General features: G+C 43.9%; 97 protein-coding genes, 3 tRNA genes and 3 rRNA genes. 41 read left to right on the top strand and 62 right to left on the bottom strand.

Annotated elements, in window-relative coordinates; genetic code table 11:
* Nucleotides 1-371: 371 nt before the first annotated feature.
* On the top strand, nt 372-554 hold the full coding sequence (locus SWP_RS00500) for a superinfection immunity protein (protein WP_228371097.1): 183 nt from the start codon (nt 372-374) through the stop codon (nt 552-554).
* Nucleotides 555-575: 21 nt separating this feature from the next.
* Here the strand turns inward: SWP_RS00500 and SWP_RS00495 are convergent, their stop codons facing one another.
* Nucleotides 576-1,589, bottom strand: a complete 1,014-nt coding sequence (locus SWP_RS00495; RefSeq protein ID WP_020910332.1) for a GlxA family transcriptional regulator — start codon at nt 1,587-1,589, stop codon at nt 576-578.
* 135 nt (nt 1,590-1,724) lie between these two features.
* Between SWP_RS00495 and SWP_RS00490 the strand changes: the two genes are divergently transcribed.
* Nucleotides 1,725-1,904 (top strand): hypothetical protein, encoded by a 180-nt coding sequence (locus SWP_RS00490; protein ID WP_044555512.1) that lies wholly within the window; start codon nt 1,725-1,727, stop codon nt 1,902-1,904.
* A gap of 299 nt (nt 1,905-2,203) precedes the next feature.
* On the opposite strand, the gene mog is transcribed toward SWP_RS00490, so the two are convergent.
* Together mog and SWP_RS00480 are read right to left on the bottom strand one after the other, a co-directional pair.
* A complete protein-coding gene (mog, locus tag SWP_RS00485; RefSeq protein WP_020910330.1) occupies nt 2,204-2,737 on the bottom strand; it encodes a molybdopterin adenylyltransferase in 534 nt (177 codons plus the stop codon).
* Between the two features lie 265 nt (nt 2,738-3,002).
* Complete coding sequence (locus tag SWP_RS00480) at nt 3,003-3,485, bottom strand: NlpC/P60 family protein (RefSeq protein ID WP_020910329.1); 483 nt, start codon at nt 3,483-3,485, stop codon at nt 3,003-3,005.
* Between the two features lie 158 nt (nt 3,486-3,643).
* On the opposite strand from SWP_RS00480, the gene SWP_RS24030 reads away from it, so the two are divergent.
* On the top strand, nt 3,644-3,790 hold the full coding sequence (locus SWP_RS24030) for a hypothetical protein (protein ID WP_020910328.1): 147 nt from the start codon (nt 3,644-3,646) through the stop codon (nt 3,788-3,790).
* An 866-nt stretch (nt 3,791-4,656) separates the two neighbouring features.
* Nucleotides 4,657-5,976 carry a hypothetical protein gene (locus SWP_RS00475; protein ID WP_020910327.1) on the top strand — a complete coding sequence of 440 codons (1,320 nt, stop codon included), beginning with the start codon at nt 4,657-4,659 and terminating at the stop codon, nt 5,974-5,976.
* A gap of 61 nt (nt 5,977-6,037) precedes the next feature.
* On the opposite strand, the gene SWP_RS00470 is transcribed toward SWP_RS00475, so the two are convergent.
* Entirely contained in the window at nt 6,038-7,882 is a 1,845-nt protein-coding gene (locus SWP_RS00470) for a phytase (RefSeq protein WP_020910326.1), read from the bottom strand.
* A 14-nt stretch (nt 7,883-7,896) separates the two neighbouring features.
* Nucleotides 7,897-10,635 carry a TonB-dependent receptor gene (locus SWP_RS00465; protein WP_020910325.1) on the bottom strand — a complete coding sequence of 913 codons (2,739 nt, stop codon included), beginning with the start codon at nt 10,633-10,635 and terminating at the stop codon, nt 7,897-7,899.
* Between the two features lie 400 nt (nt 10,636-11,035).
* On the opposite strand from SWP_RS00465, the gene SWP_RS00460 reads away from it, so the two are divergent.
* Nucleotides 11,036-11,917: a GGDEF domain-containing protein gene (locus SWP_RS00460; RefSeq protein ID WP_020910324.1), complete on the top strand. Its 882-nt coding sequence runs from the start codon at nt 11,036-11,038 to the stop codon at nt 11,915-11,917.
* Nucleotides 11,918-12,949, top strand: a complete 1,032-nt coding sequence (locus tag SWP_RS00455; RefSeq protein WP_020910323.1) for an AraC family transcriptional regulator — start codon at nt 11,918-11,920, stop codon at nt 12,947-12,949.
* 16 nt (nt 12,950-12,965) lie between these two features.
* Here the strand turns inward: SWP_RS00455 and SWP_RS00450 are convergent, their stop codons facing one another.
* Nucleotides 12,966-13,892 (bottom strand): DMT family transporter, encoded by a 927-nt coding sequence (locus SWP_RS00450; RefSeq protein ID WP_020910321.1) that lies wholly within the window; start codon nt 13,890-13,892, stop codon nt 12,966-12,968.
* A gap of 821 nt (nt 13,893-14,713) precedes the next feature.
* On the opposite strand from SWP_RS00450, the gene SWP_RS00445 reads away from it, so the two are divergent.
* A complete protein-coding gene (locus SWP_RS00445) occupies nt 14,714-14,971 on the top strand; it encodes a hypothetical protein (protein ID WP_020910320.1) in 258 nt (85 codons plus the stop codon).
* A 101-nt stretch (nt 14,972-15,072) separates the two neighbouring features.
* Nucleotides 15,073-15,597 carry a MerR family transcriptional regulator gene (locus SWP_RS00440; protein ID WP_020910319.1) on the top strand — a complete coding sequence of 175 codons (525 nt, stop codon included), beginning with the start codon at nt 15,073-15,075 and terminating at the stop codon, nt 15,595-15,597.
* A gap of 57 nt (nt 15,598-15,654) precedes the next feature.
* On the opposite strand, the gene SWP_RS00435 is transcribed toward SWP_RS00440, so the two are convergent.
* The 5 genes from SWP_RS00435 to SWP_RS00415 are packed head-to-tail and all read right to left on the bottom strand — an operon-like array spanning nt 15,655 to nt 23,008.
* On the bottom strand, nt 15,655-16,896 hold the full coding sequence (locus SWP_RS00435; RefSeq protein ID WP_044555509.1) for a type III PLP-dependent enzyme: 1,242 nt from the start codon (nt 16,894-16,896) through the stop codon (nt 15,655-15,657).
* Nucleotides 16,893-18,818 (bottom strand): IucA/IucC family protein, encoded by a 1,926-nt coding sequence (locus SWP_RS00430; RefSeq protein ID WP_020910317.1) that lies wholly within the window; start codon nt 18,816-18,818, stop codon nt 16,893-16,895. Before SWP_RS00430 ends, SWP_RS00435 begins: the two co-directional genes overlap by 4 nt.
* Nucleotides 18,796-19,968: an MFS transporter gene (locus SWP_RS00425; protein WP_020910316.1), complete on the bottom strand. Its 1,173-nt coding sequence runs from the start codon at nt 19,966-19,968 to the stop codon at nt 18,796-18,798. Before SWP_RS00425 ends, SWP_RS00430 begins: the two co-directional genes overlap by 23 nt.
* Complete coding sequence (locus tag SWP_RS00420) at nt 19,965-21,821, bottom strand: IucA/IucC family protein (protein ID WP_020910315.1); 1,857 nt, start codon at nt 21,819-21,821, stop codon at nt 19,965-19,967. Before SWP_RS00420 ends, SWP_RS00425 begins: the two co-directional genes overlap by 4 nt.
* Nucleotides 21,821-23,008 carry an ATP-grasp domain-containing protein gene (locus tag SWP_RS00415; RefSeq protein ID WP_044556207.1) on the bottom strand — a complete coding sequence of 396 codons (1,188 nt, stop codon included), beginning with the start codon at nt 23,006-23,008 and terminating at the stop codon, nt 21,821-21,823. Before SWP_RS00415 ends, SWP_RS00420 begins: the two co-directional genes overlap by 1 nt.
* A 293-nt stretch (nt 23,009-23,301) precedes the next feature.
* Here SWP_RS00415 and SWP_RS00410 point away from each other — a divergent pair, with 293 nt between their 5' ends.
* Entirely contained in the window at nt 23,302-24,072 is a 771-nt protein-coding gene (locus SWP_RS00410) for an HpcH/HpaI aldolase family protein (RefSeq protein WP_020910313.1), read from the top strand.
* Nucleotides 24,073-24,087: 15 nt separating this feature from the next.
* Nucleotides 24,088-26,220, top strand: coding sequence for a TonB-dependent receptor family protein (locus SWP_RS00405; RefSeq protein WP_020910312.1), 2,133 nt, complete (start codon nt 24,088-24,090; stop codon nt 26,218-26,220).
* A 65-nt stretch (nt 26,221-26,285) separates the two neighbouring features.
* Here the strand turns inward: SWP_RS00405 and SWP_RS00400 are convergent, their stop codons facing one another.
* The 4 genes from SWP_RS00400 to SWP_RS00385 form a co-directional block, all read right to left on the bottom strand.
* Nucleotides 26,286-27,470: a BaiN/RdsA family NAD(P)/FAD-dependent oxidoreductase gene (locus SWP_RS00400; protein WP_020910311.1), complete on the bottom strand. Its 1,185-nt coding sequence runs from the start codon at nt 27,468-27,470 to the stop codon at nt 26,286-26,288.
* A gap of 132 nt (nt 27,471-27,602) precedes the next feature.
* Nucleotides 27,603-28,619, bottom strand: a complete 1,017-nt coding sequence (gpsA, locus tag SWP_RS00395; protein ID WP_020910310.1) for an NAD(P)H-dependent glycerol-3-phosphate dehydrogenase — start codon at nt 28,617-28,619, stop codon at nt 27,603-27,605.
* 4 nt (nt 28,620-28,623) lie between these two features.
* Nucleotides 28,624-29,109: a protein-export chaperone SecB gene (secB, locus tag SWP_RS00390; RefSeq protein WP_020910309.1), complete on the bottom strand. Its 486-nt coding sequence runs from the start codon at nt 29,107-29,109 to the stop codon at nt 28,624-28,626.
* A 224-nt stretch (nt 29,110-29,333) separates the two neighbouring features.
* A complete protein-coding gene (locus SWP_RS00385) occupies nt 29,334-29,768 on the bottom strand; it encodes a rhodanese-like domain-containing protein (protein WP_020910308.1) in 435 nt (144 codons plus the stop codon).
* A gap of 237 nt (nt 29,769-30,005) precedes the next feature.
* On the opposite strand from SWP_RS00385, the gene gpmM reads away from it, so the two are divergent.
* Genes gpmM through SWP_RS00365 form a run of 4 tightly spaced genes read left to right on the top strand, consistent with a single transcriptional unit; the run spans nt 30,006 to nt 34,676 of the window.
* Nucleotides 30,006-31,550 (top strand): 2,3-bisphosphoglycerate-independent phosphoglycerate mutase, encoded by a 1,545-nt coding sequence (gene gpmM, locus SWP_RS00380; RefSeq protein ID WP_020910307.1) that lies wholly within the window; start codon nt 30,006-30,008, stop codon nt 31,548-31,550.
* 1 nt (nt 31,551) lies between these two features.
* The gene (locus SWP_RS00375) at nt 31,552-32,685 is read left to right on the top strand and encodes a murein hydrolase activator EnvC family protein (protein ID WP_020910306.1); all 1,134 of its coding nucleotides are present in this window, start codon (nt 31,552-31,554) and stop codon (nt 32,683-32,685) included.
* A 33-nt stretch (nt 32,686-32,718) separates the two neighbouring features.
* Nucleotides 32,719-33,924, top strand: coding sequence for a S41 family peptidase (locus SWP_RS00370; protein WP_020910305.1), 1,206 nt, complete (start codon nt 32,719-32,721; stop codon nt 33,922-33,924).
* 8 nt (nt 33,925-33,932) lie between these two features.
* The gene (locus tag SWP_RS00365; protein ID WP_020910304.1) at nt 33,933-34,676 is read left to right on the top strand and encodes a divergent polysaccharide deacetylase family protein; all 744 of its coding nucleotides are present in this window, start codon (nt 33,933-33,935) and stop codon (nt 34,674-34,676) included.
* Here the strand turns inward: SWP_RS00365 and SWP_RS00360 are convergent.
* From SWP_RS00360 to SWP_RS00335, 6 genes are all read right to left on the bottom strand, one after another.
* On the bottom strand, nt 34,662-35,111 hold the full coding sequence (locus SWP_RS00360; protein WP_020910303.1) for an Rrf2 family transcriptional regulator: 450 nt from the start codon (nt 35,109-35,111) through the stop codon (nt 34,662-34,664). The two genes, SWP_RS00365 and SWP_RS00360, sit on opposite strands and share 15 nt — an antisense overlap.
* Before the next feature lie 42 nt (nt 35,112-35,153).
* Entirely contained in the window at nt 35,154-35,408 is a 255-nt protein-coding gene (locus tag SWP_RS00355; protein WP_044555508.1) for a YkgJ family cysteine cluster protein, read from the bottom strand.
* A gap of 357 nt (nt 35,409-35,765) precedes the next feature.
* Nucleotides 35,766-35,842 (bottom strand) — tRNA-Asp (locus tag SWP_RS00350).
* Nucleotides 35,843-35,941: 99 nt separating this feature from the next.
* A 5S ribosomal RNA gene (gene rrf, locus SWP_RS00345) occupies nt 35,942-36,057 on the bottom strand.
* A 204-nt stretch (nt 36,058-36,261) separates the two neighbouring features.
* A 23S ribosomal RNA gene (locus SWP_RS00340) occupies nt 36,262-39,157 on the bottom strand.
* 372 nt (nt 39,158-39,529) lie between these two features.
* Nucleotides 39,530-41,072: ribosomal RNA gene (locus SWP_RS00335) — 16S ribosomal RNA — on the bottom strand.
* The 16S, 23S and 5S rRNA genes sit together here with 1 tRNA gene alongside, the layout of an rRNA operon.
* 629 nt (nt 41,073-41,701) lie before the next feature.
* Here SWP_RS00335 and SWP_RS00330 point away from each other — a divergent pair.
* Nucleotides 41,702-42,259 carry a gamma carbonic anhydrase family protein gene (locus tag SWP_RS00330; protein ID WP_020910299.1) on the top strand — a complete coding sequence of 186 codons (558 nt, stop codon included), beginning with the start codon at nt 41,702-41,704 and terminating at the stop codon, nt 42,257-42,259.
* Nucleotides 42,260-42,266: 7 nt separating this feature from the next.
* Here the strand turns inward: SWP_RS00330 and SWP_RS00325 are convergent, their stop codons facing one another.
* Nucleotides 42,267-42,545, bottom strand: coding sequence for a DUF1488 family protein (locus SWP_RS00325; RefSeq protein ID WP_020910298.1), 279 nt, complete (start codon nt 42,543-42,545; stop codon nt 42,267-42,269).
* Between the two features lie 23 nt (nt 42,546-42,568).
* Complete coding sequence (aroE, locus tag SWP_RS00320) at nt 42,569-43,384, bottom strand: shikimate dehydrogenase (protein ID WP_044555507.1); 816 nt, start codon at nt 43,382-43,384, stop codon at nt 42,569-42,571.
* Nucleotides 43,385-43,522: 138 nt separating this feature from the next.
* Between aroE and SWP_RS00315 the strand changes: the two genes are divergently transcribed.
* On the top strand, nt 43,523-43,957 hold the full coding sequence (locus SWP_RS00315; RefSeq protein WP_020910296.1) for a group II truncated hemoglobin: 435 nt from the start codon (nt 43,523-43,525) through the stop codon (nt 43,955-43,957).
* Between the two features lie 31 nt (nt 43,958-43,988).
* Here SWP_RS00315 and hemF read toward each other — a convergent pair whose 3' ends face one another.
* The 3 genes from hemF to SWP_RS00300 form a co-directional block, all read right to left on the bottom strand.
* Nucleotides 43,989-44,903 (bottom strand): oxygen-dependent coproporphyrinogen oxidase, encoded by a 915-nt coding sequence (gene hemF, locus SWP_RS00310; RefSeq protein WP_020910295.1) that lies wholly within the window; start codon nt 44,901-44,903, stop codon nt 43,989-43,991.
* Nucleotides 44,904-44,928: 25 nt separating this feature from the next.
* Nucleotides 44,929-45,492, bottom strand: a complete 564-nt coding sequence (gene tsaC, locus SWP_RS00305; RefSeq protein WP_020910294.1) for an L-threonylcarbamoyladenylate synthase type 1 TsaC — start codon at nt 45,490-45,492, stop codon at nt 44,929-44,931.
* A 98-nt stretch (nt 45,493-45,590) separates the two neighbouring features.
* The gene (locus SWP_RS00300; protein WP_020910293.1) at nt 45,591-46,154 is read right to left on the bottom strand and encodes a DNA topoisomerase family protein; all 564 of its coding nucleotides are present in this window, start codon (nt 46,152-46,154) and stop codon (nt 45,591-45,593) included.
* A 123-nt stretch (nt 46,155-46,277) separates the two neighbouring features.
* Between SWP_RS00300 and SWP_RS00295 the strand changes: the two genes are divergently transcribed.
* Nucleotides 46,278-48,050 carry a collagenase gene (locus SWP_RS00295; protein ID WP_020910292.1) on the top strand — a complete coding sequence of 591 codons (1,773 nt, stop codon included), beginning with the start codon at nt 46,278-46,280 and terminating at the stop codon, nt 48,048-48,050.
* 69 nt (nt 48,051-48,119) lie between these two features.
* Here the strand turns inward: SWP_RS00295 and SWP_RS00290 are convergent, their stop codons facing one another.
* Genes SWP_RS00290 through SWP_RS00280 form a run of 3 tightly spaced genes read right to left on the bottom strand, consistent with a single transcriptional unit; the run spans nt 48,120 to nt 50,856 of the window.
* Nucleotides 48,120-48,593 (bottom strand): DUF494 family protein, encoded by a 474-nt coding sequence (locus tag SWP_RS00290; RefSeq protein WP_020910291.1) that lies wholly within the window; start codon nt 48,591-48,593, stop codon nt 48,120-48,122.
* A 2-nt stretch (nt 48,594-48,595) separates the two neighbouring features.
* Complete coding sequence (gene dprA, locus SWP_RS00285; protein WP_020910290.1) at nt 48,596-49,696, bottom strand: DNA-processing protein DprA; 1,101 nt, start codon at nt 49,694-49,696, stop codon at nt 48,596-48,598.
* A gap of 59 nt (nt 49,697-49,755) precedes the next feature.
* Complete coding sequence (locus SWP_RS00280) at nt 49,756-50,856, bottom strand: LysM peptidoglycan-binding domain-containing protein (protein WP_020910289.1); 1,101 nt, start codon at nt 50,854-50,856, stop codon at nt 49,756-49,758.
* Between the two features lie 135 nt (nt 50,857-50,991).
* On the opposite strand from SWP_RS00280, the gene def reads away from it, so the two are divergent.
* The 5 genes from def to SWP_RS00255 are packed head-to-tail and all read left to right on the top strand — an operon-like array spanning nt 50,992 to nt 56,647.
* The gene (def, locus tag SWP_RS00275) at nt 50,992-51,504 is read left to right on the top strand and encodes a peptide deformylase (protein WP_020910288.1); all 513 of its coding nucleotides are present in this window, start codon (nt 50,992-50,994) and stop codon (nt 51,502-51,504) included.
* A gap of 4 nt (nt 51,505-51,508) precedes the next feature.
* Nucleotides 51,509-52,474: a methionyl-tRNA formyltransferase gene (fmt, locus tag SWP_RS00270; RefSeq protein WP_020910287.1), complete on the top strand. Its 966-nt coding sequence runs from the start codon at nt 51,509-51,511 to the stop codon at nt 52,472-52,474.
* Between the two features lie 5 nt (nt 52,475-52,479).
* On the top strand, nt 52,480-53,760 hold the full coding sequence (rsmB, locus tag SWP_RS00265) for a 16S rRNA (cytosine(967)-C(5))-methyltransferase RsmB (protein ID WP_044556206.1): 1,281 nt from the start codon (nt 52,480-52,482) through the stop codon (nt 53,758-53,760).
* A 7-nt stretch (nt 53,761-53,767) separates the two neighbouring features.
* The gene (trkA, locus tag SWP_RS00260) at nt 53,768-55,177 is read left to right on the top strand and encodes a Trk system potassium transporter TrkA (protein ID WP_020910285.1); all 1,410 of its coding nucleotides are present in this window, start codon (nt 53,768-53,770) and stop codon (nt 55,175-55,177) included.
* Between the two features lie 27 nt (nt 55,178-55,204).
* On the top strand, nt 55,205-56,647 hold the full coding sequence (locus tag SWP_RS00255; protein ID WP_020910284.1) for a TrkH family potassium uptake protein: 1,443 nt from the start codon (nt 55,205-55,207) through the stop codon (nt 56,645-56,647).
* A gap of 148 nt (nt 56,648-56,795) precedes the next feature.
* Here the strand turns inward: SWP_RS00255 and hemG (SWP_RS00250) are convergent, their stop codons facing one another.
* Complete coding sequence (hemG, locus tag SWP_RS00250; RefSeq protein WP_020910283.1) at nt 56,796-57,338, bottom strand: menaquinone-dependent protoporphyrinogen IX dehydrogenase; 543 nt, start codon at nt 57,336-57,338, stop codon at nt 56,796-56,798.
* Between the two features lie 198 nt (nt 57,339-57,536).
* Here hemG (SWP_RS00250) and SWP_RS00245 point away from each other — a divergent pair, with 198 nt between their 5' ends.
* Complete coding sequence (locus tag SWP_RS00245) at nt 57,537-57,842, top strand: ArsR/SmtB family transcription factor (protein ID WP_020910282.1); 306 nt, start codon at nt 57,537-57,539, stop codon at nt 57,840-57,842.
* An 81-nt stretch (nt 57,843-57,923) separates the two neighbouring features.
* Here the strand turns inward: SWP_RS00245 and hemG (SWP_RS00240) are convergent, their stop codons facing one another.
* From hemG (SWP_RS00240) to SWP_RS00175, 14 genes are all read right to left on the bottom strand, one after another.
* Nucleotides 57,924-58,451, bottom strand: a complete 528-nt coding sequence (gene hemG / locus SWP_RS00240; RefSeq protein ID WP_020910281.1) for a menaquinone-dependent protoporphyrinogen IX dehydrogenase — start codon at nt 58,449-58,451, stop codon at nt 57,924-57,926.
* Between the two features lie 108 nt (nt 58,452-58,559).
* Nucleotides 58,560-60,017 carry a TrkH family potassium uptake protein gene (locus tag SWP_RS00235; protein WP_044555505.1) on the bottom strand — a complete coding sequence of 486 codons (1,458 nt, stop codon included), beginning with the start codon at nt 60,015-60,017 and terminating at the stop codon, nt 58,560-58,562.
* 125 nt (nt 60,018-60,142) lie between these two features.
* Nucleotides 60,143-60,754, bottom strand: a complete 612-nt coding sequence (locus SWP_RS00230) for a YigZ family protein (protein WP_020910279.1) — start codon at nt 60,752-60,754, stop codon at nt 60,143-60,145.
* A 57-nt stretch (nt 60,755-60,811) separates the two neighbouring features.
* Nucleotides 60,812-62,134, bottom strand: a complete 1,323-nt coding sequence (pepQ, locus tag SWP_RS00225) for a Xaa-Pro dipeptidase (protein WP_020910278.1) — start codon at nt 62,132-62,134, stop codon at nt 60,812-60,814.
* A 134-nt stretch (nt 62,135-62,268) separates the two neighbouring features.
* Nucleotides 62,269-63,438, bottom strand: a complete 1,170-nt coding sequence (locus SWP_RS00220; protein ID WP_143711151.1) for a hypothetical protein — start codon at nt 63,436-63,438, stop codon at nt 62,269-62,271.
* 18 nt (nt 63,439-63,456) lie between these two features.
* Entirely contained in the window at nt 63,457-64,281 is an 825-nt protein-coding gene (locus SWP_RS00215; protein ID WP_020910276.1) for an outer membrane lipoprotein-sorting protein, read from the bottom strand.
* 7 nt (nt 64,282-64,288) lie between these two features.
* Nucleotides 64,289-66,628 carry an efflux RND transporter permease subunit gene (locus tag SWP_RS00210; protein WP_020910275.1) on the bottom strand — a complete coding sequence of 780 codons (2,340 nt, stop codon included), beginning with the start codon at nt 66,626-66,628 and terminating at the stop codon, nt 64,289-64,291.
* Nucleotides 66,625-67,686 carry a flavin-containing monooxygenase gene (locus SWP_RS00205; protein WP_020910274.1) on the bottom strand — a complete coding sequence of 354 codons (1,062 nt, stop codon included), beginning with the start codon at nt 67,684-67,686 and terminating at the stop codon, nt 66,625-66,627. The genes SWP_RS00210 and SWP_RS00205 overlap by 4 nt, the downstream gene beginning before the upstream one ends.
* A 1-nt stretch (nt 67,687) precedes the next feature.
* Nucleotides 67,688-67,951, bottom strand: coding sequence for an acyl carrier protein (locus tag SWP_RS00200; protein WP_020910273.1), 264 nt, complete (start codon nt 67,949-67,951; stop codon nt 67,688-67,690).
* A gap of 27 nt (nt 67,952-67,978) precedes the next feature.
* Entirely contained in the window at nt 67,979-69,646 is a 1,668-nt protein-coding gene (locus tag SWP_RS00195) for a fatty acyl-AMP ligase (RefSeq protein ID WP_020910272.1), read from the bottom strand.
* Nucleotides 69,643-70,827: a cysteine desulfurase family protein gene (locus SWP_RS00190; protein WP_044555503.1), complete on the bottom strand. Its 1,185-nt coding sequence runs from the start codon at nt 70,825-70,827 to the stop codon at nt 69,643-69,645. Before SWP_RS00190 ends, SWP_RS00195 begins: the two co-directional genes overlap by 4 nt.
* A gap of 3 nt (nt 70,828-70,830) precedes the next feature.
* Nucleotides 70,831-71,199, bottom strand: a complete 369-nt coding sequence (locus SWP_RS00185; RefSeq protein ID WP_020910270.1) for an iron-sulfur cluster assembly scaffold protein — start codon at nt 71,197-71,199, stop codon at nt 70,831-70,833.
* Nucleotides 71,200-71,229: 30 nt separating this feature from the next.
* A complete protein-coding gene (locus SWP_RS00180; protein WP_020910269.1) occupies nt 71,230-72,405 on the bottom strand; it encodes a LuxE/PaaK family acyltransferase in 1,176 nt (391 codons plus the stop codon).
* Nucleotides 72,406-72,772: 367 nt separating this feature from the next.
* Nucleotides 72,773-73,519 (bottom strand): helix-turn-helix transcriptional regulator, encoded by a 747-nt coding sequence (locus SWP_RS00175; RefSeq protein WP_020910268.1) that lies wholly within the window; start codon nt 73,517-73,519, stop codon nt 72,773-72,775.
* Between the two features lie 426 nt (nt 73,520-73,945).
* Here SWP_RS00175 and fadB point away from each other — a divergent pair, with 426 nt between their 5' ends.
* Nucleotides 73,946-76,099, top strand: a complete 2,154-nt coding sequence (gene fadB / locus SWP_RS00170) for a fatty acid oxidation complex subunit alpha FadB (protein WP_020910267.1) — start codon at nt 73,946-73,948, stop codon at nt 76,097-76,099.
* 18 nt (nt 76,100-76,117) lie between these two features.
* Nucleotides 76,118-77,281 carry an acetyl-CoA C-acyltransferase FadA gene (gene fadA / locus SWP_RS00165; protein ID WP_020910266.1) on the top strand — a complete coding sequence of 388 codons (1,164 nt, stop codon included), beginning with the start codon at nt 76,118-76,120 and terminating at the stop codon, nt 77,279-77,281.
* Between the two features lie 55 nt (nt 77,282-77,336).
* Here the strand turns inward: fadA and SWP_RS00160 are convergent, their stop codons facing one another.
* The 5 genes from SWP_RS00160 to SWP_RS00140 form a co-directional block, all read right to left on the bottom strand.
* Complete coding sequence (locus SWP_RS00160; protein WP_044555502.1) at nt 77,337-78,668, bottom strand: transglycosylase SLT domain-containing protein; 1,332 nt, start codon at nt 78,666-78,668, stop codon at nt 77,337-77,339.
* 90 nt (nt 78,669-78,758) lie between these two features.
* Nucleotides 78,759-79,355 carry an LPP20 family lipoprotein gene (locus SWP_RS00155; RefSeq protein ID WP_020910264.1) on the bottom strand — a complete coding sequence of 199 codons (597 nt, stop codon included), beginning with the start codon at nt 79,353-79,355 and terminating at the stop codon, nt 78,759-78,761.
* A 9-nt stretch (nt 79,356-79,364) separates the two neighbouring features.
* Entirely contained in the window at nt 79,365-80,423 is a 1,059-nt protein-coding gene (locus SWP_RS00150) for a hypothetical protein (RefSeq protein WP_044555501.1), read from the bottom strand.
* Nucleotides 80,424-80,455: 32 nt separating this feature from the next.
* Nucleotides 80,456-81,424 (bottom strand): LPP20 family lipoprotein, encoded by a 969-nt coding sequence (locus SWP_RS00145; protein WP_044555499.1) that lies wholly within the window; start codon nt 81,422-81,424, stop codon nt 80,456-80,458.
* A gap of 15 nt (nt 81,425-81,439) precedes the next feature.
* Nucleotides 81,440-82,189, bottom strand: coding sequence for an ETEC_3214 domain-containing protein (locus tag SWP_RS00140; RefSeq protein ID WP_020910260.1), 750 nt, complete (start codon nt 82,187-82,189; stop codon nt 81,440-81,442).
* A gap of 278 nt (nt 82,190-82,467) precedes the next feature.
* Between SWP_RS00140 and SWP_RS00135 the strand changes: the two genes are divergently transcribed.
* The 5 genes from SWP_RS00135 to SWP_RS00115 all read left to right on the top strand — a co-directional run bounded on the left by SWP_RS00135 (nt 82,468) and on the right by SWP_RS00115 (nt 87,745).
* Nucleotides 82,468-82,929 (top strand): GNAT family N-acetyltransferase, encoded by a 462-nt coding sequence (locus SWP_RS00135; protein WP_020910259.1) that lies wholly within the window; start codon nt 82,468-82,470, stop codon nt 82,927-82,929.
* 32 nt (nt 82,930-82,961) lie between these two features.
* Nucleotides 82,962-83,429, top strand: a complete 468-nt coding sequence (gene ybaK, locus SWP_RS00130; protein WP_020910258.1) for a Cys-tRNA(Pro) deacylase — start codon at nt 82,962-82,964, stop codon at nt 83,427-83,429.
* A 147-nt stretch (nt 83,430-83,576) separates the two neighbouring features.
* The gene (tusA, locus tag SWP_RS00125) at nt 83,577-83,822 is read left to right on the top strand and encodes a sulfurtransferase TusA (protein WP_020910257.1); all 246 of its coding nucleotides are present in this window, start codon (nt 83,577-83,579) and stop codon (nt 83,820-83,822) included.
* Between the two features lie 31 nt (nt 83,823-83,853).
* Nucleotides 83,854-84,285: an MOSC domain-containing protein gene (locus SWP_RS00120; RefSeq protein ID WP_020910256.1), complete on the top strand. Its 432-nt coding sequence runs from the start codon at nt 83,854-83,856 to the stop codon at nt 84,283-84,285.
* Between the two features lie 265 nt (nt 84,286-84,550).
* Complete coding sequence (locus tag SWP_RS00115; RefSeq protein WP_020910255.1) at nt 84,551-87,745, top strand: amidohydrolase family protein; 3,195 nt, start codon at nt 84,551-84,553, stop codon at nt 87,743-87,745.
* 332 nt (nt 87,746-88,077) lie between these two features.
* Here SWP_RS00115 and SWP_RS00110 read toward each other — a convergent pair whose 3' ends face one another.
* Nucleotides 88,078-88,638: a DNA-3-methyladenine glycosylase I gene (locus SWP_RS00110; protein WP_020910254.1), complete on the bottom strand. Its 561-nt coding sequence runs from the start codon at nt 88,636-88,638 to the stop codon at nt 88,078-88,080.
* Between the two features lie 117 nt (nt 88,639-88,755).
* Between SWP_RS00110 and glyQ the strand changes: the two genes are divergently transcribed.
* Nucleotides 88,756-89,661, top strand: coding sequence for a glycine--tRNA ligase subunit alpha (glyQ, locus tag SWP_RS00105; protein WP_020910253.1), 906 nt, complete (start codon nt 88,756-88,758; stop codon nt 89,659-89,661).
* Nucleotides 89,662-89,672: 11 nt separating this feature from the next.
* Nucleotides 89,673-91,742, top strand: a complete 2,070-nt coding sequence (gene glyS, locus SWP_RS00100; protein ID WP_020910252.1) for a glycine--tRNA ligase subunit beta — start codon at nt 89,673-89,675, stop codon at nt 91,740-91,742.
* Nucleotides 91,743-91,817: 75 nt separating this feature from the next.
* Here glyS and SWP_RS00095 read toward each other — a convergent pair whose 3' ends face one another.
* The 5 genes from SWP_RS00095 to dnaA all read right to left on the bottom strand — a co-directional run bounded on the left by SWP_RS00095 (nt 91,818) and on the right by dnaA (nt 99,127).
* Nucleotides 91,818-92,858, bottom strand: a complete 1,041-nt coding sequence (locus SWP_RS00095) for an HDOD domain-containing protein (protein ID WP_020910251.1) — start codon at nt 92,856-92,858, stop codon at nt 91,818-91,820.
* Between the two features lie 131 nt (nt 92,859-92,989).
* Nucleotides 92,990-95,407 (bottom strand): DNA topoisomerase (ATP-hydrolyzing) subunit B, encoded by a 2,418-nt coding sequence (gene gyrB, locus SWP_RS00090; RefSeq protein ID WP_020910250.1) that lies wholly within the window; start codon nt 95,405-95,407, stop codon nt 92,990-92,992.
* Between the two features lie 16 nt (nt 95,408-95,423).
* Entirely contained in the window at nt 95,424-96,506 is a 1,083-nt protein-coding gene (gene recF / locus SWP_RS00085) for a DNA replication/repair protein RecF (RefSeq protein WP_020910249.1), read from the bottom strand.
* Between the two features lie 115 nt (nt 96,507-96,621).
* Complete coding sequence (gene dnaN, locus SWP_RS00080; RefSeq protein ID WP_020910248.1) at nt 96,622-97,722, bottom strand: DNA polymerase III subunit beta; 1,101 nt, start codon at nt 97,720-97,722, stop codon at nt 96,622-96,624.
* A gap of 19 nt (nt 97,723-97,741) precedes the next feature.
* The gene (gene dnaA / locus SWP_RS00075; RefSeq protein WP_020910247.1) at nt 97,742-99,127 is read right to left on the bottom strand and encodes a chromosomal replication initiator protein DnaA; all 1,386 of its coding nucleotides are present in this window, start codon (nt 99,125-99,127) and stop codon (nt 97,742-97,744) included.
* A gap of 445 nt (nt 99,128-99,572) precedes the next feature.
* Between dnaA and rpmH the strand changes: the two genes are divergently transcribed.
* The 5 genes from rpmH to mnmE all read left to right on the top strand — a co-directional run bounded on the left by rpmH (nt 99,573) and on the right by mnmE (nt 103,413).
* The gene (gene rpmH, locus SWP_RS00070) at nt 99,573-99,710 is read left to right on the top strand and encodes a 50S ribosomal protein L34 (protein ID WP_011867659.1); all 138 of its coding nucleotides are present in this window, start codon (nt 99,573-99,575) and stop codon (nt 99,708-99,710) included.
* Nucleotides 99,711-99,724: 14 nt separating this feature from the next.
* Nucleotides 99,725-100,081 carry a ribonuclease P protein component gene (gene rnpA, locus SWP_RS00065; protein WP_143711150.1) on the top strand — a complete coding sequence of 119 codons (357 nt, stop codon included), beginning with the start codon at nt 99,725-99,727 and terminating at the stop codon, nt 100,079-100,081.
* Nucleotides 100,048-100,302 carry a membrane protein insertion efficiency factor YidD gene (gene yidD, locus SWP_RS23275; RefSeq protein WP_079891898.1) on the top strand — a complete coding sequence of 85 codons (255 nt, stop codon included), beginning with the start codon at nt 100,048-100,050 and terminating at the stop codon, nt 100,300-100,302. Before rnpA ends, yidD begins: the two co-directional genes overlap by 34 nt.
* Before the next feature lie 3 nt (nt 100,303-100,305).
* Nucleotides 100,306-101,934: a membrane protein insertase YidC gene (yidC, locus tag SWP_RS00060; protein ID WP_020910245.1), complete on the top strand. Its 1,629-nt coding sequence runs from the start codon at nt 100,306-100,308 to the stop codon at nt 101,932-101,934.
* A 117-nt stretch (nt 101,935-102,051) separates the two neighbouring features.
* Complete coding sequence (gene mnmE / locus SWP_RS00055) at nt 102,052-103,413, top strand: tRNA uridine-5-carboxymethylaminomethyl(34) synthesis GTPase MnmE (protein ID WP_020910244.1); 1,362 nt, start codon at nt 102,052-102,054, stop codon at nt 103,411-103,413.
* 89 nt (nt 103,414-103,502) lie between these two features.
* On the opposite strand, the gene SWP_RS24025 is transcribed toward mnmE, so the two are convergent.
* Both SWP_RS24025 and SWP_RS00050 read right to left on the bottom strand, forming a co-directional pair.
* A complete protein-coding gene (locus SWP_RS24025) occupies nt 103,503-103,640 on the bottom strand; it encodes a hypothetical protein (protein WP_187148525.1) in 138 nt (45 codons plus the stop codon).
* A 218-nt stretch (nt 103,641-103,858) separates the two neighbouring features.
* The gene (locus tag SWP_RS00050) at nt 103,859-106,396 is read right to left on the bottom strand and encodes a helicase-related protein (protein WP_020910243.1); all 2,538 of its coding nucleotides are present in this window, start codon (nt 106,394-106,396) and stop codon (nt 103,859-103,861) included.
* A 421-nt stretch (nt 106,397-106,817) separates the two neighbouring features.
* Here SWP_RS00050 and SWP_RS00045 point away from each other — a divergent pair, with 421 nt between their 5' ends.
* Entirely contained in the window at nt 106,818-107,570 is a 753-nt protein-coding gene (locus tag SWP_RS00045; protein ID WP_020910242.1) for an Eco47II family restriction endonuclease, read from the top strand.
* A gap of 171 nt (nt 107,571-107,741) precedes the next feature.
* Nucleotides 107,742-108,980, top strand: a complete 1,239-nt coding sequence (locus SWP_RS00040; RefSeq protein WP_020910241.1) for a DNA cytosine methyltransferase — start codon at nt 107,742-107,744, stop codon at nt 108,978-108,980.
* Nucleotides 108,981-109,063: 83 nt separating this feature from the next.
* Here SWP_RS00040 and SWP_RS00035 read toward each other — a convergent pair.
* From SWP_RS00035 to SWP_RS00020, 4 genes are all read right to left on the bottom strand, one after another.
* A tRNA-Val gene (locus tag SWP_RS00035) sits at nt 109,064-109,139 on the bottom strand.
* A 37-nt stretch (nt 109,140-109,176) separates the two neighbouring features.
* Nucleotides 109,177-109,252: transfer RNA gene (locus tag SWP_RS00030), tRNA-Val, on the bottom strand.
* Between the two features lie 321 nt (nt 109,253-109,573).
* The gene (locus SWP_RS00025; protein WP_020910240.1) at nt 109,574-110,503 is read right to left on the bottom strand and encodes a DUF1186 domain-containing protein; all 930 of its coding nucleotides are present in this window, start codon (nt 110,501-110,503) and stop codon (nt 109,574-109,576) included.
* Between the two features lie 143 nt (nt 110,504-110,646).
* Nucleotides 110,647-111,837 (bottom strand): winged helix-turn-helix domain-containing protein, encoded by a 1,191-nt coding sequence (locus tag SWP_RS00020; RefSeq protein WP_020910238.1) that lies wholly within the window; start codon nt 111,835-111,837, stop codon nt 110,647-110,649.
* A 270-nt stretch (nt 111,838-112,107) separates the two neighbouring features.
* Between SWP_RS00020 and SWP_RS00015 the strand changes: the two genes are divergently transcribed.
* The gene (locus SWP_RS00015; protein ID WP_044555497.1) at nt 112,108-112,752 is read left to right on the top strand and encodes a LysE family translocator; all 645 of its coding nucleotides are present in this window, start codon (nt 112,108-112,110) and stop codon (nt 112,750-112,752) included.
* Nucleotides 112,753-112,863: 111 nt separating this feature from the next.
* Here SWP_RS00015 and SWP_RS00010 read toward each other — a convergent pair whose 3' ends face one another.
* Complete coding sequence (locus tag SWP_RS00010; RefSeq protein ID WP_020910236.1) at nt 112,864-114,282, bottom strand: alanine/glycine:cation symporter family protein; 1,419 nt, start codon at nt 114,280-114,282, stop codon at nt 112,864-112,866.
* 274 nt (nt 114,283-114,556) lie between these two features.
* On the opposite strand from SWP_RS00010, the gene mioC reads away from it, so the two are divergent.
* Nucleotides 114,557-114,997 carry an FMN-binding protein MioC gene (mioC, locus tag SWP_RS00005; protein WP_020910235.1) on the top strand — a complete coding sequence of 147 codons (441 nt, stop codon included), beginning with the start codon at nt 114,557-114,559 and terminating at the stop codon, nt 114,995-114,997.
* Nucleotides 114,998-115,343 lie beyond the last annotated feature (346 nt).

Raw genomic sequence — 115,343 nt, 5'->3', positions numbered from 1 at the left:
CCTCTTAACTATTTAAGAGGCTTATTTTAGGAGATAAGTAAAATGGAATTTATCGACAATATTTTGGCTAGTGATAACTATACCCATTCTACCTGAAGGTGCTCGTTTCAGAGGCATTGTGGCAGTTCAATTCTAGGCGCATTAATGTAGAAATGGTTATTCCCTTTTAAATTAGTGCAACAACGAAGTGGGCTGGCACAAAGCCTTCTGCGATGGGCTTTAATGGACTTTACTCAGTGTTATTGATTTTACCAAGGGAATGACCATTAGTGGCAATCAATGCCGTGATTAAAGTCCATTAAATTCCCACTGAATCCTGCATCTTCAGGTAGAACGGGTATATATTCTTAGCATTGCTTGCAATAGCGGTGGTGTTTCTATGGTTTCTGCCAGCGCTACTGGCACTGGTGTTTAACCGCAAACATTTCAAGTTAATCTTAATTGCTTGTATCCCTGCAGGCCTTTCGATGATTGCTTGGGGAGGCGTGCTGATTTGGGCGACGACAGGTAAAGCCGTCGACAAGTATGCCAATCGGAGACAGAAGCAAGCTTAATAGCAATCATCTGAAGTGGATTTAATACTCGCAGCAACTGTGAGTATTAAACTTCTGCCGATAGGCTCTGGGCGAGACGCTAGTTAACTGAATAAACAGCTTCCGAAATGAGCTGACATCCTCATAACCCACCTGTTCGACAATCTGCTCTAACGCTAACTCAGTGGTTTCCAGTAAGCGTTTGGCTTCATCCACTCTAAGCCGCTGCATGTAGCTTGCAGGTGTTTCATTAAGTGCTTTCTTGAAACGGCGGATCAAAGTCCTCTTACCCACCGCGAATTTATCGGCGATATCATCCAATATGAAACTCTGAGTTAAATGTAGCTGCATCCAATCTTGAATTCGCCTCACCAGCTCATCTTTATGCCGTGGTTCACTATCCAATGTCATAAATGGTTGTTGCGAGATACGATTAGGATCGATTAGCAAAACTTTAGCCATTTGTGTCGCTATCTGCTCCCCCATCAGCACCTTAACGAGCTGTAGCGCTAAGCTTAAGTTAGCGGTTGTCGCCCCAGCGGTGTACATGGGACCATCACTCATGACTAAGTGTTCCATACACAGGTTCACCTTTGGAAACCTACGCTTAAACAGTTCCGCCAGCCACCAAACGCAGGTAGCAGTACGTCCGTCTAGCAAACCGCTAGCAGCCAGAACCAGCGTGCCAGCACAATACGCAGCGATTGGTTTTCCTGTTTCAGCAAACTGATGCAAAGTCGGCATATGCGGACTAAAAGCTCTAAGGTAACTGTCGAGCTCTTTGCGATTAGTAATCGTTGAAGCGGCTACCACTACGGCATCGGCATGGGATAAATAGTGCTCGGCATCAGCATGAGCAATAACAGGCAAGGATAAACCATAACTGCTTTTAATCGGCTCACCATTTGGGGAGATGATCTTACACTCAAACAGATCATCTTCTGCGTTGGCTTGCGTGACCTTCCAATAGGTATTGCAGAAGCTAAACACATCCATAAAACTGATGATGCCCCCCGCAACAGCATTATCAGCCGCCAAAATCACAATTCTTTTCACTGCAGTCACCTGTCACTAGTCACCCTTATTTTGTCAATAATGACACTTATCGGCAGATTGTCCAGAATTTAAACTATATCCAAGTTGTTATTAGTCCAGCCAAACAGGCACAAGCTAGAAAACCAGGAGTTCGTTATGAAGTCATTCTCTACTAAACACCTATTCAGTATCAGTTATTGGTTATTGAGCTGGGCCTTACTGGTCTGGCTCAATTTTAGTATTGAGCCCAATGCGATGGTGCACTTTGTAATGATCCCAGCACTACTGCTTATCACCGGGCTAAATGCCGCCAGCTTATGCAACAAGAAGTGCTAGCCGCATTGTGAGTGCATTTGCTTGATCAAAGCTGAGTGCTGCTACCAAAACTAACCCATCCATGGGTTTTGGCATAAGTGTTCTGACACAAATACCAAAACTAACCCATCCATGGGTGTTGGCATAAGTGTTCTGACACAAATACCAAAACTAAACCATCCATGGGTTTTGGCATAAGTGTTCAGACCTCCAAGGACGGAGGGAATGCCAATAAATGTATGGAACATTTATGGCCAGACACAAAAAAGCCCGAATTGATTCGGGCTTTTGAACATTTTAAGTGAGCGAGCTTAAACGAACTACTTTGCTTTGGGTCTAAAAGGCTTGATAACCGCTTCATCACACTCAAGGAATGGACCATCCATGAGATCGATACAGTAAGGGATGGCAGGAAACACTGCGTCTAAACATTCCCGAATAGATTTTGGCTTTCCTGGTAGGTTAACAATTAAAGAGTCACCGCGAAGGCCCGCGGTTTGACGAGACAAAATCGCCGTTGGTACAAACTTCAATGATTCAGCACGCATCAACTCACCAAAGCCTGGCATCATACGATCACAAACTGCTTCAGTCGCTTCTGGAGTAACATCACGCTTAGCTGGGCCTGTGCCGCCAGTGGTGACAATTAGGCTACAGTTTTGCACATCCGCCATATCAATTAGCGTTGCTTCAATCGCATCGGTTTCATCTGGGATAACCTTATAAACAGGCTCCCACTCAGACGTAAGGTACTCATTGAGTACGTCAATAATCGCCTTACCTGATAGATCTTCGTACACACCAGCACTAGCGCGATCACTGACAGTAACAATACCTATTTTTGCTTTGCTCATTGCTTAATCCTTTCACTTTAATCTGTTGCGAGTACATCCGCCGCTAACCAGCTTCGAATGTAAAAAAATCTGTTGAGACTATAATATCAGTTCTTACTAAGCGTGCATAAACTCTGACTAAATAGATGCTTGCAAGAATGGCTTTTAAAGTAGCATAAAGTTAACTGATGGAATTTGATAGATATCTAATATATCCCTATCCACGTTAAAGATACTCATTACAGAAATAATAGCCAAAAATCTAAGAGCAACAGAAATCCCTCTGCTACAACCTTCTCGACAGCCAGTATTTTTGCTTCCAGTAGCTATTGTCCAAACTGGAGATCATCACCCCTTGGCTCGTTGAAGCATGTAAGAACTGATGGTTACCTATGTAGATCCCAACGTGTCGTGTACTCCAACCTGTTTTGAAAAAAACTAGATCTCCAGGCCTCAAGTTATTTTTACTAACACTTCTGCCTACAGCTCTTTGTTCATCAGTGGTACGAGGCAATGTTAAACCAAATTTTTTCTGGAAACCTACTTGCACAAAACCAGAGCAGTCTACACCTCGCTTACTCACACCACCCAGTCGATAAGGTGTACCTTTCCAATCTTTATGTAATTGCATTAATTGACTTTTTACTGCACGACTATTGTCTAACGCAATTTTATTGCTCAGTGAAGTTTGCCGTTTTTCATCACGACTTGGTGCAGTTGAACAAGCATTTAATAAAAGTAATAAGCTTAAAACCACAATGAATTTCATATAAATCCGTAGTTAAGATATCGTCAATAGCTGGATGAATTCGGCGCTCGCCTATATTTTAAATTAGTAAATACGAAATTAATTACTAAGGAAACAAGCAAAGTAAATTATTTAAACTATATATAAAGAGAGCGCTAGTTAAATTAAAGGACGTTGTAATGGAAAAATATATCATTAATAACTATAAACAGGGCGAAATTGAACATTCAAAAACCACAGAAGAGGACTCGACACTGCATGAAAGCCTGCTGTACACCTACGAGCAGGAGGATGAAACACCGAGTTATATTCTTGGTTATAATTGAGAAAAGGCCGCTTCAAGCATTAATAATTGGAGCGGTTTAAAAACAAGCGTTCATGTTTAACTCCTGATTTCCAGCATACTCTTTATAGATTAAACCACCATTAAAATATTATCGATGCAGCCTCAGAAAACGCTACGCTTTACTCTCACTCTAAAGTAAATATATATTCACTAAAAGTGAATTATATCTACGTGCTTTTTAAATCTCATAGATACAACAATGAACTCTTATTGCAATAAATATTACGAATCTGCGAGCATCGCCAATCTCGTCAAAGTATCCATACCGCTTAAGATCTCCCCACTGCTCAGGCGAACAAAATTTATTGTAATCCCAATCAGTATGAAAATTTGATCGCTCTACGAGAGTTTAGCGGTTTTGAGGTAAGTTAATGAGTAAAGGATATAGTTGAGCTTGCTTCAAGCTCATTAACGCAGTATCAAAATCGTTAAAACTCGCCTAATAAGCAGTGTTTTTTGCAGTCGACTTCGGCCATACACGGCACAAAAACCAACGCCACTTTTATGGGGGACCATAAAGCCTGACAGTGATATTGAGAGTAATAGAAAAGTAGTCATCTACACCGATTGACGTTCGATTTTAGTGATAATTGAAATCACCACAACCAAAGTAAGACTTGCCTGAATAGACAAAACATATCCTAAGTGATTGATTCACAACTGCAGCAACAGCCGTAAATATGAAAATTACTGAAATGTCTTGAATTTGGTTATTACATTATTTTGTCGATAAGTTTTTGTGTTAAACCTAGAGTCAACTCAACGATGTTGTCGCTTCGGAGATGGATGTTCTGAACATGAAGCACAGCAGCAAATCAACTAACTAGATCTGTAAAGGAGCTTGCTATGTTTAAGCCTAGTCTTGCCTGTAATTCCTATTCCAAATACTCAGTCACCACCGCTTTATTGGTTTCATTGACTCTCGTTGCCTGTGGCAACAGTGATGATGACCCCGAACCAGAAGTGTTGCCGCAACCAACTCCCGTAACTGTGACCCCCGACACGGGTGTGTTTCTAGACAGCGCTGTTATCGGCATTGGCTACCGAACCGAAACACTTAGCGGCACCACCGATGCAGAAGGTCAATATCAGTATCTGCCTGGTGAAACGGTGACTTTCTTCATTGGAGGCTTAGAGTTTCCTGCAACAGCTGCAACTGGTATCGTCACCCCCCTCAATATTGCCGCAACCGATGATGTCACAAATACCGCTGTAATCAATATGGCCAGACTACTACAAACCCTAGATCAAGATGGTGACCCAAGTAACGGCATTAGCATCACCCAAACAGCGATTGATAGCGCAGAGCCTGTAGACTTCAGCATGTCGACGGCTGACTTTGCAACCTCTGCAGCGGTGCAAGCAACCATTGAGAATGGGGGGCAAGATACCGCGGTGTCAGAGCTAATCGATACTGAAGCGGCACTGGAACATTTATCTGAAGAGCTAGAGAAACAAGATATTCAGGTCGGGATCATCGGAAGCTGGAATGCGACAGATGACGATAATGACTTGCTCAGCATCATATTCATTGATAACAGTACCTACGTTATTTTTGAAGTCGATTCAAATGACAACTATGAAGATTCTGGCATGGAGTGGGGCACTTACCAACGAGACAGTGAGACTCACCGAGTCACAGCAAGCCAAGAGTTTGATGACAACGAAAACGTAGGTCTCAATGACTTAACCACAGATCCAGGCGCACCGGAACTATTTATCGCCGTCACAAATGGAGAGCTAAATGTAACAGTCGATGAAGACGCCGACGGTACTATTGATGAAACCCTTAATTTTGAAGCACTTGATAACAGCAACGAATTGGGTGCATGGATAATCCATGACATCGATGGAGAAGCTTATGAAAACGGCTTATTGATGTTTATCTTTTATGCTGACGGCACTTATGTTCAAGCCGGAGTTGATGCCAATGAGGTTATTGAAGAGTCAGGCATGGAGTGGGGAACCTACAGCATAAACACAGATACCAATCGTGTTACCGTAAGCCAAACCTTTGATGGAAATGCCGAAGCAGGACTCAATGACTTTAGCAGCGACAGTAATTTGGGGCTCTACTTAACCGTCGTTGACAAAGTATTAACCCTAAGTGTTGACGAAAACGGTGACGGTGAAATAGAAGAAAACTTAAACTTCAAAAGGCCATAAAATCGACTCAGAAAATGCCACTAACAAGCAATGAGCTTGTTAGTGGCTAAGTACATGAATACTAATCTTTCCGTTCTAGCTGCAACGTTTGGCTTATCTCGCTCCAAGGCACCCATTTAAAGTTTTGGTTTTGATCCGGCATCCGATTGCGACCATCTTGGACCACCATCATACCTTGAGACCAAACTCCACGACCCACCGAATGTGCAGTTACATCTAGCCCGTCAGTTTCTGCACTACCGTCCATCCCTTGCTTGCCGTTAACCCCTATTCGGAAACGGCCAATATAGCTATATGGTGCAGCACTCTTATAAAGCAAATAACTATCATTTCCTTGACTCGATACGACTAAGTAACCCGTTTCACTGTTGGCTTGATACAGTGATATCCCCTCTATATCAGCCACCAGCGGCCCGCCTGCTTGTATAATCATCTCGCCGTTTAATTTGGTTGTTCGGCTATCGAGATTAAACGCCCAGATACCAACGTTCTCTTCGCCAAGAAATAGCTGCTTGTTGAGGTCATCAGCAACGCAGCCTTCTGGCTGACTTGGTACACTAAACTCTCGTACCTCTGTCGCTTTAAGGTGGTTATCTTGCCACTTTAATGCTATCTGCTTGACGAGGCCTGATTTTTCATTCGCGAAAACATACAACTCGTCCTCACTAGGTTGATACATACAAAGGCCATAAATATCAGTCAAGGTTGTTGCTTGTTCTGCCAATTGCGTTAGCTTTCCATGCTCATTGATATTGAATATGCTTAAGCTATTGCGGTCGCGATTACTGGCCACAGCAATGTCTCGATATTCACCGCCTAGCAATACTTGCTGCCTAATATCGACATTATTCACTCGTCCAGCAGCAATGGCTTGCAGCTGCTCGCCTTGCATTGAATAGCTTAATAGCCCCCAGCGTTTATTGGTGCCTAGTACACGGCTTTTTTCTGGCACCGTTGGATGAATCCATATTGCAGGATCATCCATGGTATCGCCCGCTCTATCGGAGATATCACTTTCGACTGCGGTGGGGATCTCCTTGATGCGCTCACTCATGGTCGATGTTGGTGTGGTTTTTAGCTGCCAATTTGCTTGATAGAATTGATCGTCATCATCTGAATAAGCCCAAAGCTGTTTCTCCGCTATATATAAGCTTTCGAGCGCTTCGCGGCCTTTGAAAGGCGCTGCCATTTGACTGCCGTCAATATCAAAAATCTGCCCACTTTCATCCATCAGCACAATGTTGCCATTATCGAAAGCCAACCCCGAGTACTGATTATCAGGTAGATAACTCACCAATTCTGACTCATCAGCCATATGCGGCGCTGCAGGATAACGCCAAACACCTTGACGATTGTCGAGTACAAACAACTGTTCATTATCATCGACAGCGCATTTTAACGCCCCCATAGATACCGCTAAGCTACGTACCAGTTGTGGTTGCCACTCTCCGCCTGACGATAATAACCATTGCTCAGAATGACCGGCATCGTCCCCAATCCAAGCATAAAGATTGTCATCTGCTAGCCTAGGCTGTAAACAGAGCCACTCTACTTGGAAGGCACGTTTTGGTAGCAGTGATAAACGCTGAGTATTGCTGAAACTTAAACTGATCCCTTGAACTTGATCAATTTGCGTGTCGTAAGTTAACGCGGTATCGCCATGCACAGCTAAATACTCAAACTGCCCAGGAACCATGACATTTAACTGCTGTTTATCTGCCAACACTAACCCATGCCGCTCACTGGAAAACAGTGCTCTTTGCTGCCAAATTGCCATTTCACTGGCTGCGGCCGGCCCTTGCCAAATTGTTCTGTTTTGTTGGGCATCATTGTTAATTTGGGCAGCTAACGGGCTACTAACAAGAGTAGCTATGGCTAAGGCCACTATATTTTTAAGGTTAATCATGTGGGTTCCTAGACTTAATAATTGATGAACTGAATGCCGAGTTGGAAAGTGCGACCATACTCTTCGTATTGGGCGTTATAACGGTTCTGTCCGGTATAGGCGTAGAAAGGCTCATCAGTCATGTTTATTGCTTTGAAGTAGATGGTAATGTCCTCAGTGATAAAGCTTTTAGCAACAAAATCCCATTGGGTATGCGCATCTTGATAGACATCAAAAGCGGCATCATCAAGCTCTGTAACCTCAACCAGATATTCAGACTTATAGGCCGCAGAAAGGCGGACACTAACGTAAGGGTTTTCATAACCAAAAGAGGCATTAGCTGTTAGCTCTGACTGGCTAGGCAGTGGAATATCACGACCTTGTACACCATCATCTTGCCAACTGATATGCGCAGTGGAATCACTCAAAGTCAGATTGCTGGTAAAAATCAATCCCTTCCAGCCCTCGGGCATAAAACCAAACTCCTGTACGTAGGCTAACTCAAGCCCAAGAATGTTGGCATCATCACCATTTACAAATGTCTCGGCTTTATCAAAATCTTGATATTTACCATAGCCCCCCAGATCAGCCTCATAAATGAAATTGGTAATATCTTTATAGAAACCACTGGCAGAGATAACGCCAAGCCCGCCCATATAATGCTCAATACTGATATCCCAATTCATCGCCTCTAACGCTTCTAAATCGGGATTGCCAAAGCTTGCTTCAAGCTCTTCATCATCTTGCTCAATCAAGAAACCTGGCGCTAACTGGCCAAAAGTCGGCCGCACAATGGTGTTGGTCCAAGATGCTCGCGCCACGGTTTTATCGCTCCACTTATAGTTAAGGTGAATACCTGGTAACCAGTGCTGATAGCTGCGGTCAGTGTTATTGGAAACAAAGTCATCCTGACTTTCATCAAAGCCAGAGCCTTGCGACTGCATCGCGGTATGCTCATAACGCACCCCTGCCAGCAGGCGCAGGTTATCAATATCGATATGCCCCATCACATAAGCGGCACTAATATCTTCATCAATATCAAAGTCATTGATCCGCGATTCAATCTCATCTTTTGCAGCCGCGCTATCCATGCCATTGACCAAACTCCACACCGGGTCGGCTTCAATAGAGGGACCGAATCGCCCTAGGTTGTAATCAGGCTGCGCACCTGCAAATTGACTCATGGATAGTTGCTGCTCAGTAATACCTTGCTCATCAAAATCCTCGAAGATCCAAATATCTTCTTGGTTCTCTTTAGTCCGAGCACTGTATTTTGCGCCAAATTTAACCGCTACAGGCCTATCTGCTAACAACCAAGTCTTGCTTAAATCAAACTTGGCTGATGCCATCGTATCGACAGTATTGGATTCCGCTATTTCAACTTTATCTAGCAGATAGTTGTCTGCACTATAAAAGCCTTCTTCTGCTGTGATTATTGGCACTGCACTATTTTGATAGGCAACATCATCAAACTCACCCTCAAAGTCTGCACCGCCGATATAACGGGGTTTATCAGCTTCTGCACGACTCCAACTCGTCTGGTAATTAACAGTCCAAGTATCAAATCGAGATTCACCACCTAATACGATAGAGTAGATAGCTTGATCTTCCTCACGAGATTTTAGTGAACGGGTCGCTTCTGCGGCTGTAGGTGTATCAGCAAGTGCACCTTCTTCCCATTTGATTTCATTGCCGTTGCGAGTTTCAGTATCGACAAAGCTGCTATAGAGGGTTCGAATAAACAGATCATTGTCATCGTTAGGTCTAAAATCTAGGTTTGCTCCTAGCCCGACACGTTCACGGTTAATCTGGTAGTCACGCTGCTCTACCTCTTCTAATTTAGTAGGCTCATCGAAGCTCCATTTGCCTCCCGTCTCAACATTATCGGAGCCAAAATCACGGTTATACCAACTGGCGGCAATGGCTACGCCGATATTGTCTTGAAAAATATCACTATAGCTACCCGCAAGTTTAGGATTGATACTGCCTGTCATTTCGTCATAGCTGCCCTCGGTGCTGACATTGACGTAAGTATCATCACGATCAAAAGCCGATAAGCTCTTAACTTCAATTGCCCCGCCCAATGAATCAGCGTCCATATCTGGCGTTAGTGTTTTAGTCACCTCAACAGATTGTAGTAAGTCAGCAGGCACAACATCGAGTGCGACTGCACGGCGATCACTATCAGGTGACGGCAGCCGGGTACCGTTCATCGATACCGCATTGTAATCTGGCGCCATGCCTCTAATACGCACAAAGCGACCTTCCCCCTGATCTCGCTCAATGGAGATCCCAGGCACTCTTTGCAGAGCCTCACTGATATTAGTATCTGGAAAGTTACCCAAGGCATCGGCAGACAATACACTCACCAAATTGTCTGCTGCTCGCTGACGGTTTAAAGATTTACTCAATGAACCTCGCTGACCCACAACTTGAATATGCTCAAGACCTTGCCCTTTCAATTCGATTTGAGCATTGATAAGACTCACTTCTCCAACGACCAGAGACTGAGTGTATGTCGAGCCTCCAAGATATTGGGCTATCAAAGTGTATTTTCCTTTTGGGACATCCTGAAAGAAAAAGCGACCATCTCGACCTGACTCTTGCTTAAGATTTAGCTCCTTAATGCTGATGAGTGCGCCCTCTAAAGGCATTTGTGTGGCTTCATCAGTAATTGCACCTTCAACTTTCCCAGCCCATGATGTGGATGGAAAAGCCATGCTGGTAGCAAATAGTGCGAGGTAAAGCGGTGAAAGCAAACCGAGCTGCTTCATGTTGTTTATTTCCTATTTTAGTTTGCGTTATATGGCTGATTTGCAGGCAAACCTAAAATAGATAGATGACAGTAAGGTGACGTCGAGATTTGAATTGGCAGAAAAAGGCTGTTTTTCAACAACTTTGACCGTGAATGAGCTATTTTGACTACCCGTTACCGCTGTTAGCTTTTACCCTGAAACAAATAAAAAACCGAGTCAATAACGGTTAAGTTACTGTATAAAAAGAAATATTTTAAAAAAACACACACTTAACCTTGCCTAAAAATGACCTAAACATTCAAAAAAACTCACCCTTATGGAATATCCATTGAGCTAATTTGACTGCTTAAAGGTTCATAAAATCGTCATCAAATAGCAGTAGGTTAGACGCAATTCTCGTCTAACGAACAAACACTGCATGCTCAAATTTGTGACCTCAAAATTTACCCTAGCTATCATCTTGCTTAGCAGCATAATACTCAGTCTTTGTCTGTTGCAGGCCGAGACCAAACTTAGCGCTAGCATCGATTGGTTCGATGTGGCTACCGAGGGCGCTTTATTGCTGCTTGGATTAAGCTGGCTAGCATTGATACTGCAGGCTCGACCAGCAGGTAAAGTCACTCAACTGCTTATCTTCGGTCTACTGGGCTATAGCTTGGGCTGCTATATGGATCTGCTCGATGAGTTTTTTATTAACCACAGCCTACCCGCTTGGTTCGCACTTATTGAAAAGCTACCCACACCAATTGGCTTGCTGACACTAACTTGCGGCTTATGGCTGTGGCGTGAAGAACAGATCACCATTAATGAACAGTTACGCACTCGAGAGCAGTTTTTCCGCCAGCACAAGCTCGTCGATCGAGTGACCAAGATTTATGATGCCCGGGCGATACGCCACCAAATCGCCCTCAACAGCAGTAAGCCATTAAGTTTAATCATGTTAGACATCGACAATTTTTCTGAGATAAATCAGCGTAACGGCTTTAATCGAGGCGATAGGCTGCTTACTGATATTGCACAGATGCTCACCTGCCAACTACGCTCCCAAGACTTAGTATGCCGTTTTGCTGGCGACCGTTTCATTATATTGCTGCCTAACTGCTCAGCTACATTCTCGCAAGCTATGGCAGCAGAACTGCAACGAGCTATCGCACACTTGGGCTGCCATGCTAGCAGTGCTCATATTCATTACGACCCACAAACAGAAAAACAGTCACAGGATGTCGATAGCTTAATCAGTCATATAAATAAAGAGATGGAGCGCGTCAAACAAGCAAGAGCTTGGCCTCAGGCCATTTAAATGCAATCCATAGCTTATGCTCAAGACAAGTGTATTGATAGCCAACTGCTTGCAGCCAGTATTGTGGTGATGTTCGAACATAGAGGGCTCAATGTAGACCGTTTACTAAAAGGAACTGGCATTTTCAAACAAGATTTACAACTCATAGAACACATGATCAGCCCTCTTCAACTCATGAGTTTAATCGACAATGCTATGGCGCTTTGGCCCGGAAATGATTTAGCGTTTTTACTTGGCCAGCAATGGTTACCGCTTCAAAGTGGCGCACTCACTAATGGCCTATTTTGCTGTAATAGCCTTACACAAATGCAGCGCTTTTGGCATAAGTATCACTGGTCCAGTCAACCTTGGCTTCAAGGCTGGCATTGGCGTACAAAACAGATGCAACACTTATTACTGCAACTAGATATCGGCGCCCAGCGCCAACAGCGATTCTTTACTGAATTAGCGCTTTCCAGCCTAGTATCAACCTATAAGAGGCTGACTCATCGAGTATGGCAAGGCCATTTTGCCCTACCTTACGCCGAGCCTAAATTGTTAGATCAATACTACAAATACTTAGGTCATGATTTGTCATTTAATCAGCCTATCTGCGTCATTAGTTACAATGCGAGCACAAGACATGAGCCGCTCGAACTAGCAAACTCACAGGGGTTAAAGCTCGCGAGGCAACAGGTAAGTCAACAAAGGCAAGCCGCCAAGCATCAAATAGGGCTTCCCGCATATATCCGTTTATTACTCACTCGGCCTAAGACACGTTGCTATACACTCCCCCAAGTCGCGGAGCGCTTAGGGCTAAGCTCAGCAACCTTAAAACGTCGCCTGAAAGCATATGACATCAGCTTTCAGCAGTTACAAGATGAAGCGAATATGCAGCACGCTATCTTCCTGTTAGCCGTATCAGGCGAAAGTAACCTAACCATCGCCAAGCAATTGCACTTTGCTGACAGCAATAACTTTAGGCGCTCGTTTAAGCGCTGGACCGGACAACTCCCCAGCCAATTTAAGTATTGGCTGAGCCACGCAAACTAATCCTAATAGCGTTTTCTCAACGACAGCCATCATGCGTCTTTAACCGCTTGTTCAGCTGTGGTAAAAAGGCACTTAACATGACCAAAACAACACCAATTAATGCGATGCTATTAGGCATTTCATTAAACAGAAAATAGCCAAAAATGAGTGAGTAGATAATTTTGCTGTACTCAACATTGGCAATCACATTAGCTTCGCCATATTTGTAAGCGGTCACTCCAATCCACTGCGCTAACGAAGAGATCCCCCCCACCAGCAGCAACAGATACAGCTCGGTCAACGTTGGCCATTGCCATGCCAATATACTCGGCACTAATGCCAGCAAGCCCACGAACAGCGCTTGATAAACCAGTAACGTGATCTTTGGCTCAACCTTGATGATTTTTTTAATACAAATAGTGGTCACCGAAGCGCCTAAAGCACCTCCTAGCCCTAATAGAATATAGCTAAACTGAGCCGCGCCAAAGTCTGGCTGCACAACCAACAACACCCCAAGAAAGCCCACAAGCAATGTTATTGCGCGCATAAAAGTGATGGTTTCAGTTAAAAAGAGTCGCGACAGTAATGCGACAAACAAAACGCTGGAGAATCCTATCGCTGTCGCATCCGCTAGCGGAATATTGCTAATAGTAATAAAGCCCAAATACAATGCACAGAAAGCACCAATAATCCGGAGAATATGTAAACCCACCTTCTGGGGCTTGAGCAATAGCTGCCAATTTGTCCGAATCGCCGGTAGCAGTAAACAGATAAAAAAAAGCTGTCTGAATAACAAAACCTGAAAAGCATCAATTGTTTCGGTTAGCACTCTCACCAATACACCAACCAATACAAATAGTGAGCTTGCAACCAGCGCGAGAATAACTCCTCGATAATCTGCAGGTACTTTAGCCGCCAGGTTTCGCATTAGACACTTGCCTTGCAGGCTTAACTCTCTCGACATCTTTCTATCCCCAATTGAAAAGATGCCATCTTCAACTATTAACCTCTAGTCAGGTCAAGCATGCCTACATCGCTACGTTCGATAAGCAATACTAAATAAAGATTTATTTTGACCTGACTATAGCTTCACAGCTTAGCCTTGGGACGAATCTCATTACGGCTAGGAAAACAAGCATGAACAAGACCCCACTTTTAACCTCGCTTTGCACTGCAAGCATACTCTTTAGCGGTTTTTTATTTGCTAACCAGCACGGTGAGACTGTTAAGATCATGCTGTACATCATTTAGCAGCCAGCATGACTCAAAAAGATGTCATCAACATATCGCGCACAGGTTCATTTGAGCTTGATATAACACCCAAAAAAGCCTTGCCACTTTTACCGATCCCGGTGAGGAGCTCTAGGCCCCTGGCTGGAACCCTACTATTTTAAGTAGTGATGGTTTTGAGGCTGATAGCGTATTTACTGCCTCTCATGGTGAGCAAGTCACCTTTTGGCATATCACTGCATATCCCCATCCGACCTGAAAATGCAGAATTCTGTGGGAGTTTAATGGGCTTTAGTCACAGGTTCATTGCTCCATGCTGAGCCTAAACACCTACATCCATGTAGGCGAGGCATTGATTGCAGCTAATGGTCGATCCCTTGGTAAAATCAATAACACTAGAGTAAAGCCCATGCTTTTTATATAAGAAACGCCCATCGAAGAAGGGGTTGTGCAAACCCACTTGGTTGTTGTGACAACTTAAAATGGAATAACCCTTTCCACGTTAACGCGCCTAGAACAGAACTAGCACAACACCTCTGAAACGAGCATTTTCAAGTGGGAAGGGGATATGACAAAAACAGCAAACATGCACGCTATACTCGGGTGACTCCAAGCGCTGATATTGGCACCGTTGGTGTACAGCTCAGCTCAAATGGCAAACTGGGCTCAATAGTTAAAGTGACTTACAAGCTCACATCTGTAACGCCCTTTGGTAATGAGATGTTAACTAATCATTTTGATGAAGCCAACTACGCCTACATGATGATTGAGTGGCGAGAGCATATAATCAATAAGATTAATGCAGCTCATTAGCCATAGAGCTAGAGAGGGAAGCTAAAACCAATGATAGAAAACGGCATGCTTTAAGCTGTATAGCTAGGCCATGCCATCAATCGCAGTTAAAGGAAGTGAAGATGTTTACCGTCAACCAGTTGGGAAAGAAGTACCAGTTATCCCGCAGTACTTTGCTGTATTACGACAAAATAGGCCTATTAAAACCTTCTGCACGCTCCGACTCTAACTATCGACTTTACTCGAGTAAAGACGTGCAGAGAATGGAAAAAATTGCCACCTATAGAGACGCTGGACTATCTCTTGAGTCCATTGCCGATATCCTTGACTCAAACGAATCAAAATCGGCCACAGTACTTGAAGAAAGGCTCATAAACCTAAACCAAGAGATTAGTCAGCTGCGCCAGCAACAGCAACGAGTTGTAGAGATGCTAGGTCATAATTCTCTGATCAGAACCGCCAAAACCATGAACAAGGAACAATGGGTCAATATTCTCAAAGCATCAGGTATGGATGAGCAGGCCATGCATAAGTGGCATATCGAATTTGAGAGGGATCTGCCAGAGGTACATTCTGACTTTTTAGAATCTTTAGGCTGCACCGCTGAAGAGATAACAGAGATTAAAGCCTGGTCTACAAAAAAGTAGACTAGGCTTTAATCTCAAAGCTGCTTTACTTATCAAAATGAATAAACCAAAAGCTAGTTATTCTCTGATAAAAAACCGCTGTGGTGGAGCGTGCATTAAGAAATTCTGATGCGAAATATTCCATGCATATGCCCCCGCATGGGAGAATACCAAGTAATCATCCACAGCAAGCCGCTCCACATATTGCTGCGTCGCCAACACATCTTTTGGAGTGCATAACTGCCCAACTATGGTGACTAATTCCGACTTGAGGTTAGTCGTGGTAATCTTAGTTTCAGCTTGTTCCAACTCGATGCCAATGTCTTTTGCTGCTAACACAAAAAAGGGATGGTCGTGAGCTTGCGCCGCAGGCGTTCTAAAGTGGTGGGTGCCGCCGTGGCCGATGGCAAACCATTGACCATGATTTTTTTTGATATCCAGTACCTGCATAACATAGTAGCCCATGGCAGCCGTCACAAATCGACCACACTCAAAGCGAATATTCACCGCTTCCATCTGATTTTGCTTAATTAAAGTCTCCAGCTCCATACAAAAGTGCTTCCAGTCGAATATCTGCTGCGGATCGCTATAGTTAACACCAATCCCACCACCGACATTCAACATGGGCAGATTCAAACTGTATTTCTGACACCATTTTTTGTAGGTCGAAAAATACAACTTCATTAACGCCAGATGTCGCCCAACATCGAGCTGATGTGACATAAGATGAAAGTGAAAACCCAGCAGTTCCACCAGCGGCTTACCTGCTAATGTGGGGATATCTCTCACAATGGCCATTGCGGTATCAAGTTCAGCAGCATCAATACCAAAAGGAGTTGGCTTGCCTCCCATCGTCAGCCGCGTTTCAGCTATCCCTTCTAAAGAGATATTCATCCGCAATAGAATGCGGCAATGACGCTGCTTTTGTCTGCATAACGCGGTGATCCGCTGTAGCTCAGTTAAGCTTTCAACATGAATAGCATCAACATCGAGATCAATCGCTTGGGATAACTCAGAGACTAACTTTCCGGGCCCACCAAAGATCAATGGGACTTGTGGTTGGCATTGGTGGATCCAGTTAAGTTCACCTCCTGAAGCGGCTTCAACGCCATCAACTATCGGCGCCAGTACCTGTAGCACTTCGGCTTCAGGGTTAGCCTTGGCGGCATAATACAGCTGACAGTTACTCGGCAGCGCGGCCATCATTGCACTTGCATGATTTTTTAGTTGCTCAAGATCATAAATATAGGCACACAGTGGCGCTTGTGGATCTTGCTCCGCGGCTAAATTGGCAATGGCATTAACAATTTTTTGCATCATAGACTCCCAAGTGCATCGACTGCATTCACACCCGCAAAGGAAGCATCAGTGGCTAATGGTTGATTGCTTTTAAACCCACGCAGATCTTGCAAATCACTAAGAGGATTCGCCAGTTGGGTATAACTCGACAACCGATCAGATTTTTTAAACAAGCGGGTGCTCAAATTATTCTTCGATGGAATACTCTCTCCCAGAAGGAAGCCTGCAAGCTCTGGTTGCTGCCCCTCTACCTGTTGCCACTGCTCGACAACACGGGCTGCGATTAGCCAAAGCTCTGTTTCTAACACCTGATCGCCAGCGGCTAAATGGAACATCGCCTCGCTGACATTATTAATCAGGCTGCAATAAGCCACTCTATTCCATCCCTGTTGTCGGCTATAGTAAACCGAGTTTATCGCCTCCTCTGATAACTCACTTAATAGCTGTTGCGGCCAGAATTCTGGCAGTAACTTCGTCCCTTCTAGATCCCTCAACCAGATATAGGCCGGCAGATCATTTTCAAAGCCAATAACGGTATTTTGAAGGTGTGGCTCAAACGCAACCCCACGTTTGAAAAAGTAGTGAAATATCGCAGGCAACAGAAGTTGCACATAAGCCGCAAACCATTGGCTGGCTGTCTGCTGGTAACTTTGTTGGCGACGCTTTGCTATTGCGCGAAGTCTAGCCTCACACACACTATTGCCTTGGTGATCCCAGCCAAATAACGCTCCAGCAACTTCAGGTTGATACTGTTCAAGTTGCGCCAACGGTATCCCCTCACGGTATAGAATGCCGAAACACTCAGACACCATCTGACTTTGAGAGGAAGCGGAAGATTGATCCCCCTCTAAGCGACTAAGATCGAGTGTACTCGCAGCGGGTTCCGCCATCAAAGAGAAGTGTGGGTAATGCTGCTGAACATCACTGGCAACCGCCATTAACACTCGACTCAAGGCCACTGCGCTTTCAAGCTCATACCAGGCATTTTTACGCACACAGTTAGTCAAACGAACATGAATAGAGAACTTAATGAACTGATTGATATCGGCTGAATAGGTGGTTCTTACCGAAGACGTTGGGTATATATCGCTGCCCATTTGCCCCATGGGTTCAATTAATCCTAATGCTATTGCTTGCTGCACCAGAGGTTGCGCTAGAATTGTTTTCACCTCCCAAGGGTGACAGGGATAGAGGTTAGCGTTATCGGGTTTAAGCTTATTGATCCAATCCATGGGTTGCACAGCAGTACAGTGCATCTGCCTAATCAGGCTAGGGTCGACTTTAAACCAGTAGAGCGGAAAATTCGCTTTAATTTCAGGGGAACATGCCAACATATCGTCAAACGACACCCCGTGGCGACTCTTAGGGCTAGGGTGCATAGCATGGCCCCAAATTAGGCTCTGCTCTGAGTTAATTAAACTCATCGCCGCACTGTCGCTCCCCATGCTTGAGCCTGAAAATACTTTGCTATCCAACCGCTGCAAGAACGCCTGAGTCACAGCAATACTATTGTCTATTTGAGCCAGTAACTCATCATTAAACGCTGTATTCGTTAGCTTAGACAGATGTTGCAGCAACAACTTAATCAGCTGTTCTGCACTATATAACTGCCAAACTGAAGCAGACTTTTTAACGTAAAGTTGACTTGAAAAACGCACCCGTCCTAACAAACTGACTCTATCAGCCACCAATAACAATACTGCAGCAGATTCCGGTAACTTAACGCGTATTTTTTGCTGGCCTTGCGTTAAGCGTTGCGACAACGATAGCGGACAATCAGGCTGATTGTCGTCAAAGTTGACCTGCTGCCGCACGATGGCAAACTCTCGCAAATAACAATTAAGCAAACAACCTATCGCATTGGACTCGGCTTGATCTCGATAAACCTGTACCCCATATTGGTTGCTAGCGGGTCGAGCCTTACTCTTTGATTGGATCAACATTTTGTTCTACCTCCTTGTAAAAAAGCACTAACCCGACTAACGCACAGCCGCAACTTAATGCAGCCAGTAAGAAGGGGAAATTTAATCCTGAGACTTGAGTTGCACTGCTAGCACCAATACCCGCAGCCACGCCGGCCCACTTCCCCCAAGCATCGAACCTTCCGAAAGTTAATCCCGCATCACACTGCTGAATTTGATGACTGACAATGAGGTGTAGGCCATTGAAGACCAGTAACATGCCAAAACCAAACAACACTCTAAAAATCAATAACCCTAAACTATTAACCAGTAAAAACTGCCCCAAACAAGCTAGGCATAGCAATGAAAACCCGATTTGTGATTGCAACTTTGCAGGCATAGATAACGATTTGATATTAAATGAAAGTAGCAAATATATTAGGTGTGGCAGGCTATAGTAAAAACCACTTAATGCATCCGAATTGACACCGAGATGTTCGCTATAGGGCAGGAAGTAAGGAAAGGTAACCACCATAGAAAAGCAGAAGAAGAATTGTAGCCAGAGCACCTGCGAAAACCCCGTGGTTGCAATCTGGCTCACCGATGCTGATTTAGGTGCAACAGCACCGCTTTGCGCGCAAGGTTCAGCAATATCGCTAGGCAAAAACAGGCATATGCCAAATGCGATCAAGGGTAATAAGGCCAATACGCGATACAGTGTTAAAGGATCGTCTACTTGCGAGAAAATCCCTAAGATAATAGGCGCGCTCACCAGTGCTAATCGCGCCGAACTTTGCGTTAGATTTAAGTTGCTAGCCAGTGCCTTCCCTTGGTAAAAACGACTCAGATAGGCGTTGGATGCGGCCATGGTGCCACCGCAAACTCCTTGTACCATCAAACCTAAAGCGAACATGGGCACTGAATCTGCAAAACCAGACAGAAGAAATCCTAACCCTAAACCCAGTTGCGCTCTCAGCAATGAGGTCTTCTTGCCATATTTATCGGCAAAACGCCCCCACCACGGCGCAGAAAAAGCAGTACATAGCGTTGGTACAATGAACATTAACCCGATGAGGTAGTCGGATTCACTGCCGCCTAAACTTACCATCATTCTAGGTAAAAATAGTGGCATGCCTAACGCGGTAAATGCCGCTAAAAAATGACAAAATAGCACCACTGCAATCACTCTCATGCCATTACCTCGCTATCGGCTATCTCTTTATCTGGCATATCTTTGACCGCGTTCTCTTTGACAAGCTGTGTTTCCGTTGCTGGTTCGCAAAATGCCGCCAACAAAAAATTAGGCGCGCTTTGGCCGTAAAACTTATTCACGTCAGTGGCTCCTGAATCCGCTTTACTGAGCAAGCTGCCGGAGCTGAGTAGGTATTTAACCGGTAAATAGGGCTGGCCTAATAAGTAGTGACGCGCATAGTCTGTCTCAACGCCGTCCTGCTGCAATGCATCCAATTCACCGACTAAATGGCTCCTCAGTTGATAATACAACTCCTGTACTGGAGCCATCCCGTTTGCTGCCATTGCTTCGATGATGGCCGCGATATCAAGCTGCAAGGTGATGGTGGTGAACATCTGCGCCAACGCTTCATCGTCAGCGACAAAAATCCTTTGATCGATAAGCTTATCCACTCTATGTAGCGCCAACTCGGCAGCAGATAAACTCGCCTCATAACGGTTCACCAGCAGCCTCGCTGAATCGTTGTCTTTCATGACTAAAGACAAGCGTTCACCATCTTTGTAAGCAAGAATGGCATTTTGTTGATTAGACTCTAGCGCCACACCGTACTTGAGCCAAAGGCGCAGATGCACCTTTAACATAAGGTTCAGATACTCACCGAACCAGCGCTGCCACTGTCCCTGATAATATTGATCGACTAAATGTTGCAAATACAGCCGCCCATCAGGCATCGGACTGGCCAATGCCGCCACTGGAACCAGCTGCTTAGATTGCATATTCGCAGAGTAGCCGCGAACGATATAAGCAAACAGCTTACTCTCACCAAGGTGGCCACCATGTTGCTCGTCAACATGCTCTATCCGACTCAATAAGACCTCATCCCGCGAGGCAAGCATCGACAGCATCCGCTCAAACCAGTGACCGTCGTACAAGGTGCTGGGCTTAATTGAGCGAATATTTTTGGCTCCCAGCGTGGCCATCAATAGTGGAACTTTAATGTGGATACTTGGGCACTCAGTTAACGCTAACGTGCGAACAGAGAGACTCGCTTGTACGGTTAATGCCGTTTGGGGAGCAATAACAACGCCTTCGGGCAGACACTCTAAACTCTTCGCCGTTAAAGGGTGTATTGGAAATAACTTATGGGTGGCAGCCAATGACTTCTCAAGCCCTACATCAGTCATACTTGGCCAGCATGTTGGTACCACTGAGGTTAATGTCGCCAAATGGGTTGGCACAGCACACCAATTAAGCTCAAACTTAGCCGCAAACTCAGGGGCATACAATGCTAACGTCTCTGTATCAAAGCCAACTTTTGCTCGTGCCGTAGGGTAATAAGGGTGATCCAAATAAGAGGCAACTTGGTCGCTAAACATCAGGCTTTGATGCCAACTTTCAAGCTCGGCAAACGGAGCCGCTAACTCATGCCGCTTGGCGTTATATACCTGTTTACAGCTGACGTGATGCGTCGCGGCGCAATCCGCTTCCTTGATATAACGGAGAAACAGCGTCTTAGATCCCGGCGGCAATTGGACTGACAGTGCCGTCAGCCAAGCCTTATAGCCCTGTTGATAATAGATAGCTTTTTTATTGCTTATATCATGACTTATCCACGCGTCAGATACGGCTCGCCATGCCTGCATGTAATGACTTGCAGCAATTGGCACATACAGAATTTGCGCGCTCAGATGGCTCACCTTCAACCATGATTCTGATTTTTCACCACGCCAATGTTGTTTTAACTCCTGTGGTAACGAGCTAATGACTTCGCCTTTTGAGATCAGTTCACAGACGTTCTCTCTGAGGCATGCATCAATAATACGCTGACTTATGTACTGTTTGGCAGTAGACATTAGCTCAACTCCCACAGTAGCTCTTGCGAGATAATATCGGCTTTAGTGTCGAGCTTTGCAGCATCTGAGCCTATCAGGGTCAGTTCGCCTAGATAGTCCTTATTTGAATGATTGATCTGTATGTTGTCGCCAAGGGATTTAAGCGTTAAGAATCTAATTTGATGACCTTGATTCTCTATCGAAAAAGGGGCAGGACAAGCATTAATACGCCCCTCTTCGCTAGCAGGGAAATAGCGGATTAATGCCGCTGATGTTTGCGTATCAAGTATCGGTAAGCGTTTTCCGGAATGCAGTAACAGGATAGCTTCAAACCAGTCAAAACTGAGCAACTCATTCAGCAAGAATTCGCGACCATCCCCAATACTGCGATAGTTAATTTCCACCAGCACCGGGCCATTTTTGGTTAAGATAAACTCGCTATGGCATACGCCGAAATTCACGCCAAATGCAGCAACCTGTGCCAACGCGAGCTCACGTTGCTGTAGGCTGACAGGGCCATTCCAACAAGCCTGCGTTTCAACAAAGTAGGGGAGTGGAGACAAAGAAACATCAAAACCACCAATAGCGCATAATTGCTTGCCATCACCTAGGGTTTCTAAGGTAAATAGTGGCCCCTCTAAATAAGACTCGAGTAAAAATACATTATCTGGTCGACCTAAGCTGGCTGCATAATCATCCAGCTCCTCTGCACTATTGCACAAAGCGACATCCATGCTTGCCACCCCAGAACGCGGTTTAACCACGATAGGGAATGGTATGTTATCAGGCAATTCATCGCACATTGCCCAACTTAAAGACCAAGTATTCGGTAGCTCAGCCAGTAACAGCTTGGTGCGCATGGCAGCCTTATTTTTTGCTTGATAGCACAGGCGCCAATCCTTAGCTGGACAGGAAAAATAGTCAGCAACCAGCGCTGTTGCGGCTTGTAAATGGTCGCTATTTGAAAACACGATATCCGGGCTAATATCAAGGTTGTGCAGCTGTTCAATCACGGCTAATGGATTAAACACATCACATTCAACAATATGCTCAGGGCACGTTTCTTGCTCTGAAAAATACTGTTTATGAGCCAATTTATGATCCGTTAACAGCCATATTTCGTAACCGAGTTTATTGGCAGCAGGTATAAACCCCTCCACCACAGCCCGGTTTTCAACATGTGTAATTAGCACTAGTTTGGGCATCATTAGCATCCTTTCTCCGTAATAAATAGCTCAATAATTATCAAGCTCAAGCAATGACCGCGACATAGAAACACGTCAAACAAACAATGTAAATGATAATTATTACGATTTAACTTATTTACAAAAATAAGTTTCATTACTAAAAGTTCTAATGCAAACGACTGATTTACATAGGTATAAAATGTAAACATTTTCAACATAGGGTCAACAAATCCAACTTCAGTAGATAAATAACTTGATCTTTTACTGCAAATGAGAACAATTGGCATCCTCATTTGTATTTAAGGAAAAGTACAGTGCCATTCTCCAGTGTGCTGAAATCAAAGCTTGCGAAACAAGATGTTATCTATGGGATCTTAAACTCAGTTCCCTCACCTGTTATTTGTGAAATGTTTGCCTATGCGGGTTTTGATTTTGCTGTGCTCGATACCGAACATGTACTCATTTCGGATGAGACATTGGCACATTGTATTCGTGCAGCAGACTGCTCAGGCCTGCCTCTTCTAGTAAGAGTGGCTGACGATAATCCACTTACAATCGCGAAAGTATTAGATGCTGGTGCAGCAGGCATTGTTGTGTCGCGAGTATCGAGTTTAGCGATGGCTAAGAATGCGATTAAAGCTAGCAAGTACCCACCAATAGGCACTCGTGGAATAACCGGTGGCCGTAATACGGGTTTCGGCACTCTGGCGCTGCAGAACTATATTGACCTAGCCAATGATCAAACCTTTGTTTGCCTTATGATCGAAGACGCCGCTGGTATGGCATCCCTGCCTGAAATTGTTGCTTTAGAACATGTCGATATGATCCTAGAGGGCGCGTTAGATCTGAGCCTATCGCTGGGCTATGGCACTCAAGTTAATCACCCCGACGTGCAAGCACACATTCACAATATGGCGCAAATTTGCCATCAAAATAATATGCCTTTCTGCGCCATTCCAAGAACACCTCAGCAGCAGGCTAGCTGGCATCAAAAAGGCACTCCGGCATTTTTGCTCGGCGAAGATCGAGGAATGATTTTTAAACACTTTAAACAACAGCTCGAAGCACTCAAAAATACCAAGTAAAACGTAGGGAAACATATGTTAAACCGCAAAAAATTATTCAACTTGAACACGATTGCAGTGGCTGTCTCAAGCAGCTTGTGTTGCTCAACAGTCTTTGCTGAGGCAAGTGAACAAAAGCAAGAAACTGAAGTCATTGTCGTCACCAGTAGTTTACTGGGCGACTCAGAAGTTGCCGATCTAAAGACCTACACAGGTAACCGCTCTATCATCACTCAAGAGCAATTAGAGCGTACCGCGGTACGTTCAATTGATACCGCTCTGCAGCAAGTACCAGGCATAAAAATTAAAGATGAAAGTGGCACTGGCGTGCTACCCAATATTTCTGTGCGTGGCTTAGATAGCAGTCGTAGTGGCTATGCGCAGATCTTACTCGATGGCATTCCAATGACACTCGCCCCGTACGGGCATACAGGACAGTCGCTGTTTCCGGCAACGCTGTTTATGATTGATAGAATTGATGTCGCTCGTGGTGGCGCTTCAATTCAATATGGCCCCAACAACGTTGGAGGTGTGATTAACTTGGTATCTAAGCCGATCTCCGAAGATTGGGAAACCAATCTCAACGAGCGCATCACCTTTTTCGGCGATAGCCGCAACCTGTACGATACCAACATCAGTACCGGCGGAGCCGTTAACGATGATTTTTCGATGCGTTTAGATGGCAACTTTATCAAGGGTGAGTCTTTTAGAGATCACTCTGATACTGACGTGACTAACGTCATGCTAAAAACAGTTTGGAATATTGACGAACAAAATAGTCTCGATGCTACGCTGCAATATTACGATGCTTTCTCCGAACTTCCCGGCGCTTTGAACTCAGCGGCATACGATGAAGACCGCAATCAGTCATTACGTCCTAATGATGAGTTTAAAGCAGATACCAAACGCGTTTCAGTTAACTACAACCACGTACTGGATGACTCAAAAACCATTGACTACGGTGAACTCGATCTAACCGTATTTGGCAATAAAAGTAAGCGCAACTTTCAATGGGATTTCTATAACAAGAACAGCGACACCGACGGAAACCTAGGCTCACATTGGGCCGACACCACTCAAGACGCGACACATTTACGCAACTCTCCCCGTGAGTTTACCGTTTTCGGCATCGAGCCCAAAGCCAGCCTACTGCTTGATGGCGATATTTCCCAGCACATCATCGCAGGCGTTCGTTATGTCAATGAAGACATTAGCTACCAACTGAACCAAATCGACAAAACGACCCAAGTCGCTATCCGCCCCCGTGACTGGCAGATGGACACTAACGCATTGGCCTATTACATCAGCGATAAGATTGGTTTTCTTGACGATAGGTTGTCAGTTACACCGGGGATCCGCTATGAAGATGTACGCATGACGTTCACCAACGTCGGACAAGGCTACAGCCAAGACAACCATGTACAAGAGTGGCTACCGGGTATTACTGTCGGCTATGAGTTTACCGACACTTGGTTTGGTTATGCCAATGCACAGCGCTCACTGCGTACCCCACAAATTTCACAATTGTGGCCTAAAGGGCAAACACTGGAATCAGAGCTATCATGGAACTATGAAGCAGGTGTGCGCTTTACGCCAACAGAACGCAGCAACCTGAACTTAGCAGCTTACCGAATCGACTTTGAAAACAAGGCAGAGTACAGCCGAGATATCAGCATGTTTATCAATATCGGTAAAACGCAAAACCAAGGTATTGAACTAGAGGGAACCTACTCGCCAATGTCGTTGCCAGATTTGACCTTAACAGCTGCTTATAACTACCTAGATACAGAGCAACTCGAAGGGCAATATGCAGGTAATCAATTACCTTTCGCCTCAAAGCATCAGCTGTCAGCAAGTGCGTTATATAGCATCAAAGATATCGATTTAGGATTCATGGCGTTCTACTACAGCGAATCTTTTGCCGACTTAGCCAATACCATTGAAGAGAACGTATCTGGCACTGCTGGTGAAATACCTGAATATACTGTGGTTAACTTCAACATAGGAACAGAGCTATTTAAACAGAACAACCGAGGCTTAAAACTAGGCTTATCAGTTAATAACTTGTTTGATAATGAGTACTTTTTTAGAGGGTTGGATGTATCACCTGCAGGAAAAGTCCCAGCTCCAGGTCGCTCATTTAGCTTAGATATTGGCTATACTTTCTAAATTAGCTTTCTAAAACAATAGCAAAAATAAGGCTTCGTCATGCGAAGCCCTATTTTTAATTAAAACTAAACAGCCTGCCCTGCAGCCACGCCCGAGCTCCAAGCCCACTGGAAGTTAAAGCCCCCCAACCAACCGCTAACATCCATCACCTCGCCGATAAAAAATAGACCCGAGACATTTTTAGCTTCCATGGTTTTAGACGATAGCTCATCAGTATCAACGCCGCCCAAGGTGACTTCTGCGGTGCGGTAACCTTCGGTGCCATTCATTACGATAGACCAAGCTTCAAGATCCAAAGCGAGCTGTTCGAGTTCAGCATGAACTAATTGATTGACGGCTCTATTGAGTAGGGCTTCATCAAATAATGCTTCAACTAAACGCTTTGGTAGCCATAAGGCCAGCGCATTACGCAAACTTTGCTTGGGGCTGTTATCGAACAGTTGCTTGATCTCTGCACGGGCATCTTTACCAGGCAACAAATTAATACTAATGGCCTCACCTGGGTTCCAATAGTTGGAGATCTGCAAGATTGCGGGGCCAGATAAACCTCGATGAGTAAACAGTAGTGCTTCGCTAAATTGAGTGCCATCTTTAGCGGTAATCGTACTAGGAACAGCAATGCCAGAAAGCGGCTCAAAACGCTGCTTTTGCTCACTATGCCAAGTGAAAGGCACCAGTCCCGCAGTAGTAGGTAACACTTTAAGGCCAAACTGCTCAGCAACATGGTAGCCAAAGGGAGATGCACCTAGCTTTGGCATAGATAGCCCCCCCGTAGCGATGACGAGTGATTGGCAGCTGTAATGGCTTTTATCGGTAACAACCTCATAAAGGCCATCGCAGTTTTTGCTCACCGATTTAATTTCAGTTCGCAGCCTTATTTGAACACCAGCCCACTCACACTCGGTTAGTAACATGCTAACAATCTCTTTGGCAGAGTCATTGCAAAATAACTGACCATGATCGCGCTCGTGATATTCAATACCATGACGCTCAACCAATTCAATAAAGTCGCTTGAGCGGTAACGTGCTAATGCTGACTTTACAAAATGGCTATTACTACAGAGGAAATTTACCGGCTCTACTTTTTGGTTAGTGAAGTTACAACGACCACCACCACTGATTAGGATTTTCTTACCAGCTTGCTTAGCATTGTCGAGTACCATTACATCACGACCACGGTAGCCTGCTGTTGCAGCGCACATAAGTCCCGCGGCACCTGCTCCGATTATAATAACGTCATGATGTTCCACTCGCTTACTCCTAAACCATTTCAGCTTGTTGTACAGCACCTAGCTTTTCACAAGGCACAAAAAAGGGCGCTATTTTAGCACCCTTATTTATGTTTATACCATCACCACATTCATAGTAATAGCTAGCAGGACTTACTCCGCCGATGTTTCAGACTTTTTCTCGCGACTTAACAGCTCTTTAGCAGCATCCACTGGTGATTTCCCTTGATAAAGCACTTGGTAAACCTGTTCAGTGATTGGCATTTCAACGCCTAAGCGTTTTGCCAATGTATAAACCTCTTTAGTATTGCGATAGCCTTCGACAACTTGACCAATCTCTATTTGCGCGGCTTCAACATCACTGCCTTTACCTAACGCTAAACCGAAACGACGGTTACGAGATTGATTATCGGTGCACGTTAATACTAAATCACCTAAACCAGCCATCCCCATAAAGGTCGATGCTTGCGCACCAATCGCTTCACCGAGACGAGTCAGTTCGACTAAACCACGGGTGATCAATGCTGTTCGTGCATTGGCACCAAAACCAATACCGTCAGATAAGCCCGCTCCAATAGCGATAACATTTTTAACCGCGCCACCTAGTTGGAGGCCGATAAAATCATCGTTGGCATAAACGCGTAGGCGCTTAGGACTATGCAATAATTCGACTAGATCACTAGTGAATTGCGGATCAGTACCTGCAATAGATATTGCAGTGGGCATGCCAGCAGCAAGTTCTTTTGCAAACGTAGGCCCTGATAAAACGGCAAGTGGGAATGCCTCACCTAATACTTCTCGCGCCACATCTTGTATCAGTCGACCCGTTTCAGGCTCTAAGCCTTTAGTCGCCCATACAATACGTGCATCTTTACGTAACAGCGGTTTAGCTTGCGCTAATACCAACCCAAATACATGACTAGGCACAACAACTAATACGTTGTTGGAAGCAGCAAGTGCTGTTGCTAGATCGGATTCAGGTATAAGTAAATCTGGAAGCGGAATACCAGGTAAGAACTCTTGATTACACTTGTCGTTCTTTAGGTTTTCGATGTGCTCAGGTTCATGTCCCCAAAGCAAGGTTCTGTGGCCATTACTCGCGAGAGAAATAGCAAGGGCGGTGCCATAAGAGCCCGCCCCCAGTACCGTAATATCGGCAGTGTTTTCCATGCTATTAAGCGTTAGCTTCTTCTGCAGGCGCTTCAGCGGCAGCAGCTTGACGCTGTTGAACGTACTGGGCGAATAGCGCATCAAAGTTAACTGGCGCAAGGTTAAGTTGTGGGAAAGTACCACGGCTAACTAGGCTACCAACAGCTTCACGAGCATATGGGAAAAGAACGTTAGGGCAGTATGCACCTAATGAGTGAGCAAGTTGCTGCTCAGTAAGACCTGTAATTGCGAAAATACCTGCTTGCTGTACTTCACATAGGAATGCTGTTTCTTCGCCGTTTTTAGCGGTAACAGTAAGAGAAAGAACAACTTCGTATACGTCGTCAGAAAGCTTGTTGCTGCGAGTATCAAGGTCTAACTTAACTTCTGGAGTCCACTCTTTTTGGAAAACAGCTGGGCTGTTTGGTGTTTCAAAAGAGATATCTTTTGTGTAAACACGTTGAATGTTAAATTGTGGTGCTTGTTCTTCGTTGTTAGCTACTTCAGCCATAATTTCCTACCTTAAAAAGTTTGTGAGGCTACTTCAAAAGAGCCAGTCTCAGGGTTTGCTTATTTGGGTAACAACCCAAATAGCTGTCCCAGTTTTTGATTTATTTAGTCAACAGACGCTTTTTTGGAGGGTAATCCCTCAATTCAATGCCGGTAACCATTAATGCTAAGCTGTGACACTTTAATCAATTACTTAACAATAATGCAATGGCTACACCGACACTTCTATCTTTTGCTCTTTGAAACAGGCAAGTTATTTGACTGCCATTCACCCATACCACCTTTCAAGTTATTCACGTTTTCAAAACCATGTTTAACCATCAGTTGAGCCGCTTGAGACGAAGTCATGCCAGCGTTGCATACCATTATAATGGGACTGCCTTTTGCGTTTTCAAGGGTACCGAGCTGATTATTTTTTATATCCGCTAAAGGAAGGTTAACGGCATCAACAATATGACCCTTCTTAAACTCTTCTTTTCCGCGTACATCAACAACCTTCGCACTTTGCTTGTTCATCAGCAATGTCGCTTCTTGATGATTCACATTTTTAACTTTTGATACGCTAGATTTAAACACCATAACGATGAGTCCAACGAATAAACCAACCCAGGCTAAACTTAACATCGGGTTTGCTTTAAAAAATTCCATATATTCTTGCATGCTTTAACTGCCTACTTTTAATTGGCCCAAATATAATGAGGCACAGAGTATACCATTGCTATGGCAGAATACAGAATGTTAGTCACGTAACGTGCATGACGACAGGCTTTGAATCTACGGTAAAACTAAAACGATAACCATAATCTAGGTAAATTTCTTTATGCCGCCCCCCAATTGGTAGTAATATTTAACCAATTCAAATTTTAATCTTATTCTTTCAAACTTAAAGGTACTACCATGACGACACGCAAACGCCCGTTGGCATTGCTGATCCTCGATGGCTGGGGTTACCGTGAAAATACGCAAGAAAATGCTGTTTTTCATGCAAAAACTCCTGTTCTCGATAAGCTAAATGCACAATATCCAAACAGTTTAATCTCAGGTTCTGGGATTGATGTTGGCTTACCAGATGGCCAAATGGGTAACTCTGAAGTTGGCCACATCAATATCGGTTCTGGCCGTATTGTTTACCAAGAGCTCACTCGTATAGGTAAAGCTATCGATGATGGTGAGTTCGATACGAACCCAACACTAACTAAAGCTATTGATGATGCTATCAAGGCAAATGGTGCAGTGCATATTATGGGGTTGTTGTCGCCAGGGGGGGTGCATAGCCATCAAGACCATATTGAAGCTATGTGCCGCCTCGCCGTTAAACGCGGTGCAACCAAGGTTTATCTTCATGCCTTTTTAGATGGGCGCGATACACCTCCTCGCAGTGCAAAATCAGGGTTAGTCCACTTTGAAGAGATGTTCAAAACATTAGGCACAGGCCAAGTTGCATCGCTTATTGGTCGCTACTATGCAATGGACCGAGATAACCGCTGGGATCGTGTGTCACAAGCTTATGAGCTTATTACCGAAGGGAAGGGACTGCATACTGTAGCTACTGCCGTTGAAGGTATTGAAGCCGCTTACGCTCGTGATGAGAATGACGAGTTTGTTGGTAGCACAGTGATCCCCGATGCTAATGGCAACATAGCCAAGTTAGCAGACAACGATGCACTCATTTTCATGAACTTCCGTGCCGACCGTGCTCGACAAATTACCCGCAGTTTTGTGAATGCAGATTTTGATGGCTTTGAACGCGCAGTTACTCCTAATGCGCATTTTGTGATGCTAACCGAATACGCTGCAGATATTGACGCTGCTATCGCTTACCCATCGACGGACTTGGTCAACACCTTAGGTGAAACCCTGCAAGATCAAAATATGACCCAGCTACGCATTTCGGAAACGGAAAAGTATGCTCATGTCACTTTCTTCTTCAACGGTGGTAAAGAGGAACCTTTCAAAGGCGAAGACCGTATCTTAGTTCAATCTCCAAAAGTAGCGACTTATGATCTACAGCCAGAGATGAGCTCTACAGAGCTTACCGACAAACTCGTTGCTGCGATCGAATCGACTGACTACGACGTGATTATTTGTAACTACCCGAATGGCGATATGGTTGGTCATACTGGTAACTTTGATGCTGCGGTTAAAGCCTGTGAAGCGGTTGACAGCTGTTTGGGGCGGGTTGTTGAAGCACTAGATAAAGTGGGGGGTGAGTGCTTAATTACAGCCGATCACGGTAATGCTGAGCAGATGACTGATGAAGCAACTGGCCAAGCACATACCGCACACACCAGCGAATTGGTACCGCTTATCTATGTTGGCCGTGACGCAGATATAGAAAAAGGCGGTCGTTTGAGTGATTTAGCGCCGACTATGTTAACCTTGATGGGACGAGAAGTGCCTGAAGAGATGACAGGCCGAGCGATAATTAAACTCAAAGAGTAATATGACCATTCGACTTTTTATCAAAGCCAGCATTGTTGCTGGCTTTATATCACTGCCCTTATCTGTCCAAGCGACCGATCTTGATCGTCGTCAATCTGAACTTAAGTCAATTCAAACCCAGATTAATAAACAACAATCTGCGGTAAAAGACACCAATAAGCAACGAGATCGCTTAATTTCGCTACTAAAGAAAGATGAGCAAGCGATTGCAACAGTCGCTAAAAGAGTTAATAAAACTAAGCAAGATTTAACCAGTATAGATAAAGCACTGGCAGAACTCAGCGTGAAGTTCACCCAGCTAGATAAACTCAAAACGATTCAGCAGAAAACATTATCAAATCAACTTGCTAGTGCATATCTAGCCGGTAACCATGACTACAGTAAAATGTTGCTCAATCAACAATCACCAGCCAGTATTGAGCGCTTGCTAGCCTATTATCAGTACTTGAACAATGCCCGTATAGCCTCAATTAAACAACTACAGACCACCATTGTTGAGCTTGATGAGGTCAAACTCAAACAGCAAGAAAACCAAACTCGACTCAACAAATTAGTCATTGAGCAGCAACAGCAAGCAAAGCGTTTAGACCAAGAGCAGTCCCAGCGTCAACAAACACTCACTCAATTACAGCGAACTCTAACTAGCAGTGGTGCCAAACTAGAGCAACTTCAAATTGAAGAAGCCAGCTTAAAGCGAGTTGTCGAACAAGCGCTATTAGCAATGAAAAATAACCCGTCGCTCGATGGGTTATCAAGTAAACGCAAACTTAAATGGCCCACAAAGGGGCGTATTAAATCTGGTTTTGGTAGTAAACGCTCTGGCCAAGTGAAGTGGAAAGGCGTCACGATCTCAGCTTCTGAAGGACAAAACATTGCTGCAATTGCAGGTGGAAAGGTTATCTATGCCGATTGGCTACGTGGCTTCGGCATGGTACTAGTCGTCGATCACGGTAAAGGCTATATGAGCTTATATGGTCACGCACAAACTCTTTTAAAGTCAGCAGGTGACTCTGTTATTAAAGGAGAATCGATAGCATTAGTCGGTCGTTCAGGTGGACAGACCGAGTCTGGCCTATACTTTGAAGTAAGACATAAGGGGCAAGCGGTCGATCCTGCTAGATATTGTAAGCGGTAGGCACAATAACCCCATTTGATACAAGGGGTTAATATGTCAGGTATTATTCGTAATTTTAGTTTCGCTGCCGCTGGGTTAGCATTGGGCTTGTCGCTCACACTCTTTGGGCAAGAACACACTCAACAATATAAGACCCGAGTTGACTATCCTGTTCTGCTCGATGTCATCGACACAATTGAAACCTACTACGTAAAAAAATTCACCGAAGAAGAGCTTATCGAAGCTGCTATTGAGGGCATATTTTCCAAGCTTGATCCTTACTCTAGCTTTCTAGATAAACAGGCTTTTTCAAATATCCAAGAGAGCAACGACGGTGAGTACTATGGATTCGGGGTTGAGATTGCGACAGACAACGACCAAATAACCATTGTAACCCCCTTCCCTCAATCGCCCGCAGAACTAGCAGGTATCATGCCGGGCGATAGAATTATTAAGCTTAACCAACAATTAGTCACCGCAGATAAATTAGAGAGCTTGCTCAGCGAAATTAAACAGCACAGCTATGATAAACAAGCGATTGACTTAGAACTTGTACGAGCAAACTCAGAGACGAGCTATAAAGTCACCATCAGCCCAAGCCTTATCTCTATTAACTCGGTAGAGGCGCAACTCTTAGACAATCAAATTGGCTATATAAGACTGTCTAGCTTCCAAGAGAACTCAACACAAGACCTCGTGAAACAGCTAGCACTGTGGCAAACAAAGCCTCTAAACGGGCTGATTCTCGATCTTAGAAACAATCCAGGTGGTTTGCTGGACCAAGCAATACAGATAGCAGATATATTTTTGGACAGAGGAAGAATAGTTGCAACAGAGGGACGCTTCTTTGATGCAAACTCTGACTATTATGCTTCACCACAAACAATGGTCAAAAGCGTACCTATGCTAGTGTTAATTAATAAGGGTTCGGCTTCGGCGTCAGAAGTACTGGCGGCAGCACTACAAGAAAATGGCAGAGCAAAACTCATCGGTCAAACCAGCTTCGGCAAAGGAACTGTACAGAGCCTTATCCCAACGCTAACTGAAGGTAATGCAATTAAGCTCACCATCGCTAAATACACCACTCCAAATGGTAAAGATATACACTCAAGAGGGATCGAGCCAGATATAAAAGTGGCACTAGAGACTATAACAACGGATGAAAGTATGCCTATAATCGATGCAAACTCACTCCGTGGTGATATTGCTGAAGATAAACTTGTTAACTCAGCAATTGCCTGGATTAAAACAGAAAAATAACCAATACAGTGCGCTATCTATTACTTTGTTTTCTACTATTTAGTTCAAGTTCATTTGCAGCAAGGATTGCTATCATTATTGACGATATAGGTTATCGTCAATCTGACAAAGCAGTGCTAGCACTACCGCCTAGCGTGACTCTTTCGGTGTTACCACTCACGCCTTTGGGTAAAGCTGTCGCCACTAAAGCGCACCAACAAGGTAGCGAGATATTAGTGCACCTACCTATGCAGGCACTGAATGGCAAAACAATTGGTCCAGGCGCTTTAACCAATGCCATGTCTGAACAGGATTTTAAACTGCAATTGGAACAGGCTATCGATAGCGTACCTTTTGCATCTGGTGCGAATAACCATATGGGAAGTTTGCTTACCCAGCTCGATAAACCCATGCATTGGGTAATGGATACTCTTCTTCAGCGAGATATTTATTTTATAGACAGTGTGACAACCAAATTCACTCAAGCAGGTGCTGTGGCGGAAAGCGTTGGCGTACCTTTATTAAAGCGGACTATTTTTCTTGATAATGACAAAACAGATGCGGGTTTAGAGTTGCAGTTTCAAAAAGCAATAGCGCTAACTAAAACTCAAACTGATGTAGTCGTAATCGCTCATCCCTACCCTGAAACGCTTACTTTCTTAAATAACAATCTACACCGGCTAGCACAAGCTAACATTGCACTCGTGCCACCATCAAAGCTGTTACCTATTGGCATTACGAGTAAGAATAATACCGCTTTACTGCAGGATTGAGATGGAAAGATCTGGTAATAGCGACTTTAACTCTTTTTTATTAGTAACGATCATCTCAAGCGTATAACCATCTAGAACAGCCAAGTAAGCGTTTACCGCTTCAGCTAATACGCCTTTAAGCTTACAGGCAGGTGTAAACAAACAATATGGCTTACTGCAATCAATTGAAGACAGTGAGTTCTCTAGTGCTCTTACCACATCACCAACGTTAATCTCACTAGCAGGCATTGCTAGTTTAAAGCCACCACTTTTACCTCTAACAGTCTTTAAATATCCCAGCTTGCCGAGGTGATGCACAACCTTAGAGATGTGGTTTGCCGACAAATCAAAAACATCGGTAATTTCAGAGATCCGGAAAAGTGACTCACGCTCAGGATGTAAAGCCAGATACATAAGTGTTCTTAAGCCAAAATCAGTGTAACGAGTTAATTGCATTGATTATCGATCCATAAAAACTAAAAAATAACAAAAGCTTAATCAGCTATTTGTTGCAAGTTCCAATGAGTTTATCAGCCATAGGGCTTCTTCATTATCATTGCCACAAACATCTTCGGTCGCTGCAAACTGACCACATACAGCAGGCCTTTCTGAGTTGCCAAAAAGTTTACACAAATTCCCATCATTCAACTGAATGCACCTTACCCCAGCAGGTTTGCCGTCAGGCATTCCAGGAATAGGTGTAGTGATAGAAGGCGCTATGCAACACGCACCGCAACCTAAACGACAGTTCATTTATATACCTTAAATTAGCAATGTTCATTATACATTCATCAAATGAAAATAGGTTGGTATGACATCACATACTGTTTAGCAATAAGTTAATATCTTACCAAATTCGTGATCAGTGCATATAACTTTACTTCTCCCACAACGAAAAAAGCCTCTGCATTTCTGCAGAGGCTTTCGTCTTTGTGTTGGCGGAACGGACGAGACTCGAACTCGCGACCCCCGGCGTGACAGGCCGCTGTCTATTCATAGGGAGCCTAACCAACTGAACTTCCGCGCTGTAGTTGCGATTAATCGCTTTAAATCTTCAGTATGTAAACGAAAAAAGCCTCTGCATTTCTGCAGAGGCTTTCGTCTTTATGTTGGCGGAACGGACGAGACTCGAACTCGCGACCCCCGGCGTGACAGGCCGGTATTCTAACCAACTGAACTACCGCTCCTTTAGCAAATTGCCGAAGCATTTCACTAAATTCTTTTAAGTCACTAGCTTGTCAAGGCTAGGAGACTTGCTCGACTCTTATGAGTTAAGCTAATTAGGCGCCTGGAAATGACCTACTCTCACATGGGGAAACCCCACACTACCATCGGCGATACTGTGTTTCACTTCTGAGTTCGGAATGGGATCAGGTGGGACCACAGCTCTATGGTTTCCAGACAAATTTGGCAAATTTAGAAAGCTGTTACTCGCTGTCGCAAGTACATATTAAATTATTGAGTTCGACACCACATTAAGTGTCACTCTTTGCAGAGTAGTTCTAACTTCGATGAGGTAAAAACATCAGTCTCATACACCCTCCATGGATGGAGGAAGTGCCTTAAAATGCATGGAGCATTTTTGGCCAAAACCCATCAGGGTTGTATGGTTAAGCCTCACGAGTCATTAGTATCAGTTAGCTCAACGCCTCACAACGCTTACACACCTGACCTATCAACGTCCTAGTCTCGAACGGCTCTTTAGAGGAATTAAATTCCTAGGGATGACTCATCTTAGGACTCGCTTCCCGCTTAGATGCTTTCAGCGGTTATCGATTCCGAACGTAGCTACCGGGCAATGCTATTGGCATAACAACCCGAACACCAGCGGTTCGTCCACTCCGGTCCTCTCGTACTAGGAGCAGCTTCCTTCAATCATCCAACGCCCACGGCAGATAGGGACCGAACTGTCTCACGACGTTCTGAACCCAGCTCGCGTACCACTTTAAATGGCGAACAGCCATACCCTTGGGACCGACTTCAGCCCCAGGATGTGATGAGCCGACATCGAGGTGCCAAACACCGCCGTCGATATGAACTCTTGGGCGGTATCAGCCTGTTATCCCCGGCGTACCTTTTATCCGTTGAGCGATGGCCCTTCCATACAGAACCACCGGATCACTATGACCTACTTTCGTACCTGCTCGACGTGTATGTCTCGCAGTTAAGCTGGCTTATGCCATTGCACTAACCGTACGATGTCCGACCGTACTTAGCCAACCTTCGTGCTCCTCCGTTACTCTTTGGGAGGAGACCGCCCCAGTCAAACTACCCACCAGGCACTGTCCCGAACCCCGATTCAGGGGCCGCGGTTAGAACATCAAAACTACAAGGGTGGTATTTCAAGGTTAACTCCACTCCATCTAGCGACGAAGCTTCAAAGTCTCCCACCTATCCTACACATGTAGGTTCAATGTTCAGTGCCAAGCTATAGTAAAGGTGCACGGGGTCTTTCCGTCTAGCCGCGGGTATACGGCATCTTCACCGCAATTTCAACTTCACTGAGTCTCGGCTGGAGACAGCGTGGCCATCATTACGCCATTCGTGCAGGTCGGAACTTACCCGACAAGGAATTTCGCTACCTTAGGACCGTTATAGTTACGGCCGCCGTTTACCGGGGCTTCGATCATGAGCTTCTCCGAAGATAACCCAATCAATTAACCTTCCGGCACCGGGCAGGCGTCATACCGTATACTTCCTCTTGCGAGTTTGCACAGTACTGTGTTTTTGATAAACAGTTGCAGCCACCTGGTATCTGCGACTGCCAGCAGCTTAAGGAGCAAGTCCCATCACCGCCGGCAGCGTACCTTCTCCCGAAGTTACGGTACCATTTTGCCTAGTTCCTTCAGCCGAGTTCTCTCAAGCGCCTTGGTATTCTCTACCCAACCACCTGTGTCGGTTTGGGGTACGATTCCTACTAACCTGAAGCTTAGAAGATTTTCCTGGAAGCATGGCATCAACTACTTCAGTCCCTTAGGACCTCGTCATCAACTCTCAGCCTAGTGTGTACCCGGATTTGCCTAAGTACACAGCCTACAGCCTTAAACGCGGACAACCAACGCCGCGCTAGCCTAGCCTTCTCCGTCTCTCCATCGCAGTTAGCAGAAGTACAGGAATATTAACCTGTTTCCCATCGACTACGCCTTTCGGCCTCGCCTTAGGGGTCGACTCACCCTGCCCTGATTAACATTGGACAGGAACCCTTGGTCTTTCGGCGAGGGAGTTTTTCACTCCCTTTATCGTTACTCATGTCAGCATTCGCACTTCTGATACCTCCAGTGTGGGTTACCCCTTCACCTTCAACGGCTTACAGAACGCTCCTCTACCGCACTAGTGTAAACACTAGTACCCATAGCTTCGGTGTATTGCTTAGCCCCGTTAAATCTTCCGCGCAGGCCGACTCGACTAGTGAGCTATTACGCTTTCTTTAAATGATGGCTGCTTCTAAGCCAACATCCTAGCTGTCTAAGCCTTCCCACATCGTTTCCCACTTAGCAATAACTTTGGGACCTTAGCTGATGGTCTGGGTTGTTTCCCTTTTCACGACGGACGTTAGCACCCGCCGTGTGTCTCCCGTATAGTACTCATTGGTATTCGGAGTTTGCAAAGGGTTGGTAAGTCGGGATGACCCCCTAGCCTTAACAGTGCTCTACCCCCAATGGTATTCGTACGAGGCGCTACCTAAATAGCTTTCGAGGAGAACCAGATATCTCCCGGTTTGATTGGCCTTTCACCCCCAGCCACAAGTCATCCGCTCATTTTTCAACATAAGTCGGTTCGGTCCTCCAGTTGATGTTACTCAACCTTCAACCTGCCCATGGCTAGATCACCGGGTTTCGGGTCTACACCTTGCAACTAAACGCGCAGTTAACACTCGGTTTCCCTACGGCTCCGCTATTCGCTTAACCTCGCTACAAAATGTAAGTCGCTGACCCATTATACAAAAGGTACGCAGTCACGGTCTCAAGAACCGCTCCCACTGCTTGTACGTATACGGTTTCAGGTTCTATTTCACTCCCCTCACAGGGGTTCTTTTCGCCTTTCCCTCACGGTACTGGTTCACTATCGGTCAGTCAGGAGTATTTAGCCTTGGAGGATGGTCCCCCCATGTTCAGACAAGATGTCACGTGTCCCGTCCTACTCGTTTTCACGTAAAGTTAGTTTTCATGTACGGGGCTATGCACCCTGTGCCGCTGTGCTTTCCAACACATTCCACTAACACCCTCTACGCTTAAGGGCTAATCCCCGTTCGCTCGCCGCTACTAGGGGAATCTCGGTTGATTTCTTTTCCTCCGGGTACTTAGATGTTTCAGTTCCCCGGGTTTGCCTCTTTAACCTATGAATTCAGTTAAAGATACATGCTTATGCATGTGGGTTTCCCCATTCGGACATCGTTAGCTCAAATGCTTGTTACTAGCTCGCCAACGCTTTTCGCAAGTTACTACGTCCTTCATCGCCTCTGACTGCCAAGGCATCCACCATATACGCTTAGTCACTTAACCATACAACCCAAATAAGTCTCTATGAGAGATATCCCGTTGTTTTAAGCGGGTAAGCTCAAAACAGTCGTATCGTAACTAATGGTTTCTACTTTCGCCAAAATTAGAATTTTTAACTCGTAACCGTTAAGTCACAAGCCAAGACACTTAATGTTTAAGTGTTTAGAACTCAATTTTTTAATTTCGCGTTAATCCTATAAATAACAATACGATAAATCGTAGTTGTTATCCCTTTCAGATTAACACTATCAGCTTTCCAAATTTTTAAAGAACGATATCACTGCAACAAGGCAGGATATGTTTGTTTATAACAAACAAATCTGTGTGAACACTCAACGTAATTTCTTACTAACAGATGTGAGTTAGTCGTATAGGTAAGGAGGTGATCCAGCCCCAGGTTCCCCTAGGGCTACCTTGTTACGACTTCACCCCAGTCATGAACCACACCGTGGTAAACGCCCTCCCGAAGGTTAAGCTATCTACTTCTGGTGCAGCCCACTCCCATGGTGTGACGGGCGGTGTGTACAAGGCCCGGGAACGTATTCACCGTAGCATTCTGATCTACGATTACTAGCGATTCCGACTTCATGGAGTCGAGTTGCAGACTCCAATCCGGACTACGACCGGCTTTGTGAGATTAGCTCCACCTCGCGGCTTTGCAACCCTCTGTACCGACCATTGTAGCACGTGTGTAGCCCTACTCGTAAGGGCCATGATGACTTGACGTCGTCCCCACCTTCCTCCGGTTTATCACCGGCAGTCTCCCTAAAGTTCCCACCATTACGTGCTGGCAAATAAGGATAAGGGTTGCGCTCGTTGCGGGACTTAACCCAACATTTCACAACACGAGCTGACGACAGCCATGCAGCACCTGTCTCACAGTTCCCGAAGGCACTAATCCATCTCTGGTAAATTCTGTGGATGTCAAGAGTAGGTAAGGTTCTTCGCGTTGCATCGAATTAAACCACATGCTCCACCGCTTGTGCGGGCCCCCGTCAATTCATTTGAGTTTTAACCTTGCGGCCGTACTCCCCAGGCGGTCTACTTAATGCGTTAGCTTGAGAACCCAGTGTTCAAGACACCAAATTCCGAGTAGACATCGTTTACGGCGTGGACTACCAGGGTATCTAATCCTGTTTGCTCCCCACGCTTTCGTACCTGAGCGTCAGTCTTTGTCCAGGGGGCCGCCTTCGCCACCGGTATTCCTTCAGATCTCTACGCATTTCACCGCTACACCTGAAATTCTACCCCCCTCTACAAGACTCTAGTTTGCCAGTTCGAAATGCAGTTCCCAGGTTGAGCCCGGGGCTTTCACATCTCGCTTAACAAACCGCCTGCGTACGCTTTACGCCCAGTAATTCCGATTAACGCTTGCACCCCTCGTATTACCGCGGCTGCTGGCACGAAGTTAGCCGGTGCTTCTTCTGCGAGTAACGTCACAGCTGTTGGTTATTAACCAACAACCTTTCCTCCTCGCTGAAAGTACTTTACAACCCGAAGGCCTTCTTCATACACGCGGCATGGCTGCATCAGGCTTTCGCCCATTGTGCAATATTCCCCACTGCTGCCTCCCGTAGGAGTCTGGACCGTGTCTCAGTTCCAGTGTGGCTGATCATCCTCTCAGACCAGCTAGGGATCGTTGCCTAGGTGAGCCATTACCCCACCTACTAGCTAATCCCACCTAGGTTCATCCAATCGCGAAAGGCCCGAAGGTCCCCTCCTTTCCCCCGTAGGGCGTATGCGGTATTAGCAGTCGTTTCCAACTGTTATCCCCCTCGACTGGGCAGATACCTAGGCATTACTCACCCGTCCGCCGCTCGTCACCTCAGGAGCAAGCTCCCTTGTGTTACCGCTCGACTTGCATGTGTTAGGCCTGCCGCCAGCGTTCAATCTGAGCCATGATCAAACTCTTCAATTAAAGTTTTTTGCCCCACTCGGTTAAGAGTGAAACGGCTCAATGAATTATACTGTTTTTCAAATACCCGAAGATATTCGAAGTTTACATATTGCTATGGTCACTCAGTGGTTCATTGAGAAATATTTTTGATTGCATCTAAGATGCAATTTCGAATAACTCAACACCTGTGAGTGCCCACACAGATTTGCTTGTCATATTGTTAAAGAGCGTGAAGTCATCTTTCATACTTCGCCGAAGACGCTAGGTCGTTGGCTTGAGGAGGCGTATTCTACACTCTCCAGTGTCGGCGTCAAGCGCTTATTTTAAGAAGTTTTCTAAGCGTTGATTTCTTAATCACTCTCGTGAAATCCATCATCACCCGAAGCCCTTAAAGCGATTGTCACCTGAGGCTAATTTCCGAAGAAGTTAATCTCTCTAACACTGCTGCAAGTCCCGTACTACCTAAGTAGTTGGCCTGCTGTGCCGTGTCAGTGGATGCGCATTATAGGGAGTTCCTGCACAAGCGCAAGGGGGTAAATACTAAAAAACGTAATAAAAGTGTTGTTTTATTACTGTTTGCTGATAAAACACCCTGACTAGCTACTTTTTAGGCTTTATAATGCCAAAATAGCCACTTTAAGGACTTTAGGATGACTAACTCGCAAAATAATAAGTCACTACGCTCGTATAAAAGGATAGTGCCACAGCTCAAGAGTAATGTTTATGTCGATGAAGCTTGTGTTTTAGTGGGAGATATCACACTAGATGATGACTCAAGCGTTTGGCCATTAGTTGCAGCTCGTGGTGATGTTAACCATATCTATATAGGTAAGAGAACCAATATTCAAGACGGCAGCGTGTTACACGTTACCCGTAAGTCTGCTTCTTTACCTGAAGGACAACCGTTAATTATCGGCGATGATGTGACTATTGGTCACAAGGCGATGTTACACGGCTGCAAAGTGGGTAACCGCATATTAGTCGGTATGGGGGCTATTATTTTGGATGGCGCAATACTTGAAGATGATGTCATCTTAGGTGCAGGCTCATTAGTGCCGCCAAATAAAACCCTTAAGAGTGGCTTCTTATATGTCGGCAGCCCTGCAAAACAGGCTCGACCGCTTACTGAAGCTGAACTCGCTTTCTTGCCGCAATCTGCCGATAACTATGTCCGGCTTAAAAATGAGTATTTAGCAGAAGGCAATTAAACATTTATTAGCCAACGATTACACGCCCTAACTCATCGAACTGCTCATGTTCGATGAGTTGCTCCACCTCTTCCTCTATATCAAATCGATAAGTTTCAAACACTGCTAGTGCTTTGATTGCTATATCTTGATCGGTAACGGTTAAGTTTGTCCCTGATAATGCTGCTAACTTCGCGATACCAATTCGACACTCTATATTCATACCCTGCTGTTGAGCATGAAAAACGATCACTTGCGATGATTGCTCCCAATCTTGTAGATCAGGAAATAAAATACTTTGATTCATGTCTATCCTGTTTAGTACTCCGTTTAAAGCTCAGCTCTAAGCTGGTTTAAAACTGTCTCCATACTTGGCTTAACCCCACGCCAAATTAAAAAGCTTTCTGCAGCCTGACCCACCAACATTCCTAAACCGTCTATTGTTCGTTTTGCCCCTTGCTCTGCAGCCCAAAGATTAAATGCTGTCTGCTCTTTGCCATACATCATATCGTAGCAAACGGTATCTGCGCGAATGACCTCTGCACTAAGGTTAGGCACCTCACCACTTAAACTCGATGATGTTGAATTGATAATGACATCGTAGTTTTGACCTGTATGAGCAATCGCTTGAGCACGAACCTGACCGTAATGATTAAATATATCAACCAGAGCCTCTGCTTTTGACTGTGTGCGATTCACAATCGTCAGCTCTGCAATATTGGCTTGTAATAGTGGTAAAACACTGCCTCTTGCAGCGCCACCAGCACCAACTAGCAAAACACGCTTACCTTTAAGACAGCCAAAATGCCTTTGTAGATCAGCCACCAAACCTAAACCATCGGTATTATCACCACGAATTTTGCCATCACTTAGGACTGATAATGTGTTAACTGCTCCCGCTAATCGCGCCTGTTCGCTTAATTCATCGCACAAGGAAAAAGCCTGCTCCTTAAAAGGAACTGTGACATTAGCCCCTAAGCCATGATTGGCCGCAAACTCACTAAAACTAGCTTCAAAGGCATCAATAGGTGCCAGTATGGCCTCATAGCGCAAAGCTTGATTTGTTTCTGCGGCAAAGACAGCATGAATGCTTGGTGACTTACTATGGCCAATGGGGTTGCCAAATACTGCGTATCTATCCGTCATATTCAATTTTCTAGTGCTGTAATCAAAGTTAGAGATTAGTTTACCGCGGATCTAGCCATGAGCAATCTATTCCAGTGCAGTTATTTTCAGTCACTTGTTGTTACAATGGCAGCATTATAAATTTAGTGATGATAGTAGATGGATTGGTTAAAGCGCCTTATAGGCAAAAAAGGGATAAAGGATGAACGGCATCATCAACAGTCTAATGCCTATGATCGAATTGGTGGCGAGAAAACCATTCGTGCCATCGCCAAGCAGTTCTATCAACAGATGCAAACAAACTCAGAGACTAAAGCTTTGCTCGATATTCATCGCGCTCCAATTAGTGAATCTGAACAAAAACTGTTTGAGTTTTTGAGCGGCTGGCTCGGCGGGCCGCAACTGTACCAGCAAAAACATGGTCACCCAGCGCTTCGCGCCTGGCATATGCCATTCAAGGTTGATGAAACGATGCGAGATCAATGGTTAACCTGCATGAAAGCAGCCATTGAGTTAGAAGTAAAAGATCCACAGCATCAGCAAGCTATTTATAGTGCGATAGCCACTCTGGCAGATCATATGCGTAATCAATAACCGCTATTGGCTACGCTTTATGATTTACTGCTTATAAGCTCAACCAGTCTCGCGGCTTAAGGTAATCACTGTAGAGAGCCGCTTCTGGACTGCCCGCTTCTGGAATATAAGCATACTCCCAACGAACCAGTGGTGGCATAGACATTAAAATGGACTCTGTACGGCCACCCGTTTGCAGCCCAAACAGGGTGCCACGGTCATAAACCAAATTGAATTCCACGTAACGCCCACGACGATACAATTGGAATTGACGCTCATGCTCTCCATACTCAGTTTCTTTACGACGCTCAACAATTGGGGCATACGCGGTTAAGAAGCCATTGCCTACCGCTTGCATAAAGTCGAAGCTCTTATCGAACCCCTGTTTATTTAAGTCGTCGAAGAACAATCCGCCAACACCACGGGTTTCATTACGATGTGGTAGCCAGAAGTATTCGTCACACCATTTTTTGTATTTAGGATAGGTTTCATCACCAAATGGTTCACATAATGCTTTGGCACTTTGGTGCCAGCTAACAACATCTTCGAGATAAGGGTAATAAGGTGTTAAATCAAAGCCACCACCAAACCACCAAATAGGATCTGTTCCCTCTTTATGGGCAATAAAAAAGCGCACATTTGCATGGGTTGTTGGAATATGTGGATTATTAGGGTGAATAACTAGTGAGACCCCCATCGCTTCGAAGTTGCGACCGGCTAACTCAGGTCGATGAGCCGTCGCAGATGCTGGCATAGATGCACCCATTACATGAGAAAAGTTAACCCCGGCCTGCTCAAAAACCTTACCGCCAGTTAAAACCCTACTTTGGCCACCGCCACCCTCTTCGCGCTTCCAAGAATCTTCTTTGAAACTTGCTACGCCATCTAGCGCCTCAAGCCCGTTACAGATGTTATTTTGCAACTCGAGTAAAAATGCTTTTACAACGCTTGAATCCGGTATGCTCATACTTTTCCCTAAATATTATGACTGATTAACCTTGTCGAATAATATTGCCGCTACGGGCATCGATTATCGTTGACGGTGCAGTTTGCGTACCGAGTTCGCCCATTACTACGGCAAATATGGCACGGTTAAACTGTTGCTTTACTGTTTCAACAGACAAAGCTGGCTCCAACCCTGACAAATTTGCACTGGTCGAAACGATGGGTTTATTAATTGCTGCACACAACGCCTGCACATCAGGATGGGCTGTCACCCGCACGGCAATAGAGTCGAAGCTACCTGTGAGTAGCGTTGATAGACCCGGCTTTGCAGGCATAATGAAAGTAAAAGGTCCTGGCCATTTGCTTTGAGCAAATGCTAATTGCTCCGCACTGAGTTGAGACTCATCGATATAAGGTAATAGTTGCTGGTACTCTCCAGCGACTAAAATTAATCCTTTTTGCCAAGGGCGCTGCTTTATACTCAGCAGGTGGTTAATAGCATCATCATTGTCAGGGTCACACCCTAATCCGTAAACGGCTTCGGTTGGGTAGGCTATTACCCCACCACCTTTAATAATATCAGCCACGTCAGCAGGCAATACTTCTAACATCGGTCTCCCTTAACCCTTTCTTAGTGCGCTCTTAATAGCGCTATGATTACTTAAAAGCGACATTAGTGGAAGATAATATGGTCATTTAGGCTGGTTAGTTAGATTGGTCGCTTATACTTACATGATTTTTCAGGACACTCCAGGCGCATGCCAGCAGCTCCTTTACGCTCAACGAGTATCCCAAAGCCGCAATCAGGACAGGTCTCGGCAACAGGTGGGTAGTTCACCAGAAACTTACACTTAGGATAAGCACTACAAGCATAAAAAGACTTACCAAAACGACTAGTTCGATGCTCAACATGGCCCTTTTTACACTTAGGACAGCTTATCTCATCTTCCGCGTCTGCTTGGTCATGCTTTTCAATATGGCTGCACTCTGGATAGTTGGTACAACCGATAAAAATACCAAAACGCCCCGACTTTACCGCGAGCTCACTGGCGCATTCAGGGCAAGATGACCCTTCAATAACTTGTGTTTCTATCGACTCATGCTGTACCAATGGTCGAGTATAATCACAGCTTGGGTAGTTATTGCAGCCAATAAAACCACCATGTTTACTGTGTTTCACAGACAATTCGCAGCCACATTTAGGGCAGAGTTCGTACTCTTTTTCTAGTGCATGCTCGTGTGTTGTAAACAGTTGCTGATCGATTTTGGCCATGATTGTCTCAGTTCATCAGTATGTCGCTATTCTACCAAGTATTAGCCTGACTGTTGTATACATCTAATAGGTTTTGACAAAAAACGGTGATATATTGTATCCAAAAACCACAGGGCATGATAAATGAATACAAAAACTAAAATTGCTTTAACTATTATAGTTGCACTTTCTGGCTCAATATCAGGTTGTTCTAGCACGAATAACACGTTACCAACTCCTGAAATACTCCAACAGATAAGCTCAAGTTCTGAAAGTGCGCTATTTGATGAAACTAACCCGCTTATGACGGTATCTCATTTCCAGCAAGCAAGCGTTACGTTAGCTAGCACAACTGATACCGAGTCGCTTGATAAGCTACTCTACTATTTTCGCGCATTCAGCTATTACGGCCCCACTGACGAGCTGGAATTGTCAGACTATGTCAGCTTGTCCGCCGCACTCGAAAGCCTTGCTGACTCAGGGGTATTGGACGGAAAAGCGCGCTTACAAGAGCAATATGCTGTAACCATGTATCGCTACTTTGCAGATAATGAGCGCGCAGCACAACTTGCCCCTCTGCTACCACAACTCAATAAGCAACTAGCCCAACTTGCAACGACCACCAGCCAACAAGCAAACGACTACGCACTACTAGAGACACTAAAAGCTTATGGCTTTTTGTTTAATGTGAGCCGCAAAAATGTTGAAGGTGAACTCAATAGCGTCCTGTTATCTGCAAACCTTAATCAGCCATTACTAGCTTTTGCAGCCAACAAAAGCAGTATCCGCGCTGATCAAGACTGGCCGAGAACGAATGCCTACTGGGCACTAGCCCTTTATAGACTCGCGCTACCAGGTTCAGAAGATGGTGAAGCAACACCACTCGAGCTTGCAGTCGATAACGCCGTGGCCGACATTGCTAGACAAGATGTGGCAGAGCGCGGGGATATTGCAAAAGATGCCTACAGTAAAGGCTACCACGTCAATACTTTTTCAGCCCAAGAGCGTTGCCAAGAAAATAGCGATATTTGTCGTATACCAGAGCTAAAAGAAGGCTTACCCATTGAACACCAATGCTCGGAGTCGCTATTTATCTTGGCACAAGATCTCAACGAGCAAGAATTAGTAGAGAGTTGCACTAAACTCACCTCGCAAGAATCTCACTTTCATAACGTGCTTGAGACACAGCAGCAAGCAACCGCAAATGATAACAATGAAGCACTGAGAGTTGTGGCGTTCACAAACTGGAGTCAATACAACTATTATGGACAGCTAATATTCGATATTCAAACCGACAACGGCGGCATGTATATCGAAGGTACCCCCTCAAAACCCGGTAACCAAGCAACCTTCTTTGCTTATCGCCAATGGTGGATAGAGCCTGAGTTTGCGGTCTGGAACCTGAATCATGAATACGTACACTACCTCGACGGCCATTTTGTAAAATATGGCGGTTTTGGCCACTTCCCTAGCAAGATGGTGTGGTGGTCAGAAGGGTTGGCAGAATACATTGCTCAAGGCGATAGTAATCCAACTGCGCTAAAAGTTATCAAGCGCGATATTGATAAGGCACCCACGCTAGAAGACATATTTGCCACTGAATATAAAGATGGTGTAGATATGACCTATAAATGGAGTTATATGGCAGTGCGTTTTCTTGCTGAGCATTACCCCAGCGATTACGTGAAACTTAGTCAGTTCTTAAAAACCGATTACTTCGAAGGATATGAACTGCTATTGGCCGACTTAACACAGCATCAGCAGCAGTTTTCTGAGTGGTTAACCTCTCAAGTAGCGCAATTTGATGACAGCGAGCAGAAATCTAAGCCACGCCTGCATAAACAGAATCGTTATGCTTACCGTGACTACTTGCAACCTCTACACCTCTCTCAAGATAGTTCTCATCTGCATTTCTAAATATGCATGAATTTCAGAACTAAAAAAGGAGGCGAAAGCCTCCTTTTTTATGAAACAAGTAGAACAAGATTATGAATGCAACCGACCATCCGGCTGCTCAAAGATCAGATCTTCCATCTGTTCATAAGCTGACTCATGACCTGGAGCATTAAATAGCACCATCAAGATAACCCATTTTAGGTCATCTAAGTTGAGCGATGATTCATCGAGTTGCATAACACGGTCAATCACCATTTCACGGGTTTCAACGCTAAGCACTTTTATCTGCTCAAGAAATAGTAGAAAACCACGGCTCTCTACATCAATTCTCTCTAACTCGTCTTTGGTATAAATACGAAAAGATTGCTGATCATGATTACACAGATACGGCGTTCCTGCTTCTTGCAGTTCCGCTAAACCTTCTAACCAAGTTAGCGCTTTAATGATCTCAGCTTGGTGAAATCCAGCACGCGTTAGTTCTTTGGTGAGCTCATCTTCATCGACAAGAAACTCAACTTCGCTATGCACATAGTTTTCAAATAGATACATGAGGATATCAAACATGGCTAGCTCCTCTTAAGTCTTACATAACCACCGGGTACAGCAGTCACCCAACCTTGTAACTCAAGTTCAAGTAACTGCTCCAATACTAGCTCTATGGTTTTTCCACTATGCTCAACCACGTTATCAATCGTTGTGGTTTCATAACCTACACTAGCTAACAGCGAAGCAAATGGCAAATCAGAGACTATCTCCCCCCCTATATGGTGACTGGCTTTGACTTCTTCAAGGTGGCAGCCAGATAAAACCGCAACTTCTTCTAAAATGTCGTTGGCAGACTCCACTAACTTTGCGCCATCGCGTAATAGTTGATGACATCCTTCACTGTGACCCCCCAATACACTTCCAGGTAAAGCAAACACCTCACGCCCCTGCTCATTTGCCAATCTCGCACTGATTAATGAGCCACTTTTCAACCCCGCTTCTACAACAAGGGTTCCTATAGTTAGACCGCTAATAATGCGGTTTCGTTTCGGAAAATTACCAGCAAATGGCTTAACTTGTGGCCAAAACTCACTTAACACGCAACCTTCATGTTGAATATCATGATAAATACTTCGGTGTCTTTTAGGATAAATAACCTCTACACCTGTACCAAGCACAGCAATACTGATGCCCTTATTTTCGATAGCTGCTTGGTGCGCAGCGCCGTCAATGCCTAGCGCCATGCCACTGGTAATGGAAAGATGTTGTTCAACGAGCTGAGATGACAACGCATGCGCCATCTTCAATCCACCGGGTGTGGCATTTCGGCTCCCCACTATCGCAATACTCGGTCGAAGAAGAGCATTGGGGTTACCCTTTACAAACAACACACTGGGAGGATCACTAATTTGTTTAAGTAATGGCGGGTAAAGCGGGTCGTCGAAACATAGTAAGTGATGATGTTCACTCAGCTGCAGCCACTCGAGTGCCGCGTCAACTAAAGTGTAATTAGGGGTAAGGTTGGAGCGAAGCAAAGATTCAGGTAAAGGTAATGCATCTGGCTCATGCGTTAACCTTTGTCTTAGCTCTTCCACATCCATGTAATTTATCAATTGTTTAATCCGAGCGGGTCCTAGCCCGGATACAGCAGAAACAACTAGCCAGTGCGACCAGCTTTTCATTAATAGCCTATCCTCAAGTTATCTGCGCAGTATTATCACTGCACAGATTTAACTTTAGACTACTCGCTCGCTATCAGCGAATCAGGAATAGTCAGTTTATCAGCGACCCTTACAGGGCGCTCATTAACTAAGATAATCCCCATACTGACTTTTTCAAAAACTTTAAAAACCATCAGCTTGCCACGATACAGATCTGGCATTTGCACCGCGTTGTCAGCTGAGATCCCTGCCAACATTTTTTCATAGCGTGTTCGGTCATTTGGTGGAACGGGCACCCCGTCACCATCAATCACCACCACATCACCCTCTTTAAATATTGAGAACACTTGCCCAGTCTCAACGCCATCTATATCACCACGGTCAATGTAAACGACATCGAACTTACCCATTGCCCGCACATCAATGCCAGAGGCCAACACTGTCGTTGGAGCAGTCAGTTGTGCAGCGCTTGGCATAAAGTAGGCTGACATTAATGAGTCATCTTCTATTGGCAGCAAGCGATAACCGGCTTTAGTTTCCCGCAAACTACTTAGCAGCTCTACTTTCGATATAGGACCAGATTCAACAACCCGACCACTGGCTGTCAAAATCGCCTCAAGCCCAAGTGCTTCGCCATCAGTATTGGCAAACTCTCGGCCGCTGGCATAAACACCAAATTTATCACCAACGGTAAGCTCGCCTTGAACATAAACAATATCTGATACCACATGGTGACGAGATTCGCTTTCACCGCCCATAACCATCGGCTGCTGCTCAAACCAATTTTCTTCAACGACTCGATTGTGCAGTAAATAAGGTTGGATCAGTGACAGGTCTATCGCTGGAATTGCACCATTTTTAGGTGAAACACGCCCAGCAGGGCTTTTGCTTAAATGCGGCTTGACCACTAGGCGTGGCACACCATCAATAAACACTAGAGTAAGTCTATCACCCGGATAGATAAGGTGTGGGTTAGCCACTTGCGGGTTTGCGCCCCACAATTTAGGCCAACGCCAAGGATCTTTTAGGAAAAAAGCTGATATATCCCAAAGAGTATCGCCTTTCTTAACAACATAGGACTCAGGGTGTCCAGGTTTCAGTGTCAATGTATCAGCGAAAACGAAGGTGCAACCAAGCATAAGTGAAGCAAGTAATAGTAACCGTTTCATCAGGGTATCCATGCTATTTGCTCTTTATTAGATTATAAGTAGAGCTTTTGCTGTTATTGAATGCCGCTAAGGACTAAAATTGAGCCATTAGCCAAAGCCAGTATAACTAACTGGCTTAGATTTGACAGACTTGTTAAGAGTTTAGGTATGAGTTTATTAAAAGTTTTACGCTTTCCAGATGAAAGATTACGTACAGTAGCCAAGCCAATCACAGAGTTTAACGCTGCTCTACAAACACAAATCGACGATATGTTCGAAACAATGTATGAAGAGAAGGGGATCGGTCTAGCGGCCACTCAAGTTGATTTTCATCAGCAACTTATCGTAATGGATCTTCAAGATGAGATCGATCGCCCAAAAGTGTTCATAAATTTAGAGATAATTGCCAAAAGCGGTGATTTCTGTAATGAAGAGGGCTGCTTATCTGTTCCAGGCATCTATGCCAAGGTGGATCGGGCTGAGTTTGTCACGATTAAAGCGCTTGATCGAGACGGTAATGAGTTTACCTTAGAGGCTGAAGGACTGTTTGCCATTTGCTTGCAACATGAACTCGACCATTTAGCGGGCAAATTGTTTGTCGATTATCTATCGCCACTAAAACGCCAACGTATCAAGCAAAAGCTAGAAAAAGCCGCTCGTTTAGAAGCAAAACAAGGATAAATTTTTGAAACCACTTAATGTCATTTTTGCCGGTACGCCTGATTTTGCCGCTCGCCACCTTCAAGCGCTGATCGAATCACAACACAAGGTGATTGCCGTTTATACCCAGCCTGACCGACCTGCAGGTCGTGGCAAAAAACTACAATCTAGCCCGGTAAAGGCATTGGCACTCGAAAATGATATTCCAGTGTTACAGCCTAAGTCATTACGCGATGAAACCGCCCAGCAAGAATTAACCGCGCTTAATGCCGACATTATGGTTGTAGTAGCTTACGGTTTAATCTTACCGAAAGTCGTACTTGATACCCCACGCTTAGGTTGTATCAACGTGCACGGTTCTATTTTGCCTCGCTGGCGCGGAGCCGCGCCAATTCAGCGTGCTTTATGGGCTGGAGATGCTGAGACAGGTGTTACCATCATGCAGATGGATATTGGTCTAGATACCGGTGACATGCTATTAAAGACTCAGTTAAAAATTGAAGATACTGATACCTCTGCGACGCTTTATGAAAAGCTTGCCGATCAAGGTCCAAGTGCACTCGTTGAAGCATTAGCGGGAATCGCGGCTGATACTTTACCAGCAGAAAAGCAAGATGAAAGCCTCGCTAACTACGCAGAGAAATTGTCAAAAGAGGAAGCGCAAATTGATTGGTCTAAATCAGCAGAGGCCCTTTGGCGTGAAATAAGAGCCTTTAACCCATGGCCAGTAAGCCACTATCAACACGCAGGCAATACCATAAAAGTTTGGCAAAGCCATGTGAGTGAAAAGACTTCAACTGCCGCAGCAGGTACCGTTATATCTGCCGACAAAAACGGTATTGATGTTGCGACTGGAAATGGTGTGTTAACAATCACTAGCATGCAATTGCCAGGTAAAAAACCTCTTAGTGTCGCTGATATTCTCAACTCTCGTGCAGACTGGTTCACAGCAGGCACTCAACTCAACAACGCAATGGGTGACCAAGGCTAATGGCAATGAACTTAAGAGCGCTAGCCGCGAAAGTAGTATTTCAGGTCCTTGAAAAAGGCATATCATTATCTGTCGCCCTGCCCGATCAGCAAAAACACCTCGACAGTGGTAAAGATAAAGCCCTGTTAGCAGAGCTTTGCTATGGTGTCATGCGTCATCTGCCACAGCTTGATAAACAAGTTAGCGACTGCATGAGCAAACCGCTCAAAGGTAAGCAGCGCATCGTACACCAATTGCTATTGATTGGTTGTTATCAGATTTACTTCACACGGATCCCAAGCCATGCTGCAATTTCAGAAACAGCAGAGGCTTGTCGCCAATTAAAATTTGAAGGCTTAGTCAAGGTCGTAAACGGTGTCTTGCGCACCATTCAACGCCAAGAAAAACCCTTATCAACCGACAACGATACACTTGCCTACAATACCCCAGCTTGGATCATCAAACGCTTAAAAGAGGCTTACCCAGAAAATTGGCAACAGGTCATTGAGCAAAGTCATCAGCGTCCGCCGATGTGGTTGCGTAACAATCAGCAATCCCAGAGCAGAGAAACTTACTTACAAGCATTAGCAGGCTTAGACATAGAAGCTGAAGCGGGTAACAGTCCTGATTCAATTTTATTAAGCAGTCCTCGCGACGTTATGCAGCTACCCGGTTTTGAAACTGGCGCCGCATCAGTACAGGATGGCGCAGCGCAATGGGCAGCCACACTGCTCGCGCCGCAAGGTGATGAGCTGGTACTTGATGCATGCGCGGCACCAGGTGGTAAAACTTGTCACTTATTAGAACTGGCACCCGATATTAAGCTAGTTGCAGTAGATTTTGATGCCAAACGACTTGAACGTGTACAACAGAATTTGGACCGCTTGTCTCTTGAGGCTGAATTAATTCATGGTGATGCCGCAGATATTGATTCTTGGTGGCAAGGTGATAAGTTTGACCGTATCTTGCTCGATGCACCTTGTTCCGCAACAGGTGTTATTCGTCGTCATCCAGATATAAAATGGCTAAGAAAGAATAATGATATTGAAGAGTTAGCAGCACTACAATCCAAAATATTTGATCACTGCTGGAAGTGGTTAAAGCCTGGTGGCACACTCTTATATGCAACATGCTCTATCTTGCCGCAAGAGAACAGAGATCAAGTAAGCGCCTTTTTAGCAAGAACAGCAGATGCAACCTTAATGCCTATCGAAGAGCAAACCAATCCACAAGATACAGGTTGGCAAATTGTTCCAGGGCAAGACAATATGGACGGCTTTTATTACGCTCGCCTAGTGAAGGATTAGTACGGCAATGAAAATAATCATTTTGGGTGCGGGACAGGTTGGTGGCACATTAGCCGAAAACTTAGTTGGTGAAAATAACGATATCACTATCGTCGACAACGATAAAACTCGCTTACGTACCTTACAAGATAAGTACGACTTGCGGGTTATTGTTGGTCACGGTGCTCACCCAGATGTATTAAAGGCTGCCGGCGCAGAGGATGCCGACATGCTGATTGCTGTTACTAACAGCGATGAATGTAATATGGCCGCCTGCCAAATAGCCTATTCACTGTTTGGTACGCCTACCAAAATTGCCCGAATTCGATCTGAGCAGTACTTAAACCTACGCGATAAACTGTTTATTGATAGCGAGACCAAACATTCAGAAAATCGTCCTCGCGGTGGTTTTATCATTGATGAACTTATCGCACCAGAGCAGCTAGTGACGGCCTATATAGGTCGCCTAGTTGAATACCCAGGCGCGCTGCAAGTACTGGAGTTCGCCGAAGGTAAACTAAGCCTCGTTGCCGTTCGTGCTTATTACGGTGGACCACTGGTCGGTAATGCCTTAGCGGCATTACGCGAGCACATGCCCAATATTGATACCCGGGTTGCCGCTATCTTTAGGCAAGGTCGACCGATTATGCCCCGCGGAACAACTATCATTGAAGCCGACGATGAAGTGTTCTTTGTTGCTGATAGCCGTCATGTGCGCGCCGTTATGAGTGAAATGCAGAAACTGGATAACTCTTACCGCAATATTATGATTGCCGGTGGTGGTAATATCGGCCTTGGACTCGCTAAGCAGCTGCAACGTAATCATTCGGTAAAACTGATTGAACACAAGCAAGAGCGCGCTGAAGAGTTATCGGAAAAACTTGAGAATACAACGGTATTTTGTGGTGATGCTTCCGATCAAGAGTTATTACTAGAAGAGCACATCGATCAAACTGATGTCTTTATTGCGGTGACTAATGACGATGAAGCCAATATTATGGCTGCGTTATTAGCAAAACGCATGGGGGCTAAAAAAGTCATGGTGCTGATACAGCGAGAAGCTTATGTTGATATTGTGCAAGAGGCCAATATCGACATCGCGATCTCGCCACAACAAGCCACTATCTCGGCGCTTTTGACCCACATTCGTCAAGGCGATATCTGTAATGTTTACTCATTAAGACGTGGCGCAGCAGAAGCTATCGAAGCGATTGCCCACGGCGATAAAAATACCTCCAAGGTTGTCGGCAAGCAGATTGGCGACATCAAACTGCCTCCTGGTACAACAATTGGTGCTATTGTCAGAGATGACGAAGTATTGATGGCACACGATAAAACGGTCATTGAACAAGGTGACCATGTCATCCTATTCTTAGTTAACAAGAAGTTTATCGGTGAAGTTGAAAAGTTATTCCAGCCGAGCGCCTTCTTCTTTTAAATGTGTTCCGGAGCCTAACCTAACACCATGCTGAACTTTCGGCCTCTGCTGTTTATATTGGGGATTTTTCTATCAACGCTCACCGCGTTTATGTTGATCCCTGGTGCTTTCGCACTTTACTACGGCGAAGAAACAGTAGGTGCATTTATGATCTCCTCTCTGGTTGCGGGTACCGCGGCCAGTTTTTGCATGCACCAAGGACAATCTCAAAAGCTCCACCTTAACATCCGTGACATGTTCCTACTAACCAGCCTCACCTGGTTTATTGTTAGCTTATTTGCCGCGCTACCTTTTACTCTTTATCACGGTATTAATTATACCGATGCGTTTTTTGAAACAATGTCAGGGATCACCACCACAGGCTCGACAGTACTTTCAGGGCTGGACACTATGGATCACAGCATTCTGATCTGGCGCTCCCTACTTCAATGGCTCGGGGGCATAGGGTTTATTGTAATGGCGGTTGCTGTACTACCATTTCTAAACGTCGGTGGTATGCGACTATTTAGAACCGAGTCTTCTGATTGGGGCGATAAAGCAACTCCTCGAACTCAACATATGGCAAAAAGCCTATTCATAGTTTATATCCTACTAACTTTTCTGTGTTTTTTGGCTTATCACAGCAGTGGTATGAATTGGTTTCAAGCGATTAACCATGCAATGACCACCCTTTCAACTGGCGGTTATTCAACGTCAGATAGCTCTATGGCCGCCTTTTCAAAAGAGGCGCACTGGGTCGGCACCACTTTTATGCTCACCGGTGGTCTGCCGCTATTAATGTTTGTCTACATGGTGCAACAAAAATCATTAAAAGTATGGAATGATGCTCAAGTCAAAGGCTTCTTAAAGTTTGTCATTCTGGTTTCCATCTTGCTGGCGCTGTGGTTATGGAGCAGCAGAGAGATAGCCCCTATCGATGCGCTACGCCTTGCTAGTTTTAATGTGGTGTCTGTTGTTACTACCACAGGTTATGGCCTCACGGATTATTCCGCTTGGGGTGCTGTCGCCAATATCGTTTTCCTATTTTTAATGTTCGTCGGCAGCTGCTCAGGCTCGACGTCGGGTGGAATAAAGATTTTCCGCTTTCAGATTGCAGGGGTGATAATGCGGGAGCAACTTAAGCAGCAGTTTCACCCGAATGGCGTGTTTAAAGAACGCTATAACAACCGCATTATCAGGGATGATATCGTCCGCTCACTGGTCACCTTTATCCTGCTATTTATGTTGGTCATTGTTGGCTTATCTATCATCTTGGTACTTACAGGCTTAGATCCTATCACTAGCTTTACCGGAGCGATTACTGCGGTGACTAATGTTGGACCAGGACTAGGTGATACCATCGGTCCTGCAGGTAATTTTGCTCCACTACCCGATGTTGCTAAATGGGCATTATCGGTTGGCATGCTGTTAGGCAGACTTGAGATTTTAACTGTAGCGGTATTATTCCACCCGAGTTTTTGGAGGTATTAATACCTGCACGACTAAGTAGGGGATAGCCATGCAGAATATAGAGTGGCGCTTTAAGCAGTTACGAATTAAATTTTAATCATCCTGATATGTATAAACAGGCATTAAAAAACCACAGCAAATAGCTATGGCTTTATCTGTCTAAAACGCGCTATTTTGACAAGGTAACCAAGTGGTCAGCGTATGCATCAACATCTTGCCAATCGGTGTAATCGATAACCGATGTAGGATCCGTCGGGCCATTAGTCATCTTCATGATGAACTGGATCATCCAGCGGTCGTACCAGCGCCATGATGGATAATCAACTTTACCCGCTATCACTTTTACGTCTTGTGGCTTCCATGGCGATAGCTCGATAAATTTCTGTAGATACTTATTGTTTTCAGGTACCCGTTTTTCAGGATTACGTGCCACAACGTTAACGCTGAAAAAGCTCGCAGGCTTAGCGGCAAACTCGGCTTGATGCTCGGTTACAAATTCAAATACCGACTTATGGTACGAGCCGTAAAGCACGCATGCTCCTAGTGCTACTGCATCATATTTTGACCAATCTAGCCCTTCAGCCTTAGCTTCGTTGATATGCATCATATCGCATTGATGCCCTTCACTAACAATACGGTCGGCAATCGCTCGACTAATTCTGGCAGTATGACCGCCTCGAGAGTAATACAAAACTAAAACTGATTTATTCATTATTCCAACTCGGAAAATTCCACATTAAATTCATTGTTGCAGCAAATAGCGGATTTAACAGGATAATAGATCACAAATTAGGCATAGCTCATATTATCAACATCAAAAATTGAGATCCCTGCAGCGCAGGAGTATATTGTTTTATCACACCAACTCAATTAGAATTAACTAATTAAAGGCTATGAAGTGAGTAACCGTATGCAAAAAGAAATCGATGTCAGTGCAATGGTAACTAATGCAGAGAGTGCTGCAAAATGGCTTAAAGCAATTGCAAACCCATACAGATTAATGATCTTATGCTTATTACTTGATAAAGAGTTAAGCGTAACAGAGTTAAATGAAACGGTACCACTGAGCCAATCTGCATTATCACAGCATTTAGCGGTGTTACGTTCTGAAGACTTAGTGGCGACTCGTAAGAGCTCACAGGTGGTATTCTATACCCTAAAAAATGAACAAGTGACCGAAGTTATCTCAATCCTGCACAAGAAATACTGCGCTTAGTTGCTAGCGATTGTTTACAGCATTTATAATAAAAAAGCCTGCTTATTAGCAGGCTTTTTTATTATAAAGTTAAACTCGTGACTAGCGCTCTGCAAAACTGCGGGCAAATTCATCGACTTGCTCCCAGTTAGTAAATTCAAAGGTACCGCTGGTATCTGTAGGGCCTTTGGTCATCCACATGATAAAGCGGATCATCACTTTATCGAACAAGCGATACTTAGGGTAATCAATCTTACCCGCAAACACTCCAAGCTGTTGAGGTTGCCACAGTGAAAGCGCTAAAAACTTTTTCATATACGGGTTGGTTTCAGGACTGTTTTTTTCAGGCTTTCTTGCAACCACATTAACAGTGAAGAAAGCATTTTTCTTTGCATTTAATACTGCATGATGACGATTGATAAACTGATATAGCTCAGGTCTATGTTTGCCGTATCGAATACTCGCAGCGACCAAAATTTTATCGAACTGGGCTAAACCTAGTGCTTCTGCTTCCTCAAGTGAGGCCAAGGTGACTGTAGCTCCTAGCAGCCGATTGATCTTGCTAATCTGCTCACAAATTGCTTTGGTTAGACCATCAACGGTTGAATAGATAACCAGTGTATTGCTCATTCAGTTCCTGCTCTTAGTAGATAAAAATTATGACGCTTAGCTCTTAAGGTTTAAGAGTATAGCTAAACGATTAAAATTAGCTTAGCCATCGCGATTTTACAGCAATATTTAGTTCTTCCAGAATGTCGGCGTAAATAGCACTAATAGTGTAAACACCTCTAAACGACCAAATAACATCGCAAATAACAATACCCATTTTTCACCGTCACCAATACTGGCATAGTTACTGGCTACTTCACCCAGGCCTGGGCCCAAGTTATTTAAGCAAGCTGCAGTGGCACTAAATGCTGTAATAGCATCCATCCCCATCGCCATTAAGATCAACATGCATAATACAAATACTAAGGCGTAAGCAGAGAAGAACCCCCATACAGCATCAATAACACGATCAGGCAGTGCCTTACCGCTGATGCGAATTGAAAACATACCGCGAGGATGCACTAAACGCTTAAGCTCTCTCGATCCCTGCAGCAATAGCAAGATAACTCGCATCACCTTAATACCACCGGCTGTTGAACCACCACTACCGCCAATGAAGCTCGAAAATATTAGTAAGATAGGTAAAAAGAGTGGCCAAGCATGGAAACTTTCAGTACCAAAACCAGCTGTTGTTGATACTGAAACGGCTTGAAACAACGCGTAGTCGAAGGTTTCTTCTGGCGAATCATAAATACCACTATGGTAAAGAGTGGCAAAACAAATTGCAGTAAGACCAAGCTGAATAGCGATAAGCACTTTAAACTCAGCATCTTTAAAATAGACTTTGAGGTTAATGCCGCGGCGTGAAAATGCGGCGAAATGCAGGCTAAAGTTAAGTGCCGCAATTAATAAGAACACCACACAAATCATATTAATTGCAGGGCTATCGAAGTAGCCTATACTGGCATCGTGAGTAGAGAAACCACCAATAGCAATGGTTGAAAAAGAGTGACAAATAGCATCAAAAACATCCATCCCAGCCGCCCAATATGCGACTGCGCAAGCTACGGTTAAAGCCAAATAAATATACCAAAGGGCTTTAGCTGTCTCGGCAATTCTCGGAGTCATTTTGCTGTCTTTTACCGGCCCTGGCGTTTCAGCGCGATACAACTGCATCCCCCCTACACCCAATACCGGTAAAATAGCCACAGCCAACACAATAATTCCCATTCCACCAAGCCACTGCAGCAGGTGTCGATAAAACAAAATTGCTTTTGGTAGAGTGTCCAAACCAACAATAACAGTCGCCCCTGTGGTGGTTAGCGCTGAGAAGGATTCGAAAAAACTATCAGTAAGACTAAGCGAAGGTTGGCCTGAGAAAATAAATGGCACGGCACCAATAGAGCCAAGTACGACCCAAAACAAGACCACCAGTAGAAAGCCCTCACGAGTTCGGAGATCTTTACGGTGGCGACGATTGGGGTACCAAAGTGTAAAACCGAGGATGAGACACAAAACAAATGCCTGAATAAATGCCATACCGCCGCCATCTTTATAGATAACGGCCACCAAAGCTGGCGGAAGTAAAGACAAGGAGAACAGCCCCATAAGTAGGCCTGTAATTCTTATTATTGTTCTATATTGCATTGGATTCCATTGCTAGCGCATTTTTGCTCAAATGCATTTTCGCACACTTCGTTGTAATGTTCACAATCGTTTTACTTATACCAACCAACATAAAGATTTGATCGCTCAGCGAGAGTTTAGCCTCTTCAGTCGAACAGCGCTTTCAACTGCCCTTGGCTCATGGTGGCCAACTCTAGGTTAAGCTCATCTTTAAAGCGCTTAGGAATGGCAAATTCAATACTGATATTATCGGTAAAGACCTTATCAGCAATAACCACATCACAGCGTGAAAAAAGATGCTCAACATCTTTAAGTTGATGGTAACCACAAACTAATGTCCCCGGATAGCGGATCTGCTTAAGCTTAGTCTCAAGCTGAGGCAATCCTTTTTTTAGGCCTGCGCTATACGCACGTACCAGCCCACCAACACCTAACTTAGTGCCACCGAAATAACGGATAACCACCGCACCAACTTCACCGATGTCACTGCCTTGCAGAGCGGCCAGCATCGGCCGGCCGGCACTACCCGATGGTTCACCATCATCACTTGAACCAATATTAATACTGTCTGATGGTGCACTCGCGACAAATGCGTAGCAGTAGTGGCTTGCTCCTGGGTATTCCGCCCTCAAGTTAGTAAGTACACACTTAAGCTTTGCTTCAGACTGGCAGTGAAATATGTAGGAGATAAATCGGCTATGTTTGATCTCCTCCTCGACCAATAAGTCACTTGCGGGGATCAGGTAGCTCTCACTCAAAATGAATGACTCATTAAATTTCTCATTTTTAAGAAGTGGATTAAAACTGACACATCCTTAGCGATTTAGGCCAAAGTTACGAGTCATATTTTCAGTTCTATCACAGTGAACAATCACATTGTCTTCAATTCGAATACCACCAAATGGACGCAAGATATCAACGGTATTCCAATTGACTTGCTGCTGGCGATTGTCTTGCTTTAGCTGCGCCAATAATGAATCGATAATGTAAACACCTGGTTCGATCGTCAATACTTGATTTTCAGCTAATGTACGCGTGCACCGCAAGAAAGGATGTTCCGCAGGAGAAGCAATATGAGTCCCCTTTTCATCAGCAAGGAAGCCGCCCATGTCATGCACCTGTAGCCCTAACATATGTCCAAGACCATGGGGGAAGAAAGCACTGGTGATCCCCTGCTCGACTAATCCCGCAGCATCACCTGTTGCAATGTCAAAATCAATCAATATTTGTGCCAATTTATGATGTGTCGCGACGTGCAGGTCAACGTAACTAACGCCTGGTTTCATCATCGCAATTATCTGCAATTGCATGCTATCCATGGCAGTGATCAAATCATCAAAAATGTTCTTTTCGAATGCGTAGCTACGAGTAATGTCGGAAGCATAACCATGAAAATTGGCGCCGGCATCAATCAAAAATGAAAGTCTTTGTGGTGGTGATGTTTGTTCTAGCGCGGTGTAGTGCAATATCGCAGCATTTTCATTTAACGCCACAATACTACTATATGGCACTTGGTTTTCACCCTGCGAGATAGCACTTAGATAAACTTGAAGGATCTCGAATTCACTGGCGCCATTATAAAAAGCCGTTTTCGCCGCTTGATGACCGGTCACCGCGATACTATTCGACTTGCGCATACATGCGAGTTCATAAGCGGTTTTATCCGCTCTGTGATAATTAAGGTAACTCAATACTGAATCGGGGTTGCGTCTGTTAAAACCTAATACATCTGCAACATCTAAATGTTCACCAATATAGGCCCAATTATCAATATCAGCGGGTAAAAACTCCGCAACTTTATCAGCTTTAGTTAGGTATTTGATATCGACATATTCGGCCCAAAAATCTGTTGGTTCATCAGCCACTTTATGCCAAAAATCAACTGGACGATAAAAAATAAGCGTCGGTTTATCGTGGCCATTAACAACTAACCAAGAGTTAGGGTTATCGATCACCGGTAACCAAGCTTTAAAGTGAGGGTTAACCTTGAATGGATAGTCCATGTCATCTAAAAACTGTCTATGGGGTTGGCCTGAATGGATTACTAGGCCGGACAGATTTTCACGAGAAGTGATATCAGCGACACGACGGTTTAACTCGCTAATGTGTTCGTGATAAAGATGCGCTAGCTGTTCCATGGTGATTTACCTTATTATTTTATAGCCAAATATCAACGTTGGCTCAGTCTATCATAAGGTAGGTAAAACTCTAGATTTCTCGCTGCGTGGGGAGCCAGCATTTCTGTAAAGAAATGCCCAGTATAAAGCTCAATTTAAAAAGCGTAATGAATACTAAATTTAGCAAACTCCTCACTTTTCAAAGCATATAAACGTTTTGCTTCTTCAGTGGCTGACAACACCCCCATTACTTTGGCTTTAATACGCAGATAATCATTTAATCGATACTGATAGCTCAGCTCAGCATACTGGCTCGAATTACCCCAATCATAACTATAGAGTAACCTTACCTGGGCTGCGTTCTCAGCAAACTCAAATTTGGCCCCTAGAAAAAGGTCATTATCCCCATGAGACTCGGCGCGCTCCCCGCGGTCATCAAACACATATTCAGCAATAACCACCAAATCCTGTAATGATCCCTCAAGAGCATAGATTGGATACTCAAGCCCGATATTGCTAGCGACAAAACCACTACCGAGTTCACGGCCAGTTTTAAACTCCCACTTATAAGTTAACGAATCGGACAGATAGACCGCGTCAAAAAGTAGGTTTTCAGTTTGAATATAGAAGGGTGTCAACTCACTCGCTTGAGGATATCGCACCAAGAGTGGATCTCGTCGAGTACCGCTAAAATAACCAAGAGCAAACTCAAACTCATCAACGTAAAACAGGCCTCTAGCGGCAATGCCTCCGTTTTTATCATTATCTTCATAACGATCAACATCAGAAATAGGTAAGCCATAAGCTGGGCGAAGTGGAAACTCACGAGCGCTAAAAACAGGCAAAAAATAAAGCCCGACCTCTCCAGCATCTAATCGGTAGCTCAATGAGGCAAAGGTCTGTCCCTGCTTCACTTTGTTGTCTAGACTTTCTCTTATGTCTGATTGGTTAATCACATTAACAAGATTTATTGATTCAGATACTCCCCAAAAAAAAGTATCTACCCCGGCTGCAACACTAAAATTGCCCCAGCGCCCAGAGAGCTTTGCTTGACGGATATCGGTATAACGACGATGGTCATCAGCACTATCCCAATTAGCAAAAAGCTTAGCGTCCAACTTCACCATGCCAAATCGGTGAGATGCCTGTAGTTCACCGCGAGCCCCATAAGCCAAGTCATCAATAATAGTTTCTGGAGTATGGGTCGACTCAAAATAATAACGTGATGTCGCAGCTATATCGATGTTTAAGCTATCCAGCAATGATTGCGCCACAACACTAGTGCAGCCAATCGCAAGTAGTAAGCCCAAGATAAATCTTGGCAACAACCTCATTAACAATGGCTAGTCCCTTAACCCGCTGCGGTGAAAGTCTTGCTCAGATAAGCCCGACGCAAACACTATACTTTGGTAGCTTAATCGGGTTACTTTGCCGGTCTGTACATTTTTCATCTCGACTAAACTCGGTCGCCAATACTTATCTTGATATAACTTAAAGCCAGACGCTGTAAACACCTTAAGCAGTGATTTTTTTCTATCGAAATACTCTATTTTAATGATTTTTTGTTCGGTATTTTCGATCCATAACTGCTGTTTGCTATAACCAGAATGTTTATCTACGGGAAAGCGCTCAATCACATCACACTGCTTATCGGAAAATTCAGCGGCATGAGCTTGGATTTCATTACAAGGCAAACTATAAAGATAGTTATAACTGTAATCATCCAGCTCTTTGTTGGTCATGTCCTCAAAGGAAAATTCACTGCCAACAAAAGCGCCCGCTTTATTTCTAGAACCTATGCGTTTAACTCGCCGTACCTCAGGAAGATACAACCACTGCTCATCTGATTTACTTTTATCGGGATGAGTCAGTAGAGCCGTGCCATTAATATCAGCTGGAAAAGTAAACCTAATAAGTGATTTATCACCTTCAGCTGCATTTTCTAATACGCTGATATCTAGTTTTCTGCTCGTTTTAGCTCCAGCCTTACTTTGTAGCTCCATCGTTAGCATCGCTCGGCTATCAGTAAAGCCTTCATCTCGAAGCTCGACAGCACTGGCAATAGCGTAGCCTTGCTGCTCACTATCGCTATTAGCAACAGTGTTTGCCGAAAAACTTAAGCTGTAGCTACAGATAAAGCCAGTTATCACGATATTACATACTCTCATTTGATTCTCACTTAGCTTGATCAAGTGTCAGATGTGGTTGCCCAGCATATTGCGGCAAACGGCGCATAAATTTTAAAACGATGGCGGGTAGCACAATAAGATCAAACAGTAGCGCCAAAACTATGGTGCCACTGGTGAGCAACCCCATCTGGGCATTCTTTTCGAAAGATGAGCTCGATAGCAACATAAAGCCCACAACTAACAAAATAGAGCTAATAACAATCGCACTCATGGTGTGCTCAAAAGTGCTGATGACACTTTGTTCAGGGGTTAAACCTCGCTTCAAGCCTTGAATATATTGGTAAAGAAAGTGCACGGTATCGTCGACGATGATCCCAATAGCCATCGCTGACACTCCGGCCAACCCCATAGAAATATGCCCCTGTATGCAATACCAAAAACCAAAAGCTGCACCGACAGGTATCAAGTTAGGAATTAAGGTCAATATGCCAATGTAGAAAGAACGAAACACAGCTGTTAACGCCAGAGAAATAACCAAAAAGGCAATGAATGCTCCCTGTAGCAAGCTAAAGATATTGTTCTGCCCTACATGAGAGAAGATAAGCGAAGGGCTGGAGTACTCAAACGTTATCCCTTGCACAGTATTTTGCTGTAACCATTTAGTCACTCTAGCCTCGAATGCTAACATCTCAACCGATGTCATATTCTTTAGTCGAGCAGTGAGCTTGAATGAAGATTTGTCAAAACTCACTTGGTTGCCCACATCTTTGCCAAAAGGCAAAGACATCTCATAAAGCAAAAAGTGTTGTGCGGCTAATTTTGCGGTTTTGGGTATTTGATAAAACTGGCTTTGATCCCCGTTAATAAGCTGGTTAAGCTGTTTAATACGGTGCAAAGGACTATCTGTAGTCACCACCTCTTGTTGAGTCAATAACCAAGTGTCAAACTTGTCGACAAAACCTAAGTACGTCGGTGAAAAAATACCATTATCTTGATTGCTCGACAGCGAATAGCCTATGTTATATAACCCAGAAAAATGCTGATCGATCTCCTCTGCTTGTGCTCTAAAGGGCACACTTTTATTAAAGTATTTAATCAAATCATCATCGGTTTCATTGAGAAAACTCAATGAAGCAAACACAACACTGACTGGCAAAAAGGTAAAAAGTATAAGATTTCGATAGCATATGACGATACTAGCTAAGCCATTCATACGTTCAAAAATATTCGTGACTATCGTTTGCTTCGTGGAAATTCGGATCCATAGCAGCAGTCGAGGCAACAAGGTAAACGACAATATAAGAGAGAACATCACGCCAAAAGCGACAATATTGCCCAGGTCTCGAAACGGTGGAGAGTCACTGGCGTTCATCGCGAGAAAACCAATGATGGTCGTTATATGGCTAACAATAATCGGCTTGGCATTGTGTTGGTACGAACTCAGCACGGCATCAAATTGTGAGTGGCCCAATATCAACTGCCGTTTAACATAACTGATAATATGTATGCTCGAAGCCACGATCACGGTAAACATAATGATTGGTGCTGATACAGAAGGAGCAGAAAGATTGATCCCCAGCCATCCAGCAAGACCTAACGCTCCAAGTAACGACAACACCAATACCACCAATATACTCAATGCCGCCTGCGCCGAACCGAGAATGACACCAGCAGCAACGAGAACAAATACGATCATCAATGGAATTAGGGAAGTAAAATCTGCTTTAGCCGCTTTAAAAAAAGCGCCGTTCATAGTCACTAACCCTGTGACATAAAAAGAGTGCTCTGGATAACGCAGTTTAAACTCTTGGATATCCGCCTCTACCGCTTGCATAATCGCGAGTATTTCTGCTTTGTGGTTTTCGCCTGGCAGTAAAGTCGTCACATTAATCGCTGTATACACCCCATCACTAGTCACTAAGCTGTCAATGAGGTCTACCTCGCCTTCAGCTGCTCGCTTAATAAAGTTAATTCGAGCTAAGTCCAGCTGATCCTCTTCATATAGCAGTTCTTCAATTTCAATATTATCGCCCTCAGCCCAGCTGAAGGGATAGTTAGTTAGCGAGTCAACTCGTGAAGAGAATGGGATCTGCCACAGCCTGTCGGTTAGCTGATAAACCAGCGACAGGGTTTCAACGTTATAGATCTGCCCCTGCTTGGGCTTAATCATGATAAAAACATTATCGGTCGCCGTATAGGTGGCATCCATCTGTTCCAATGTTTGTAGATCGGTATCATTGTCATCAAAAAATATTTTGTAGTCGCTCGAAAGCCCCATATCCTTAAGACCAACAATGCAAATCCCTGTCAGCAACAAGCAAATAAGTAACACCCCTGAAGCAAATTTAGAGGTCAGCATTTTCTGCCACTGAGTATCCGTACTCATAGCGAGTTCCTTTGCTTAATAAAAGCTTCAACTAAACTCACAACTGAGTTGACGTCTTTTTCTACCCCAAGAATCAACTCAGATGCACGGCAACTTAGCCACTTACGACCTATAACAAATAGTCCTGGTTCAGGAGTACAGCCTTGCTCTTGCACAAAGCCTTGCTCGTCAACACAACCAGGAATCATTAGCCAGTCAGTTTTATCTCGATAACCCACTGTCCAGATAACGACATCAACGCCATCTAACCGACCATCGTTAAAGTACACTCGGCGATCAGTGGCTCGAATCAAGCGCCCTTTAAGTGTTACGCCTAAAATACGCAAACCCGCATTATTAAATTCACCACAAGGCACTGGATTACGCTTTTGGATAATACGAGCAACCTTACTGCTGCGACTTGCAAATAAAACACCCAGTAACTTTAACCACCAAAAAATATCCCTACCAAGTACTTTATTAGGTGGGAAGGTACGCTTACGGCCTTGAGATAAAGTGACCTTGCAGCGACTCGCAAGCCCACCAGCAATTTGCCGCCCAGTAGCACCATCACCAACCACTAAAACTTTGGTGTTACTCTTAATTTCAGCTAATGATTTTAAGCTCGAAGAATACTGGGTTACGCTGTTTGATAGCCCGTCAGCAAGTTTCGGAATAAAGGGGGATTGATTGGCTCCAGTCGCATTGATCACGGCTTTAGTCGATAACAACAATCCATCACCGGTTCTTATATGAAAAATTTCGTCCACTTTTTTCATTGAAACAACGCTGGTTTGTGATCGAATATTAAGCTCAAATGTTGCAGCGTAACGACGTAAGTAATCAGCCATTTCGATAATCGAAGGGTAGCCCCATTGATCCCCAGGAAAAGCCAAGCCTGGCAATTGACAAAACTGACGTGAGGTAAATAATTTCATTCCTTCAAGGCGATTATCCCACACTTGACCAACAGTGCTGCGCTCCAAAACAAGGTAGTTAACCCCTTGTTCTTGTAACCTTTTAGCCATGAATAATCCATTCTGGCCAGCACCAATAACCACAACATCAATAAGCAACATTCTAAGCAATCTCTTTTACTTGTTGATATTTACCTTCCAAAAATTGCAATAAGGAATTAATCGTCGGATAGTCAAATGCGATAGTTGGCTCAATTTCAGTTTGAGTATGATCTTCAACAATGGTCGATAACTGCACATGCCCAGTAGAGTCTAGCCCCAAACGAGAGAACGAAGTGTCTAGGTGCTGCTCAGAACTAAACTCCTCGATGGCTTCGGAGAGGTATTGGCTGATATCTTCGGTTAAGGTCTGTCTACAAAATTTCACTGTTATTTCCTTTAACAAATTCTGAGCTTACAAAAGTGCACTACAAGCAGTTCGCTTCACTTTGCCGCTTGTGGTCTTAGGGATAGTTCCAGGTGGGACAACTAAAATACGGTCTAGAGCAATTTCATGCTCCTCCGTCACTAAAGCTTTAAGATCGTCTATCAATTGACGCGGCGGCTTTTCTGATAATGCCTGCCTACTCACCTCAACAACGGCGGCAAGCTTTGTTTTAGAATCTCGGGTAAAAGTAAATACCGCAGCACCGTTCCCTTTAGCCGCATAGCGATATGAACGGCATGTGCGCTCAATATCATAGGGGTAAAGATTACGTCCTCGTACTATAAGCAGTTCTTTGATACGCCCAGTAATATACAACTGGCCATCTAGAATGAAGCCCATATCGCCCGTTCGCATGTAAGGCGTCGTATCGCCATTAGCAAGTTTAGCTTGGAAGTCCGTTACGGTTTTTGCAGTTTGATTTAAATAGCCTTGCGCTACAGACTCTCCTGCAATCCAAATTTCCCCCGTCTCATTAGAACGACAGATTTCAAATGTCTGAGGATTAACAACACGGACGGTAAAGTCTTTATTAATCGCGCCACAACACACCACTTTCACACCATCTGGCTTAACCTCAACTTTACCTAACTCAAATGATGCTTTATCTAGTGAGAGCGATTGCACTCCAGTACCTTGAGGACCACCAGAGACAAACAGTGTTGTCTCTGCCATCCCATAACTTGGAAAAAAAGCATTATGATCAAAACCGAGATGGTAAAATCGATGTGAGAACTGCTGCATAGTGGCAGCACTAACGGGTTCTGAACCATTCAAAGCAATCTTCCAACAACTTAAATCTAGATCAGACAGATCTTCTGACTCACGGATTAAATTGACGCAGTGCTCATAGCCAAAATTAGGCGCTGCAGAACAAAAAATTCGATATTGCGATATGAGCTTTAGCCATCGACTTGGTCGCTGAATAAAACTCATTGGTGGCATAAAAACATACCTGCCAGCTAAGTAGAGCGGTAACAACATATGTCCAACTAAGCCCATATCATGGAATTGTGGTAGCCAACCTCCGACAACGGCACCCTTAGGGTGCTGACAAGACGTCTGCATTACCTGCATGTTATGCAACACATTGGCTTGGGTAACCATAACCCCTTTAGGACTACTCGTAGATGAGGTATATTGAATAAAAGCCACCTGCTCAGGAGAAACAACCGGAATATCAATATCTTCTAGTGTGCGATAATGCTCATCAATCCAAATGAAATCAGATTCATGGTAACCATTGACCTCACTCAACTGTTTAGATAGCGTTTTTTGAGTATCCGCAGTAGTAAGGATCGCCTGCACTTTGGCATCAGCTAAAATAGTCAGAGTCCGCTCAAACTGTTTAGTATTACGGGTTACATTAAGTGGAACCGCGATAACCCCAGCGCGTAAGCAAGCCAAAAAATCAACAATAAATTCGAGCCCAGTAGGAAATAGTAGTGCGATATATTTCTGTCGATAGCTGAGTCGGACTAGCAACTTCGCTCTCGACTCAACCCTATCCACTAGCTCTTGGTAAGTCAGGTGAATGGCCGTTTCAGGACCTCTTGGTTGAAAGGAACAAGCAATCGTTTCAGGCTCTCGCTGCGCATGTTCACGAATGACACTCATCAACAGTTGGCACTGTCTCATAACGCTTCACCGCCACTAATATGTAGCAACTGTCGCACCTCAGTAACCAAGGCGTCGACAAATTTACTCACTTGCTGTGCGTTAGTGAAGCAGCCAAAGCTTACCCTAATAGCCCCTAACACCCTCTCTTCTGTCAGCCCCATCGCCATCAAAACATGGGATAACTGCTTAGTTTTGTTATTACTGCACGCTGATCCCACAGAAATAATAAAGCCATGCAACATCTCTAGCCTCAAAGCCAGAGCTTCTCCACGTATACCGTCGATTGATATATTTAATGTATTAGACAGTGCAGAGTCGTAATCTGTCGCGCCATTAAAGGCGAGAGCTATAGGGGCTGCTTCAAGCAGATCCATCATCTGTTTTTTAAGCCTAAAGCAGTGACTGTCCCAATATACTAGTTCTCGATTTGCTTCTTCTGCTGCAACCGAAATCCCTGACATAGCAACGAGATTTTCTGTACCTGAACGCATCGAAAATTCTTGTCCACCGCCATGGATCAAAGGCCCGATTGCATCTTTATCTTTAATATAGAGGCAGCCTACGCCCTTTGGGCCATAAAACTTGTGCGCAGATAAAGACAGGTAATCAACACCTAACAGCTCTACATCAATCAAGCGCTTACCAACAAACTGCACCGCATCTACATGTACAGGGATCTTGTGTTCTGCAGCAATACTACAAAGTTGTTCTATTGGCTGAATGGCACCAGTTTCATTGTTTGCGTACATGACACTAACGAGCTGTGTATCTATGGTTAGCGCAGACTCAAAATCGCTTATCTTGATATGCCCTGCTGCATCAGGCTGTAGATATGTAGCACTAAAACCAAGCTCTTCAACGCAATAGCGCACAGTATCAAGCACCGAAGCATGTTCCATTGAAGAGGTAATAATATGCCCAGGGTTGTTTAGGTGTTTAAACAGCACCCCTTTAATCGCCCAATTATTTGCCTCTGAGCCACCAGAAGTAAAAAAGATCTTTTTCGCGTCTGTACTTAATAAATCAGCAAGGTTATCTCTAGCCTGAGAGATCGCTGCACGACTATTTACTGAGTACCGATTAGGGCTCGAAGGGTTAGCAAAGAGATTAATTGCAGGCTGCATTGATAATGCCACCCCTTCAGAAATCGGCGTCGTGGCGTTGTAGTCAAAATAGCCTTGAAGGTGCTGTTGGTTCACTGATTAGCCCTCTTCTAGTGATACTGCAAGCGCTAACTCTCGATGTAACTCACTCAGTATATTGATGCAATGCTGCTGCGAGGGCTCTAGTTCACCCAGCATGTCTGAAATTTCATCCGCTTGGCGCATCGAGATTTCATCTATCGATTTACCGATGATTGAATCGCAAAAGATATTGGCAGTCGCAACAGATGTTGCACACCCCCACGCCCTAAAACTGCTCTCGCGAATGTTATCTCCATCAAAACTAACCTGCATGTGTATACGGTCACCGCATACAGGGTTACCAATTTCGAACTTGTAATCCGCCGACTCTAAATCACCAACAAACTTAGGGTTGCTAAAATTATCAATGATAATATCGTTATACATAACTCAATCTCTCTAGGTTTATTCAGGCAGTTAAGACACTATTGGGCAAGCTGTTTGTTGCTGCAGTTCAAGGTCATCTAAACGTTTATCAAGGTTTACCGCACAACATCCAAACTCTTTAGATTCAGGTAATCGCATTACATATTGCATCCGCTGCCCGCTGCGGCCAGCGCCATCTTTTTTAGGTAATAATCGAATAAGATCTTCCGTTAAAATAAATCCAGGAGTTGATCTCGATAGCGGATCCAAAATAGCTAGCTGACCAATTTCACCTGGCTCAACTTCACTCTCTAAGTTTTTAGGATCACGCACAGAAAAGTGCACAAAAGGAGATACATGTTTCACGCCATTCTCATCATCAATTGCAATGACATTGGACTCAACAAGCGCATAAACATCGCGGATCTGCTCTTCTCTTACACCGAGATACTCAATACACTCTTGGTTAAATTCAGCCCTTGATAGCATGTCGCCGCTAAAGCGCTTCCAGCCGCCTAAAGTAATGACAAAGGTATTTTTATCTAATTTGAGTCGAGTGTTAGTTGCCTTTAAGTATCGGATGAAGCGATTAATCAGGAATGGAGGTCCAATGATATGGCGATCAAATGTTCCACCCCAACTTTTTAACTGTTCAATAGCATCTTCAGGGGCGAAGGTTTCATTCTTTACCATAAATTTATGGGTATCTAACAAACCTGCTAGCAAATTAAGTGCTTTAATCATCCCCATCTCAGGGATCTCTTCTGTCGAAGGACAAAGATACAATCCGGCACCTTTTGATAACTTTAAAAACTCACGGTACATGGCGTAGATACCTAGAATTGCGTTATCCACCGTATCGCTGCAACGACGAGACACACTAGGGATCCCCGATGTTCCTGTGCTGCGCATCTCCAATTCAATGCTGTTTAACCCTTTTGATAGCAGCTTATGGTTATCATTAGCCTTAAAAAGATGAATAGGGATTAAAGGAATTTTGATTAAGTCGTCGGCAGTTAAAATCTTCGACGGTAAGATGCCTCGAGAGTCGCAAGCATGGCGAAAGAACTCGTTAGCTTGGTAATGAAATTTAAATGATTCTACGACCAGTGAATGCTTGAACGACAACAAATTATCTTCACTCATTGCATACAGCTGCCCAACTGAAGATAGCGCTACCTTTACAGGATCAAGCCCTGCTTGCTCGAGTGTTTTATATAATTCCATTTAGTTGCAATCGCCTTATTTAGTAAATACTTAATACGAAAAACCCAGCAAATTCATATCAAGATTTTGCTAAGCTTTTCGCCTTTTATATGTAAGAGTTTTTGCCGTAGCTTAATAAAAAGGGTGTTGCAGCCAAACAAGGGAGGAATGACTCCAACACCTACAGTTGTTGAAGCCGTTTTAGGTCAGTAAAAGCTGAAATAACGACATAAACAATTGTAAAACTATTGCTACGAAGTATATGGCTGTAGAAAACTTGAAACTTGAACAAACTGGCTAACTTTGACGGATTATCAAGCTAGATTTAATATGGAGAAATAACATAGCAGCACATAGAAAATTGATGAGGGAATGAATTTTTAATACGTCACGAACTACGAGAAGCAAATAGCGCTTTAGCTTGCTGAATAGAGATGCCAAACATAGCCCTAAATGTCCGACTCAAATGAGCACTGTCAGCAAACCCGGTTAAATGTGCCGACTCTGTAGCACTACAGCCAGACATCATCGCCGTAATGGCACACGATAAACGACGCCACCTCAAATACGGACGCCAAGCAATTCCCATTTCAGTACGAAACAAGTGCCTGAATCGGCTCTCAGACATCGAAAGTTCACTGGCAACTTCACTCGCCCGCCAGTTAGCAGGCTTCTGACACTCTCCCTGCAAGCACCGATCTAACTTAGTGAGTAAGGTTTGAATTCGCCTATCGAGAGTAGGTGCTGATTGAGGGTCTACGGTAAAAGTGAGGTTCAAAGTATTTAACAGCGGCGCGAGTAACTCATTTGGCCGCCTCTTAGGGTTTGGTTTGCTATATGGCTCAAGTAGATGGTTAAACTGTATCACCTCTTTACCCGCAATCATTTGTCGTAATCTGAGTCCTAGTTCGCTTTGAGGCTCCACCAGCAATATCCACCCCTCATTCAACTGCAGTTTATGCTCGACTTGAGAGTCAATGATAATATTGCCACTCACGCTTCCAGCCTGCCACTGACATGAAGACACACCTTTAGCCCATACTAACTGTATAGCATGATGGCGATGTAATGCAGTATCGAGTGCAGCACCGTAAGTGATCAACACTCCATGTCTAACCCATACTTGTGGCTTCAAAATCCCCCCAGTTATTAATGAAACGCCCACTACCAAGTCAATATATTGTGCGCCAGAACTGACAATATTAATCAAGCTACCGCAACAGGCGTAGTTTGCAAGTTAGAAAACTTCACACAGTTTTATTTAGCCGTTCAATTTAGTTCTTTAAACGCGAAAAACTGAAGTAGTCACTATACTTCCTGAACAAAAAACAGCTTTAAACAATACAAAACTTACTGTAATTGATTGTTTTATAATAACTATATAAATAACGACACCAAAAATTCGAACACTCGTTTAAATTGGGTGTTGTAATTTTATGTGATTAGTCGCACACTGAGCAACAACTGGTCAAATGATGGCCGAAGCTACCGTAAAAAAGAGAGTTATATTTGCTCGCAATATAAGAGTAAATATTCAACTTACGCTATAAGGAAGCAAGCAATGATCTACCAAAGCCCTACGATTGAGGTTGAGCTACTTGAAGACAACATCGCTCATTTGTGTTTCAACGCACAAGGTTCGGTCAATAAGTTCGATAGAGAAACCATCGACTCTTTGAATGCTGCGCTCGACAGCATAAAACAAAATAACAGTATTAAAGGCTTAATGCTGACATCAGCTAAACCAGCATTCATTGTTGGTGCAGACATCACCGAGTTTTTAGGACTCTTTGCTGAAGAAGATGCTGTATTATTGTCATGGTTGGAAGAGGCAAATGTCGTTTTCAATAAGTTAGAAGATCTACCCTTCCCGACTATTTCAGCCATTAATGGCTTTGCCCTAGGTGCAGGTTGTGAAACGATACTCGCAACAGACTTTCGAGTGGCAGATACCACCGCACGCATCGGCCTACCAGAAACTAAACTAGGGATCATCCCTGGTTTTGGCGGTACTGTCCGCTTGCCTCGTGTAGTCGGCACAGATAACGCATTAGAATGGATCACTTCGGGCAAAGATCAACGCCCAGAAGCCGCACTAAATGTTGGCGCAATCGATGCACTTGTTGCACCTGAGCAGCTTCAAAGCGCCGCACTAAAAATGCTCAAAGATGCTATCGCTGAGAAGCTAGACTGGCAGACTCGCCGAGCTAAAAAGCTAGCACCACTAACACTACCAAAACTCGAAGCTATGATGTCGTTTGCGACAGCAAAAGGCATGGTATTTAAGGTTGCCGGTAAGCACTACCCTGCACCAATGGCCGTTGTCAGTGTGATAGAAAAAGCTGCACAGCTTGATCGCGCAGGCGCATTAAAAGTTGAGCATCAAGCATTCTTAAAGCTAGCTAAAACCGAAGTCGCTCAGTCGTTAATCGGTATTTTCCTCAATGACCAATTGGTAAAAGGCAAAGCTAAGAAAGCCGGCAAACTAGCTAAGAAAGTGAACTCTGCTGCAGTATTAGGCGCTGGTATTATGGGTGGCGGTATTGCTTATCAAAGTGCTAGCAAAGGCACTCCAATCGTAATGAAGGATATCGCACAACCTGCACTCGATTTAGGATTGGGCGAAGCATCGAAACTGCTAGCGGCACAAGTTAAGCGTGGCCGATCTAATCCAGCGAAAATGGCAGCTGTACTAAACAATATTACGCCAGCACTCGATTATGCCCCTGTGAAAGCCGCTGATGTCGTGGTTGAAGCCGTCGTTGAGCACCCAAAAGTTAAGTCAATGGTGCTAGCCGAAGTTGAAGAGCATGTTAGTGAAGATGCAATCATCACCTCAAACACTTCAACGATTTCAATCAACTTACTCGCCAAGAGCCTTAAAAAGCCTGAACGCTTCTGTGGTATGCACTTCTTCAACCCTGTGCACAAAATGCCATTAGTCGAAGTCATTCGCGGCGAGCATAGCTCAGATGAAACGGTAGCTTCTGTTGTTGCTTATGCCAGTAAGATGGGTAAAACACCTATCGTAGTTAATGATTGCCCAGGCTTCTTCGTTAACCGTGTGCTTTTCCCTTACTTTGCAGGTTTTAGTGGCCTGCTTGCCGATGGCGCTGACTTTGCAGCCATTGATAAAGTGATGGAGAAACAATTTGGCTGGCCAATGGGTCCAGCTTATCTACTTGATGTTGTCGGTCTTGATACTGGTCACCATGCTCAAGCAGTTATGGCCGAAGGCTTCCCAGAGCGTATGGGAAAAACAGGTAAAGATGCCATTGATGTGATGTTCGAGGCCGAGCGTTTCGGGCAGAAGAACAACAAAGGCTTCTACCAATACTCAGTTGACCGTCGCGGCAAGCCAAAGAAGGATCTCGACCCAACAAGCTATGAGCTTCTACAAGGCGAGTTTGGTGAGCGAAAAGCATTTGAGTCAGATGAGATCATTGCTCGCACGATGATCCCAATGATCATCGAGACAGTTCGCTGTCTTGAAGAAGGAATTATCGCTTCGCCTGCTGAAGCGGACATGGGCTTAGTCTACGGCCTTGGTTTCCCACCATTTAGAGGCGGTGTATTCCGTTACCTAGATACTATGGGTGTCGCTAACTTTGTCGCTCTTGCAGATAAATATGCTCACTTAGGTGGACTATACCAAGTCACCGACGCTATGCGTGAACTCGCCGCCAACAATGGCAGCTACTACCAGCAGGCTTAAGCAGCAAGGATTAGAACAATGAAAAACGCCGTTATCGTAGATTGCATTCGTACTCCAATGGGCCGCTCTAAGGCTGGTGTATTTAGAAATGTACGTGCAGAAACTCTCTCTGCAGAACTGATGAAGTCACTGCTTGAGCGTAACCCAAAGCTTGACCCAAACACGATTGAAGATGTGATGTGGGGTTGCGTACAGCAAACCCTAGAGCAAGGCTTCAACATTGCCCGTAACGCAGCACTGCTTGCAGGTATTCCAAAACAAGTTGGTGCAGTCACTGTTAACCGCTTATGTGGTTCATCTATGGATGCACTTCATCAAGCAGCACGAGCGATTATGACAGGCCAAGGTGATACCTTTATCGTTGGTGGTGTTGAGCATATGGGCCACGTCCCGATGAACCATGGCGTCGACTTCCACCCTGGTCTGGCAAACAATGTTGCTAAAGCGTCTGGCATGATGGGGCTTACAGCTGAAATGCTTGGAAAAATGCACGGTATTACTCGTGAACAACAAGATGCTTTTGCCGTGCGTTCTCATCAGCGTGCTCACGCAGCGACAGTCGAAGGTCGCTTCGCCAATGAAATCGTGGCTATTGAAGGTCATGATGCTGATGGTGCACTGATTAAAGTTGAGCATGATGAAGTCATTCGCCCAGAAACCTCTATGGAATCACTATCAGGCCTACGCCCTGCTTTTGACCCAGCCAATGGTACAGTAACAGCTGGAACCTCTTCAGCCCTGTCTGACGGAGCGTCTGCCATGTTAGTCATGGAAGAGGAAAAAGCTAAAGAGCTAGGCTTAACTATTCGTGCTCGCATTCGCTCAATGGCGATTGCCGGTTGCGATGCAGCAATCATGGGTTACGGTCCAGTACCAGCAACACAAAAAGCGCTTAAACGCGCTGGTCTAACGGTTGATGACTTAGATGTGATTGAGCTCAATGAAGCCTTTGCCGCTCAGTCTCTACCTTGTGTTAAAGACTTAGGCTTAATGGATGTGGTTGACGAAAAGATTAACCTCAATGGTGGCGCGATTGCACTGGGCCACCCACTAGGTTGTTCGGGGACACGTATCTCGACGACCTTGATTAATCTTATGGAAGCCAAAGACGCTAAATATGGCTTGGCGACCATGTGTATTGGTTTAGGGCAAGGTATCGCGACTATTTTCGAGCGCCCTTAACAGTAATTTTTCATAAAAAAAGCCAGCTTATGCTGGCTTTTTTATTGCGTAAATATCAAATCTTATTCTGATAAAGTTCAATACGACTACTTACCTTTTTAAGGTAATGCTTGGTCTCATCGTAAGGAAGATTGTGCAATAGGTGCTGATAGACTTCATCAGGCGCCATTTTGTTAATCACCTTAGCCGCCTTTCTAATATTTCTCGCACCATCAGCATTAAATGCCTTAGCTACATTACCAGCCCCCGTGTTGTACGCTGCAATCATACAGTACAAGCGGCTTTCATCATTCTCGATAGATTTCAGGTAGCGCTTATTTAAAATATTAAGGTAAGCCGCACCAGTTTCGACATTCACATCTGGTGTGTACAGGTCACCAGACGACATCGGCTCACTAATTTTTCTAACTATTTGGTTTACATCATAGCCCGCCGTCGTTGGCACGATTTGCATCAAGCCGTACGCTGGAATTGGCGAGGTTGCCTTGGGATCAAAACTAGACTCAGAGTGGATAACCGCCATGATCAATGCCGGTGAAACCTGCCACTTCTCTCCCTCATCCAGGGCAAAATCAACCACAGCGTTAGCTCTGGAACTCAAGCCATTCTTAGGCAATTTCACCTTGTATTCGACAATCTTTTTGGTCGTTAATTTAGCCGCCTTTTCTGCCCGTTTCTTTTCATAATCATCGGCAACTGCAATTAATCGCTCCTTAGCGACAGCCAATAACTTTTTCTTTTTCTGAATAGTGACCTGTTCAATCATATCAATAGACAAACTATCAGCTTTGGTAAGTTGTACCTTATCCGACTCTTTATCTATCTCGACTAACTGGGCTTTTGTTTGTTCAATTATGACTTGTTTAGCCTGTTTTTCATTTTCGGCCGAAAATACTACAGGGGTAACTTCAACAGCAGCGATGGCTTGTGGTTCAAGTCCGATAATAACCTTAGAAACATTAGAGTTTGGGGTTGCTGCTAATGCAGCCACTTGCTTCTTCAGCTCCGCCTTCGCCTCTTCCTCGGTGGTATCACTTTCTACCAGGATTGAGACTGACACCTCGTCGTTGTCATAGTCAATTATGGATTTTACAGTTTGATCCGGGGAGTACTCGACGCTTCGGTGCTGTTCAGACACATCGCCTACTCCCCACTTTTCGATAATTTCCGCCCTGTACTGGTCAAACTCCTTCAGATATTCAACTCGCCAATTTTCGTATTCTGCCATATAGGCAAATACAAAATCTTGATACTCCTTATCCCTCTGCTCTTGAGTAAAGTTAGCTTTATCTATTTCAGCATTTATCTCTGCAAAGCGATCCGCTGCAAATACAGACGGCGCACTTAGCATTAAACAAGCCACCAAACCAGTTAAACGAGTTTTCATTTTTGAATCCCTTCATCACAACCCGAAGCATAAAAAACCGATAAAAAAGCAAGAAGGAAGCGAAATGCTTCCTTCTTAACTAGGTCAATACTAAAGTTTTTGTAACGTAGAAAGTACCGCATCTAGCTCTTCGGCTGCTTTCTTATTATTAAACTTGTTCCATAACTCTGGATCTTTCTTACCTGCGGCGGCAACTACTTTTGAGAGATTCTCATCGTAGGTTACCTTGTCCATTCCGACTAATGTGTATAGTCCGCCACCAGGGCTGCGCTGAGTCACAATCACTCGGCTATTAGACAAAGTACGGCTAGTAACGTTTTTAGTCACCGACTCAAAATATTCATTAACCTCTTCAGAAACACTTTCTGTGGTAGAGGTGATATTCGCTTGAGTTGCTTGCTTGAACAGAGTATTAACGTTTGATTCAAACTGCTGAGCCAATCTAGCGCGGGCATCATTGGTGGCAATATCTCGCATAATGCTCAGACCAGCGACACTCTTTTTAGCATAGCCTACCGCTCCCATTTCTACGCCTTCAGGCATCACATCACATACCCAGCGAGGTGCACTCACTGTTGGAGCATCTGGGTAAAAACAATCTACCTGCTGAACATTCTGCACAGTATCGTTACTTGAACAACCACCAAGTAGCCCAAGTAGAACTGCTGAAACGAGTACTTTTTTCATTTTATTCCCTTAAAATTTAAATAAATCACTTAGGCTAGTATCAGATATGGTTTCATCCGCATCATGACAAAAGCTGCCTAAGAATGACCCCATAGAGTTACACGCGCTCTCAAACTTAACTTTTACCGTGTCACCACGCTTAACCTTTCCAGCCATACTTCTATCGATAATAACCCAAGAGTGGTTTGGTTTTATACCGTGTTCAGCATTATTAATAACCTCACCCTCGCCATAGCCACTGGTTTCTATTTCTATCTCGCCAGCGTAATTAGTCACTTTTTCGTGGGTAATGAAATCGACGTCCCACTCTGGCTCAACGCCATGACGGCTGCCCATATCGATACGAACCATAGTGCCGGCATCACACTGTCGCATCTCTACAATACTTGCTCTTGGGGCTAAGAGGTTTTTCAGCTCATCACTGCGAGTCACTGAGTATTTAGCCGCTTTTGCTATCATGCTATTAATCTGATCGTTAGAAATAGGACAATGAGAATTGGTGGTATCGTAGGAGTGAGAACTATCCCCGGTAAACTCTATCTGATCCAATGTCAGCATGTCAGGTAATGAAACGGCTCTAGTACTTGCTTCTATCTTAGCTTCGAAGTGGCAAGCTGCCGCAACGTAAACTCGCTTATCTTGCGTAGGATCATACGCCTTATGAGCCGCCTTAAACTCACGAGAGAAGCTAGCGACACCGATATCGGTGAATATGGCAAAATCCGCAACTGGTACACCTTCAGAGCTATATATACCGCTCGCTTCAGCAATTTGTAATTCTGACTTCAACTTTTTAGCTAAGCTACGATCAACAATATTTGATCCCGTAATATCAACCTGCTTTGACAAAGACTGATGAAATGCCGCGGTGATCGTCTTTCCTTTATCGCTATCAACTTTTAGATCCGGCTCAAAAATAATAACTTTAGTACTAGCAGTTCCCTTAACCACACGTTCACTCACAGGTAGTTCGACTCGAGTTGATGCTGAACAAACATTAGGGCCTGTTGACTTGCAACCTGTTATCGCAGTTAACACGGCTAATGCAACAAAAGCTTTTTTATACATATTGATATCCATATTCAATTATAAGAAATTAACTAAAGCCCTAAAGCTTTCCAAAAATCCTGCTCTTTTAGCTCGGCAGAAAAACGGCGGGAGGCGCCCTCATTGGCGCGTTCGTAACTTGTCACAGAATTGGCATTGGCAATAATCTCGTTACTAGAAACCACACTACCCTTCTGATTTTTAAGTATTAAATTAACTTGGACTGTAGAAATATACATGTCGGAAATATAATTTTTGCGCCAATCTGTATCTAAAATAAGCTTATGGCTGAAGTTGTTAACTGAGCCGTCTACAACTTGAATATTAAATTCAGTAAAGTGTGCAGTGACGAGTTTCTTCATTCGCAGGTCATTTGGCATTGCTGCAATAGCCACTTTTATACCAGAATGCACCTCCGCCACTTTTGCTTTTAATTGCGGGATAAGATTTTTAGAAGTCTGTTTTTCAGGGGATAATGCGGCCAACATAGATAACCGACTAGCCATGTTTCGCTCAAGTGTCGTCACATCGGCATTCTTCAGCCACCAAACGAGTGAGTCCATCTGGGACAAGCTGTCTAGCTCGAACTGAGCTTGTTGATTGTAACTTTCGATATCTGCGAGGAGCTGCGCCGCTATATTTGACTTATTTACCACAGCCTCAACATAGAAGTTTTTGCCAACCTGCTGAGCCTTAGAAAATACAACACCATTAAGCACCACTGCTGATGTCTTAGTATTCACGCTAAAGTCGTTAAGCTGCTGATAATGTTCACGACCATTGATGTCGTTTACAATATTGCGGCTTAAGCCTTTTGACTTTACTTCAGTCCATAGCTGCTGATTCAGCGCACTCATTGCTTTCTGCTTGGCCTTATCAAGTGATGTGGCCTCACCAACAGCAACTAATGACGCGCTATTTGTCAAAGCAGGGGTTAAATACCAATCAGGCGCCTTATTTGTTGATTGGCAGGCAGCCACTAAGGTTAGCCCCAAGAAAATAGCGCTCAATTTTAGATTCATACTTCATCCTTGATATTAATCTATTTTTAAAAGTGTCTTATATTCAAAATGTGTTAGCAGCCCTTCAACCATTACCTTAGGCGCAAGCTCTGTGACAGCAAAATAGTTCGGAGTAAGTTTACGACTGGTGGCCAATGCAGCGCTCACATCTTCAATGCCACGATCCAAGTTTGCATTTAGCTGTTTTATCGAGCGACTATCACTAGGGCTAAAATTACCATAATTTACAGCTCCCAAAATAAGGTTATAGAACATTACTTTTTTGCCCAAATCGTGGGATTCAGCGTAATACTCGATATTGTTTGCATCAGAGAAGTAACTATCGGTTTGCGAAAAGTAGCCATCTAGTGGTGTTGATAACAATGCCTGTGCGGTGTAAGGAACCGAGACCTGAAAATCTGGCATCAAGCCAACCACAGCATAGCCAGATAAACGCTTATCCTTTATTGCTAAAGTGAGCTGGTATTTTTTATTACCATAATAAAAGTAGACAATATCTGAGTCAGACTTGGACTTCTTGGATACGTGGGGATTGCCAAAAATGCTGGTGACGTAGGCTTGGGTTTGTCCTACGTGTAGAGTCGATATTTGCTTGTACTCTATATCGTTTGTCCAGTTTGCGATAATCGCTTCATAGGCACTACTAACTGCATCTTTAGTGTCATTCCACTGCCCTAATGACAACATTACGGCAACAACAGTCAACGCAACACTTTGCAATTTACTCCAGAAACTTACCTTAGCTGGTACTTCAACACTATCCATGTCGATTCTATCATCCTTGAATTAACAATGAAGGGGGAACACACCTCGTTAACAACAAATGCAATATATCACAACAACTTAAGATGAGTTAAGTAAAAAGTCTAATTTCAAAAAAAACAGCTAATACTTTCATACTGTGGCTTTTATACCGTCACCAACTATGTATATTGGTTAGTTGGCAATATAAAAAACCACTATAATGAACTGCATTTTATTGTGGGAAATATTAGCGGTGGTTAAATTAATGCATTCAACAACTCTTTGGAGAACACGAAAAAATGCAGTTACTTTTACTATCTGAAATACCCGAAGCTATATCGCAAATAGCAAAGTGGTATAGCGATGAATGGGGCTATATTGGTGAGGGGCGCAGTACAGTGGAGCTTGAACAAAAGCTCACTGATTACCTCAACAGCGACATGTTGCCATTGATAATTATCGCACAGGAAAAAGAGAAGCTAATTGGTGCAGCCCAACTTCGTTTTCATGAAATGGATATCTATCCAGAAAGAGAGCATTGGCTAGGGGGTGTATATGTTGCTCCTTCTTCAAGAGGGCAAGGTGTCGCAAAGGCCCTAATTGAAGCGATTATCGATAAGGCTAAAGAATTAGATGTGACAAGCATAAATCTTCAGACAGAGGACATGTCTGGCGGCCTCTATAGTAAACTAGGCTGGAAAGCAGTAGAGCGAGTCAATTACCGAGGTATTGATGTTCTTGTAATGAATAAACCGCTCTAAGCCTATTTAAACCTTTAGTATGAGATTGAGACATGACACCTGCTATCGACCTATTGATTAACCAAAAAATTTCTCATCAGATTCATGAGTATCAGCATGATCCTGCCTGCCAAGCGTATGGTTTGGAAGCGGCCGAGAAAATAGGTGTACCAGTAGAACAAGTATTTAAAACACTAGTAGTAAAACTCGATGCTAAGCAACTGGCCGTTGCTATTATTCCCGTTGCTACAAAGCTGAGTATGAAATCAATAGCCAAGGCAGCCAAAGCAAAAAAGGCTGTAATGGCTGAAGCGATAGAGGTGCAGAGAAGCTCTGGTTATGTATTGGGTGGCGTCAGCCCTATAGCTCAAAAGCGACAACTACCAACCTTCATCAACGACTCATGCCGCACGCTAGAAACCATTTATATTAGCGGAGGTCGCAGAGGCTTAGATATCGCACTGTCACCAACCGATTTGCAGCAGTTACTCAATGCTAATTACGCAGCCCTCACCGTTTGATAGCTATCCATAAAAGATATGTTCCACGTGGAACATAGCGCTTATAGTAAACAGAGCCAATCTCACAAAACCCAGTAATCAACTTGGATAAATAACGGCTCTGGAGTAATATTAGCCTCCTCTGTTTAATCGTTCTACCGAGGCATTATGAGCGACCAATTTAGTAACGCACAACATCAACTCGATGCATTAGGACTTAGGTGTCCAGAACCAGTAATGATGGTGCGTAAGTCAGTAAGGCGTATGGACGATGGCGAAACTTTATTGATTATTGCCGATGACCCGGCAACCACACGAGATATTCCAAGCTTTTGTGAGTTTATGGATCATACTCTTATTGCCAGCCAAACAGACGCTACGCCTTATCAGTATTTGATAAGAAAAGGTCTTTAACACTCACTCTCCGGACATAAGGATTTATCCGATGACAAAGCTTGTTGGTATTGCATATAAAACTGAAAAACGCGGTGCGATGATCACTACAGAACACGCTGCGGTTACTCAAAAATATGGTGTCGAAAATGATATCTTCGGCCGCCCAGGTAAACGCCAAGTTACCGTGATGTCGGCACAGCAATGGCAACTAGCCTGCAACGAGGTAGACAAAAACCTACCTTGGTTTACTCGTAGAGCAAACCTGTTAGTTGATGGCTTAAGCTTTTCTGCACAGGACCAAGGCAAACAGATCGTCATCGGCGAACTTGTTTTACAGATTACAGGTGAAACGGATCCTTGTAAGAAAATGGAAATCGCTTACCCCGGCCTGGAAAAAGCGCTGCTGCCAGACTGGCGAGGCGGAGTTACCTGCCGCGTTTTAAATGATGCTAACATTGCGATAGACGACCTGTTTCCCTAAAAGCATCAGCCGAGTAAAACTAAGGCCGTATAACAGCTGCCGCCATATACTCTCCAATAGATAGATAAATACAACAGCAAGTCAATTTACACCACTTCAGCAACACCCATCCCATTAAACGCTCGACTCTCGCCTTTAACTAATTGAAACAGAATTTATGTTTTACTGTTAACTGATTTATGCGATAACTGTTATCGAAATTGACACCTGTACTACAACAATACTGTCACTCCTGAACAACTACAAAAAAAACGATAGGAATAGCATGTTCAAAAATAAGCTCACCCCATTATATGCAGCTATAGCGCTAAGCTTCAGCATTCCCACCTTAGCCGAAGAAGACAAGAAATCTTGGCAGGTGAATGCCCCCGCAAATGCGCCACTCCAACAAGTTAAAATAGATGTCACAGAAGGCACATGGATGAATGTCAGTGTTAGCCCTAACGGCAAACACATAGTGTTCGACTTGCTTGGAGATATCTATCAGATCTCAACAGACGGCGGCGAAGCAAAACCACTTGCAAAAGGCATCGCTTGGCAGATGCAGCCAGTATATAGTCCAGATGGAAAGTATATCGCTTTTACCTCAGATGAAGATGGCGGCGATAACATTTGGATAATGGAGGCTGATGGCAGCAATCCACGACCAGTAACCACAGAAACTTTTCGCTTACTTAACAGCCCGGCATGGAGTCCAGACGGACAATACCTTGTGGCTCGCAAGCATTATACCGGTAGCCGTAGCTTAGGTGCTGGTGAGGTTTGGATGTACCACGTTGCCGGTGGTGAAGGGGTAAAGCTAACCGAGCGACCAAATGAACAGAAAGACTTAGGTGAACCAGCCTACTCACCTGATGGTCGTTACATCTACTTCAGCCAAGATGCAACGCCAGGTAAAACCTTTCACTACTCAAAGGATTCAGTAAAAGGTATTTACAAGATCAAGCGTTACGATACCGAGACAGGTGATATCGAAGTGCTTATTCAAGGTACGGGGGGCGCAATTAGACCGACGCCAAGTCCTGATGGTAAAAAGCTCGCCTATATCAAGCGTGATGGCTTCCAGTCGTCGTTGTACCTATTGGATCTTAAGTCAGGCAAAACAGAGAAACTGTACGGTGAGCTTGACCGTGACATGCAGGAAACGTGGGCAATTCATGGTGTCTACCCAACCATGAGCTGGACAGCAGATAACGATGAAATCGTATTCTGGGCCAAGGGTAAAATTAATAAGTTAAATGTAGAATCTAAATCGGTTGCACAGATCCCTTTTAGTGTTAAAACAGAACGTGCGGTACAGCCTGCTGTACGTTTCCAACAAGATCTCGATAAAGATGTATTTGATGTCAAGATGCTGCGTATGGCTCAGGTTTCACCTGATGGTAAAAAAGTGGTATTTGAAGCACTAGGTAAAATCTGGGTTAAGAGCTTGCCAGACGGAAAAATGTCTCGCCTAACTAAGCTCGATAGTGAACTTAGAGAGCTATTTCCACAATGGTCACGCGACGGAAAAAAGATTGTATTCACCACTTGGGATGACCAACAGCAAGGCACAGTGAGTCTTGCAACGGTACGCAATAAACGAGTAAAGGTTCTGACTAAAGAGCCAGGTAAATATGTCGAACCCACCTTCTCTCCTGATGGCGAAACCATTGTCTACCGTAAAGCTAAAGGTGGCTACATTACCCCACGTACTTGGTCACAAGAAACGGGCTTATACCAAGTAGATATCGACGGTGATAACAATGTTAAAATCACCGCCTCTGGTTATCAACCGCAGTTTGGTGCCGACAATGAACGTGTTTACTTTATGGAAAGTGGCGAAACACCGCAGCTATCTTCTATAGGTTTAAATGGCTTTGAAAAGCGTGTGCACTACACCAGTAAACATGCAACAGAATTTAGAGTATCACCTGACGGCAAGCAGTTAGCCTTCGCTGAGCGGTTTAAAGTCTTCGTGACACCTTTTGCTAAACATGGTGAAACAGTCCAGATTGGTCCAAAGGCGAGTAACTTACCGGTTACCCAACTGAGTGTTCGCGCAGGTGAAAGCATCAGTTGGAACAATGACAACAACCAGCTTTATTGGACGCTCGGCCCAGAGCTATATCAAGTGAAAGTAGACACTCAATATGGTGAACAAGCTGAAGACGCAAAAGTAGAACCAACAATTACTGATCTAGGCTTTACTAAAAAGGCCGATGTTCCACGTGGAACAATTGCTTTTGTTGGCGGAAAAATTATTACTATGGAGAATGATCAGGTCATCGACAACGGTACGGTTATCGTAAAGGATAATCATATTGTGAGTGTTGGTTCCTCATCTGTCATTGATATCCCCAGTGATGCAAAAGTTATCGACATAAAGGGCAAGACTTTGATGCCTGGCTTATTCGATGCTCATGCCCATGGCGCTCAAGGTGAGAATGAGATTATCCCTCAGCAAAACTGGGAGCTATACTCTAATCTATCTTTGGGTGTAACAGCGATTCATGATCCATCAAATGATACCACTGAAATCTTTGCCGCTTCTGAGCAGCAAAAAGCAGGTAACATTGCTGGCCCGCGCATCTTCTCTACCGGAACAATTTTATACGGTGCAAATGCTCCGGGTTACACCTCGCATATCGACTCACTAGATGATGCAAAATTCCACTTGGAGCGTCTGAAAAAAGTGGGAGCATTTAGCGTTAAGAGCTATAACCAACCACGACGTAATCAACGTCAACAAGTGATTGCAGCAGCACGAGAACTTGAGATGATGGTTGTTCCTGAGGGTGGCAGCTTACTGCAACATAACTTAACCATGATTGCCGATGGTCATACTGGTATTGAGCACTCCTTGCCAGCAGCGAGCATTTACAGTGATATAAAACAGTTCTGGGGACAGACTGAAGTAGGCTATACCCCAACACTTGTTGTCGCTTATGGCGGTATCTCAGGTGAGCATTACTGGTACGACAAAACTGATGTTTGGGCTCATCCCCGTCTTTCTATGTATGTCCCATCAGATATTCTTGATGCTCGTTCAATGCGTCGCCCTACTGCACCCGATGAACATTACAACCATTTCAATGTAGCTCGTGTTGCCAATGAGCTTAACGAAATTGGCATCAAGCCGAATATCGGAGCTCATGGTCAGCGTGAAGGTCTAGCAGCTCATTGGGAGATGTGGATGTTTGCTCAAGGTGGCATGAGTAACCTTGAAGTACTAAAAACAGCAACCATTAACCCAGCGAAACACTTTGCGATGGATCATCAAATTGGTTCTATCAAACAAGGTAAGCTGGCAGATTTAATTGTGATTGACGGGAATCCACTTGAAGATATTCGAGTAACAGATCAGGTCACCTACACCATGGTAAACGGTAAACTTTATAATGCCGAAACAATGGATCAGTTAAATGGTGGCAACAAAAATCGCGGTAAAGAGAGAAAACCATTCTTTTTTGAAAAATAAATTTAATTTCCAAATTTAAATTCTGAGTAACTTAACTCTGGTTAAAATATTTTAGGAAAATTAATTTTTGTTCTAAAAACGAATGAAAAGCTAATCGCTAATAAAAAATAAAAAGGATGTTCCACGTGGAACATCCTTTTTTGATTCTAATATTATTGCCTTCACATTCTAGGGCGAGTATTGGAAGCTCTAGCTTTTAGTATAAATCGTCAATGATGGGCTAAGCCCAAACTACAAAAATGATACTGTTCTGACTTCACTGTCATTGTGCTTCCTAAAATCGATCACCATTATCTACTACAGCTGCAAACGCAAATCGGCTGTTCATAGCTTTACCAGCGATGACAAAAGCAATCCGTGGTGTGGTCATTGATCATGCCAACAGCTTGCATAAAAGCGTAGCAAATAGTCGGCCCGACAAAATTAAAGCCTAGCTTTTTAAGTGCTTTTGACATCGCTTCAGATTCTGGTGTTTGGGCAGGCACTTCTTTCATCGATTTTGGGTTATTCACTTTAGGCTTACCGCCAACAAAACCCCATAAAAACTCAGAAAAATCATTACCCTGCTCTACATATGCTAAATACGCTTTAGCATTTTTAATAATTGAATTTACCTTTAAGCGGTTACGAACAATGCCGGGATTAAGCAGTAACTCCTCAACTTTATCGGCGTCGAACGTAGCGATAATTTCCGGGTCAAAATTGGCAAATGCAGCCTCATAATTTTGCTGTTTTTTCAGGATAGTAATCCAAGACAAACCGGCTTGCTGACCATCGAGACAGAGCTTTTCAAATAGCTCTCGACTATCAAATACCGGCCTACCCCATACTTGGTCATGGTACTCCTCGTAGATAGGATCATTCCCCACCCAAGCACAACGTATTACTTCCATAGTACAAATCCTATAATTTGAACCAACCAGATAAAAAATAACCTACATAAGCGCTATTCTACAAGGTATAATCGAAACCATTTTCTATTTAGGCTTCCAGGCAGTAGACAAGCGGATATGACGACCAAACACGACGTAAAAACTTTCCAGGGTTTTATTATGACCCTACAGGAATACTGGGCGCAGCAAGGTTGCGCAATTGTTCAACCATTAGATATGGAAGTAGGTGCTGGCACATTCCACCCTATGACTTTCCTAAGAGCGCTAGGCCCAGAGCCGATGAGTTGTGCTTATGTACAACCAAGTCGTCGTCCTACTGATGGCCGCTACGGTGACAACCCAAACCGTCTACAGCACTTTTATCAGTACCAAGTCGTGCTAAAACCTTCACCAGATAATATCCAAGAGCTATACCTTGGATCGTTAGAAGCGGCTGGCATCGACATGAACATCCATGATGTTCGCTTTGTTGAAGACAACTGGGAATCACCCACCTTAGGTGCATGGGGTCTTGGTTGGGAAGTGTGGCTGAACGGTATGGAAGTATCTCAATTTACCTACTTCCAGCAAGTTGGCGGGCTAGAGTGTAAGCCCGTTACAGGTGAAATAACATACGGTCTAGAGCGTCTTGCTATGTATATCCAAGAAGTGGATAACGTTTATGACTTAGTCTGGACTGACGGCCCAATGGGCAAAGTCATGTATGGCGATATCTTCCATCAAAATGAAGTTGAGCAATCAGCTTATAACTTTGAACACGCCAATGTTGAAGTCTTATTTAGAGCATTCGATGACTGCGAAGTTGCATGCCAACACCTGCTTTCATTAGAGAAGCCGCTTGCCCTACCTGCTTATGAGCAGGTAATGAAAGCCTCTCACGCATTCAACCTGCTAGATGCCCGCCATGCAATTTCTGTTACTGAGCGCCAGCGTTACATTTTACGCGTTCGAACCATGGCTAAAGGCGTTGCTGAAGCTTACTATCAATCTCGTGAAGCACTTGGCTTCCCTATCGGTAAGTAGAGGATTAACTGATGAATTTTGAAAACTTACTGATTGAAGTCGGTACTGAAGAACTGCCACCAAAGTCACTGCGTAAATTGGCAGAGTCTTTTCTTAATAACTTTACCGACGAGCTGAAAAAAGCTGAGCTGACTTTTGAGTCTGCGGTTTGGCATGCCGCACCTCGCCGCCTAGCGATAAACGTCAATCAACTTGCACTTGCTCAAGCAGATAAAGTCGTTGAAAAACGTGGCCCTGCGGTCGCACAAGCTTTTGATGCTGACGGTAACCCAACAAAAGCAGCCATGGGTTGGGCTCGTGGTAATGGTATTACTGTAGAACAAGCAGACCGCCTTAAGACAGATAAAGGTGAATGGTTACTGCATCAAGCAAAAGTGGTTGGTGTTGAAACTAAGAGCTTGATTGCTGCAATGGCGCAGCGCTCATTAGACAAATTACCTATTCCTAAACCTATGCGTTGGGGTAGCAATACCACTCAGTTTATTCGCCCAGTGCACACTGTCACTATGCTATTAGGTAGTGAAGTGGTTGAAGGTGAACTATTAGGCATTAAGTCTGATCGTATCATCCGCGGTCACCGCTTTATGGGTAAGCCAAGCATCGAGCTTGATCATGCAGACAATTACCTCTCAGTACTCAAAGAGCAAGGTAAAGTCGACGCAAATTATGAAGCTCGTAAAGCACAGATAAAAGCTGATGCAGAGGCTGCAGCCGCTAAATTAGGTGGCGTAGCAGATTTAGAGGATGACTTGCTTGAAGAAGTGACTTCGCTCGTCGAATGGCCTGTTGTATTAACGGCGAGTTTTGAAGAAAAGTTCCTCGACGTCCCTGCTGAAGCCTTGGTTTATACCATGAAAGGCGATCAAAAATACTTCCCAGTATTTGATGATGCCGGTCAACTATTGCCTAACTTCATCTTTGTTACCAATATCGAATCGAAAGATCCACAACAGATTATTTCAGGTAACGAAAAAGTGGTTCGCCCTCGCCTAGCAGATGCAGAATTCTTCTTCGAGACAGATAAAAAGAACAGCCTTGAGTCACGCCTTAGCAGTTTAGAAACCGTTGTGTTCCAAAAACAGCTTGGCACCATCAAGCAACGTGTTGAACGCATCTCTGCAATGGCGGCTTATATTGCCACCAGCATCGGTGCTAATAGCGAAGAAGCGGCTCGTGCAGGTCTACTGTCTAAGTCAGACTTGATGACCAACATGGTGATGGAGTTTACCGATCTTCAAGGCACCATGGGCATGCATTACGCGCGTCTAAATGGTGAAACAGAAGCCGTCGCGGTTGCACTATCTGAGCAGTACAAACCTAAATTCTCCGGTGATACAGTGCCAACAGCACCAGTATCTATCTGTGTAGCACTGGCTGAAAAGCTCGACACATTGGTGGGTATTTTTGGTATTGGCCAAGCGCCTAAGGGGGCTGCAGACCCATTCGCACTACGTCGTGCAGCGATTGGTGTATTGCGTATCTGTTTAGAGAACAATCTACCTCTTGATCTTGTGGATTTGATTGCTAAAGCCCAAGAGTTACATGGTGAAAACCTCACCAATGATAAAGCGCCTGAGCAAGTGCTTGAGTTCTTTATGGGTCGCTTCCGTGCATGGTATCAAGACCAAGGTATTAGTGTTGATGTTATCCTTGCGGTATTGGCTCGCCGCCCTACCGCTCCAGCTGACTTTGAAAGTCGCATTAAAGCAGTGGCGCATTTCAGAACACTAGAACAAGCCTTAGCACTCGCAGCGGCAAACAAGCGGGTATCAAACATCTTAGCGAAAGTTGAGGGCGAGCTGCCAGCAACTATCGATGAAGCCTTACTGGTGGAAGCAGCAGAAAAAGCACTTGCAGCTAAACTTGCAGAGCTACAGCCACAATTAGCACCGTTATTTGCAGCTGCTAACTACCAAGAAGCACTCGCACTACTCGCTAGTTTGCGTGAAAGCGTAGACACCTTCTTTGAAGATGTCATGGTAATGGCTGATGATGAAGCTCTTAAGAACAATCGCTTAGCGTTACTTTCTAGTCTACGCGATCAGTTCTTACATGCTGCTGATATTTCATTGCTACAGTAAATCCAGCTAATATCTGCTATTAAAAAGCCCCTCGTTAGGGGCTTTTTTGTATCTTAATGCTGACTACAATGTTAGTCAGAACTGAATCAGCTTCTGGTGCAACTCATCAAAGCCTGACCTATCGATACCTGTATCCATTAATAAACGATTAAGTTGCTGTTCCTGTAACTTCCCAGCCTCCAACAACATCGAACACTCACTGATTAAATTAGCCCGCCATACAGCTTCAGCAAGGCCACCAGCAGGCTTAGAATCAACAATAGCTAACCGACCAAGTTCTGCCTTGAATATTGTGGGTAACTCCCAGTACTGTACTAATAAGGCGCTTAGGCTTAATGATTTAGCCGTCATCACTTGCTTAAAGAGACTAGAACAAGGTTGCTCGCCCGGTTCAGCTTGCTTAAACGCTTCTAACAACAATTTAAAGATCGCGATTTTACCCACATCATGAATTAATCCCAACATAAAGGCGCTTTCGCTATCCTCTTCAACCAGCTCACTTGCCAAATAAGCGACTTGCATTGAATGCCGCCAAATTTGCGAGCCAAAGCGGCGGAAATAGATAGGCTTAATTTCGATGCAGTCTCGCATTAAACTAGTCGTCACAAATCGTCTTATCTGCTCCCGCCCCAACTGCACTAATGCTTGCTGCAAACTGGTGATCTCTTTTTCGCTGCGTCTAAACAACGGGCTATTACAAAGTTTTAGTACCTCAATACTTAGCAGAGGGTCCTTTTCGATCAAGACCAGCAATGCTTTAGTATCACTAGTCTCATCTGCCAACTGTTTGTCCAATGCCGCCACTTGCGTAGGTAGTTTTAATACCCTATCAGCAATGGCTTTCGGGGCAGACAACGCAGCTTCTACTCGCCTAAACACATTTTTCTCTAGCTCATTGGCTACACCACCTTGCTGAATACTAGGAAACAACAAGCTGTAGAAAAGAGAAGTAACATCCACAGCGGTTACTTGAGGGACTTCAGGTTGAATATTACTTGGCTGTTGTTTTAGCTGGGGGGGCTGATAAAGCTCAGCCGTAGTTGAAAAGCTTTTTGGCTTTTCAATAACGACTTTGCTTCTGATATTAAACAGCTTTTTAAACGCTTTCTTGAACACTTTCTATGACCGGGAGTAATAACATTTACCCTTCTAAACGCAGGTAAACATTGATATGCAATACGACAAAAAAAATCGGCGCTAGAAGCACCGATTTCACTATTTGCAAAGTAATAACTTTCGCAATAAAACTAAACGTCTAGGTTAGCCACGTTAAGTGCGTTTGACTCAATAAAGTCACGACGCGGCTCAACTTGATCACCCATCAAACAAGTGAATAGTTGATCGGCGCCAATCGCATCTTCAATGGTCACTTGCAACATACGGCGTGACTCAGGATCCATTGTAGTTTCCCACAATTGCTCAGGGTTCATCTCACCCAATCCCTTATAACGTTGGATATATTGACCGCGCTTAGACTCGCTCATTAACCAATCTAGTGCTTCAACAAAACTACTAACGTCTTTAGTACGCTCACCACGCTGAACATAGCCAGTATCTTCGATCAAACCATTAATTTCTGCGCCTAAATTAACGATTGTCGCGTAGTCGTTAGACTGGAAGAAGTCATACGTGAATAAGAAGTGAGTATCAATACCATGCTTACGGATAGTAATTTTTGGCAGGTAAACTTGACGCTCAGGATCGAGTACTGGTTCAGCACTATATAGAATACCGCCAGTCTCTTTCTCTGCTAAAGCAGCAACAAACGTGTCAGACCAGACTTTAACTTGTGCTTCGTCACTTAGCATTTCATTAGTCAATGCAGGGTGATACAACATCAAATCAGTAATGTTAGTTGGGTAACGTTGCTCTAAACGCTCAATAATAGCTTCAACTTCGCGATACTGGTTAACCAAACGCTCGAGTGGCAGACCAGACATGCCTGGTGCACCTTGCGCAGGGTAAACGTTGGCATTATCCAATGCTTGAGTGGTTAGATACTCAGTCAATGCAGGATCATCTTTCAGATACTGCTCTTGCTTACCCTTCTTAACTTTATACAGAGGTGGTTGGGCGATATAGATATAACCACGTTCGATAAGCTCAGGCATTTGACGGAAAAAGAAGGTCAATAGCAAGGTACGAATGTGCGAGCCATCGACGTCCGCATCGGTCATGATGACGATGTTATGGTAACGCGTCTTATCTGGATCATATTCGTCACGACCAATACCACAACCTAAAGCGGTAATTAGTGTGGCGACTTCTTGCGAAGATAACATCTTGTCAAAACGTGCTTTTTCAACGTTTAAGATCTTACCTTTAAGTGGCAGAATCGCTTGGTTCTTACGGTTACGTCCCTGCTTGGCTGATCCGCCAGCAGAGTCCCCTTCCACTATGTAGATTTCAGAAAGACCAGGGTCCTTTTCTTGGCAATCGGCCAGCTTACCTGGCAAACCACCTAAATCGAGTGCGCCTTTACGGCGAGTCATTTCACGGGCTTTACGCGCCGCTTCACGAGCACGAGCCGCGTCGATAATCTTACCAACAATCAGCTTAGCTTCGTTTGGATGCTCCATTAGGTAATCACCTAACTGTTCACCCATTGTTTGCTCAACGGCTGACTTAACTTCGCTTGATACTAGCTTGTCTTTAGTCTGTGAGCTGAACTTAGGATCCGGCACTTTAACCGAAATAACCGCAGTCAAACCTTCACGAGCATCATCGCCGGTTGCGCCAGTCTTGCCCTTCTTGTTGAAACCTTCACGTTCCATGTAGTTGTTCAAGTTACGTGTTAACGCACCACGGAAGCCCGCTAAGTGAGTACCACCATCGCGCTGTGGGATGTTGTTAGTGAAACAGAAGATGTTCTCTTGGAAGCCATCATTCCACTGCATCGCCACTTCAACGGTAATTCCGTCTTCACGCTCTTGAATAAAGTGGAATACTTCTTTGTTTACTGGTGTTTTGTTAACGTTTAAGTAGTCAACAAATGCACTGATACCACCTTCGTACTTGAAGAATTCATCGCGATTATCACGCTCATCAACAAGACGAATACCCACTCCTGAGTTTAGGAATGATAGTTCACGAACACGTTTAGCTAAGATGTCGAAATGGAACAAAACATCTGAAAACGTTTCTTCACTAGGCCAAAAACGGATTACAGTACCCGTAGATGTCGCTTCACCAACTGGTTTAATCGGCTCGTTAGGCTCACCCATGGTGTAAAACTGCTCATAAACTTTGCCGTCGCGACGAATAGTCAATTGCAACTTATGAGACAGTGCGTTTACCACTGACACACCTACACCGTGAAGGCCGCCAGATACTTTATAAGAGTTATCATCGAACTTACCACCAGCATGCAGTACCGTCATAATAACTTCGGCAGCAGAAACACCCTCTTCCGGATGGATCTCAACAGGAATACCACGACCATCATCGGTGACCGATACAGAACCGTCAGCGTGAATGGTAATAGTAATGTCGCTACAGTGGCCCGCTAGCGCTTCATCGATAGAGTTATCGACCACTTCGAATACCATGTGATGTAGACCGGTGCCATCATCGGTATCACCGATGTACATTCCTGGTCTCTTACGTACCGCATCAAGGCCTTTTAAAACCTTAATACTCGAAGAATCATAACTATTCTCTGACATATTATTCTCTCGTCGGTTATTCAATTACCGTTACACGCCCATGTTCCACATGGAACATCTTACTTGGTGGCGTGATTAACGAATCAACTATGGCTGCAGGTTCAATTGCCGTGACAAAAACTTGTGCGCCGGTATCTGCTAACTGCTGCAGCAATAGTTTCCTATGCTGTGCATCCAACTCCGATGGAAGGTCATCCACCAGATAAATACTTTTTTTATCTATTTGTTGTTTGAGCAACTTTCCTTGTGCAATACGCAATGCACAGACTAACAATTTCAACTGTCCACGAGACAAAGCGTCTTGTGCAGGCAGTGTTCCTACCCGCAATCTTAAGTCCGCTTTATGAGGTCCGCTGACAGTAAAGCCTGTGGCTAAATCTCTGGGATACTGCGTCTCGAGCAGCTGTGCATACTCTGTTTTACTATCCCATCCTCGGGTAAAAGAAACCTTAACATCTACCTGAGGTAAAAACTCTTCGATTATACCCTTAAGTAGCTCATTTAACGAGTCTACATATTGCTTTCGTATCTCAGTAACCAGTTCAGCATAACGAATAAATTCTTTATCCCAAAATTGAATCGAACTATAGGGTGATTCGTCTCTGAGTAACTGATTTCTTTGCTTCAAAATACGTCGTACATTTACCCATGCAGCATAAAAACGAGGGTCTGAATGAAACGCTCCCCAGTCTATAAACTGACGTCTGGATTTTGGGCCTTCAAAAAGCAATGAAAAGCTTTCTGGAGTTATCACTTGGATCGGTAACGTTTCAGCTAACGTCGACAGACGCTTTACTTTATCACCATTAATTTTTACTTCAATCTCACCGCTTCTAAAACGTCTGAGGCCAATTTTACTCTCATCCTCGGCACTCTGCATATTTGCAAACAGAGTCAAAGCATCAGCATCATTGTTAATGACTCGTTGCGATAGATGGCTGCGAAAGGAGCGCCCCATTCCTAAAAAGTAGATAGCCTCTAAAATACTCGTCTTGCCACTACCGTTCTGGCCATAAATAACATTTAGCCCATCACCCGGCTGCAACTGTGCAGAAGTAATATTGCGGAAAGCTTCAATATGAAGACGGTTAAGACTCATTAATACCTTTTAACACTGCGGGGAAAAAATTTAAGAAGTGGTATTTATACCAGATAAAGCCGACAGAGTGTCTTAGAAACTTTATCTGGTATCTAAAGCAGAGTAATACAGTCAGCTATAAACGCATAGGCATCACAACATACATAGAGTCTTGCTCTACATGGTTGTCGATAAGCGCGCTAGAGTTACCATCAATTAACGTAATACGCACGTCATCAGACGGTAGGTTGTTTAGTACATCGAGCAAATAGCTGACGTTAAAACCAATCTCTAACGGCGTGTTTTCATATTCAACATCTAAGATCTCTTCCGCTTCTTCCTGTTCAGGATTGTTGGCAGTGATCTTAATCAGGTTATTCTCTAACTGCACGCGCACACCGCGGAACTTCTCATTCGACAGAATAGAAGCCCGCAATAAAGCCTGCTTAAGTTGCTGGCGACTGGCGATAACAATCTTGTCGCCGCCTTTTGGTAGCACGCGGCGATAATCAGGGAAACGACCATCAACCAACTTACTGGTAAACACTGCTGTAGCTGTTGTCGCTCTGATGGCGTTATCACCAATAGCAATGGTGACATCTAACTCATCACCTTCAAATGAGCGCATAAGTTCCAGCACGCCTTTACGCGGGACAATCACCTGCTTTTCAGGCAGTGATGCTTCGATCATTCGATGACTTAATGCCAAACGATGACCATCAGTCGCAATTGCGCGCAGCACATTACCTTCCGTTTCTAACAGCAAACCATTGAGGTAATAACGCACATCTTGGTTAGCCATTGAGAATTGAGTCGCATCAATCAAGGACTTCATCGTGCCCTGCTTGAGGGTAAACTCTAATTCAGCTTCAAACGCTTCTACATTCGGGTACTCTTCCGCAGGCAAAGTTGCCAAGGTAAAGCGGCTACGACCAGAACGTAACAAAAGGCGATTTTCTTGTTGCTCTATTTTAAGCTCAACCTGATCGGGTAAAGACTTAACAATATCTAGGAATTTCTTAGCAGGTACGGTTGTACGACCTTCAAAGACTTCACCTTCAAGTAGCACTTCACCGACCAATTCAACCTCTAAATCAGTACCAGTCAACTTAAGTGAGTGGGCACTTACTTCCACCAAGAGGTTTGCCAGAATAGGCAAGTTGTGTCGTCTTTCCACTGCGCCACTGACTAACTGTAGTGGCTTTAATAGGGCGTCCCTATCAATAGAAAATTTCATTGGTTTCAAATCCCTGATATTAAGAAGATAAGGTTCTTATCAAGTTAGCATAATCTTCTTTAATGTCATGACTTTCTTCACGCAACTGTGCAATTTTACGACATGCATGTAAAACAGTTGTGTGGTCACGACCACCAAATGCATCGCCAATTTCTGGCAAGCTCTGGTTAGTAAGTTCTTTTGATAATGCCATCGCCATCTGTCTTGGACGTGCCACGCTACGTGAACGACGCTTGGACAGCATATCGGCCATCTTAATCTTGTAGTATTCAGCAACTGTCTTTTGGATATTATCGATAGTGACTAGTTTCTCTTGCAGCGCAAGTAAGTCCCGCAGTGCTTCACGGACAAAATCGATAGTAATCGGACGACCAGTAAAGTTAGCGTTGGCAATAACACGGTTTAACGCACCTTCAAGCTCACGAACATTCGAACGTAAACGCTTAGCAATAAAAAATGCCACTTCATCAGGCAGGTTAATGCCACTCTCTTGTGCTTTACGCATCAAGATCGCCACACGGGTTTCTAGCTCTGGTGGCTCAATAGCAACCGTTAGCCCCCAACCAAATCGAGATTTAAGACGATCTTCAACTCCGTCGATCTCTTTTGGATATTTGTCAGAGGTCAAAATGATCTGATGGTTACCCTCTAACAATGCATTAAAGGTATGGAAAAATTCTTCTTGAGATCGGTCTTTGTTAGCAAAGAATTGAATGTCATCAATAAACAGTGCATCTACGCTACGGTAGTAACGCTTAAACTCTTCAATCGCATTGTTTTGCAGGGCCTTAACCATGTCCTGTACAAAGCGCTCAGAATGCATATAAACCACTTTAGCATCAGGCTTGTTCTTGATAATGCCATTACCTACGGCGTGCAATAGATGGGTTTTACCCAAACCTGTACCACCATAAAGGAACAATGGATTGTAAGCGCCACCAGGATTTTCTGATACTTGCAGCGCTGCAGCCTTACCTAACTGGTTCGACTTACCTTCTACGAAGTTATCAAACTGATAGGTTGGGTTAATATTGCTGCGATGGTTAGCAGTAATAGCTGGCTCAGCTTGAGGCGCATTAAAGGTAGGTTTTTCTACCGCCTTGCTTGCTGCAGGCTTTGGTCTAATAGCCGCTGTAGCCTGAACAACTGGCTTAGCAGACGGACGACTACCGATGTCAAAACGTAATTTTGGCGCATCAGCTCCCATCTGCTCAGTAAAAAACTGGTTGATGATATTAAGGTATTTGTCTCTAACCCAATCTAAAACAAAACGGTTAGGAGCATAAATGACAAGCGTATCGCCTTCCATTTCTGCCTGTAGCGGTCTTATCCACATACTGAATTGCTGAGCAGAAAGCTCATCTTGCAGCCTTGCGATACATTGTTGCCAAAGTGAAACCGCCACGTACTTATCCCCAAAAGATCATACAAAAGAGGTGTATTCTATAGTGAGATCACGCTGATCGCTATCCTTTACGTATATTTATCCCCAGATAGATCAATGAAACGATAAGATCACGATCTTAAGCGATCGCTGACGATCAAAAAAATAGCAGAAACCCTCAAAACCAGCTTTATAAAGCGATCCGGATCGATCTATAATAGACACGCTTCGATCTAATTTCTGATCTACTAAACCACAAGATGTAGTGGTAACTCACAGAGTTATCCACAAATCCTAGTAGCTTTTTACTTTCGAAGAAATAACCAAGAAGGCATTATTTAATCACTTGAGTCGATTCCTTATTGACGTGCATAGTTAAAGTGATTACAATTCGGCCTCTTTTTTGCCCTTACCTCTATTTTGTAGAGAATAAGGTTTATTAACCTAACAAAGACGGATTGCCATAATGAGTAAACGTACTTTTCAACCTAGCAACCTGAAGCGCAAGCGTTCTCACGGCTTCCGCGCTCGTATGGCTACTGTAGGTGGCCGTAAGGTCATCGCACGTCGCCGTGCTAAAGGTCGCGCTCGTCTTTCTGCTTAATAGTAGAGATGCAAGTGACTAGCTATACCTTTACGCGGGAGTTACGTCTGTTAACTCCCGCGCAATTTAAATCTGTTTTTACCAAACCTATCAAAGCGTCTTCCGCTGAAATAACTCTACTTGCAATTCCTAATTCTGAGCAACATCCTCGTTTAGGGTTAACTGTTGCTAAGCGTTACGTAAAAAAAGCTCACCAACGAAATAAAATCAAACGTATCATTAGAGATAATTTTCGTTTGCATCAGCATGATCTTCCCGCTGTAGATATTGTTGTGCTTGTCAGAAATGGCGTGCTTGATATGGAAAACGCAGAACTCAAAAAATTGGTAGAAAAGCTATGGCGAAAACTCTCTCGCCGTTACAATGGCTAGCAACTGCGATTATTCGTGGCTACCAAGTACTAATAAGTCCCATGCTGGGACCTCGTTGTAGGTTCAATCCGACGTGTTCACATTACGCAATAGAAGCAATTCGTTTGCATGGAGTTGTGAAAGGGTGTTGGTTTGCAGCGAAACGCATATTAAAATGTCACCCTTTACATCCGGGCGGAGAAGATCCCGTCCCTCACAAAAAACATAGGTGCGATAAATAGGCTATGGAATCTCAACGCAATATATTGCTTATCGGTCTGCTTTTTGTCAGCTTTTTACTATGGCAACAATGGCAAGCAGATAAAGCTCCTCAACCGGTTGCTCAAACGCAATCTTCAGTAGCCCCGTCTACTGTTGCTGATGCTCACAGTTCAGATGTACCTGATGCAGACTCTGCATTACCTGAAACTGTTACAGCATCTAAAGAATTAATCACTGTCACTACAGACCAATTTGTTCTTAAAATTGATCCTGTAGGTGGTGACATCGTTCATTCAGCACTACTTTCTCATAAGCTTGAGCAAGATGGTGATGACCCATTTGTGCTACTTGAGCAAACAAACGATATTTATTATATCGCTCAAAGTGGTCTAATCGGTCGTGATGGTATTGATAGTAGTACTACTGGTCGCGCACATTTCGATAGCGCGTCTCGTGAGTATGACCTAGCGGGTCAAGATACGTTAGAGGTTCCTTTAACTTATTTAGCTGCTAACGGCGTTACTTATACCAAGCTATTTACCTTCTACCGCGGCAAGCACAATGTTGATGTTGATTACCAAATCAACAACACCTCTGACGCGCAGCTACAAGTCCAGATGTATGGACAGATCAAGCACAGCATCAAGAAAAGCGAAAGTAGCATGATGATGCCGACTTATCGTGGTGCAGCTTTCTCTACAGCTGATACTCGCTATGAGAAGTACAGCTTCGATGACATGGCTGATAAGAACCTAAACAAGTCGACACTAGGTGGCTGGGTAGCAATGCTACAGCACTACTTTGTATCAGCTTGGGTGCCACCAGAAAATGATAAGAACATTATCTTTTCAAGTGTCAGCGCAGGTGGTCTAGCTAATATCGGTTTCCGCGGCGCACTATACGACATTGCACCAGGTACTGAACAATCGATTAAAGCTCAATTCTATGTAGGTCCTAAAGATCAAGAAGCGCTATCAGCACTTTCTGAGTCATTGAACCTAGTAGTTGATTACGGCTTCCTATGGTGGTTAGCCATCCCAATTCACTGGTTATTGATGTTCTATCAGTCATTTGTGGGTAACTGGGGTGTGGCTATTATCCTTATTACGCTTACCGTTCGTGGCATGTTATACCCACTAACTAAAGCGCAATACACTTCAATGGCTAAGATGCGTAACTTGCAACCAAAACTCGCTGATATGAAAGAGCGTTTTGGTGATGACCGTCAGAAGATGGGGCAAGCTATGATGGAACTGTACAAGAAAGAGAAAGTAAACCCTATGGGTGGCTGTCTTCCAATCTTGCTACAGATGCCAATCTTCATCGCACTATACTGGGTGTTGCTTGAAAGCTACGAGCTACGTCACGCACCATTCATGTTATGGATCACCGATCTGTCAGTTCAAGATCCATACTATGTAATGCCTATCTTGATGGGTGTATCTATGTTTATTATGCAGAAGATGCAACCAATGGCACCGACTATGGACCCAATGCAAGTTAAGATGATGCAGTGGATGCCAGTTATCTTTACCGTATTCTTCCTATGGTTCCCAGCAGGTCTGGTTCTATACTGGTTGGTAGGTAACTTAGTCGCGATTACCCAGCAGAAGATTATCTATGCTGGACTGGAGAAAAAAGGGTTAAAATAGCCCCTTAGCTCCGACTAACAAAAAGCGGTCTAATACTCAGTATTGACCGCTTTTTTGCTATCTATGTAGAGACAACATTTTTTACTTCACTCTGAAAACAGATTAGGAAACACAGTAATGACAACAGATACTATCGTGGCACAAGCGACCGCTCCAGGGCGTGGCGGTGTAGGTATTATTCGCGTATCTGGCGACTTAGCGAGCAATGTAGCTATGGCGGTACTTGGCCACATCCCTAAAACCCGTTATGCCGATTACTGTGACTTTAAAGATGAACAAGGCGGCGTTATCGACCAAGGTATCGCACTGTACTTTAAAGGCCCTAACTCATTTACCGGTGAAGATGTACTTGAACTGCAAGGTCATGGCGGACAAATCGTACTTGATATGCTTATTAAGCGCGTGATGGAAACTGAAGGCCTGCGTATCGCTAAACCAGGAGAGTTCAGCGAACAGGCTTTTATGAACGATAAGCTCGACCTAACGCAAGCAGAGGCGATTGCCGACCTTATTGATGCAACCAGTGAACAAGCCGCTAAAAGCGCGTTAAACTCGCTTCAGGGGGAATTCTCGACCCAAGTACATGAACTTGTCGAACAGGTCACTAACCTGCGCTTATACGTCGAAGCAGCCATTGATTTCCCTGATGAAGAGGTCGACTTCCTTTCTGACGGTAAAATATCAGGCTCACTCAACCGTATCATCACTAAACTCGATACTGTGCAAGCCAGTGCTAAACAAGGCTCTATCATTCGTGAAGGGATGAAAGTGGTGATTGCTGGCCGTCCAAATGCAGGGAAATCCAGCTTACTAAACGCCCTCGCCGGTAAAGAGTCTGCTATTGTGACTGAAATAGCCGGTACCACCCGCGATGTTCTGCGTGAGCATATTCACTTAGATGGTATGCCACTGCATATTATCGATACCGCTGGGCTACGAGATACCGCTGATACTGTTGAGAAGATAGGTATAGAGCGTGCCTGGGACGAGATCAAAACGGCTGATCAGGTACTGTTTATGGTTGATGGCACCACGACTAATGCAGTTGATCCACACGAAATTTGGCCTGACTTTATTGATCGCTTACCTAAAAATCTAGGCGTTACCGTGGTGCGTAACAAAGCCGATCTTACCGGTGAAACATTGGAGATCACCGAAGAGGCGGGCCATCCAGTTCACCGTATATCAGCCAAAACAGGTTTAGGTGTACCAGCGCTACAACAGCACCTAAAATCATTAATGGGTTACCAAAGTAATCTAGAAGGTGGTTTTATTGCCCGTCGACGTCATTTAGAAGCGCTCGATCTGGCAAGCAGCCATTTAGATTTAGGCAGAGAGCAACTAGAAGTTTACCAAGCGGGTGAATTACTCGCAGAAGAGCTAAGAATGGCGCAACTGGCGTTGTCGGAAATTACCGGAAAATTCACCTCAGATGACCTACTCGGAAAAATCTTCAGCTCTTTCTGTATCGGTAAATAGTCTATCTCGCTACAGAAGCTTTAATCTAAGATGAGTCTAGATCAAACAGTAAAATCCAGACTCTACTTCATCAAGCTGTAAGCCATAATTTACAGGGCGATCGCAAATAGATCGTCAACTGTAAACCTCAGCATATCCACTTCTAAAGTAAGATCGTTAATCACAAGTATCAACAGAGATATCAACAAGCTAATGCGATCTGTGGATAGATCTAAACTCTTTCTCATCAAACACCGTAAGCACCTGTTTTATAAAAATTAATATTTTATTTACTTAGACTAAGATCCAAAAAAAACAGCGATAAAATGGATCTTTCTCGATAAGTTATACTCAGAAAGAAAGCGGCAAAAAAATAAACCTGTGCAAAAGTGGATTTCCTGTGGTTAAAATCAACATTAAGTGCTAACGATCTTTTGGGTGAGATCGCAAACCTTGGTGTGCCTAGTTACTTAACATCAACCACACGGCTGGCTTTACGATATTGGATTTTCCAGCCGACCCAGCGCGGTAACTCCCAGCGTTTAGGGCCCTGTTTACGACCACCGTTAACGTAATCTAAAATCACCAGCTTGCGTTTAGGTTCATAGCTAACGGTGAGTTTCAGCTCGGGCAGCTGTAATCCTGCTGGATAAAGACTATCAAACTCTTCACGTTGCCAATCAGGAATACCTTCAAACAATATGTCATCAGGTTCAAGCAGCGCTAAATCTTCAAAACTTTCCACTCCAAGTTGAATGAGTTTATCTTTAAGGTAGGTATCAAGCACCAGAGGCTGGTTAATGTCACTGGCAAACTCTGCGGTTTTACCCAATGCGAACCATATATTCCAAGCCGCTATATCTGCAGCTAAGCGCTTAGCGACTCCTACAAGCTCACGCCCCTGAATAATACTACGACTAATCGCATCTATCGCCTGCTCGCCCGAAGCGCGCTCAAACCGTGAATCAATCACTCTTCCGGCATAGACTCGCTCAATCAGTACTTTATGGGTTGCGGCCTGCTCTTTGTTTTCAGCCAATCTATCTTCACCTAAACCCGCTTGGTAAAGTAATTTTGTTGAAATAGGCGCCATGACTGATGCTAGATTGAGAGTCTGCTTTACCCCTTTTCCAGCCAGAGAGTGTTGGTCAAATACCACCGCAGCAATCGCAGCCTCTTTACCTGCAAAGTCTTTAAGCTCAGGGCAAAAGCGGCTATCTCGACCAATTTGCACTTCGCTAAAACCATTGCCAAGCGCCTGTACTCGCTTAATACGTCGAATAAAGGCAAGCTCTGGTAGCGCTTTCACCACAGCCAGTAACCAGCGGTTTCTTAGTGCAATAGATTGACTATCCAACGCCGTCGCTTTATTTATACTCTCTAGCCCCAACCCTTGCCGAATCTGGTTGGCTAAGCGACGCGCCTCTTTTACCGCATGCTGTTCAATATTGATAAAATCGACCGCTGGTTCACGCAGCAATTTTACTAAGGTAAAAGCATCGCAGCCCAATGGCTCCCAATCATGTAGCGACTTAATGTCATATTCAGCACTTGGTTGTTGGTATAGCCGCTGCGGCACACTAATAGCGGCCGCCAGATCGACCATTAACTCAGTACACTCAATATCGGGCATTGCACTAATCAAATGGGCAAATTGAGTATCTATCGGTAATGGAAACAGCTTTCTACCATGAGTTGTGACATTCCCTTGCTGATCAATCGCCCCCATAGCTAGCAAACGTTCATGAGCAATCACTAACGATTTGTTACTTATAGCATCAACAAAAGTTAGCTCCGCCAGCCGCTCCCCACTGCAAGCTGCGGCCAGCATTGGCTCGACCAACTCTTCACGCTGTAGCTCTGGCGGCGTCATAGATTCCAATGGCGCATGCTCGCCCCACAAACGCACACACAAACCCGCCTGCGTTCGACCTGCTCGACCTTTACGCTGCTCACTACTGGCTCTGGATATTCGTGCCAGCGACAATACCGTTCGCCCATTGCGTTGATGAGTTCTGCGCTCCAATCCAGAATCAACCACCGCTGTCACTCCAGGAATAGTCAACGAAGTTTCGGCAATATTGGTGGCAAAAATAACTCGCTGCTTATTGGCACTGGCCAATAGCGCTTGTTGCTCCGTTGCGGAAATGCCGCCATGTAGCGCCACTAAATCAACCTCAGCGGCTTGGCTATTTAAGGAAGCTGATAATAAAGGCGATAACGACTGACAAGCCTGTAAACATTGCTGAATTTCACGTTTGCCCGGCAGAAAAACTAAAATATCACCGCTAGTTTTACCCAGTAATGAGCCTACCGCGCGCTTTACTTTTTGCTCAATTCCACTGATATCCGGCAACTGTTGGCTATCGGTTGACTGGTACGTTAGTTCCACGTGAAACATGTTACCTTTAGCTAACAATCTTTTTGAATTAACCCCAATAGAATCAGACAAATAGTCATTTAGCCTTGCGCCGTCTATGGTGGCAGAGGTCAACACTAAACGATGTTGAGCGCGCTGTTTTAGCAGTGCTAACAGCAGATCGGTATCCCAACGGCGCTCATGGAACTCATCGATAACCACCGTATCAAAGCAAGCTAAACCGGCCTTTTCATCTTTTCCATCTTGCGCCATAGACAACCAGCGCAGCGCAATACCTGGCGTCACAAAGGCAATATCAGTGTTTTCATCAACCGTAGAATCAAAGCGAATCGCGTAACCAACATTTAAATGATGATAATCAGTACCTTGCTTTGCAGTTTTACCTACGAAGTCTGCCAGCGCCAAACACGCCACTCGCCGCGGCTCAACCACCAACACCTTTTTCTTGCTCGCGCAGTCATCAGCTTCAGTACACCAAAGCGGCAAACGCGTTGACTTACCTGAGCCTGTATCAGACTCAACCACTAAGTGATTGTCTTTAATAGAAGATTTAAACTCTTGATAGAGGGCGTCAATGGGGAGCGTTAGCTTGTCGGTCGCTTCCGATATGGTGTATGAAGGCATTATTTAGGCTTATTTACTCAATGAAATAGAAGAATTTATTTCTTAATAAGTATGATACTCTCCAACGATTGCGAAACCGCATTATTTATAACACCTTTCTCACTTTATAATGGAAATGGCAGAATAACACGCTTAGCGTTGGCTCAAGTAGAAAGTAACTCTATTAATTAGACTCTAATGGACACAGAGTGAGGTATTTAATAGCTTAAAATGAGTTGCTATATTGCTCATGAGTCACTACCTATTTAATGTCTACATTACTGAATATATTGATGTGCCTTAACAAGTTCTATATGTTTACAATCAGTATTTTACCAATTTTCAGGGTAAGTTTCACCTGGTGTGATAGGTTAAAATTTATTGTTCTAAAAGGACAGGAAATTAGAGCATCATGGATTTATTTTAAAACAACGAGGTTAAAATGGCTAAAAAATATGGCTTAGAATTTATTTCTGATGAAGACTTGTTTGCACATGTAAAGAAAACTGTCGACAAATACCGATTTTCTATTAACTTAAAAGAGTTCAACAAAAACCTAATTGATCCCATAAAGCTGACTTTTGACTCAAAAGTTTATAGAAAGTCAATCGAAGAGGTTATTGAAGCTGAAGCATTACGACAGATTGACAAATCTAATACAAACCATATTGGTTATTTTCATCAAAATATATTTGAGTACTTTGAGGGTTGGGAAGTACCAAGCAAGGGTTTTGATGTTATAAATACTGAAAAGAAAGTATTCGTTGAGATGAAAAATAAGCACAACACAATGAATTCTGCATCTTCTCAAAAAACCTATATAAAGATGCAAAGTAAAATTCTTCGAGATGATGAATCCACATGTTATTTAGTTGAAGTTATAGCTAAAGATAGCCAAGATTTTCCCTGGAAAATAAGCCTTGATGGGGAGTCTGTATCGAATAAGAACATAAGAAGAATGTCGATTGACAAATTTTATCAGTTAGTAACGAATAACAAAGATGCATTTAAATTAATTTGCCAGAAACTCCCACTTGTCATAGATGATGTGATTTCAGAATTAGATATGAAAGGCATAGAAGATACTGTATTCAATGATTTAAAGTCATTATCTAGCAATATGGTAAAAAGCTTGTACCTACTAGCATTTGAAAAATATGAAGGTTTTGAAAACTTTAATATCGAGAATAATTAGTTTTTTGTTAGCCGACTTTATGCTCTGAGGGGAAATATCCTATATAGTTTCCTCTTCAAACCCCTTGATCTTGATTGTAGTTCTTTTCGGCTACATAATACTGTGCCTAAAACCAAAAACTACTGTATACTTTAACAGTACTAGTAATACGTACTAACCTGGAACCAGCAAATGCTTGATGATCAGCCTCCCAAAATAAATAGCTTTTCCCCTGAAGTTCTTGCGGACTTACTATCCGTACCAAAGAGGACTATAGAAGCACGGATAAAGAAGGGAGAACTGAAACCTGATCCAGAAACTGGACTTATAAGTAAGTGCCAAGTAAAGCACTTAGAAGAAGTTATTAGTATGGAGCAGTCAACTTGGGATACTGATTTACAAGTAAAATGCAAACGTGACTACACTCTTGTTGAACTATTCGCCGGTGGTGGTGGGTTAGCTCTAGGGATGGAGCAAGCTGGTTTAGAAAGCATTTTCTTAAATGAAATGGATAAACATGCCTGCAAGACTCTTCGACATAACAGACCTGATTGGAATGTTGTTGAAGGTGATATATCAAAGATAGACTTTTCTGTTATTAAACAAGATGTTGATGTTCTAACTGGAGGATTTCCTTGCCAAGCATTCTCTTATGCAGGGAAAAGCCTAGGATTAGATGATACACGAGGAACACTTTTCTATGAAATGGCCAAAGCTATCAAAGAGCTTCAACCTAAAGTATTTTTAGCTGAAAATGTTCGGGCGCTCTTAACTCATGAAAATGGAGAAACACTCGCCATCATAAAAAATGTTTTTGAAGAGTTAGGTTACGTACTAGAAGAGCCTCGCGTATTAAAAGCAATCTTTTATAAAGTACCTCAAAAACGTGAACGACTAATTTTAGTCGGAGTTCGCAAAGATCTAGCTACATCAGCAAAATTTAGTTGGCCATCCCCATATAAAAGGATTATGACTCTTAAAGATGCCTTTGAAAAAGGAGAGCTTTTTGATAGCAAAGTAGAAGAATCACCTGGTCAAGAATACCCTCAGCGCAAAAAAGAAATAATGGCTCAGGTTCCTCCAGGAGGTTACTGGCGAGACTTGAAACCTGAACTACAAAAAGAATATATGAAGGGTAGCTACTTTCTAGGTGGTGGTAAAACAGGTATGGCAAGGCGCTTATCAATGAATGAACCTAGTTTAACCCTAACTACGTCGCCAGCCCAAAAGCAAACTGAACGATGCCATCCAGTAGAAACAAGACCATTACAGATTCGAGAGTATGCCCGTATTCAAACTTTTCCTGATAACTGGGAGTTTCAAGGTTCCTTAACTGCACAATACAAGCAAATTGGCAACGCTGTACCTGTTAATATGGCGGCAGCATTAGGGCGGTCTTTAGCTAAATTTTTAAATCAAATAGAAAGTTAAATATATTTTCTAGCACACAAAGGCTAATAACTTTATTGATATTTAGTCACATTTGTAAAGAATTGGTGGAAGTTATTAAGATATGGTGGTCGATACTGGGCTCGAACCAGTGACCCCCTCCTTGTAAGGGAGGTGCTCTCCCAGCTGAGCTAATCGACCTGGGATTTCATAATGTTTTAATTCTTTATGAAAAGAATGGTGGTCGATACTGGGCTCGAACCAGTGACCCCCTCCTTGTAAGGGAGGTGCTCTCCCAGCTGAGCTAATCGACCTCGCTGTGAAGGTCGTATTATAGGGAATATACTACTTAAGTCAATGCGTTATTTTCTACCATTTATTTTGAATGTATACATATACGACGAGGTTTGATGATAAGGATTCCACTGCAAGCCAAATAAGACCCATTTTGTTACATACAAAATTCAACATAACTCCCATCCTTGGAAGTCTATGTACTTGTGTCATTAACTGCAGTAGTTACATTTTAGACGACTTCAAGAAATTATAACCTATCAAGTTAAGGCAAGCTCCCCTTTAGCCTATCAAACGCTTTCCCGATAAATAAAATCTGCAGCTAGCTTTTTTATAGCAACCTAATTCAAGCAGCACTTCTTATATTTCTTGCCGCTGCCACAGGGGCAAGGATCATTGCGGCCTGCTTGAATATCGGCGATAAAAGGTTGTTTAGACTCAAGGCTTTCAAAGTAGCTATCGTCAATTTCCCTAGGCGAACTCATCAAGTCATCGAAAACCGCCATGAGCTCTTCATCGTTCATATCAGATTCTGAGTTGAAGCCAGCCCACTGACTAAGTGAGTCAATAACATCATAATCACCGCTTATTAGGCCACTTTCCCATTCAGAATAACCGATAGACTGATTATCCCAATCGATGATGCATTGATTCTCGGCAGGGCCTTCATCGATTTGTTTGCTCTCTACATAACCAACAAACTGGTTATGATATTGATTAAACTCATTAGAAATTAACAAATTAATCAGTTCAAAAAGTGCTATTGAATGATTGTTTTTGAGTAGATTTTCAATAAAGCTTGGCACACTTTGGTTAAGTGTTTCTCTATCAATTTGGTCTGTATGCAGTTGAGTAAACAGTGCACTTAAGGCTGCCATTTTAACTATTTCGCCCGCTTGTTCAGAGTTAATCAACAAGCACAGCTGCTCAGGTTGCCCTTGCGCCAAAATATAGTAAGCAGTGGAAAGATCTGCAGCGATAAAATCGCCAAGCAGTACCTCTAACGGACTATTACAGTCATCTTTATTGGTGAGATTAATCAAAGAATCAAAACTACTGTATTGTTTCCGATCGATAATAAGGCAGATACCGAAGAATAGCAGGTTAGACTCGGTATCAGACAAGGCTTCTTCAGCAATAAATCGTTGCATCAATTCATCGATAACCGGCAGTAACTCAGACCACTGCTGTCTAGCCGCCTGCAAAGCACCAATAGGGAGTTCTGTTAAGTCGCCACCACTCAGAGTGGTAATTATGTCGTCTAATTTCATATTACATTCAAGGTAAAAGGTGGTATTGCCTCATAGAGTAGCAAAAGAGGACAACAAAGCCCCAAGTAAAATGCAGCTAGTAACAGATAGGCCTAAAATAAACAGTAAAACAATGATGCAAACTCAATACAGAACGCCCTACTTTAAACAATGCCATTAGCTTGAAACGACAACTCAGCCTCTACCGCGCTATGGTTTGACTTAACCAGCTGCCATCTTTGACAGCCATTAAAAGCGGCATATTGATTAACCGCTAACTTCAATTGATGGATAAATTCGTCAAATTCTGAGTTCCCCTTGCTAGTAATCGTCCCATCTTCTATCACCAAGTTTTGCAGTAATAGTATTCCCGTCTTACGTTCAGCTTTAACATCCACTCTGCCAACAAACTTATCACCCCATAAGATAGGTAATGAGTAATAACCGTATTGGCGTTTAGCTGCTGGCACGTAGACCTCAATCTGATAGTCAAAACCAAATAGCTGTTTTAATCGCTGCCTTTGAATGACTAGATTATCAAAAGGGTTCAGTAACCAGACTCGTTTTAAAATGGGGCTAAACAGCTGCTGATCAGGCTTATAAAAATAGTTGACTCCCGCTTGGGTAAATTGCGCCAACTCACCAGCAAGGTACATTTCACTGAGTGTTCTAACTAACACTGGCTTAATATTCTTACGCAGATAATGCATCTGCTGTTGACTGCCAAAGCCATGGGCATTGATGTAGCGCTCAATAAGATAGCGGGCGAATTCATTATCCGTTGGGGCTTGGCTATTGATATGGGCAGGCAAGACACGTTCAGTTAAATCGTACACCTTTTGAAACTTGTCACGCTGTAACACCATTAACTCACCTTGCATAAACAATTGCTCTAAAGCGCGTTTAGCCGGTTTCCAATCCCACCATCCACTGTTATTCGCCTTAGAGTCATGACTAAAATCACTGGCTTTTAACGGGCCTTCAGCAGTGATTTTTGCTTTTACCTCACGGATAACCTTATGTTCAGGTTCAAACCAGTGCTTGCCGCCCTGCTTAATGCGGGTTTTATTAAACAGGCTAAAACGATAGTCATTAATAGGTAAATAAGCAGCGGCATGAGACCAGTATTCAAAAATCTCTTTATCTGCCAGAGCCTGCTGTAGCTGCATCGGTTGATATTCAGCTAAGCGGTTAAAAAGTACATGGTGGTGTGCTCGTTCAACCACATTAATCGAGTCTATTTGCACATAACTCAGTTGCCCAATGGCATGTGCTACGGACTTGGCAGGCTTAAGTAAGCCTTGCTGCTGTATGTTTAATTGCAACCATTCTTTGGCTGAATATGGACTTGTCATACAATTAACTCTATTAGTGCTTGTTTGTTTTTTATCTGCATAACAGCAATGCCACTTTTATTAATAAGCCAATACCAATATGACTTAGGCTGAACATGATTTCAAAGCTAATTAGAAACATAGCGCTATCGTCTTCAACAACTAAAGTCTGCGCCGTAAACAAACCCTGCCAACTTGACCTCTCATTTAAACGCAACATGACTTTCATTCATGTTGGATAACTGTAGAATCCGCGCCTTGTTTGATTCTTTCCTTTTATATAGTGCATTAATGATGATCGATCTGGCGTTACTTCCTCTATATCTAACCACCGTGGTTGCCCTACTGTTGATCCCTGGGCCTGACATGTTACTTATCGCCAGTTCGAGCCTAAGCTACGGCAAAAAAGTCGGTGTTTATGCCAGCTTTGGCAATGCGACTTCAGGGCTCATTTTAACGGTACTTGCAGCAATGGGCGTATCAGCATTAGTTGCGGTTAACCCGTTAGCACTAGAACTACTGCGTATTTTAGGCGGCGCTTACCTGCTTAAGATGGGTTGGGATTGCATCCGCAGTTCTGCTGCCGATGCACCAGAAATAGAACAGCAAAATAACCTTGCCAAGCAACTGTATCGCCGTGCAGTGATGAGTAACCTACTCAACCCTAAAGCATTGATATTTTTTGTATTGTTTCTGCCGCAATTTGTGTCAACTCAGCTAAGTGCAAGTTCAGGCGAACAGATGCTAGCACTGGGTTTACTGCTTAACGTCATGGGCTTGACCTTTAACCTGTTATTGGTGGCTTTGGTCGGCAGCTTAGGCAAACCACTGCTCAACAATGAAAAATTCCGTAGTAATCAGAATAAGTTTATGGGGCTGATCTTTATTGCCCTGGCTATCTGGCTACTGGCTTCACAGCTACCCACTGCCGCTTAGTATCTTAGATAAAAGATATGCCAAAACCATTTTTATCGATAACAAATAAATGCAAAAAAGGCTCCACTTAAAGCGGAGCCTTTTTGCTTGAATCTTAAAGCGACAATCTATCTAACCGCCCTCTTTCTCAGGTTCCTCGCCAGGTACCGTTACACTATCTCCACTCTGCTTTTGCTTTAATCTTGCAAAGTAATCATCAGCTGCATCCTTGACTTTCGGTGCCAATAACAAGGCAGAGACCATAGTTGGAATGGCCATCAATGCATAAGCGCCATCAATAAGGTTAATAATCTCGTCCAACGTTGCCGTTGCTGCAAATAAAATTGTCAGTAGGTAAACATATTGATATTTGCGCAGTCTTTTAACTCCGAAAAGAAAGCTAAAGCATTGGCCTCCATAAAACGCTTGAGTAAATATAGTACTGATACTAAAGAAGAAAACACAAAGTATTAATAAGTATGGACCCACGCCTGGCATGGTTAACTCAAAAGCTTGAGCCGACAGATTAACTCCAGCAGCTTCACTGCCTTGCCACACTCCTGAGATTAAAATAATCATTGCCGTCGCAGTACAAACTAGCAAGGTGTCGATTGCTGGGCCTAACATGGCGACCAAGCCCTCTTTAACTGGCTCATTGGTTCTGGCGCTGCCGTGTGCCATCACTTCAGTACCAATGCCCGCTTCATTAGAGAATGCAGCGCGGCGAATACCAATTAACATGGTGCCTAAGATCCCACCACCAACGGAATCAAGCGAAAAAGCCTCAGTGACAATCAAGCTAAAATAGGCTGGGATCTCGCTAATATGGCTGCCAATAACATAAATAGCGCAACCCATATAGATGAAGATCATCGTTGGAACGACACTTTGTGCCACAGTAGCTATGCGCTTAATGCCACCTAAGATCACACTGCCAACCAGCAACATTACCACTACGCCCATACTAAGATCGAGCCAAAATGTATCTTGCGCAGTACTATAAAAGCCAGGTTTGATCACTAACCATTCTCTTAAAATCTGTACGAGTTGATTAGTGTTAAACAGCGGAAAGTTACCAACTAAGCCAACTAAACAGAAGAATACCGCAAGAAAACGCCACTTAGGGCCTAACCCCTCGGTAATGATATACATGGGTCCACCTTGCAGTTGGCCATTTTCATCTTTTCCACGGTACATAATGGCTAAGGTGCAGGTGAAAAACTTAGTTGCCATCCCCACTATCGCACTGATCCACATCCAAAAAATAGCACCTGGACCACCCACCATAATAGCCACTGCCACACTGCCAATATTGCCCATTCCGACAGTGCCCGCCATAGCGCTAGAGAGCGCGCCTGCGTGGCTAATCTGCCCTTGAGCTCCTTTATCTGGGTGCTTGCCACGCAAAATTGCAATGGCATGCCCTATATATCTGAAGGGAACAAAACGTGAATAGATAAGAAAGAAAAAACCACCACCAACCAATAGAACCAACATGTGTGGTCCCCAAGCCATGTCGGCAAACTGACCTGTTACAGAGGCTAACGTCATATTAATACTCTTTATTATTGATAGACTTAACTACAAAGCCTTCAATTGTTATATTTTTGTTATAACAGCATAAGTTATCAGTAATGTGCTAGAACGCAAGCTGTCGTTGAGTTGAAGTTCGATAGCTGAACTACCGATATCATTACCGAACAGCAGTTGTAATCCAGCTCAAATTTACACATTAAATGGGTAATATCACTTAGCTTGCACAGCTGTTTTCACCTATTATGCAGTGCATAATCGTCATTAAAGTCAGCTTAATTTAGGAAGTAACATGGCAAAAATAGAACTATTAGTAGGTACAACTTTGGGTAGTGCAGAGTATGTTGCCGATGAAATGTCAGATCAATTGAACGATCTAGGCCATGAAACTCGCATACATTTAACCCCAAACCTTGATGATCTAGACCCTAATTCGCTGTGGCTGATCACCTCTTCTACTCATGGTGCAGGGGATCTTCCTGACAATATCGTGCCTTTTTTGGACGAGATCTTAGCTAAAAAACCCGATCTAACAGCAACCAAATTTACATTGTGCGCAATTGGTGACTCAAGTTACGACACTTTTTGTCAGGGGCCAGAAAAGCTGGTGGATGCACTGAGTTTATGCGGTGCACAAGCTTTTGTGGATAAGATCCAGATCGATGTGCAATATGATCCAATTCCAGAGGAACCTGCATTAGCTTGGTTAAGCGGCTGGCAAGATCAACTTTAAGATCCTTTTAATTGATCGCTTTCATCTATTAACTTTCAAAACACTCACAGTTTAGATCTAACTTATCCACATATTAGCGTTTAAAAGTATAAATATGTGGATAAGCTATTATTTTGATCTGATCAAAGCCTGTATTAATTCACACCCGATCTGCTCAATGATCCACCTTGTGGATAACTAGGCGATCTATCCCCAAGCTTATGCCAGTTAGATCGCGATCAGATCACAGGTTTGATCACGCGTTAACTTATGATTTTAATGGAAAAATAAGGTTATCCACCGAAAAGGGCGATCCTAATAGTAAACATAATAAGAGATCTATTTAAAGATCTTAAGATCTATTAAG

Origin of the sequence: Shewanella piezotolerans WP3 (assembly GCF_000014885.1) — a bacterium.
Classification (GTDB): domain Bacteria; phylum Pseudomonadota; class Gammaproteobacteria; order Enterobacterales; family Shewanellaceae; genus Shewanella; species Shewanella piezotolerans.
This window is presented reverse-complemented; position numbering and strand designations above follow the sequence as displayed.

Coding starts and splice junctions, on each gene's coding strand:
- SWP_RS00110 (WP_020910254.1), bottom strand. CDS start 88,638: ATGGAAGTAATACGTTGTGCTTGGGTGGGGAATGATCCTATCTACGAG.
- SWP_RS00235 (WP_044555505.1), bottom strand. CDS start 60,017: ATGCAATATAGAACAATAATAAGAATTACAGGCCTACTTATGGGGCTG.
- SWP_RS00385 (WP_020910308.1), bottom strand. CDS start 29,768: ATGCAAGAATATATGGAATTTTTTAAAGCAAACCCGATGTTAAGTTTA.
- def (WP_020910288.1), top strand. CDS start 50,992: ATGAGTTTATTAAAAGTTTTACGCTTTCCAGATGAAAGATTACGTACA.
- SWP_RS00195 (WP_020910272.1), bottom strand. CDS start 69,646: ATGAGACAGTGCCAACTGTTGATGAGTGTCATTCGTGAACATGCGCAG.
- tusA (WP_020910257.1), top strand. CDS start 83,577: ATGAGCGACCAATTTAGTAACGCACAACATCAACTCGATGCATTAGGA.
- mog (WP_020910330.1), bottom strand. CDS start 2,737: ATGAGCAAAGCAAAAATAGGTATTGTTACTGTCAGTGATCGCGCTAGT.
- SWP_RS00300 (WP_020910293.1), bottom strand. CDS start 46,154: ATGGCCAAAATCGATCAGCAACTGTTTACAACACACGAGCATGCACTA.
- pepQ (WP_020910278.1), bottom strand. CDS start 62,134: ATGGAACAGCTAGCGCATCTTTATCACGAACACATTAGCGAGTTAAAC.
- gpmM (WP_020910307.1), top strand. CDS start 30,006: ATGACGACACGCAAACGCCCGTTGGCATTGCTGATCCTCGATGGCTGG.
- SWP_RS00375 (WP_020910306.1), top strand. CDS start 31,552: ATGACCATTCGACTTTTTATCAAAGCCAGCATTGTTGCTGGCTTTATA.
- SWP_RS00370 (WP_020910305.1), top strand. CDS start 32,719: ATGTCAGGTATTATTCGTAATTTTAGTTTCGCTGCCGCTGGGTTAGCA.
- gyrB (WP_020910250.1), bottom strand. CDS start 95,407: ATGTCAGAGAATAGTTATGATTCTTCGAGTATTAAGGTTTTAAAAGGC.
- aroE (WP_044555507.1), bottom strand. CDS start 43,384: ATGACGGATAGATACGCAGTATTTGGCAACCCCATTGGCCATAGTAAG.
- SWP_RS00430 (WP_020910317.1), bottom strand. CDS start 18,818: ATGTTGATCCAATCAAAGAGTAAGGCTCGACCCGCTAGCAACCAATAT.
- trkA (WP_020910285.1), top strand. CDS start 53,768: ATGAAAATAATCATTTTGGGTGCGGGACAGGTTGGTGGCACATTAGCC.
- yidD (WP_079891898.1), top strand. CDS start 100,048: ATGGCGAAAACTCTCTCGCCGTTACAATGGCTAGCAACTGCGATTATT.
- SWP_RS00440 (WP_020910319.1), top strand. CDS start 15,073: ATGTTTACCGTCAACCAGTTGGGAAAGAAGTACCAGTTATCCCGCAGT.
- SWP_RS00040 (WP_020910241.1), top strand. CDS start 107,742: ATGCTTGATGATCAGCCTCCCAAAATAAATAGCTTTTCCCCTGAAGTT.
- SWP_RS00025 (WP_020910240.1), bottom strand. CDS start 110,503: ATGAAATTAGACGACATAATTACCACTCTGAGTGGTGGCGACTTAACA.
- mioC (WP_020910235.1), top strand. CDS start 114,557: ATGGCAAAAATAGAACTATTAGTAGGTACAACTTTGGGTAGTGCAGAG.
- SWP_RS00115 (WP_020910255.1), top strand. CDS start 84,551: ATGTTCAAAAATAAGCTCACCCCATTATATGCAGCTATAGCGCTAAGC.
- rpmH (WP_011867659.1), top strand. CDS start 99,573: ATGAGTAAACGTACTTTTCAACCTAGCAACCTGAAGCGCAAGCGTTCT.
- yidC (WP_020910245.1), top strand. CDS start 100,306: ATGGAATCTCAACGCAATATATTGCTTATCGGTCTGCTTTTTGTCAGC.
- SWP_RS00205 (WP_020910274.1), bottom strand. CDS start 67,686: ATGTTGCTTATTGATGTTGTGGTTATTGGTGCTGGCCAGAATGGATTA.
- SWP_RS00245 (WP_020910282.1), top strand. CDS start 57,537: ATGCAAAAAGAAATCGATGTCAGTGCAATGGTAACTAATGCAGAGAGT.
- SWP_RS00420 (WP_020910315.1), bottom strand. CDS start 21,821: ATGTCTACTGCCAAACAGTACATAAGTCAGCGTATTATTGATGCATGC.
- secB (WP_020910309.1), bottom strand. CDS start 29,109: ATGGCTGAAGTAGCTAACAACGAAGAACAAGCACCACAATTTAACATT.
- SWP_RS00475 (WP_020910327.1), top strand. CDS start 4,657: ATGTTTAAGCCTAGTCTTGCCTGTAATTCCTATTCCAAATACTCAGTC.
- SWP_RS00415 (WP_044556207.1), bottom strand. CDS start 23,008: ATGATGCCCAAACTAGTGCTAATTACACATGTTGAAAACCGGGCTGTG.
- SWP_RS00020 (WP_020910238.1), bottom strand. CDS start 111,837: ATGACAAGTCCATATTCAGCCAAAGAATGGTTGCAATTAAACATACAG.
- ybaK (WP_020910258.1), top strand. CDS start 82,962: ATGACACCTGCTATCGACCTATTGATTAACCAAAAAATTTCTCATCAG.
- SWP_RS00015 (WP_044555497.1), top strand. CDS start 112,108: ATGATGATCGATCTGGCGTTACTTCCTCTATATCTAACCACCGTGGTT.
- tsaC (WP_020910294.1), bottom strand. CDS start 45,492: ATGTTAGAAGTATTGCCTGCTGACGTGGCTGATATTATTAAAGGTGGT.
- recF (WP_020910249.1), bottom strand. CDS start 96,506: ATGAGTCTTAACCGTCTTCATATTGAAGCTTTCCGCAATATTACTTCT.
- mnmE (WP_020910244.1), top strand. CDS start 102,052: ATGACAACAGATACTATCGTGGCACAAGCGACCGCTCCAGGGCGTGGC.
- SWP_RS00315 (WP_020910296.1), top strand. CDS start 43,523: ATGGATTGGTTAAAGCGCCTTATAGGCAAAAAAGGGATAAAGGATGAA.
- SWP_RS00050 (WP_020910243.1), bottom strand. CDS start 106,396: ATGCCTTCATACACCATATCGGAAGCGACCGACAAGCTAACGCTCCCC.
- SWP_RS00425 (WP_020910316.1), bottom strand. CDS start 19,968: ATGAGAGTGATTGCAGTGGTGCTATTTTGTCATTTTTTAGCGGCATTT.
- SWP_RS00045 (WP_020910242.1), top strand. CDS start 106,818: ATGGCTAAAAAATATGGCTTAGAATTTATTTCTGATGAAGACTTGTTT.
- SWP_RS00295 (WP_020910292.1), top strand. CDS start 46,278: ATGAATACAAAAACTAAAATTGCTTTAACTATTATAGTTGCACTTTCT.
- rsmB (WP_044556206.1), top strand. CDS start 52,480: ATGAACTTAAGAGCGCTAGCCGCGAAAGTAGTATTTCAGGTCCTTGAA.
- SWP_RS00405 (WP_020910312.1), top strand. CDS start 24,088: ATGTTAAACCGCAAAAAATTATTCAACTTGAACACGATTGCAGTGGCT.
- SWP_RS00215 (WP_020910276.1), bottom strand. CDS start 64,281: ATGAGAGTATGTAATATCGTGATAACTGGCTTTATCTGTAGCTACAGC.
- dprA (WP_020910290.1), bottom strand. CDS start 49,696: ATGAAAAGCTGGTCGCACTGGCTAGTTGTTTCTGCTGTATCCGGGCTA.
- glyQ (WP_020910253.1), top strand. CDS start 88,756: ATGACGACCAAACACGACGTAAAAACTTTCCAGGGTTTTATTATGACC.
- SWP_RS00160 (WP_044555502.1), bottom strand. CDS start 78,668: ATGAAAACTCGTTTAACTGGTTTGGTGGCTTGTTTAATGCTAAGTGCG.
- SWP_RS00330 (WP_020910299.1), top strand. CDS start 41,702: ATGACTAACTCGCAAAATAATAAGTCACTACGCTCGTATAAAAGGATA.
- SWP_RS00490 (WP_044555512.1), top strand. CDS start 1,725: ATGAAGTCATTCTCTACTAAACACCTATTCAGTATCAGTTATTGGTTA.
- SWP_RS00325 (WP_020910298.1), bottom strand. CDS start 42,545: ATGAATCAAAGTATTTTATTTCCTGATCTACAAGATTGGGAGCAATCA.
- SWP_RS24030 (WP_020910328.1), top strand. CDS start 3,644: ATGGAAAAATATATCATTAATAACTATAAACAGGGCGAAATTGAACAT.
- SWP_RS00135 (WP_020910259.1), top strand. CDS start 82,468: ATGCAGTTACTTTTACTATCTGAAATACCCGAAGCTATATCGCAAATA.
- hemG (WP_020910281.1), bottom strand. CDS start 58,451: ATGAGCAATACACTGGTTATCTATTCAACCGTTGATGGTCTAACCAAA.
- SWP_RS00360 (WP_020910303.1), bottom strand. CDS start 35,111: ATGCAATTAACTCGTTACACTGATTTTGGCTTAAGAACACTTATGTAT.
- fadA (WP_020910266.1), top strand. CDS start 76,118: ATGAAAAACGCCGTTATCGTAGATTGCATTCGTACTCCAATGGGCCGC.
- SWP_RS00120 (WP_020910256.1), top strand. CDS start 83,854: ATGACAAAGCTTGTTGGTATTGCATATAAAACTGAAAAACGCGGTGCG.
- SWP_RS24025 (WP_187148525.1), bottom strand. CDS start 103,640: ATGAGAAAGAGTTTAGATCTATCCACAGATCGCATTAGCTTGTTGATA.
- SWP_RS00450 (WP_020910321.1), bottom strand. CDS start 13,892: ATGTCGAGAGAGTTAAGCCTGCAAGGCAAGTGTCTAATGCGAAACCTG.
- SWP_RS00140 (WP_020910260.1), bottom strand. CDS start 82,189: ATGGATAGTGTTGAAGTACCAGCTAAGGTAAGTTTCTGGAGTAAATTG.
- SWP_RS00460 (WP_020910324.1), top strand. CDS start 11,036: ATGCTCAAATTTGTGACCTCAAAATTTACCCTAGCTATCATCTTGCTT.
- SWP_RS00210 (WP_020910275.1), bottom strand. CDS start 66,628: ATGAGTACGGATACTCAGTGGCAGAAAATGCTGACCTCTAAATTTGCT.
- SWP_RS00465 (WP_020910325.1), bottom strand. CDS start 10,635: ATGAAGCAGCTCGGTTTGCTTTCACCGCTTTACCTCGCACTATTTGCT.
- SWP_RS00355 (WP_044555508.1), bottom strand. CDS start 35,408: ATGAACTGTCGTTTAGGTTGCGGTGCGTGTTGCATAGCGCCTTCTATC.
- SWP_RS00435 (WP_044555509.1), bottom strand. CDS start 16,896: ATGATGCAAAAAATTGTTAATGCCATTGCCAATTTAGCCGCGGAGCAA.
- SWP_RS00470 (WP_020910326.1), bottom strand. CDS start 7,882: ATGATTAACCTTAAAAATATAGTGGCCTTAGCCATAGCTACTCTTGTT.
- SWP_RS00010 (WP_020910236.1), bottom strand. CDS start 114,282: ATGACGTTAGCCTCTGTAACAGGTCAGTTTGCCGACATGGCTTGGGGA.
- SWP_RS00480 (WP_020910329.1), bottom strand. CDS start 3,485: ATGAAATTCATTGTGGTTTTAAGCTTATTACTTTTATTAAATGCTTGT.
- SWP_RS00280 (WP_020910289.1), bottom strand. CDS start 50,856: ATGGATACCCTGATGAAACGGTTACTATTACTTGCTTCACTTATGCTT.
- SWP_RS00290 (WP_020910291.1), bottom strand. CDS start 48,593: ATGTTTGATATCCTCATGTATCTATTTGAAAACTATGTGCATAGCGAA.
- glyS (WP_020910252.1), top strand. CDS start 89,673: ATGAATTTTGAAAACTTACTGATTGAAGTCGGTACTGAAGAACTGCCA.
- hemF (WP_020910295.1), bottom strand. CDS start 44,903: ATGAGCATACCGGATTCAAGCGTTGTAAAAGCATTTTTACTCGAGTTG.
- gpsA (WP_020910310.1), bottom strand. CDS start 28,619: ATGGAAAACACTGCCGATATTACGGTACTGGGGGCGGGCTCTTATGGC.
- fadB (WP_020910267.1), top strand. CDS start 73,946: ATGATCTACCAAAGCCCTACGATTGAGGTTGAGCTACTTGAAGACAAC.
- SWP_RS00255 (WP_020910284.1), top strand. CDS start 55,205: ATGCTGAACTTTCGGCCTCTGCTGTTTATATTGGGGATTTTTCTATCA.
- SWP_RS00145 (WP_044555499.1), bottom strand. CDS start 81,424: ATGAATCTAAAATTGAGCGCTATTTTCTTGGGGCTAACCTTAGTGGCT.
- SWP_RS00455 (WP_020910323.1), top strand. CDS start 11,918: ATGCAATCCATAGCTTATGCTCAAGACAAGTGTATTGATAGCCAACTG.
- SWP_RS00180 (WP_020910269.1), bottom strand. CDS start 72,405: ATGGAATTATATAAAACACTCGAGCAAGCAGGGCTTGATCCTGTAAAG.
- SWP_RS00155 (WP_020910264.1), bottom strand. CDS start 79,355: ATGAAAAAAGTACTCGTTTCAGCAGTTCTACTTGGGCTACTTGGTGGT.
- SWP_RS00150 (WP_044555501.1), bottom strand. CDS start 80,423: ATGTATAAAAAAGCTTTTGTTGCATTAGCCGTGTTAACTGCGATAACA.
- dnaN (WP_020910248.1), bottom strand. CDS start 97,722: ATGAAATTTTCTATTGATAGGGACGCCCTATTAAAGCCACTACAGTTA.
- hemG (WP_020910283.1), bottom strand. CDS start 57,338: ATGAATAAATCAGTTTTAGTTTTGTATTACTCTCGAGGCGGTCATACT.
- SWP_RS00185 (WP_020910270.1), bottom strand. CDS start 71,199: ATGTATAACGATATTATCATTGATAATTTTAGCAACCCTAAGTTTGTT.